Source organism: Nocardia sp. NPDC057663, assembly GCF_042799895.1.
Lineage (GTDB): Bacteria > Actinomycetota > Actinomycetes > Mycobacteriales > Mycobacteriaceae > Nocardia.
The window spans coordinates 227,376-340,518 of sequence record NZ_JBHVHX010000005.1 but is presented as its reverse complement, the minus strand read 5'-3'; the positions used below and the strand labels follow the sequence as shown (position 1 = coordinate 340,518).

At 68.7% G+C, this 113,143-nt stretch carries 101 protein-coding genes and 3 pseudogenes (2 of these 104 only partly in view); 47 read left to right on the top strand and 57 right to left on the bottom strand.

Translation table 11 applies throughout. The annotated features are described in order from the left end of the window. The 10 genes from ACFVAV_RS15195 to ACFVAV_RS15150 form a co-directional block, all read right to left on the bottom strand. A protein-coding gene (locus tag ACFVAV_RS15195; protein WP_379035196.1) for an NADH-quinone oxidoreductase subunit G crosses the window boundary here: on the bottom strand, nt 1-1,554 show its 5' portion. The gene continues 906 nt to the left of window position 1, outside the view; only the first 1,554 of its 2,460 coding nucleotides appear in the window; it begins with the start codon at nt 1,552-1,554; its stop codon lies beyond the left edge, outside the window. Further along, complete coding sequence (gene nuoF, locus ACFVAV_RS15190) at nt 1,551-2,873, bottom strand: NADH-quinone oxidoreductase subunit NuoF (protein WP_379035194.1); 1,323 nt, start codon at nt 2,871-2,873, stop codon at nt 1,551-1,553. The genes ACFVAV_RS15195 and nuoF overlap by 4 nt, the downstream gene beginning before the upstream one ends. A 1-nt stretch (nt 2,874) precedes the next feature. Continuing rightward, on the bottom strand, nt 2,875-3,576 hold the full coding sequence (nuoE, locus tag ACFVAV_RS15185; RefSeq protein ID WP_379035192.1) for an NADH-quinone oxidoreductase subunit NuoE: 702 nt from the start codon (nt 3,574-3,576) through the stop codon (nt 2,875-2,877). Further along, nucleotides 3,573-4,886 (bottom strand): NADH dehydrogenase (quinone) subunit D, encoded by a 1,314-nt coding sequence (gene nuoD / locus ACFVAV_RS15180; protein ID WP_379035190.1) that lies wholly within the window; start codon nt 4,884-4,886, stop codon nt 3,573-3,575. Before nuoD ends, nuoE begins: the two co-directional genes overlap by 4 nt. Further along, complete coding sequence (locus tag ACFVAV_RS15175) at nt 4,886-5,641, bottom strand: NADH-quinone oxidoreductase subunit C (protein ID WP_379035188.1); 756 nt, start codon at nt 5,639-5,641, stop codon at nt 4,886-4,888. Before ACFVAV_RS15175 ends, nuoD begins: the two co-directional genes overlap by 1 nt. Next, nucleotides 5,638-6,192 (bottom strand): NADH-quinone oxidoreductase subunit B family protein, encoded by a 555-nt coding sequence (locus ACFVAV_RS15170; protein ID WP_218720158.1) that lies wholly within the window; start codon nt 6,190-6,192, stop codon nt 5,638-5,640. The genes ACFVAV_RS15175 and ACFVAV_RS15170 overlap by 4 nt, the downstream gene beginning before the upstream one ends. 10 nt (nt 6,193-6,202) lie before the next feature. Then, the gene (locus tag ACFVAV_RS15165) at nt 6,203-6,583 is read right to left on the bottom strand and encodes an NADH-quinone oxidoreductase subunit A (RefSeq protein ID WP_379035187.1); all 381 of its coding nucleotides are present in this window, start codon (nt 6,581-6,583) and stop codon (nt 6,203-6,205) included. 365 nt (nt 6,584-6,948) lie between these two features. Next, the gene (locus ACFVAV_RS15160; protein WP_379035186.1) at nt 6,949-7,350 is read right to left on the bottom strand and encodes a hypothetical protein; all 402 of its coding nucleotides are present in this window, start codon (nt 7,348-7,350) and stop codon (nt 6,949-6,951) included. 99 nt (nt 7,351-7,449) lie between these two features. Continuing rightward, nucleotides 7,450-8,544 carry a hypothetical protein gene (locus tag ACFVAV_RS15155; RefSeq protein ID WP_379035185.1) on the bottom strand — a complete coding sequence of 365 codons (1,095 nt, stop codon included), beginning with the start codon at nt 8,542-8,544 and terminating at the stop codon, nt 7,450-7,452. A 232-nt stretch (nt 8,545-8,776) separates the two neighbouring features. Further along, on the bottom strand, nt 8,777-9,658 hold the full coding sequence (locus ACFVAV_RS15150; RefSeq protein ID WP_379035183.1) for a LysR family transcriptional regulator: 882 nt from the start codon (nt 9,656-9,658) through the stop codon (nt 8,777-8,779). Between the two features lie 124 nt (nt 9,659-9,782). Between ACFVAV_RS15150 and ACFVAV_RS15145 the strand changes: the two genes are divergently transcribed. From ACFVAV_RS15145 to ACFVAV_RS15125, 5 genes are read left to right on the top strand one after another with little or no spacing between them, the layout of a single operon-like run. Beyond that, entirely contained in the window at nt 9,783-11,225 is a 1,443-nt protein-coding gene (locus ACFVAV_RS15145; protein WP_189028745.1) for a form I ribulose bisphosphate carboxylase large subunit, read from the top strand. A gap of 8 nt (nt 11,226-11,233) precedes the next feature. After that, nucleotides 11,234-11,656, top strand: coding sequence for a ribulose bisphosphate carboxylase small subunit (locus tag ACFVAV_RS15140; RefSeq protein ID WP_379035180.1), 423 nt, complete (start codon nt 11,234-11,236; stop codon nt 11,654-11,656). Then, nucleotides 11,646-12,665 carry an AAA family ATPase gene (locus ACFVAV_RS15135; protein WP_379035178.1) on the top strand — a complete coding sequence of 340 codons (1,020 nt, stop codon included), beginning with the start codon at nt 11,646-11,648 and terminating at the stop codon, nt 12,663-12,665. The genes ACFVAV_RS15140 and ACFVAV_RS15135 overlap by 11 nt, the downstream gene beginning before the upstream one ends. Next, the gene (locus tag ACFVAV_RS15130; RefSeq protein WP_379035176.1) at nt 12,650-13,738 is read left to right on the top strand and encodes a class 1 fructose-bisphosphatase; all 1,089 of its coding nucleotides are present in this window, start codon (nt 12,650-12,652) and stop codon (nt 13,736-13,738) included. Before ACFVAV_RS15135 ends, ACFVAV_RS15130 begins: the two co-directional genes overlap by 16 nt. Before the next feature lie 9 nt (nt 13,739-13,747). Further along, nucleotides 13,748-14,626: a phosphoribulokinase gene (locus ACFVAV_RS15125; RefSeq protein ID WP_379035174.1), complete on the top strand. Its 879-nt coding sequence runs from the start codon at nt 13,748-13,750 to the stop codon at nt 14,624-14,626. Here ACFVAV_RS15125 and ACFVAV_RS15120 read toward each other — a convergent pair whose 3' ends face one another. Next, nucleotides 14,627-14,980: a PLD nuclease N-terminal domain-containing protein gene (locus tag ACFVAV_RS15120; RefSeq protein WP_379035172.1), complete on the bottom strand. Its 354-nt coding sequence runs from the start codon at nt 14,978-14,980 to the stop codon at nt 14,627-14,629. A 153-nt stretch (nt 14,981-15,133) separates the two neighbouring features. Continuing rightward, entirely contained in the window at nt 15,134-16,369 is a 1,236-nt protein-coding gene (gene dinB, locus ACFVAV_RS15115; RefSeq protein ID WP_379035170.1) for a DNA polymerase IV, read from the bottom strand. Between the two features lie 111 nt (nt 16,370-16,480). Between dinB and ACFVAV_RS15110 the strand changes: the two genes are divergently transcribed. The 6 genes from ACFVAV_RS15110 to ACFVAV_RS15085 are packed head-to-tail and all read left to right on the top strand — an operon-like array spanning nt 16,481 to nt 20,526. After that, a complete protein-coding gene (locus tag ACFVAV_RS15110) occupies nt 16,481-16,858 on the top strand; it encodes a BlaI/MecI/CopY family transcriptional regulator (protein WP_379035168.1) in 378 nt (125 codons plus the stop codon). A gap of 9 nt (nt 16,859-16,867) precedes the next feature. Beyond that, the gene (locus ACFVAV_RS15105) at nt 16,868-17,980 is read left to right on the top strand and encodes a winged helix DNA-binding domain-containing protein (protein ID WP_379035166.1); all 1,113 of its coding nucleotides are present in this window, start codon (nt 16,868-16,870) and stop codon (nt 17,978-17,980) included. 60 nt (nt 17,981-18,040) lie between these two features. Continuing rightward, nucleotides 18,041-19,120 carry a dihydrodipicolinate reductase gene (locus ACFVAV_RS15100; protein WP_379035164.1) on the top strand — a complete coding sequence of 360 codons (1,080 nt, stop codon included), beginning with the start codon at nt 18,041-18,043 and terminating at the stop codon, nt 19,118-19,120. Beyond that, nucleotides 19,117-19,596 (top strand): carboxymuconolactone decarboxylase family protein, encoded by a 480-nt coding sequence (locus tag ACFVAV_RS15095; protein ID WP_189028763.1) that lies wholly within the window; start codon nt 19,117-19,119, stop codon nt 19,594-19,596. Before ACFVAV_RS15100 ends, ACFVAV_RS15095 begins: the two co-directional genes overlap by 4 nt. A 19-nt stretch (nt 19,597-19,615) precedes the next feature. Continuing rightward, the gene (locus ACFVAV_RS15090; RefSeq protein ID WP_379035162.1) at nt 19,616-20,029 is read left to right on the top strand and encodes an NUDIX domain-containing protein; all 414 of its coding nucleotides are present in this window, start codon (nt 19,616-19,618) and stop codon (nt 20,027-20,029) included. Further along, complete coding sequence (locus ACFVAV_RS15085) at nt 20,026-20,526, top strand: hypothetical protein (RefSeq protein ID WP_379035160.1); 501 nt, start codon at nt 20,026-20,028, stop codon at nt 20,524-20,526. The genes ACFVAV_RS15090 and ACFVAV_RS15085 overlap by 4 nt, the downstream gene beginning before the upstream one ends. 94 nt (nt 20,527-20,620) lie before the next feature. Here ACFVAV_RS15085 and ACFVAV_RS15080 read toward each other — a convergent pair whose 3' ends face one another. Both ACFVAV_RS15080 and ACFVAV_RS15075 read right to left on the bottom strand, forming a co-directional pair. Then, entirely contained in the window at nt 20,621-22,051 is a 1,431-nt protein-coding gene (locus ACFVAV_RS15080; protein ID WP_379035158.1) for an MFS transporter, read from the bottom strand. 15 nt (nt 22,052-22,066) lie between these two features. Next, the gene (locus ACFVAV_RS15075) at nt 22,067-22,870 is read right to left on the bottom strand and encodes an acyl-CoA thioesterase (RefSeq protein ID WP_379035156.1); all 804 of its coding nucleotides are present in this window, start codon (nt 22,868-22,870) and stop codon (nt 22,067-22,069) included. Between the two features lie 53 nt (nt 22,871-22,923). Between ACFVAV_RS15075 and ACFVAV_RS15070 the strand changes: the two genes are divergently transcribed. Next, the gene (locus ACFVAV_RS15070) at nt 22,924-23,397 is read left to right on the top strand and encodes a winged helix-turn-helix transcriptional regulator (protein WP_379035154.1); all 474 of its coding nucleotides are present in this window, start codon (nt 22,924-22,926) and stop codon (nt 23,395-23,397) included. A 145-nt stretch (nt 23,398-23,542) separates the two neighbouring features. Beyond that, nucleotides 23,543-24,580, top strand: coding sequence for a fused (3R)-hydroxyacyl-ACP dehydratase subunits HadA/HadB (locus tag ACFVAV_RS15065; RefSeq protein ID WP_379035151.1), 1,038 nt, complete (start codon nt 23,543-23,545; stop codon nt 24,578-24,580). Nucleotides 24,581-24,601: 21 nt separating this feature from the next. Here the strand turns inward: ACFVAV_RS15065 and ACFVAV_RS15060 are convergent, their stop codons facing one another. Beyond that, the gene (locus ACFVAV_RS15060; protein ID WP_379035149.1) at nt 24,602-26,749 is read right to left on the bottom strand and encodes a molybdopterin-dependent oxidoreductase; all 2,148 of its coding nucleotides are present in this window, start codon (nt 26,747-26,749) and stop codon (nt 24,602-24,604) included. A gap of 180 nt (nt 26,750-26,929) precedes the next feature. Between ACFVAV_RS15060 and ACFVAV_RS15055 the strand changes: the two genes are divergently transcribed. Both ACFVAV_RS15055 and fdxA read left to right on the top strand, forming a co-directional pair. Then, nucleotides 26,930-27,997, top strand: a complete 1,068-nt coding sequence (locus tag ACFVAV_RS15055; RefSeq protein WP_379035147.1) for an NAD(P)/FAD-dependent oxidoreductase — start codon at nt 26,930-26,932, stop codon at nt 27,995-27,997. Nucleotides 27,998-28,120: 123 nt separating this feature from the next. Next, nucleotides 28,121-28,456 (top strand): ferredoxin, encoded by a 336-nt coding sequence (fdxA, locus tag ACFVAV_RS15050; RefSeq protein WP_379035144.1) that lies wholly within the window; start codon nt 28,121-28,123, stop codon nt 28,454-28,456. A 22-nt stretch (nt 28,457-28,478) separates the two neighbouring features. Here fdxA and ACFVAV_RS15045 read toward each other — a convergent pair whose 3' ends face one another. Continuing rightward, a complete protein-coding gene (locus ACFVAV_RS15045; RefSeq protein ID WP_379035142.1) occupies nt 28,479-44,771 on the bottom strand; it encodes an amino acid adenylation domain-containing protein in 16,293 nt (5,430 codons plus the stop codon). Nucleotides 44,772-45,038: 267 nt separating this feature from the next. Here ACFVAV_RS15045 and ACFVAV_RS15040 point away from each other — a divergent pair, with 267 nt between their 5' ends. After that, entirely contained in the window at nt 45,039-46,268 is a 1,230-nt protein-coding gene (locus ACFVAV_RS15040) for a PucR family transcriptional regulator (RefSeq protein WP_379035140.1), read from the top strand. Nucleotides 46,269-46,298: 30 nt separating this feature from the next. On the opposite strand, the gene ACFVAV_RS15035 is transcribed toward ACFVAV_RS15040, so the two are convergent. Both ACFVAV_RS15035 and ACFVAV_RS15030 read right to left on the bottom strand, forming a co-directional pair. Continuing rightward, nucleotides 46,299-47,447, bottom strand: coding sequence for an LLM class flavin-dependent oxidoreductase (locus ACFVAV_RS15035; protein WP_379035135.1), 1,149 nt, complete (start codon nt 47,445-47,447; stop codon nt 46,299-46,301). Nucleotides 47,448-48,009: 562 nt separating this feature from the next. Then, on the bottom strand, nt 48,010-48,576 hold the full coding sequence (locus ACFVAV_RS15030) for a hypothetical protein (protein WP_379035133.1): 567 nt from the start codon (nt 48,574-48,576) through the stop codon (nt 48,010-48,012). 619 nt (nt 48,577-49,195) lie between these two features. Between ACFVAV_RS15030 and ACFVAV_RS15025 the strand changes: the two genes are divergently transcribed. Both ACFVAV_RS15025 and ACFVAV_RS15020 read left to right on the top strand, forming a co-directional pair. Continuing rightward, entirely contained in the window at nt 49,196-49,666 is a 471-nt protein-coding gene (locus ACFVAV_RS15025) for a hypothetical protein (RefSeq protein ID WP_379035131.1), read from the top strand. Between the two features lie 81 nt (nt 49,667-49,747). Next, on the top strand, nt 49,748-51,163 hold the full coding sequence (locus ACFVAV_RS15020; RefSeq protein WP_379035129.1) for an MFS transporter: 1,416 nt from the start codon (nt 49,748-49,750) through the stop codon (nt 51,161-51,163). On the opposite strand, the gene ACFVAV_RS15015 is transcribed toward ACFVAV_RS15020, so the two are convergent. From ACFVAV_RS15015 to ACFVAV_RS15005, 3 genes are all read right to left on the bottom strand, one after another. Then, nucleotides 51,150-52,130, bottom strand: coding sequence for an MBL fold metallo-hydrolase (locus ACFVAV_RS15015; protein ID WP_379035127.1), 981 nt, complete (start codon nt 52,128-52,130; stop codon nt 51,150-51,152). The genes ACFVAV_RS15020 and ACFVAV_RS15015 overlap by 14 nt on opposite strands. A 431-nt stretch (nt 52,131-52,561) precedes the next feature. After that, the gene (locus ACFVAV_RS15010; RefSeq protein ID WP_379035125.1) at nt 52,562-54,355 is read right to left on the bottom strand and encodes an AMP-dependent synthetase/ligase; all 1,794 of its coding nucleotides are present in this window, start codon (nt 54,353-54,355) and stop codon (nt 52,562-52,564) included. 40 nt (nt 54,356-54,395) lie between these two features. Beyond that, on the bottom strand, nt 54,396-55,703 hold the full coding sequence (locus ACFVAV_RS15005) for an ABC transporter permease (protein WP_379035123.1): 1,308 nt from the start codon (nt 55,701-55,703) through the stop codon (nt 54,396-54,398). A gap of 77 nt (nt 55,704-55,780) precedes the next feature. On the opposite strand from ACFVAV_RS15005, the gene ACFVAV_RS15000 reads away from it, so the two are divergent. Next, on the top strand, nt 55,781-56,371 hold the full coding sequence (locus ACFVAV_RS15000) for a TetR/AcrR family transcriptional regulator (RefSeq protein ID WP_379035121.1): 591 nt from the start codon (nt 55,781-55,783) through the stop codon (nt 56,369-56,371). 9 nt (nt 56,372-56,380) lie between these two features. Here the strand turns inward: ACFVAV_RS15000 and ACFVAV_RS14995 are convergent, their stop codons facing one another. From ACFVAV_RS14995 to ACFVAV_RS14975, 5 genes are all read right to left on the bottom strand, one after another. After that, a complete protein-coding gene (locus ACFVAV_RS14995) occupies nt 56,381-57,964 on the bottom strand; it encodes an ABC transporter permease (RefSeq protein ID WP_379035119.1) in 1,584 nt (527 codons plus the stop codon). Further along, complete coding sequence (locus ACFVAV_RS14990) at nt 57,961-58,872, bottom strand: ATP-binding cassette domain-containing protein (protein ID WP_379035117.1); 912 nt, start codon at nt 58,870-58,872, stop codon at nt 57,961-57,963. Before ACFVAV_RS14990 ends, ACFVAV_RS14995 begins: the two co-directional genes overlap by 4 nt. Nucleotides 58,873-58,971: 99 nt before the next feature. Beyond that, on the bottom strand, nt 58,972-59,256 hold the full coding sequence (locus tag ACFVAV_RS14985; RefSeq protein ID WP_379035114.1) for a GlsB/YeaQ/YmgE family stress response membrane protein: 285 nt from the start codon (nt 59,254-59,256) through the stop codon (nt 58,972-58,974). Between the two features lie 145 nt (nt 59,257-59,401). After that, nucleotides 59,402-60,166, bottom strand: a complete 765-nt coding sequence (locus ACFVAV_RS14980; RefSeq protein ID WP_379035112.1) for a carbonic anhydrase — start codon at nt 60,164-60,166, stop codon at nt 59,402-59,404. A gap of 371 nt (nt 60,167-60,537) precedes the next feature. Further along, the gene (locus ACFVAV_RS14975; RefSeq protein ID WP_379035110.1) at nt 60,538-61,452 is read right to left on the bottom strand and encodes an SDR family NAD(P)-dependent oxidoreductase; all 915 of its coding nucleotides are present in this window, start codon (nt 61,450-61,452) and stop codon (nt 60,538-60,540) included. 56 nt (nt 61,453-61,508) lie between these two features. On the opposite strand from ACFVAV_RS14975, the gene ACFVAV_RS14970 reads away from it, so the two are divergent. Further along, on the top strand, nt 61,509-62,135 hold the full coding sequence (locus tag ACFVAV_RS14970) for a TetR/AcrR family transcriptional regulator (protein ID WP_379035355.1): 627 nt from the start codon (nt 61,509-61,511) through the stop codon (nt 62,133-62,135). Between the two features lie 101 nt (nt 62,136-62,236). Here the strand turns inward: ACFVAV_RS14970 and ACFVAV_RS14965 are convergent, their stop codons facing one another. From ACFVAV_RS14965 to ACFVAV_RS14950, 4 genes are all read right to left on the bottom strand, one after another. After that, nucleotides 62,237-62,773 (bottom strand): DUF6817 domain-containing protein, encoded by a 537-nt coding sequence (locus tag ACFVAV_RS14965; RefSeq protein WP_379035108.1) that lies wholly within the window; start codon nt 62,771-62,773, stop codon nt 62,237-62,239. A 131-nt stretch (nt 62,774-62,904) separates the two neighbouring features. Next, on the bottom strand, nt 62,905-65,289 hold the full coding sequence (locus tag ACFVAV_RS14960; protein ID WP_379035106.1) for an ATP-binding cassette domain-containing protein: 2,385 nt from the start codon (nt 65,287-65,289) through the stop codon (nt 62,905-62,907). A gap of 55 nt (nt 65,290-65,344) precedes the next feature. Then, nucleotides 65,345-65,755 (bottom strand): VOC family protein, encoded by a 411-nt coding sequence (locus tag ACFVAV_RS14955; protein WP_379035104.1) that lies wholly within the window; start codon nt 65,753-65,755, stop codon nt 65,345-65,347. Between the two features lie 10 nt (nt 65,756-65,765). Continuing rightward, complete coding sequence (locus tag ACFVAV_RS14950; protein ID WP_379035102.1) at nt 65,766-66,209, bottom strand: helix-turn-helix transcriptional regulator; 444 nt, start codon at nt 66,207-66,209, stop codon at nt 65,766-65,768. A 76-nt stretch (nt 66,210-66,285) separates the two neighbouring features. On the opposite strand from ACFVAV_RS14950, the gene ACFVAV_RS14945 reads away from it, so the two are divergent. Continuing rightward, nucleotides 66,286-66,798 (top strand): DinB family protein, encoded by a 513-nt coding sequence (locus ACFVAV_RS14945; protein WP_379035100.1) that lies wholly within the window; start codon nt 66,286-66,288, stop codon nt 66,796-66,798. Between the two features lie 58 nt (nt 66,799-66,856). Here ACFVAV_RS14945 and ACFVAV_RS14940 read toward each other — a convergent pair whose 3' ends face one another. The 3 genes from ACFVAV_RS14940 to ACFVAV_RS14930 all read right to left on the bottom strand — a co-directional run bounded on the left by ACFVAV_RS14940 (nt 66,857) and on the right by ACFVAV_RS14930 (nt 68,730). Then, a complete protein-coding gene (locus ACFVAV_RS14940; RefSeq protein WP_379035098.1) occupies nt 66,857-67,252 on the bottom strand; it encodes a MerR family transcriptional regulator in 396 nt (131 codons plus the stop codon). A 9-nt stretch (nt 67,253-67,261) separates the two neighbouring features. Continuing rightward, nucleotides 67,262-67,807, bottom strand: a complete 546-nt coding sequence (locus tag ACFVAV_RS14935; RefSeq protein WP_379035096.1) for a class I SAM-dependent methyltransferase — start codon at nt 67,805-67,807, stop codon at nt 67,262-67,264. Nucleotides 67,808-67,944: 137 nt separating this feature from the next. Further along, the gene (locus tag ACFVAV_RS14930; protein ID WP_379035094.1) at nt 67,945-68,730 is read right to left on the bottom strand and encodes an N-acetylmuramoyl-L-alanine amidase-like domain-containing protein; all 786 of its coding nucleotides are present in this window, start codon (nt 68,728-68,730) and stop codon (nt 67,945-67,947) included. Nucleotides 68,731-69,006: 276 nt separating this feature from the next. On the opposite strand from ACFVAV_RS14930, the gene ACFVAV_RS14925 reads away from it, so the two are divergent. Next, on the top strand, nt 69,007-70,056 hold the full coding sequence (locus tag ACFVAV_RS14925; RefSeq protein WP_379035091.1) for a glucose 1-dehydrogenase: 1,050 nt from the start codon (nt 69,007-69,009) through the stop codon (nt 70,054-70,056). Between the two features lie 5 nt (nt 70,057-70,061). On the opposite strand, the gene ACFVAV_RS14920 is transcribed toward ACFVAV_RS14925, so the two are convergent. After that, nucleotides 70,062-70,775, bottom strand: a complete 714-nt coding sequence (locus tag ACFVAV_RS14920; RefSeq protein ID WP_379035089.1) for a DsbA family oxidoreductase — start codon at nt 70,773-70,775, stop codon at nt 70,062-70,064. A 174-nt stretch (nt 70,776-70,949) separates the two neighbouring features. Between ACFVAV_RS14920 and ACFVAV_RS14915 the strand changes: the two genes are divergently transcribed. After that, nucleotides 70,950-71,678 carry a histidine phosphatase family protein gene (locus ACFVAV_RS14915; protein ID WP_379035087.1) on the top strand — a complete coding sequence of 243 codons (729 nt, stop codon included), beginning with the start codon at nt 70,950-70,952 and terminating at the stop codon, nt 71,676-71,678. A gap of 55 nt (nt 71,679-71,733) precedes the next feature. Beyond that, entirely contained in the window at nt 71,734-73,599 is a 1,866-nt protein-coding gene (locus tag ACFVAV_RS14910; protein WP_379035085.1) for a Na+/H+ antiporter, read from the top strand. On the opposite strand, the gene ACFVAV_RS14905 is transcribed toward ACFVAV_RS14910, so the two are convergent. Continuing rightward, a complete protein-coding gene (locus ACFVAV_RS14905; protein ID WP_379035083.1) occupies nt 73,596-74,141 on the bottom strand; it encodes a TetR/AcrR family transcriptional regulator in 546 nt (181 codons plus the stop codon). The genes ACFVAV_RS14910 and ACFVAV_RS14905 overlap by 4 nt on opposite strands. Before the next feature lie 214 nt (nt 74,142-74,355). On the opposite strand from ACFVAV_RS14905, the gene ACFVAV_RS14900 reads away from it, so the two are divergent. Beyond that, the gene (locus tag ACFVAV_RS14900) at nt 74,356-74,964 is read left to right on the top strand and encodes a TetR family transcriptional regulator (protein WP_379035081.1); all 609 of its coding nucleotides are present in this window, start codon (nt 74,356-74,358) and stop codon (nt 74,962-74,964) included. A 12-nt stretch (nt 74,965-74,976) separates the two neighbouring features. Next, nucleotides 74,977-75,633, top strand: coding sequence for an enoyl-CoA hydratase-related protein (locus tag ACFVAV_RS14895; protein ID WP_379035079.1), 657 nt, complete (start codon nt 74,977-74,979; stop codon nt 75,631-75,633). 6 nt (nt 75,634-75,639) lie between these two features. Here the strand turns inward: ACFVAV_RS14895 and ACFVAV_RS14890 are convergent, their stop codons facing one another. From ACFVAV_RS14890 to mshC, 5 genes are all read right to left on the bottom strand, one after another. Then, nucleotides 75,640-76,482 carry an Abi-alpha family protein gene (locus ACFVAV_RS14890; RefSeq protein ID WP_379035077.1) on the bottom strand — a complete coding sequence of 281 codons (843 nt, stop codon included), beginning with the start codon at nt 76,480-76,482 and terminating at the stop codon, nt 75,640-75,642. A gap of 2 nt (nt 76,483-76,484) precedes the next feature. Next, complete coding sequence (locus ACFVAV_RS14885; RefSeq protein ID WP_379035075.1) at nt 76,485-77,903, bottom strand: hypothetical protein; 1,419 nt, start codon at nt 77,901-77,903, stop codon at nt 76,485-76,487. A 173-nt stretch (nt 77,904-78,076) separates the two neighbouring features. After that, entirely contained in the window at nt 78,077-78,862 is a 786-nt protein-coding gene (locus ACFVAV_RS14880) for a universal stress protein (RefSeq protein WP_379035073.1), read from the bottom strand. 84 nt (nt 78,863-78,946) lie between these two features. After that, entirely contained in the window at nt 78,947-79,645 is a 699-nt protein-coding gene (locus ACFVAV_RS14875) for a dienelactone hydrolase family protein (protein WP_379035071.1), read from the bottom strand. A gap of 291 nt (nt 79,646-79,936) precedes the next feature. Further along, nucleotides 79,937-81,175: a cysteine--1-D-myo-inosityl 2-amino-2-deoxy-alpha-D-glucopyranoside ligase gene (gene mshC / locus ACFVAV_RS14870; RefSeq protein ID WP_379035069.1), complete on the bottom strand. Its 1,239-nt coding sequence runs from the start codon at nt 81,173-81,175 to the stop codon at nt 79,937-79,939. 301 nt (nt 81,176-81,476) lie between these two features. On the opposite strand from mshC, the gene ACFVAV_RS14865 reads away from it, so the two are divergent. Beyond that, entirely contained in the window at nt 81,477-81,905 is a 429-nt protein-coding gene (locus ACFVAV_RS14865) for a helix-turn-helix domain-containing protein (protein WP_379035067.1), read from the top strand. After that, complete coding sequence (locus ACFVAV_RS14860; protein ID WP_379035065.1) at nt 81,902-82,750, top strand: alpha/beta fold hydrolase; 849 nt, start codon at nt 81,902-81,904, stop codon at nt 82,748-82,750. The genes ACFVAV_RS14865 and ACFVAV_RS14860 overlap by 4 nt, the downstream gene beginning before the upstream one ends. 68 nt (nt 82,751-82,818) lie before the next feature. Here the strand turns inward: ACFVAV_RS14860 and ACFVAV_RS14855 are convergent, their stop codons facing one another. The 6 genes from ACFVAV_RS14855 to ACFVAV_RS14830 form a co-directional block, all read right to left on the bottom strand. Beyond that, entirely contained in the window at nt 82,819-83,091 is a 273-nt protein-coding gene (locus ACFVAV_RS14855; RefSeq protein WP_379035063.1) for a hypothetical protein, read from the bottom strand. A gap of 93 nt (nt 83,092-83,184) precedes the next feature. Further along, nucleotides 83,185-84,162: an aldo/keto reductase gene (locus ACFVAV_RS14850; protein ID WP_379035061.1), complete on the bottom strand. Its 978-nt coding sequence runs from the start codon at nt 84,160-84,162 to the stop codon at nt 83,185-83,187. A 59-nt stretch (nt 84,163-84,221) separates the two neighbouring features. Then, nucleotides 84,222-85,022 (bottom strand): SCO1664 family protein, encoded by an 801-nt coding sequence (locus tag ACFVAV_RS14845; protein WP_379035059.1) that lies wholly within the window; start codon nt 85,020-85,022, stop codon nt 84,222-84,224. Nucleotides 85,023-85,026: 4 nt separating this feature from the next. After that, nucleotides 85,027-85,614 (bottom strand): DUF3090 domain-containing protein, encoded by a 588-nt coding sequence (locus ACFVAV_RS14840; RefSeq protein ID WP_379035057.1) that lies wholly within the window; start codon nt 85,612-85,614, stop codon nt 85,027-85,029. A gap of 50 nt (nt 85,615-85,664) precedes the next feature. Next, the gene (locus ACFVAV_RS14835) at nt 85,665-86,375 is read right to left on the bottom strand and encodes a histidine phosphatase family protein (protein ID WP_379035055.1); all 711 of its coding nucleotides are present in this window, start codon (nt 86,373-86,375) and stop codon (nt 85,665-85,667) included. Nucleotides 86,376-86,407: 32 nt separating this feature from the next. Continuing rightward, nucleotides 86,408-87,349, bottom strand: a complete 942-nt coding sequence (locus tag ACFVAV_RS14830; RefSeq protein WP_379035053.1) for an undecaprenyl-diphosphate phosphatase — start codon at nt 87,347-87,349, stop codon at nt 86,408-86,410. Between the two features lie 228 nt (nt 87,350-87,577). Here ACFVAV_RS14830 and ACFVAV_RS14825 point away from each other — a divergent pair, with 228 nt between their 5' ends. The 4 genes from ACFVAV_RS14825 to ACFVAV_RS14810 are packed head-to-tail and all read left to right on the top strand — an operon-like array spanning nt 87,578 to nt 91,591. After that, complete coding sequence (locus tag ACFVAV_RS14825; protein ID WP_379035051.1) at nt 87,578-88,555, top strand: aldo/keto reductase; 978 nt, start codon at nt 87,578-87,580, stop codon at nt 88,553-88,555. A 17-nt stretch (nt 88,556-88,572) separates the two neighbouring features. Next, nucleotides 88,573-89,586 (top strand): hemin ABC transporter substrate-binding protein, encoded by a 1,014-nt coding sequence (locus ACFVAV_RS14820; RefSeq protein WP_379035049.1) that lies wholly within the window; start codon nt 88,573-88,575, stop codon nt 89,584-89,586. Next, entirely contained in the window at nt 89,583-90,704 is a 1,122-nt protein-coding gene (locus tag ACFVAV_RS14815) for a FecCD family ABC transporter permease (RefSeq protein WP_379035047.1), read from the top strand. Before ACFVAV_RS14820 ends, ACFVAV_RS14815 begins: the two co-directional genes overlap by 4 nt. Continuing rightward, nucleotides 90,701-91,591, top strand: a complete 891-nt coding sequence (locus ACFVAV_RS14810) for a heme ABC transporter ATP-binding protein (RefSeq protein WP_379035045.1) — start codon at nt 90,701-90,703, stop codon at nt 91,589-91,591. The genes ACFVAV_RS14815 and ACFVAV_RS14810 overlap by 4 nt, the downstream gene beginning before the upstream one ends. A gap of 61 nt (nt 91,592-91,652) precedes the next feature. Here ACFVAV_RS14810 and ACFVAV_RS14805 read toward each other — a convergent pair whose 3' ends face one another. The 3 genes from ACFVAV_RS14805 to ACFVAV_RS14795 are packed head-to-tail and all read right to left on the bottom strand — an operon-like array spanning nt 91,653 to nt 94,648. Then, the gene (locus ACFVAV_RS14805; protein ID WP_379035043.1) at nt 91,653-93,749 is read right to left on the bottom strand and encodes an MMPL family transporter; all 2,097 of its coding nucleotides are present in this window, start codon (nt 93,747-93,749) and stop codon (nt 91,653-91,655) included. Between the two features lie 2 nt (nt 93,750-93,751). Further along, nucleotides 93,752-94,285 (bottom strand): hypothetical protein, encoded by a 534-nt coding sequence (locus ACFVAV_RS14800; RefSeq protein ID WP_379035041.1) that lies wholly within the window; start codon nt 94,283-94,285, stop codon nt 93,752-93,754. A gap of 6 nt (nt 94,286-94,291) precedes the next feature. Next, nucleotides 94,292-94,648 carry a hypothetical protein gene (locus tag ACFVAV_RS14795; RefSeq protein ID WP_379035039.1) on the bottom strand — a complete coding sequence of 119 codons (357 nt, stop codon included), beginning with the start codon at nt 94,646-94,648 and terminating at the stop codon, nt 94,292-94,294. 161 nt (nt 94,649-94,809) lie between these two features. Between ACFVAV_RS14795 and ACFVAV_RS14790 the strand changes: the two genes are divergently transcribed. The 3 genes from ACFVAV_RS14790 to ACFVAV_RS14780 are packed head-to-tail and all read left to right on the top strand — an operon-like array spanning nt 94,810 to nt 97,159. After that, nucleotides 94,810-95,817: a YncE family protein gene (locus ACFVAV_RS14790; RefSeq protein ID WP_379035037.1), complete on the top strand. Its 1,008-nt coding sequence runs from the start codon at nt 94,810-94,812 to the stop codon at nt 95,815-95,817. Continuing rightward, nucleotides 95,817-96,071: a DUF5703 family protein gene (locus ACFVAV_RS14785; protein ID WP_379035035.1), complete on the top strand. Its 255-nt coding sequence runs from the start codon at nt 95,817-95,819 to the stop codon at nt 96,069-96,071. The genes ACFVAV_RS14790 and ACFVAV_RS14785 overlap by 1 nt, the downstream gene beginning before the upstream one ends. Nucleotides 96,072-96,079: 8 nt before the next feature. After that, complete coding sequence (locus ACFVAV_RS14780; RefSeq protein ID WP_379035033.1) at nt 96,080-97,159, top strand: quinone-dependent dihydroorotate dehydrogenase; 1,080 nt, start codon at nt 96,080-96,082, stop codon at nt 97,157-97,159. A gap of 4 nt (nt 97,160-97,163) precedes the next feature. Here ACFVAV_RS14780 and ACFVAV_RS14775 read toward each other — a convergent pair whose 3' ends face one another. Continuing rightward, nucleotides 97,164-97,562 carry a hypothetical protein gene (locus ACFVAV_RS14775; protein ID WP_379035031.1) on the bottom strand — a complete coding sequence of 133 codons (399 nt, stop codon included), beginning with the start codon at nt 97,560-97,562 and terminating at the stop codon, nt 97,164-97,166. A 226-nt stretch (nt 97,563-97,788) separates the two neighbouring features. Here ACFVAV_RS14775 and ACFVAV_RS14770 point away from each other — a divergent pair, with 226 nt between their 5' ends. The 3 genes from ACFVAV_RS14770 to ACFVAV_RS14760 all read left to right on the top strand — a co-directional run bounded on the left by ACFVAV_RS14770 (nt 97,789) and on the right by ACFVAV_RS14760 (nt 102,004). Continuing rightward, complete coding sequence (locus ACFVAV_RS14770) at nt 97,789-99,282, top strand: PfkB family carbohydrate kinase (RefSeq protein WP_379035029.1); 1,494 nt, start codon at nt 97,789-97,791, stop codon at nt 99,280-99,282. A gap of 74 nt (nt 99,283-99,356) precedes the next feature. Beyond that, nucleotides 99,357-100,043: a GTP cyclohydrolase II RibA gene (gene ribA, locus ACFVAV_RS14765; protein WP_379035027.1), complete on the top strand. Its 687-nt coding sequence runs from the start codon at nt 99,357-99,359 to the stop codon at nt 100,041-100,043. 134 nt (nt 100,044-100,177) lie between these two features. Further along, on the top strand, nt 100,178-102,004 hold the full coding sequence (locus tag ACFVAV_RS14760) for an AMP-dependent synthetase/ligase (protein WP_379035025.1): 1,827 nt from the start codon (nt 100,178-100,180) through the stop codon (nt 102,002-102,004). Nucleotides 102,005-102,062: 58 nt separating this feature from the next. Here ACFVAV_RS14760 and ACFVAV_RS14755 read toward each other — a convergent pair whose 3' ends face one another. Together ACFVAV_RS14755 and ACFVAV_RS14750 are read right to left on the bottom strand one after the other, a co-directional pair. Beyond that, the gene (locus ACFVAV_RS14755; RefSeq protein ID WP_379035023.1) at nt 102,063-102,590 is read right to left on the bottom strand and encodes a YbhB/YbcL family Raf kinase inhibitor-like protein; all 528 of its coding nucleotides are present in this window, start codon (nt 102,588-102,590) and stop codon (nt 102,063-102,065) included. 27 nt (nt 102,591-102,617) lie between these two features. Next, the gene (locus tag ACFVAV_RS14750; RefSeq protein ID WP_379035020.1) at nt 102,618-103,979 is read right to left on the bottom strand and encodes a M20/M25/M40 family metallo-hydrolase; all 1,362 of its coding nucleotides are present in this window, start codon (nt 103,977-103,979) and stop codon (nt 102,618-102,620) included. 144 nt (nt 103,980-104,123) lie between these two features. Between ACFVAV_RS14750 and ACFVAV_RS14745 the strand changes: the two genes are divergently transcribed. Then, on the top strand, nt 104,124-105,077 hold the full coding sequence (locus tag ACFVAV_RS14745; protein ID WP_379035018.1) for an endonuclease/exonuclease/phosphatase family protein: 954 nt from the start codon (nt 104,124-104,126) through the stop codon (nt 105,075-105,077). Nucleotides 105,078-105,080: 3 nt separating this feature from the next. On the opposite strand, the gene ACFVAV_RS14740 is transcribed toward ACFVAV_RS14745, so the two are convergent. Next, on the bottom strand, nt 105,081-105,695 hold the full coding sequence (locus tag ACFVAV_RS14740; protein ID WP_379035016.1) for a TetR/AcrR family transcriptional regulator: 615 nt from the start codon (nt 105,693-105,695) through the stop codon (nt 105,081-105,083). 56 nt (nt 105,696-105,751) lie between these two features. Here ACFVAV_RS14740 and ACFVAV_RS14735 point away from each other — a divergent pair, with 56 nt between their 5' ends. Next, complete coding sequence (locus tag ACFVAV_RS14735; protein ID WP_379035014.1) at nt 105,752-106,606, top strand: alpha/beta fold hydrolase; 855 nt, start codon at nt 105,752-105,754, stop codon at nt 106,604-106,606. A gap of 84 nt (nt 106,607-106,690) precedes the next feature. On the opposite strand, the gene ACFVAV_RS14730 is transcribed toward ACFVAV_RS14735, so the two are convergent. Further along, a complete protein-coding gene (locus ACFVAV_RS14730; RefSeq protein WP_379035012.1) occupies nt 106,691-107,563 on the bottom strand; it encodes an aldo/keto reductase family oxidoreductase in 873 nt (290 codons plus the stop codon). 130 nt (nt 107,564-107,693) lie between these two features. Here ACFVAV_RS14730 and ACFVAV_RS14725 point away from each other — a divergent pair, with 130 nt between their 5' ends. The 5 genes and pseudogenes from ACFVAV_RS14725 to ACFVAV_RS14705 all read left to right on the top strand — a co-directional run. Next, complete coding sequence (locus ACFVAV_RS14725; protein ID WP_379035010.1) at nt 107,694-108,137, top strand: winged helix-turn-helix transcriptional regulator; 444 nt, start codon at nt 107,694-107,696, stop codon at nt 108,135-108,137. A 33-nt stretch (nt 108,138-108,170) separates the two neighbouring features. Next, nucleotides 108,171-108,305, top strand: a pseudogene (locus ACFVAV_RS14720) (aldo/keto reductase); the annotation flags it as partial. A 154-nt stretch (nt 108,306-108,459) separates the two neighbouring features. Further along, on the top strand, nt 108,460-108,663 hold the full coding sequence (locus ACFVAV_RS14715) for a hypothetical protein (protein WP_379035008.1): 204 nt from the start codon (nt 108,460-108,462) through the stop codon (nt 108,661-108,663). Continuing rightward, complete coding sequence (locus ACFVAV_RS14710; protein WP_379035006.1) at nt 108,660-109,997, top strand: STM4012 family radical SAM protein; 1,338 nt, start codon at nt 108,660-108,662, stop codon at nt 109,995-109,997. The genes ACFVAV_RS14715 and ACFVAV_RS14710 overlap by 4 nt, the downstream gene beginning before the upstream one ends. Nucleotides 109,998-109,999: 2 nt before the next feature. Continuing rightward, nucleotides 110,000-110,815, top strand: a pseudogene (locus ACFVAV_RS14705) (STM4011 family radical SAM protein); the annotation flags it as partial. Between the two features lie 26 nt (nt 110,816-110,841). Here ACFVAV_RS14705 and ACFVAV_RS14700 read toward each other — a convergent pair. The 3 genes and pseudogenes from ACFVAV_RS14700 to ACFVAV_RS14690 all read right to left on the bottom strand — a co-directional run. Then, nucleotides 110,842-110,952 (bottom strand): annotated as a pseudogene (locus ACFVAV_RS14700) (OsmC family peroxiredoxin); the annotation flags it as partial. Nucleotides 110,953-111,197: 245 nt separating this feature from the next. Continuing rightward, nucleotides 111,198-111,785, bottom strand: coding sequence for a TetR family transcriptional regulator (locus tag ACFVAV_RS14695; protein WP_379035004.1), 588 nt, complete (start codon nt 111,783-111,785; stop codon nt 111,198-111,200). Nucleotides 111,786-111,918: 133 nt separating this feature from the next. Beyond that, nucleotides 111,919-112,089, bottom strand: a complete 171-nt coding sequence (locus ACFVAV_RS14690) for a hypothetical protein (protein WP_379035002.1) — start codon at nt 112,087-112,089, stop codon at nt 111,919-111,921. Here ACFVAV_RS14690 and ACFVAV_RS14685 point away from each other — a divergent pair. Both ACFVAV_RS14685 and ACFVAV_RS14680 read left to right on the top strand, forming a co-directional pair. Then, entirely contained in the window at nt 112,024-112,851 is an 828-nt protein-coding gene (locus tag ACFVAV_RS14685) for an aldo/keto reductase (protein ID WP_379035353.1), read from the top strand. The two genes, ACFVAV_RS14690 and ACFVAV_RS14685, sit on opposite strands and share 66 nt — an antisense overlap. Then, a protein-coding gene (locus tag ACFVAV_RS14680) for an NADPH:quinone reductase (RefSeq protein WP_379035000.1) crosses the window boundary here: on the top strand, nt 112,848-113,143 show its 5' end (the start). 745 nt of this gene lie beyond the right edge of the window; the window shows 296 of its 1,041 coding nt (coding positions 1-296); it begins with the start codon at nt 112,848-112,850; the stop codon falls past the right edge of the window. The genes ACFVAV_RS14685 and ACFVAV_RS14680 overlap by 4 nt, the downstream gene beginning before the upstream one ends.

The window sequence follows — 113,143 nt, the reverse complement described above, 5'->3', positions numbered from 1 at the left end:
TTCCAGCGCACCGCGCTCACCCGCACGACGCGGCACCCACGCCAGCCCGGCGCCGGTGTTGTCGGCCAGGCGGATCACCGCCGACAGCGCGCCGGTGCTTCCCGCGAGTCGCTCGCCGGCCATGATGACCGCTCCCGGCGTGCGCAGCAGCGCCATGAGCTCCACTGTGTCCGGTGATGTTTCGGCACCGATGGCGTCGAGGACACCGGCTTCGCCGCAGGGCGGGGTCTGGATGAGCGCACCCGACATGCGTTCGAGCCCACGTGAGGCGAACGGCGCCAGCGACACCACGCGTAGGCCGCTGGTCCGGGCGGCCTTGCGCAGCCGCAGGTAGACGATGGGCGATTCCTCTTCCGGCTCGAAACCCACCAGCAGCACGACGGGGGCAGTCGAGAGCGCCGTGTAGTCGATCTGGACGCCTCGTCCGGCGATGCGGGCCGCGAGGAATCGTTCCTCCTCTTCGGAGTGCACCCGGCTGCGGAAGTCGATGTCGTTGGTGGCGAGCACCATTCGCGCGAACTTGCTGTAGGCGTAGGCCTCTTCTTCGGTGACCCGACCGCCGACGAGCACGCCCGCGTTGCCGATCGCGGCCCGCAGTCCGGTCGCGGCGGCCGCGAGTGCCTCGGGCCAGGAGGCCGGTGCGAGCACGCCGTCCCAGCCGCGCACCAGCGGTGTGGTGAGGCGGTCGCGTTCGGTGGCGTAGGTGAAGGCCCAGCGGCCCTTGTCGCAGTTCCACTCCTCGTTGACCTGCGGGTCGTCACCGGCCAAGCGGCGCAGGACCTTTCCCCGCCGGTGGTCGGTGCGCTGGGCGCAGCCGGAGGCGCAGTGCTCGCAGACGCTGGGGGTGGACACCAGGTCGAACGGGCGCGCCCGGAATCGGTAGGAGGTGCCGGTGAGCGCGCCGACCGGGCAGATCTGCACCGTATTGCCGGAGAAATAGGAGTCCAGTGGTTCGGCCTGGGCGATGCCGACCTGTTGCAGCGCACCGCGATCCATCAGCTCGATGAACGGGTCGCCGGCGACCTGCTGGGAGAACCGGGTGCACCGCGCGCACAGCACGCACCGTTCCCGGTCCAGCAGCACCGCCGTGGACAGCGGGATCGGTTTCGGGTAGGTGCGTTTCTCGCCCTCGAACCGCGAATCGGCGCTGCCGGTCGACATCGCCTGGTTCTGCAGGGGGCACTCCCCGCCCTTGTCGCAGACCGGGCAGTCCAGCGGATGATTGATGAGCAGCAGCTCCATTACGCCACGCTGCGCCTTCTCGGCGACCGGTGAGCTGAGCTGGGTGCGCACGATCATCCCGTCGGTGACCGGAATCGTGCAGGAGGCGACCGGCTTTCGCTGTCCTTCCACCTCGACGATGCACTGCCTGCAGGCACCGACCGGATCGAGCAGGGGATGGTCGCAGAAGCGGGGGATCTGCACGCCGATCAGTTCGGCGGCGCGGATCACCAGGGTGCCGACGGGCACCTGGATGGTGGTGTCGTCGATGGTGACGCTCACCAGGTCGGCGGGCACCACCTCGCTGCTGTTTCCTGGCGCGATCGCTGTCATCGGATCCCTTCCCCTGAGGCCCAGACCGTGGCGCGGGCCGGATCGAACGGGCAGCCGCCGCGGCGCTGATGCTCGAGGTACTCGTCGCGGAAGTACTTCAGCGAGGAGAAGATCGGGCTGGCCGCGCCGTCACCGAGCGCGCAGAACGATTTGCCGTTGATGTTGTCGGCGATATCGGCGAGTTTGTCGAGGTCGGCCTCGGTGCCCTGGCCGGCTTCGAGTCTGCGCAGCAGTTGCACCAGCCAGTAGGTGCCCTCGCGGCACGGTGTGCACTTGCCGCAGGATTCGTGGGCGTAGAACTCCGTCCAGCGCAGGACCGCACGCACCACGCAGGTGGTGTCGTCGAAGATCTGCAAGGCCTTGGTGCCCAGCATGGATCCGGCGGCGGCGACACCTTCGTAGTCGAGAGCCACATCGAGGTGGTAGGCGGTGAACAGCGGCGTCGACGAACCACCGGGCGTCCAGAACTTGAGCGTGTGTCCTGCCCGGACGCCACCGGCGTAGGCGAGCAGTTCGCGCAGGGTGATGCCGAGCGGCGCCTCGTACTGGCCGGGCCGGGCGACGTGCCCCGACAGCGAGTACAGCGTGAACCCGGGCGACTTCTCGCTGCCCATCGACCGGAACCATTCGGTGCCCTCGCGCAGGATCGGCGGCACGCTGGCGATGGATTCGACATTGTTGACGACCGTCGGGCACGCGTAGAGCCCGGCCACGGCGGGGAACGGCGGCCGCAACCTGGGCTGGCCGCGCCTGCCTTCGAGTGAATCGAGCAGCGCGGTCTCCTCGCCGCAGATGTAGGCTCCGGCACCGGCGTGCACGATCAGTTCCAGGTCGAAGCCGGAGCCCAGGATGTTCCGGCCGAGGTAGCCCGCCTCGTACGCTTCGGCGACGGCGGCCTGCAGCCTGCGCAGAACCGGGACCACTTCGCCGCGCACATAGATGAACGCGGTGGCCGCGCGGATCGCGTACGAGGCGATCACCACACCTTCGATCAGGGTGTGCGGGGTGGCCAGCATCAGCGGAATGTCTTTGCAGGTACCGGGTTCGGATTCGTCGGCGTTGACGACCAGGTAGTGCGGCTTGGTCGTGCCGTCGGGGCCCGGCCCCTGCGGGATGAACGACCACTTCATGCCGGTCGGGAAGCCCGCGCCGCCGCGTCCGCGCAGGCCGGCGTCCTTCACCGTCTGGATCACGTCGTCGGGCGCCATCCGCAGGGCGGCGCGCAGACCCTCGTAGCCGCCGGTGGCGCGGTAGCTGTCGATGGTCCAGGACCGCGGGCGGTCCCAGTGCGCACTGAGAACGGGGGTGAGTGTGGTCATCTCACGCCCCCTGTCCGGCGGAATCATCGTCGGCAGCGACGTTTTCCGCAGCGCGCAAGCCGGCCAGGGTCGCCTCGCCCGGCGCTCCGTCGAGTGCGCCGGGGCGTTCGTCGGGGAAGCCGGCGAGGATGCGTGCAGTCTCGCGGAAGGTGCACAGGGGGGCGCCCCGAGTCGGCCGCACCTGGTGGCCCGCTCGCAGCGCGTCGGTGATCGCCCGCGCCGATTCCGGGGTCTGGTTGTCGAAGAACTCCCAGTTCACCATCATCACCGGCGCGTAGTCGCAGGCGGCATTGCACTCGACGTGCTCGAGGGTGATGGCGCCGTCGGCGGTGGTCTCGCCGTGCCCGATTCCCAGATGCTGTTGCAGCGCTTCGTAGATGGCGTCGCCGCCGAGGACCGCGCACAGGGTGTTGGTGCAGACGCCGACGTGGTAGTCGCCGGTCCGGGTGCGCCGGTACATCGAGTAGAAGGTGGCGACGGCGGTCACCTCCGCGCCGGTGAGACCGAGATGGTCGGCGCAGAAGTCGATCCCGGTGCCGGTGACATACCCGTCCTCGGCCTGCACCAGGTGCAGCAGCGGCAGCAGCGCCGAGCGGGGATGCGGGTAGCGGGCGATGATCTCCTTGGCGTCGACTTCGAGTCGCTGCCGCACCTGCGGCGGGTACGGTTCCGGCCTGCTGGTGAGCTTCAGCTCTATCTTCATCGGTCCACTCCGCCCATCACGGGGTCGATGCTGGCGACCGAGGCGATGACGTCGGCGACCATGCCGCCTTCGCACATCGCGGCCACCGCCTGCAGATTGGTGAACGAGGGGTCGCGGTAGTGCACCCGGTACGGGCGGGTGCTGCCGTCGCTGACCATGTGCACGCCCAGCTCGCCGCGCGGTGACTCCACCGCCGTGTACACCTGTCCCGCGGGCACACGCATGCCCTCGGTGACGAGCTTGAAATGGTGGATCAGCGATTCCATCGAGGTGCCCATGATCTTGCCGATGTACTTCGGCGAGTTGCCCAGTCCGTCGGGGCCGAGTTGCAGGTCGGCGGGCCAGGCGATCTTCTTGTCGTCGACCATGACCGGCCCAGGACGCAGCCGGTCGAGGCACTGCTCGACGATCTTGAGCGACTCGGTCATCTCGGCGACCCGGATCAGGTAGCGGCCATAACAGTCGCAGCCGGTGGTCGTCGGGATGTCGAATTCGTAGTTCTCGTACCCGCAGTAGGGCGCCGACTTGCGCAGATCGTGGGGCAGGCCGGTGGCGCGCAGGACCGGGCCGGTGATGCCGAGCGCCATACAACCGGTCAGGTCGAGGTAGCCGATATCCTGGGTGCGCTTCTTCCAGATCGGGTTGGCGCTGAGCAGATGCTCCATATCCCGCAGCCGGCCGGGCATGATCTCGAGGAGTTCGCGGACCTTGGTGACGCCGTCGTCGGGCAGGTCCTGGGCGAGGCCGCCGGGACGGATGAAGGCGTGGTTCATCCGCAGGCCGGTGATGGCCTCGAACACGTCGAGGATCAGTTCGCGCTCCCGGAAGCCGAACAGCATCGGGGTGAGCGCGCCCAGTTCCATGCCGCCGGTGGCGAGGGCGACCAGATGGGAGGAGATGCGATTGAGTTCCATCAGCATGACCCGCACCACGGTGGCCCGTTCGGGGATCTGTTCAGTGATGTCGAGCAGCTTCTCCACGCCCAGGCAGTAGGCGGTTTCGTTGAAGAAGGGGGACAGGTAGTCCATCCGGGTCACGAAGGTGACGCCCTGGATCCAGGTGCGGAATTCCAGGTTCTTCTCGATGCCGGTGTGCAGGTAGCCGATGCCGCAGCGGGCTTCGGTGACGGTCTCGCCTTCGATCTCGAGGATCAGGCGCAGCACGCCGTGCGTGGACGGGTGCTGCGGGCCCATGTTGACGACGATGCGTTCTTCGCCCCCACCCTCGATCACCTCGCTGACCTGGTCCCAGTCCTGGCCTGCGACGGTGACGACCTGTGGTTCGTCGCGGCGGAAATCGGTGTCGGTCATCAGCTGTAGGTCCTCCGCTCGTCGGGCGGCGGTATCCGCGCGCCCTTGTACTCCACCGGGATCCCGCCGAGCGGGTAGTCCTTGCGCTGCGGATGGCCGCGCCAGTCGTCGGGCATGGTGATGCGGGTCAGCGAGGGATGCCCGTCGAAGAGGATGCCGAAGAAGTCGTAGGTCTCGCGTTCGTGCCAGTCGGTGGTCGGATACACCGCGAACAGCGAGGGAATGTGCGGATCGGCATCGGGGGCGGACACTTCCAGCCGGACCCGCCGGTTGTGTGTGATCGACATCAGGTGATAGACCGCGTGCAGTTCGCGGCCTTCGTCGTCGGGATAGTGGACGCCGTTGACGCCGAGGCACAGTTCGAAGCGCAGCGAGGTGTCGTCGCGCAGCGCGCTCGCGACGGCGACCAGATGCTCGCGCCGGATGTGCAGGGTGATCTCGTCGCGGAAGACGACGATCTTCTCGATCACCGTGTCGAAGGCGATCACCCGGTTGGTCAGCGCGGCGCGCAGGGTGCCGACGAACGCGTCGAACCAGCCACCGTAGGGCGGCGGGGTGCCCGCGGGCAGGGCGACGGGGGTGACCAGGCCGCCGTAGCCGGAGGTGTCACCGGTGCCGGTGACACCGAACATGCCGCGGCGGGTGCCGATCACCTCGTCCTCGGGTGGCGCGGGCGGCTGGGATGCGGTGGGAGTTTCCTCCGGAATATCTTGTCCCGCATCGTTGTCGGCGTTGTCGGGCGCGTCGAAGGTCATCGCAGCAGGCCCTCCATCCGGATGGTCGGCGTGCTGGCCAGCGCGGCCTGTTCGGCGGCGCGGATCGCTTCCTCGCGGTTGACGCCCATCGGTGTCTCGGCGATCTTGGCGTGTAGCGCGAGAATCGCGTTGAGCAGCATCTCCGGGCGCGGCGGGCAGCCGGGCAGGTAGATGTCGACCGGCACGATGTGGTCGACGCCCTGCACGATCGCGTAGTTGTTGAACATGCCGCCCGAGGACGCGCAGACGCCCATGGCCAGTACCCATTTGGGTTCGGTCATCTGGTCGTAGACCTGGCGCAGCACCGGTGCCATCTTCTGGCTCACCCGGCCCGCCACGATCATCAGATCGGCCTGGCGCGGGGAGGCACGGAACGCCTCCATGCCGAAGCGAGCGATGTCGAATCGCCCTGCACCGGTGGCCATCATCTCGATCGCGCAGCAGGCCAGACCGAACGTCGCGGGCCAGACCGAGCCCTTACGCAGGTAGCCGGCGAAATCTTCGACGGTGCTCAGCAGGAACCCGCTGGGCAGTTTCTCTTCGAGACCCATTATTTCCCACTCATTCCCAGCTGAGGCCGCCGCGCCGCCACTCGTAGGCGTAGGCGACCGACACATTGACGATGAACAGCGCCATCGCGGCGAGACCGAAGAGCCCGAGCGCATCGAAATGCACGGCCCACGGGTAGAGGAACACGATCTCGATGTCGAAGATGATGAACAACATCGCCGTGAGGTAGTACTTCACCGGAAAGCGCTGTCCCGTGACGTTTCCCGGACCGCCCGCGATGGCGTGCGGGGTCGGCTCGATGCCGCATTCGTAGGGTTCCAGCTTGGCCCGGTTGTATCGCCTCGGGCCGATCAGCGCCGCCATGATGACGGAGAACACCGCGAACGCGGCGGCGATGGCGCCGAGTACGAGCGCGGGCACCTCGATATTCACGACTGCTTTCCCCTCCTCGCTGGAGCAGGTCGAGCCGTGTGGCCCGGCCGCGGACGGCAGCTTTGGCGAGACGGGGCCGACAACGTTGTCCGCCGATACGGGGCTCGCGCAAGGCTGTGCAGCGATGGCGGAGCGTTATACAAGAGCCCGCGCTCGTGTGAGCTAGAGCACAGACTACCGTCGTTTTGGGGGTTCGCCGCGCGTTTCCGGGGCGGGATTTGATCGATATCGGTACCGCGATTCATGAGCGATCCGGGGGTAATCCCGGACGGGCGCACGACGAGCAACCACTGGTGTTACCAGTGGTGATAGACAGAACTGTGCGACGCGGACTATCCGAGGGATCGGGACTATGCCCGGTCTGCTCAGCGGGCGAGCAGGATGCTGGTCACCGCGTGGGTCAGCTGCATGGGATCGATCGGGTGCGACACCGCCGCCTCGGCGCGCGACCAGTTCGCCAGCCAGGCGTCGTCGGGCCTGCCGGTCAGCACGACCACCGGCGGGCACTCCTCGATCTCGTCCTTGAGCTGCTTGGCGATGCCGAGGCCACCCGCGGGCGCGGATTCGCCGTCGAGGATCGCCAGATCGATCCCGCCGGCATCCATCTGCTCGATGACCACCGGCGCGGTGGCGACCTCGAAGAAGTCGAGTTCCGGTAGATCGGCGCGCGGCCTACGGCCCAGCGCCAGGATCACCTGTTGCCTGGTATCGGCATCGTTGCTGTAGACCAGCACACGCAGCGGGGTGGAACCATTCGATTCGGCCACGCTCGGATCGTACGTCCGCGCGGCCCACACGGTGGCAGGTTCGCCGGATCGGCCGGTTGGCCTGCGGGGCACGGTAGTCCACCGCAGGTCTCGTGTGGGCTACCAGTCGCCGTCCTGGACTTTCTTGTCGCCCAGGGGGATCACCGGAAGTGGCTGTTCGATAGGTGGATTCGGGTGTTCGTCGGCGAGCCAGTTGCCGGTGTGTTTCACGTCGGCGAGCTCGGTCGAGGGTGGTAGGTCGTCGGCGTCGGCGTCGTAGTAGTCGAACCAGGGCAGGTTGTGCTGGGCGTAGGCCTGGGCGGTGATCGGGGTCGGCGGTGCCGGTTCGCCGGTGATCTGCTGCCATTCGGCGGCGGAGGCGAGGTGGACGAAGACGCGGCCGTCGGCGTCGGGGTGGTAGTCCTCGATCGGGCGCTGGTCGGCGAAGATTTCCTGGCGCATGGTTCCGCCCGCGCCGAGACCCATTTTCCTGGCGGCGGGGCGAGCTCCTCGTGCACGCGGCGAACCGGTGGGTGCGGCGCCGGGAGCCGGGGGACTGCCGGGAGCGGCGTAGGCGACCGGGGCGACGTAGTGCGGTGCGGCCGGTGCTGCGCCGTAAACCACCTCCTCGGCGAGCCACGGTGCGGTGGGCGCGGCGGGCATGCGTTGCCGCCTGGCGCGTTCGGCCGCGTTCCAGGTCTCCAGTGCGGCATCGGTGAGCCCGTGGACGGCGAGCTGCACACCACCCCATTGCTCAGTGCCCGTCACCTGGCCTTCGACGGTCGCACCGAGTCCGAGCGGCACCGCGACGAACTGGCGGACCGTGCCGTCACCGGAGTTGATGCCGTCCATCCACGGCTGTTGGGGTAGCGCGAGGTAGTTCTGCGGATCCTTGCCGAGGGTGTCGCTCCAGGGCTTCCCGGACACCGCGCAGACCTTGCCGACACCAACCTTCAGCGCAGCGGGGGTGGTGGCGGAGAACCGCAGCCACATGGCTTCACGCTGGTAGACCGGCAGCATCACGCCGCCGCGCCTGCGCCATTCGTCGGGCACGGAGTCGGGGTAGTCGGCGACCCGGCGCAGCGGGAACGTACCGAGACCGGGCGGCAGCGGATAGGTGCCCGTCTCGGGCAGTCGCAGAGTGCGGATGAAGGTCACCCGCACGCCACCCGGCAGTTCGAGCGCGTCCCCGGACAGTTTCACTTCGGTCGACATATCCCACCCCTTCGTTCGATTGCGTACAGACGATCCGTCCCCCTGGCGACGACCGTACCCCCGGCCCGGGTCACCGTCCACGGTGTTGCGATCCGCGACGCGGCCGCAGCCCGGATTCGGTGCGGATGCCGCCGAACAGCACCTCTACCAGCTCGCCGAAGACGATCGCGGCTTCGTTGGCGTGGGCGGGAGAATCGGAGTGCCCAATAGCTGGTGCACAACCGCGATCCCGCTACGGCCCGATGGCGGCGTGAAAAGCGTCGGTCCCGGTTTCGAGCGGATCGATGAGGTGGGCCAGAAACAGCCGGGTCGCCGGGGTGGGGGTCGGCGTGGTGACCGCGTGCCAGGCGCGATCGAGGGGGGTACCCGGCACGTCGATCGTGCGCAGCGCACCGGATTCCAGGTGCTCGCCGACGGCATCGGAGTGGATGAGGGTGATGCCGAGGCCCTCCCGCGCGGCCGCGATGACCGCGCCGTGCGAACCCAGTGTCAGTGTCGGTGGGTCGATCTGGAGGCGGTCGATCAGCGCGAGCGTCGCTTCGCGGGTACCCGAACCGTTGCCGCGCAGTAGCCAGGTGGTGTGGCGGGGATCGTGGGTGTCGCCTGCGCCGACGACGACGAGGGTGCTCGGGCGCCGCGCCTGGATGACCAGGTTCGCCGCGTGTGGCGGGCGGCCCGCGATGACGAGATCGGTCTCGTGGTGCTGCAATTCGAGAAACAGCACGTCACGGGGCTGGATGGACAGGCTCAATTCCACATCGGGGTAGCGGTGGCGAAACGACGCCAGCGGTCGCAGCACCACCGATTCGCCGGCGGTCGCGACGACGCCGATTCGTAGCCGGCCCGCCTCGGCCTGCCGGACCGCGGCGTGCGCTTCCTTCATGAGGCCGAGGATTCCGCGGCAGTATTCGGCGTAGACCCGGCCCGCCTCGGTCAGGGCGATTCCGCGCCCGGATCGGGTGATCAGTTTGGCGCCGAGCTGCTTTTCGACATGGGCGACCGCGGCCGACACCGCCGCCTCGGTGACATGCAGCTGGGCGGCCGCGCGGCGAATGCTGCCCAGCCGGGCCACCGCGAGGAAGGTTTCCATCCGCCCCGCGCTCACCCTGCCCATTACCCGACGGTAGCAAACCCAACGTTTCGGTTGAGCGTTCCCAGAAACATTCACATTGTTTGGGACGGTCGCGGGCCCCATCCTGGAATTCGACAGGCACCCAGCCGATTCCACAGGAGGAACCATGGCGGAAGAAACCGAACGGGATCGTTGGGATCCGGGTGTTCAGTCGTACGCGTCGATGGGATATTACGCACCCGACTACGTGCCCTCGGATACCGATGTGCTCGCGGTGTTCCGGGTGACCCCGCAGCGCGGCGTCGATCCGATCGAGGCATCGGCCGCGGTGGCGGGTGAATCCTCTACTGCCACTTGGACTGTCGTGTGGACCGACCGGCTCACCGCGCACTCGAAGTATCAGGCGAAGTGTTACCGGATCGACGAGGTGCCGGGCAGACCCGGCGAGTACTTCGCCTACATCGCCTACGATCTGGATCTTTTCGAGGAAGGGTCGATCACCAACCTCACCTCCTCGGTCATCGGTAATGTCTTCGGATTCAAGCCGCTGCTCGCGTTGCGGCTCGAGGACATGCGTATTCCGGTGGCCTATGTCAAGACCTTCCAGGGCCCGCCGCACGGCACGGTGATGGAACGGGAATATCTCAACAAATACGGCAGGCCACTGCTGGGTGCGACCGTGAAACCGAAACTCGGTTTGTCGGCACGGAATTACGGCCGGGTGGTGTACGAGGCCTGCAAGGGCGGCCTGGACTTCACCAAGGACGACGAGAACATCAACTCCCAGCCGTTCATGCGCTGGCGCGACCGGTACCTGTTCGCGATGGAGGGCGTGAACCGGGCGATGGCCGAGACCGGCGAGATCAAGGGCCACTACCTCAACGTCACCGCCGCCACCATGGAAGACATGTACGAGCGCGCCGAGTTCGCCAAGGAACTGGGCTCGGTGGTCATCATGATGGACCTCACCGTCGGCTACACCGCGATGCAGTCGATGTCGAAGTGGGCTCGGCGCAACGGTGTACTGCTGCACCTGCACCGGGCGGGCCATTCGACGTTCACCCGGCAGAAGACGCACGGCGTGAGTTTCCGGGTGCTGGCGAAATGGTGCAGGCTGATCGGTGTCGACCATGTGCACGCGGGAACCGTGGTGGGCAAATTGGAAGGCGATCCGGCGACCACCCGCGGTTTCTACGACACCTTGCGCGAGAACCACATTCCCACCGATCTGGGCAACGGCATCTTCTTCGACCAGGACTGGGCGAGTCTGCCGGGCGTGATGCCGGTGGCCTCGGGCGGTATCCACGCCGGCCAGATGCATCAGCTGCTCGATCTGTTCGGCGACGACGTGATCCTGCAGTTCGGCGGCGGCACCATCGGCCATCCGCTGGGGATCGCGGCCGGCGCCGAGGCCAACCGGGTGGCGCTGGAAGCGGTGGTCAAGGCGCGCAACGAGGGCCGCGACCTGATCAAGGAGGGGCCCGATGTGCTGCGCACGGCCGCCTCGACGTGTCGTCCGCTCGAGGTCGCACTGTCGACCTGGGGCGATGTCACCTTCGATTACACGTCCACCGACGCACCCGACGCGGTGCCGACGCCGAGCCTGTAGGGAGCACCATGTATCTGCGACACGGGACGTTCTCGTATCTGCCCGAGCTCACCGACGAAGAGATCGCGGCGCAGGTGCGCTACGCGCTGCTCAACAACTGGCCGGTGTCGATCGAGTACACCGATGATCCGCACCCGCGCAACACCTACTGGGAGATGTGGGGGTTGCCGCTGTTCGACCTCGACGAACCCGATGGGGTGATGGCCGAGATCAACGCCTGCCGGGCGACGTTTCCCCGCCACTACGTGCGGGTCACCGCCTATAACGCGACCTACACGAAACAGACGACGGCGCTGAGCTTCCTGGTGCAGCGCCCCGTCGAGGAGCCCGGCTTCGAGCTGGCGCGGGCCGAAGGACCGGATCGCCGCCAGATCTACAGCGTGCGCTCCTACGCCACCGATCGTCCGCAGGGACAGCGGTATGGCGGCTGACGGATCCGCCGCCGGATTCCGGTTGCCGCGGCCGGGCGTCACCGACGCCCGGCCGTCGCGCCCGCCCGCGGAGAGCTCCACCGCGACCGAGGAACTGCTGAGCGAGGACGCGCTGTTGGATCTTTCACTCGACCTGGCAGGCCACGATGTGGCCGAAACTCTGGCCGCGCTCGACGCGGAGCTGATCGGCCTGGCGAATGTGAAGGAGCGGGTGCGCGAGATCGCGGCACTGCTGATGATCGACCGGGCGCGGCGGCGGTTCGGGCTGGAATCCTCGCGCCCGACGATGCATATGAGCTTCACCGGCGGCCCCGGCACCGGGAAGACGACGGTCGCGTTGCGGATGGCGCAGATGCTGCACGCGCTGGGCTACATCCGGAAACCGAAGGTGCACACGGTGACCCGTGACGACCTGGTCGGCCAGTTCATCGGCCACACCGCGCCCAAGACCAAGGAGGCGATCGCCAAGGCGGCGGGCGGTGTGCTGTTCATCGACGAGGCCTACTACCTGTTCCGGCCCGAGAACGAGCGGGACTACGGGCAGGAGGTGATCGAGATCCTGCTGCAGGAGATGGAGAGCGAGCGGGCGAACCTGGTCGTCATCTTCGCCGGTTACCCGGATCGGATGGACCGCTTCTTCTCCGCCAACCCCGGGCTGTCGTCCCGGGTGGCCCATCACCTGGAGTTCGCCGACTACACCCACGACGAACTGATGGGCATCGCCGAATTGATGGTGGCGGGAGAGAACTTCCGCTTCGACGCGCCCGCGCATGTCGCGTTCGCGGAGTACCTGACGGTGCGGATGACCCGGCCGCGGTTCTCGAATGCGCGCAGCGTGCGCAACGCGATCGACCGCTGCCGGCTGCGTCAGGCCAAACGACTGGTCGAGGCGGCGCGGCCGTTGTCGAAGACCGACCTGATCACCCTGTGCGACCGGGATGTCTACGGCAGCAGCGTGTTCGACGACGCGGAGCAGGAGGTGGCCGCGACGCCATGCCGGACGGATTGAAGACCCTCACCCGGTACACGATCGAGGAGGAACACCGCCATCCCGGTTCGTCGGGCGAGTTCTCGGGGCTGGTCAACGTGGTGGCGACGGCGACGAAGATCATCGCCAATCAGGTGACGCGCGGCGCGATCATCGGATCGGGCCGTGACGACGAGCCGCTGTCGGTGAGCAGGCGGCTCGACGCGCTGACCGACGAGATCATGGTGGCCCAGACCCAGTGGACCGGGCACCTGTCGGGGCTGCTGTCCGAGCAGCGCGCCACCGCGCTGCCGGTACCCGCGACCCAGCGGCGCGGCAAGTATCTGCTGGCCTACGACGCGCTGGACGGATCGAGCAATATCGACGTGAATCTGCCCGTCGGGTCGATCTTCAGCATTCTGCGCGCACCGCAGGAGGTGCTGGCCGGCACCGCGGAGCCGGGCGACGCCGACTTCCTGCAACCCGGCGTGGCGCAGGTGTGTGCCGGGTTCACGCTGTACGGGCCCGCGACCATGCTGGTGCTCACCACCGGCAGCGGGGTCGACGGGTTCACCCTCGATCGGGAGATCGGTGCGTTCGTGCTGACCCATCCGCACATGCGGATCCCCGACGATACGTCGGGTTTCGCGATCAACGCGGCCAACGAACGGTTCTGGGAACGGCCGGTGCGCCGCTACGTGCAGGAATGTCTGGAAGGGGTGGACGGACCGCGGGGACGTGACTTCAACATGCGCTGGGTCGCGTCGCTGGTGGCCGACACCTTCCACATCCTGACCAGGGGCGGAATGTACCTGTATCCCCGCGATACCCGCAATCCGGCACGGCCGGGGCGGGTTTCGCTGTTGTACGGGGCGAATCCGATCGCGTTCATCGTCGAGCAGGCCGGGGGCGCGGCGACCACCGGGCATGACCGGGTGATGTCGGTGCCGCCGGCCGAGGTGCATCAGCGGGTGCCGTTCATCTTCGGTTCCCGCAACGAGGTGCTGCGCATCGAGCGCTACCACTCCGAGCCGGACGCGGGACCGAGCTTCGACAGCTCGCTGTTCGGCACGCGGTCGCTGTTCCGTCCGGCCAAGCACGATCAGCGCAAGTAGGAGTCGCCCATGTCGGTCAAGCATCCCGTCGTCGCGATCACCGGCTCGTCCGGCGCGGGGACGACCAGTGTCACGCGCACATTCGAGGAGATCTTCCGGCGGGAGGGGATCAGCGCCGTCGTGGTGGAAGGCGATTCGTTCCACCGTTACGACCGCTCGGAAATGAAGATCGCGATGGCCGAGGCCGAGCAGCAACGCAATACGACGTTCTCGCATTTCGGTGAGGACGCGAATCTGCTGCCCGAATTGGAGGCGCTGTTCCGGGATTACGGGGAGTCGGGCGTCGGGCAGGTGCGCAAATATCTGCACGACGACGAGGAGGCGAAACCGCACGGGCAGCCCGCGGGCACGTTCACACCGTGGGAGGATCTCGCGCCCGGCAGTGACCTGCTGTTCTACGAGGGGTTGCACGGTGCGGCGGTGACCGAGGGTGTCAATGTCGCCCGATACACCGATCTGCTGGTCGGCGTGGTGCCGATCATCAATCTCGAGTGGATCCAGAAGGTGTACCGGGACAAGACCCATCGCGGATATTCCAGCGAGGCGGTGATCGATACGATCCTGCGCCGGATGCCCGATTACGTGAAGTACATCTGTCCGCAGTTCTCGCGGACGTATGTGAATTTCCAGCGGGTGCCGACGGTGGACACCTCGAATCCGTTCATCGCGCGCAGCATTCCCACGGCCGACGAGAGTTTCGTGGTGATCCGGTTCGCCGACCCGAAGGTGATCGACTTCCCGTATCTGCTGTCGATGCTGCACGATTCGTTCATGTCGCGGCCGAACTGCATCGTGGTGCCCGGCGGGAAGATGGAACTGGCGATGCAGTTGATCTTCACGCCGCTCATTCTGCGGCTGATGGACAAGCGGCCCAAACGATTCGTGTGATCAGGCCTGGTCCTCGTCGCGCTCGGCCTGCTGCCTGCGGGCTTCGCGACGCTGCTGTTCGGCGCGTTCGCGCAGTCCGCGCAGGAACGCCTCGTCGTCGTCGGGGTTGGTCGCGACAGCGCGGCCGGGCCGGTCGTACTCGCTGAAGCGAGTGGTGGACGCGGGCCGCGACGGCGTGACGGGCCTGCCGGCGAACAGCCACAGCAGGGCGCCGATCGTCGGGACGAGGACGACCACGAGCAACCACCCCATCTTCGGCAGATGGCGGATCCCGTCGTCGGGACTGGTGACGATGTCGACCAGGCAGTACACCCACAGGGCGAGGGTCAGGAAGCCGAGGACGGCGTAAGGCATGCGCCGACTATCCCATGGCGTCGGCGCCCGTCGCACCTCGGTGATGGGCCGCCACAGCGGCGAAGGCGGCCTTCAGTTCCCACGCCTTTGGTGGAGATCATCGTCGAGGTGCTTCTGCCGCTGGTCCGGCAGCGCGGAGCCGACTGATCGCGGTCAGTCCGGAAGCAGCGGAACCGACAGCCCTTCACCACTCTTCAACAGTGCCGCGCGGGTGACGGCCGCGGAACCGAACCGGCGGCGCAGATCGTCGAGGGTCGCGTCAAGGGTGTTCTCGGCCCGCGGTTCCAGCGGCAAGGTCAGCTGCATGGTGTCGGCGTCGTCGAGATTGGTCAGCGACAAGCCGATGAGCGTGATCCCGCGTTCGGTGACGAGCGGCTGCGCGGTGTCGAGCAGCAGCCGGGCGGCGTGCCGGATGGAGGCGGTGGCGTCGGTCGCCTCCGCGAGGGTGTGTGATCGGGTCGCGCGGGTGAAGTCGTCGAATCGCAGACGCAGGACCACGGTGCGGCAGACCCGGTCGGCAGCGCGCAGGCGACGGCCGAGGCGGTCGGTGAGGCCGTCGAGGTAGGCGGCGATCTCCTCGGGTTCGCGGTGGCGACGACCGAGGGCACGCTGGGCCCCGATCGAGCGCCTGCGTTTCCCGGTCTCCACGCGCCGGGGATCGCGAGCCCAGGACAGGGCGAACAGATGCCGGGCAGCACCGGTCCCGAGGATGGCGCGCAGAGGAGGTTCGCCGAGCTCGGCCAGTTGCCCGACCCGGGTGATGCCGTTGGCGTGCAGGGTGGCGGCAGTGACCGCGCCCACGCCCCATAATCGCTCGACCGGGAGCGGGTGCAGGAAGTCCAGTTCCCGGCCCGGCTCCACCAGGCGCAATCCGTCGGGTTTGGCGACGGCCGAGGCCACCTTGGCGAGGAACTTGTTGCGCGCGATGCCGACCGAGATCGGCAGGCCGACGCGGCTGCTGACCTCCGCCCGCAAGTTTTGCGCGATCTCGATCGGCTCGCCCCTGATCCGCCGCAGGCCGCCCACGTCGAGGAACGCCTCGTCGATCGAGATCCCCTCCACGATCGGGGTGGTGTCGTGGAACACCGCGAACACCGCCTTGCTCGCCGCGGCATAGGCCGACATCCGCGGTGGGACGACCACCGCGTGCGGACACAACCGCAATGCCTGGCCCGCGTTCATCGGGGTGCGGATCCCGAACGCCTTCGCCTCGTAACTCGCGGCGAGCACGACCCCGCCACCCACGATCACCGGCTTGCCACGCAACCACGGCTGATCACGCTGCTCGACCGAGGCATAGAAGGAATCCAGGTCGGCGTGCAGGATCGACGCCTCGGCGCGGGACTGGATGCGCGGGCGGCGCGGTGCGGCGGAATCGGACACGAACATATGTTCGCATCGGGGTCCGACAGAAGGGGTTGCCGTGCGGTAGCGGCCGCACTCGGGTCGAGCCGGTACTGTGAGCTTGGTTTTGGGCGGCGATGAGGGAGTCGGTAGGCGGTGCGTGGTTTCGGGGATCTCGAAGCGGTGCTGATGGACCGTCTCTGGGATCGCGACGTGGATTCGACGACGGTGCGCGAGTTGTTCGACGAGCTCGCCGCCGAGCGCGACATCGCCTACACCACGGTCATGTCGACCATGGACAACCTGCACCGCAAAGGCTGGCTGGCCAGGGAACGCGACGGCCGCGCCTACCGCTACTGGCCCACGATGACGCGCGAGGAACACAGCGCCCAGCTCATGCACGAGGCCCTCGGCATCGGCGGCCGATCCGATCTCGTGCTCAGCCATTTCGTCGACCGGATCAGTGACGACGAATTCGCGGGCCTACGGGCGGCGCTGCGGCGGGTTGCCACGCGGCGCAGCGTGGAGAACTAGGGGGTGGGCGTGCTCGAAGTCGGGTGGGATCAGGTTTTCGCGTGGCGGCTGGGCAGGCAGTTCCTCACCGACCCGGCAGCGGACGGAGCCGAGGCCGTCGCGCGCAGGCTCGCCGGCGTGCAGGCGCAGGTCGCTTCGGCGGCGGAGACCGCGGTTGCGCTGCGACGCGGCGTCGCCGGGCAGGACGCGGTGGCCGACGCGCTCGCGGCGGGCACGCTGGTCAAGACCTGGGCGATGCGCGGCACCCTGCACGCGATGGTGCCCGATCAGGCCGCGGCGGCGCTGTCGTTGATCGGGTCGGCGCGGACGTGGGAGAAGCCGTCCTGGCAGAAGACCTTCGGCGCGACGCCGGATCAGGTGACAGCCCTGGTCGAAGCGGTGTCCACTATCCTCGCCGACCAGGTCTTGACGCGCGACGAGCTCGTCGAGGCCGTCTTGGCCGAACCAGGTTTCACCCACCTCGGCGAGCAGTTGCGATCGGGCTGGGGTGCGGTGCTCAAGCCGCTGGCCTGGCAGGGCGCGCTGTGTCACGGCCCGGCGCGCGGCACCAAGATCACCTTCACCAGTCCGGCGCACCTGATTCCCGGCTGGACCGGCGTGCCGGCGCCGGACGCCGCCGCGCAGACGCTGATCAGCGCCTATCTCGGCGCATACGGCCCGGGGACGCCGGAAGCGTTCGACGCCTGGCTCAGCCGCAACAGTCTGCGCAAGACCGTCGTGCGCGGATGGTTCGCAGCCATAGGCGACGCGCTGACGGAGGTGAACGTCGAGGGCAGGACCGGCTGGATCCCGACCGAGTTCGCCGACGACCTCGCCACCGCGGCACTCGACGATGCGATCCACCTGCTCGGCCCGTTCGACCAATACATCCTGGGCCCCGGCACCTCCGACACCGCGGTGCTGCCCGCCGAGCACCGCGCGAAGGTGAGCAGAACGGCAGGCTGGATCTCCCCGCTGGTCCTGGTCGGCGGCCGGGTCGTGGGGACCTGGGACCGGGACGCCGACGACATCGTGGTTTCGATGTTCGGCGCGGGCCGATTCCCGAAACGAGCACTGTCCGCGGCGGCGGATCGCCTCGCGCAGGCGCTCGGCGACACCGTGCTCGCCGTGCGCGAAAGCTGACCCCGAACCGGGATTCCGGATACCCCAGACACCAAACCAAGCGCTTGCTACGCTCGCGCGATGATCCCCACGATCGTCTGGGGCACCGGCAATGTCGGCCGAGCGGCCATCCGTGCCGTGGCTGCCCACCCGGCGCTGGAACTCACGGGGGTGCTGGTGCACAACCCCGACAAGGTCGGCCGTGACGCCGGTGCACTCGCCGGGCTCGACTACTGCCTAGGGGTGCCCGCGTCCACCGACGTCGACGCACTGCTCGCCGCCGGTCCGCGCGCGGTCGTCTACGCGGCTTCCGGCGACATCCGCCCCGATGACGCGCTCGCCGACATCGCGCGCGCGATCCGGGCGGGCGCCGTCGTCGTCACCCCGGCCCTCTACGCGCTCTACGACCCGGCCGGCGCCCCCGCCGAGATCCGCGACCCGGTGCTGGAAGCCATTGCCGCCGGCGGCGGTTCGCTGTTCGTCTCCGGTGTCGATCCCGGCTGGGGCAACGATGTACTGCCGCTGTTGATCAGCGGCCTCGGCACCACCGTGGATGTGGTGCGCTGCCAGGAGATCTTCGACTACTCCACCTATGACCAACCCGACTCGGTGCGGTATCTGGTCGGTATGGGTCAGCCGATGGACTACCAGCCGCCGATGCTGCTGCCTTCGGTCCCGACGATGGTGTGGGGCGGGCAGATTCGGCTGATGGCCAGGGCGCTCGGCGTCGAACTCGACGAGATCCGCGAGACCCTGGATCGGCGTGCACTCGATGCGGCCGTGCAGACGGTGCAGATGGGCGAGTTCGAGGCGGGCACGCAGGGCGCGGTGCGGTTCGAGGTGCAGGGCATCGTCGACGGTGAGCCGCGCATCGTCATCGAGCACGTCACCCGCATCCATCCGAGCTGCGCGCCGGACTGGCCGACGCCGCCCGACGGCGACGGCGCGCACCGGGTGATCATCGAGGGCACGCCGCGCATCGAGGTCAGTGTCGAGGCCACCGACGAGGGCGGCAACCGTTCGGCCGGTGGAAACGCCACGGCGGTGGGCCGATTGGTCAATGCCATCGACTGGCTCGTCGACGCCGAGCCGGGACTCTACGACGCACTCGATGTGCCGCTGCGGGCCGCGGTCGGCAAACTCGGAAGGAAATCGCCATGATCATCGACATTCCTGAGGGCAAGGACCCGATCGGTTACGTCTGGGGCGAGATGGTGCCCGGCATCGGCGTCGCCGCCGCCGCGTTCTCGCTGTCGGTCTACGAGCACTCGACCCTCGGGCTGCGGGAGTTCGAGGCGGCCCGGCTGCGCATCGCCCAGATCAACGGGTGCCTGTTCTGTCAGGACTGGCGTACCGAACGCGACGGCCAGAAGGTCGAACCGGAGTTCGCCGACGCCGTCACGAACTGGCGCACCACCGATCGGTTCGACGAACGGGCCAGGCTCGCCGCCGAATACGCCGAACGCTACGCCACCGACCATCACGGCCTGGACGACGAGTTCTGGGCCAGGATGTTCGAGCACTACACCCAGGCCGAGCTGGTCGAACTGAGCATGAGCATCGGGTCCTGGCTTGCCTTCGGCCGCCTCAACCGGGTCCTCGGCCTGGATACCGTCTGCGTTCTGCCAGGTCACTGACCGCGCTAAGCTGCGGGCCGTGGTGGACTCTCCGGTACAGCAGCTGATCGACACGGTGGCCTGGGTACTGATCGAGGACGGGCGCATCCTGTGCGCCCGCCCCCGGGGTAAGGACGTGTTCTTCATCCCCGGCGGCAAACGGGAGGGCGCCGAAACCGACCTGCAGACCTTGGTCCGCGAGGTCGCCGAGGAATTGGCCGTGGACCTGGCCGCCGACAGCGCGGTCCACGTGGGCACCTACGAGGCCGCGATCGCCGACGGTCACGCCACCGTCGTCCGGATGGCGTGCTACACCGCCGAGTACCGCGGCGTGCTCACCGCAAGCAGCGAGATCGATGCCCTGGCCTGGTTCGGCTATCGCGACCGTGATCTGGTGCCGCCGGTCGACCAGCTCCTCTTCGACGACCTCGCCGCAGCGGGTTCCCTACGGTGACCGGTACGGGCGGCGGTATCCGGCGGACCATCGCGTACGGCCTGCTCGCCCTGCCGTTGGCCCTGACTCCGGTCCACACCCGATTGCGCGTTCCCCGGCGGCTGCTGCACGAACCCGTCTCCGCGCCCGGGGTCTCGGCAGCACGGTGCGTGTTCCACTCGGTACTGTCCGCCGGGGTCGGGATCGTCGCCTGGTTCCTGATCATGCTCACCGCGCTCGGCCTGGTCCGTGGGCTCGCCTACCCTGTGGTCGCCGCTGGTGACTACGAAACATCGTGGGGTGGACCCACTTTGGTAGGCGCGTGGCTGGTGCACGCGGCGGTCAGCCTCGTGATAGCCCCTGTGTTTCTCGGTATCGTCGCCGTTCTCGGCCGACTTCAACTCCGGTTGACCCGCAGCGTCCTCGGCCGAGCCGGGTCCTGGTGGGAGATTCCCGCCGCCGTCGTGCTCACCGCGGCGGGCGCCTTGTTCTTCGTCGCCTGGGTCCGGCAGATCTGATCTCCTCGCGGTCCGCGAAGGTGCGCCGCCGCAGCGGTCAGCGAGGTGACCATCGAACCGTGGGGCACCTACATCGGGGCCCCGAGCTGCCGTGCTACGGGTTCGGTTGCGGTACCAGGCCGGGCTCTTGCTGGTCGACCGGTTTCGGGGTCGGCGCAGTGGTGCGGATGCCGAGGCCGATGAGGCCTGCCAGGATGGCGACGGCGGCGGTGACGTACCAGGCGCGCTGGAAGGCGTCGAGGGTGGCCGCCGGGGTGGTGGGTGACCCGAGTAGGGCGACGAGGATGGCCACACCGACGGCGAGGCCGAGCTGACGGGCCATGCTCAGTACCGCGGTGCCGGTCGCGAAGCGCTGCGGCGGAAGGGTGCCCGCGCCTGCCGCGAATGCGGTGGGCAGAGTCAGGCCGACGCCGAGGCCGGTGAGCAGCATGCCGCCGAGCATTCCGGACACGTAGTCCGGCGCCAGCTCGGCTGCTTGCGCCCACCACAGCAGGCCGCCGCCGAAGGCCAGCCCGCCTGCGGCGATCACGGGGCCGGTGCCGAGGCGATTGATGAGTTTGCCCGCGGCGACGGCCACGAACGGCACGACCAGCGGTCCCGGCGCGATCGCCGCGCCGGTTTGCAGCGCCGACCATCCCCACACGTTCTGCGCCCACAGCGTGACCGACAGCAGCATCCCCGCGAACGCGATCTGGAACACGAGCGAGTTCGCGGTCGCCAGACCGAAATTCGGGGCACGCAACAACGCGGGGTCCACCACCGGGCTGTGGTGGCGCGCCGAGGACCACGCGAACACCACGCCGAGCCCGACGGCGACCGCGAACGCGGCCAGGACACCGGGCGAGGTCCAGCCCCACTCGGGCCCCTGGACCACGGCCAGGATGGACGACCCGACCGCGCCGATCAACGCTCCCGCGCCCAGCAGATCGGGCAGCGGACCGTGATCGGCGGGCGGACGCGGCAGTGTGCGCACGCCGATGACCAAGGCCACCACCCCGATCGGCACATTCACCAGAAACACCCAGCGCCAGTCGAGTTCGACGAGCAGCCCGCCGATCACCGGCCCGAGCGCGGCGCCCAGACCGCCGAACGCGACCCACAGCCGGACCGCGCCTGCCCGCCGCTCCGGTGGCGTCGCGGCCAGGACCAAGGCCAGCGAGGACGGCGTCAGCAGCGCACACCCGATGGCCTGGACGATGCGGAAACCGACGAGCGACTCCACATTCCAGGCGACCGAGCACAGCGCCGAGCCGAGCACGAACACCGCGAGCCCGGCCAGGAAGGTCGCGCGATTGCCGTTGCGGTCACCGAGGCGACCGGCGGGAACCAGCAGGGCGGCGAACACGATCGCGTACAGGTTGAGCACCCAGGACAGCGCGGTGAGCCCGGCGCCCAGGTCGGCGGCCATGGCGGGCATGGCGACATTGACGATGAACAGGTCGAGACTCGACAGCAGGACGCCGGTCGAGACGACGGCGAGCACCACCCGGGGGTCGGTGGCACGCTCGGCGGCAACGGCATTCATGAGGCAGGCTCCCGATCAGCCGAGGACGCGGCGGGTTTGGCGGGCGGTGGCGAGCAGGACGCCGTCGCGGTCCCAGATGTCGGTGTCGTCGACGGACCAGCCGTCACCGGTGCTGACATTCGCGGCGCGCACCAGCACCGGCGCGGCGCCGATCCCGGCGAGGTCGGCGTGCAGCTGCAGCGACAACGTGACGGTGGGGACCGCGACCGGCGCGGTGAGCAGCGGGAACAGGCCGGGCGGTAGCGCGTCGGCGAGGACGGACAGGCTCGGTGCGTCGATCGCCAGGGCCGGGTCGAGCGCGATCCAGGCGCACATCATCGCCTCGTCCGCACCGCTGAGCGGCAGCGGGCCCGCGGCGGGACGGATCACGAAATGCGCGCCGACCGGGACGATCTCGGGCGGGAGCTGGAACAGTGCGCAGTCCTGCGGTGCGGCGACAACCGGTGCGGGGCGGGCGGTGTGGGTGCTGATCCCGGTGGCGGCGGTCGCGCCGAGGGTGACCGTGGCGGCGGCGACCGGAGTGCCGTCCTGTTCGGCGAGGACGTCGAGGATCGTCGTACTGCGCCCGACGGTGTGTTCGGTGGCGCGCAGGGTGAACGAGCCGGTGGCGGGGCGACCGAGGAATCGCACGTCGGCGGCGCGCACCGGGTAGTCGCGGGTACTCGCGCGCTGCGCGGTCTCGATCAGCAGGCCGGCGAGCGTGCCGCCGTGTGGGCCGGTCCAGCCGCGCCAGGAATCGTCGACATCGGCGTGCCAACGTCCGGATCCGGTGGCGGTGAGGGCGAATTCGGCGCCGAGCCGCCCAGTAAGTTTCATCATGCAACTCACCGTAGACGGGTGAGTTCTTTCATGCAACCGACTATGCTCGTGGCATGCGACGCACCAGCTTCGAGGACATGAACTGCTCCCTGGCCCAATGCCTGGAAGTGGTCGGTGAATGGTGGACGCTGCTGATCGTGCGCGACGCGCTGTTCGGGGTGACCCGCTTCGACGAGTTCCGCGAACGGCTCGGCATCGCCCGCAATGTCCTCACCCAGCGACTGGACGGCCTGGTCGAGCACGGGATCATGACCAAGGAGCCCTACCAGGACAACCCGGTCCGCTACGACTACCGGCTCACCGCCAAGGGCCGTTCGCTGTGGCAGGTGGTGACGGTGATGCGGCAGTGGGGCGACGAATGGGCCGCCCCCAACGGTGCGCCGGTGGTGGCCGTGCACCGCGGCTGCGGGCACGTCGCCACCGTCGAACCGGTGTGCTCGCACTGCGGGGAACCCGTCCACGGACGGGACCTGACACCCGTCGACGGACCCGGTGCGGGCGAGATCTCGCTGCTCCCGTCCCGCTGACGAGCGGTTCCCCGATTCGGCCGGGCCGCGCATCGGGCGAGGACTGTGCGAGACGCGGGTGTGAAGTGTGCCAAGGTGTGCGCGGCGCGGCCGTGATTCCGATAGCCTGCCGGGTGTCCGTTCCCCGAACGAAGGTGATCCAACAGTGACTTCCGTGGTCGATGCCCCTGATATTGCGTCGAAGGTAGGGCACTACTACCGGGTCGATGACGTCTACGAGGTCGGCCGCGAGAAAATCCGCGAATACGCCCGCGCGGTGCAGGATTTCCACCCCGCGCACTGGGAGGACGACGCGGCGGCCGCGCTCGGCTACCCGGGTCTGGTCGCCCCGCTGACGTTCGTCTCCATCCCGGCGATGGCGGCCAATCGCCTGCTGTTCGAGTCGGTGGTCGTCGGCTACGACATGTTCGTGCAGACAGAGCAGGTCTTCGAGCAGCACAAGCCGATCGTCGCGGGCGACCGGCTGGCCGTCGACGTCGAGCTGTCCTCGGTGCGCCGGATCGCGGGCAAGGACCTCATCACCGTCACCAACACCTTCGCGGACGAATCCGGCGAGACCGTGCACATCATGCACACCACGGTCGTCGGCATCACCGGCGACGGCGTGGACCCCGAGATCACGAGCGCCGTCGAGAACGTGATGGTGCACGGTGTCAAGGTGTTCGGCAACGGCGACGCCACCGACCAGGACACCGGCGAGACACCGCTGCGTCCGGAAGGCGAGATCCGGCTCTCGGCCGAGGGCGTGGCGCGCGTTCCGAGTACGACCCTGTCCTTCGACGAGTTGACCGTCGGTGCCGAACTCCCGATCCGCGACGCGCGCCTGTCGCGCGGCGACCTCGTCAACTACGCGGGCGTCTCCGGTGACGGCAACCCGATCCACTGGGACGAGAGCATCGCCCGCCTGGCCGGCCTGCCCGATGTGATCGCGCACGGCATGCTCACCATGGGACTGGGCGCGGGTTTCGTCTCCACCTGGTCCGGCGACCCGGGTGCGGTCACCCGCTACGGCGTGCGCCTGTCGAACTACACGATCGTCGACAGCCAGGGTGGCGAGATCGAGTACGCCGGCCGGGTGAAGTCGCTCGACCCCGAGACCAGGACCGCGGTCATCGCGATCGTCGCCAAGTCCGGCGGCCGCAAGATCTTCGGCCTGGCGACCACCACCCTGCGCTTCCGCTGAGTTCGCCGAGGTGAGCCCGGTTCACCCGGCGACCGGGCTCACCTTGACCCACGTGTTGTTGACCGCCGCCGCACCGGAGAACGGTTCGGTGCGGGCGGGGTCGTGCAGCAGGTTGACGTTGGCGCCCGGCTGGGCGGCGGCCACGGTCCAGCCGACGCCGGGTTCGTGATGACCCCAGCCGTGCGGGATCGCGACCACGCCGGCGCGGATGTCGTCGCTGATCTCCACGGGCACGACGATCGAACCGACCGTGGACTCGACGGTTACCTGATCACCGTCGGTGAGACCGCGTTCGGTGGCGTCGCCGGGGTGCATGAGCACGGTGCAGCGGTCGCGTCCCTTCATCATCGACGGGATGTTGTGCAGCCATGAGTTGTTGCTGCGCAGATGGCGGCGGCCGATGAGTTGCAGGTCGTAGCCGGGGGCCATCGTCGTGTCGGCGCCGTCGACGACCTCGCGTACGGCGGCCAGGAAGTCCGGCGGCGTGAGCTGTACTTTGCGGTCCTTCGTCCCGATCAGCGCACGCAACCGCGGCACCAGCGGACCCAGGTCGACACCGCCCACAGTGGCCCGAATCCTGTTGGCGGTCAGGCCTTTCCGTCCACGTCGCAACACACCGTAGGGTCCTGCCGCGATGGCAGCGGCGGTCAACCGCATCGGGCTGAACAGTTCGAACACGCCGGTGAGCGCGCGACCGGTGATCCGCCGCGCGGGCAGCGGCACCAGTTCGGTCACCAGGCGCGCGAGGATCTGCCAGTCCTCGAGCCCGTCGGTGGGCGGCTCGAAGACGGCGGCGTCGAATCGGGCGTTGTTGCGCACGCTGAACACCGGGAACAGCAGGTTGATCTCCTCGCGCTCGAGCGGTGAGATCGGCGGCAGGATGATGTCGGCATGCCGGGTCGTCTCGGTGATGTACATGTCGACGGCGACGTAGAAGTCCAGCGCTTCCAGTGCGGCGTCGAGCCGCCCGCCCTGCGGAGTGGACAGCACCGGATTGCCCGCGTAGGTGATCATCGCCCGGATCCGGCCCCGTCCTTCGGCGAGGATGTCCTCGGCCAGCACCGACACCGGCAACTCGCTGCGGAAGGACTTGTGGGTGCCGGACCGGTCGGTCCACGCCCCGTAGCCCATCGGCAGGTATTTGCCGTAGCGGGCGGCGTCGACCGGTGGGGTCGCGAACATCTGACCGCCCGCGCGGTCGAGGTTGCCGGTGACGGCGTTGATCGTATTCACCAGCCAGTGCGTGAGCGTGCCCGTGACCTGCAGGCATACCCCGATCCGCGCGTAGAGCACCGCCGACGGCGCCGCCGCGTGGTCGCGGGCCAGCCGCCGGATGGTGTCGGCGTCGACACCGGCGTGGGGTGCCATCCGCTCCGGCGAGGTCGTCGCGACCAGCTCGGCCAGCTGATCCCAGCCGCTGCATTGCGCGCGCACCGCCCGCTCGTCGCACAGTCCCTCGGTGACCAGCACATGCAGCATCGCCAGCAGCAGGTAGACATCGCCGCCGGGCCGCACCGCCACGTGCTCATCGGCCAATCGCGCGGTTTCGGTGCGCCGCGGGTCGATCACGACGACCGTGCCGCCGCGTTTCCTGACCTCCTTGATGCGCAGCTTCGCGCCCGGCATGGTGGTGATCGACCCGTTGGACACGGCCGGGTTGGCGCCGAGCACCACGAGCCGATCGGTGCGGTCGATATCGGTCACCGGCATGAGCACGTTGGCGCCGAACATCCGCCACGCGACGAATTCCTGCGGGAACTGGTCGATCGAGGAGGCGGAGAAGAAATTGCGGGTCAGCAGCGCTACCCGCAGCAGGGCGCCGTAGATCACCGAGGAACTGTGTGCGGCGGGGTTGCCCATGTACATCCCGATCGCGCTGGGGCCGTGCGCCGACCGCACCGCACGCAATCGGTGCCCGATCTCGGTGAACGCCTCGCCCCAGCCGATCGGTTCGAAGGAGTCGCCGACCCGGCGGACGGGGGTGCGCAGCCGGTCGGGGTCGTGGTGCAGCCCGCCCATCGCGGTGGCTTTCGGGCAGATGTAGCCCTTGGACAGCACATCGTCGGGATTGCCTTCGATGCGCGCGACCTGATCGCCCTCGACCGTCACCAGAATCCCGCAGTGTGCCTCGCACAGCGTGCACTGCCGGGCAATTGTCCTGCTGTTCACCGCTTTTTCCCCACTTTCGCCGAACCGCTCGACCCACGCTATCCCGGTCGGCCGCCCGGCAGATCCGCCCACGGTCGGAGATTTCGTCTCAGGCCGTCCGTGTTCTGCGACACACCTGTCACAAGATCCGGTGCGGCGGCGTCTTGTGTCCGACGAGTCAGTCGAGGAGGAGGTCGGACAATGAAGGTAGTGGTAGTCGGCGCCGGGTACGCGGGCACGATGGCAGCGAACCGGCTCGCCAAGAGAGCGAAGTCCACCGAGATCACGGTGCTCAACCAGCGACCGGAGTTCGTCGAACGGGTGCGGTTGCATCAGCAGGTCGCCGGAACCCGCGGTGTCGCGGCACCGCTGGGGTCGGTGCTGCGTGACGGGATCGACTGGCGGGTCGGGACCGTCGGCAAGGTGGGCGACGGGAGCGTGGTGCTCACCGACGGGCAGGTCATCGGCTTCGACTACGCGGTGCTGGCCGTCGGAAGCACGGTGTCCCCGCTGCCGGGCACGATCCCGGTCGGCATCTGGGAAGGCGCGGAGCAGGCCCGTCTGGAACTGAACGCATTGCGGGAGGGCAGCATCGTCACCGTCGTCGGCGGCGGCGCGACCGGTGTCGAGACGGCGGCCGAGGTGGCCGAGACCAGGCCCGACCTGCGGGTGCGGTTGATCGGGGCCACCGTGGCGGGATCGTTCACCCACACCGCGCACGAGCGCATCCGTGAGCTGTTGCGGCAGCTGGGTGTCGAGATCATCGACGACACCGTGGCCGAGGTCGACGCGTCCGCGACGGGCACCGTCGTCCATCTCGCATCGGGCCGGGTACTCACCTCCGACCTGACGCTCTGGGCGATCATCGGCAGCACTCCCGACCTGGCCGCCCGCAGCGGTCTACGCGTCGATCCCAGCGGCCGCGCCGTCGTCGACGACTACCTGCGCAGCGTCGACGACGAGCGGGTCTTCGCGATCGGCGACTGCGCCGCCGTCCCCGGGGCCCGCCAGTCCTGCTACACCGCCAGCCCTCAGGGCATGTACGCGGCCAACGCCCTGGCTCGCCTGAGCAGGGGCCGCGACCCGAAACCGTTCACCCTGGGCCCCTACACCGGCCGCGCCGTCACCCTCGGCCGGCACGCGGCGATCTTGCAGTTCACCCGCACCGACGACACGCTGCGCAAGGCCCACCTCGGCGGCCGGACCGCGGCCGTGCTGAAGGAACTGGCCTCCCGCACTGCGAAATTCGGCGCGACGACAGGACTCTGAACACACGGGTCATAATGAGAAGTTATGGGGTGGTGGGTGATTGCCCACTACCCGCCGACGCGAACAACCACCAGGCTCGGTGACATCCCGTGCAGCGGGCAGGCGATGGTGGAGGAGAACAGCGTGACGTTCGTGATCGGTGCCGACTGCGTCGATGTCCTGGATCGGGCCTGCATCGAGGAATGCCCGATCGACTGCATCTTCGTCGGGAACCGGATGGCCTACATCCAGCCCGACGAGTGCATCGATTGTGCTGCGTGCGAACCGGTGTGCCCGGTCGAGGCGATCCACTACGAAGACGACATTCCCGCGGGTCAGGAGCAGTTCGTCAGCGAGAACGCCCGCTTCTTCGCCGACCCGCTGCCCGGCAGGCCGAGCGCGCTCGGTCAGCCGGGTGCCGCGACGGGTGTCGGCCCGCTCGGCGTCGACACGCCGTACGTGCAGGCGTTCCAACCGTGAACGCCCGCACGTACCGGCGTGCCTACCGCTGAGCGAACATCTCCCGCAGGGCGTCGGCGATCGTGCGCAGGGCCTGATCGTCGGTCATCCGCCAATGGGTCGCGTCGACGGGATGATTGTCGACCGCTCCGGTGACCGCCGCAGTCCAGGACGAGGCACCGGCGGTTCCCGTCGGATCGTCCTGGGCCGCAGTGAAATAGGTGATGCTGCCGTCGAACGGGCGCGGCCGGTAGGCGGCGTCGAGTGCGACCGAGTCGATCGCCGCGTCCACGATCCGTTCGAGCCGCGCCGCGTCGAGTGACACCTGCGGTGCGGACAGCTCGCACAACTCCCGGGCGAACTGCCGCAGATCGACCGAGGCGTCGATGTCCTGCTCGCCTGCGCGGTCACCGGCGAACCCGCCGAGCAGATCGGCCGCGGTGACCGTGGTCGCGACACTGGTCGACGCGACCGTCAGCCTGCTGTCCAGCATGGCCAGCACGGCAACCTGTTCGCCCTCGTCCTGCAGTTGTACCGCCATGGCGTGGGCGATCACCCCGCCGAGGGACCAGCCGAGCAGGTGATACGGCCCCGCGGCCTGGACCTCGCGGATCTGCTTGACGTAGAGCCGGGCCCAGTCCTCGATCGAATCCGGCAGTGGCTCCGCCGAACTCAACGCCGGCGACTGCAGACCGTACAGCGGACGGTCGGGACCGAGATGGGCGGCGAGCCCGCTGAACGACCACGCGACACCACCGATGGGGTGGATGCAGAACAGCGGTTCGCGCGTCCCGGCGGTGCGCAACGGCAGCAGGACGTCGAACGCCGCATCGGTGCCCGCACTGTCGGCACCGCCCGCGCGCAGCGCCGCGACGATGCCCGCGGGAGTCGGCGTGGTGAAGATCCAGGTGACCGGGATCGTCGCGGCGACCGCCTCGCTCAACTGCGCGGACAGGCGGGTGGCGCTGAGGGAGGTGCCGCCGAGTTCGAAGAAGTGGTCGTCCAAGCCGACGCGATCCAGGTGCAGGACGTCGGCGAACATGTCGCACACCGTCCGCTCGATCGCGGTCCCGGGCTCACGGAAGGTGCGGGTGGCGAGGTCGGGCGCAGGCAAGGCGGCGCGGTCGAGCTTGCCGACATGGGTGAGCGGGACCTGATCGAGCACCATGATCGTGGCAGGCACCATGTGTGCGGGCAATGTCTGAGCCGCCCACTCGACGAGCTCGTCGACGACGATCTCCCGGCCCTGCGCGGCGACGACATAGGACACCAGCACCGTGGCGCCCGCCTGATTTTCCCGTCCCACGGTGACGGCGAAACCGACATCGTGGTGCGCGGCGAGGACCGCGTCGATCTCCCCGAGTTCGATCCGGAAACCACGGATCTTCAGCTGGAAGTCGGTGCGCCCGCGGTACTCGAGTTCCCCGTCGGCATTCCACGCCGCCAGGTCACCCGTGCGATACAGGCGTGCACCGGGACGGAAGGGATCGGCCACGAAGCGTTCTGCGGTGAGGTCGGGTCTGCCGAGGTACCCGGAAGCCAGCTGGGCACCGGCGAGGTACAGCTCGCCCGGCACGCCCGCGGGCACCGGTCGCAGCCGCGAATCGAGCACGTAGACCTGACTGTTCCAGACCGGCTTACCGATCGGGATGTCGCCGCTGTCGGCCGCGCGCACCCGATGGCTGGTGATCGAGACCGCGGCCTCGGTCGGCCCGTACACGTTGAACAGCGCGGTGCCCGGCGCCGCGGCTTCGAACCGGCGGGCCAGCGCCACCGGCAGTGTCTCGCCGATGGCCAGCACGCGGCGCAGCGAGGTCGGCAGCGCCACAGTCAGCAGGGCATCGAGCATCGAAGGCACCGCGTGCAGCGTGGTCACGTTCTCCCGCCGCATCAGGTCGGCGAGGTAGGCCGGATCCCGGTGGCCGTCGGGCGCCGCGATCACCAGGCGTCCACCGCACACCACCGCAGACCAGAATTCCCATACCGACAGGTCGAAGGTCGCGGCCGTCTTCAGCAACACGGCATCGGTCGCGGTGAGCCCGAATTCCTTGGTCTTCCAGCGCAACTGGTTCACGATCGCGCTGTGGGACACCGCCACGCCCTTCGGGCGGCCGGTCGATCCCGAGGTGAAGATGACGTAGGCCGTGTTCGCGGGGCGTAGCGGGGCGAGGCGGTCGCGATCGGTGAGCGGGGCGTCGCTGTGGTCGGACAGTTCGATCTGCTCGACGGACAGGACCGGTATACCGGCTGCCGTGAACGCGGTGTCGGCGTCGGTGAGTACGAGCACCGGCGCCGCGGTGTCCAGGATGTACTGCGAGCGTGCCGCCGGCTGCGCGGGGTCGATCGGTACGTAGGCGCCGCCTGCGGCGCTGACCGCGTACATCGCGACGACCAGGTCGGCCGATCGTCGCATGGCCAATGCCACCCGGGACTCCGGTCCCACACCCGCCGAGACGAGGAACCGCGCCAGGCGGTTCACGCGCGCGCCGAGTTCGGCGTAGGTCCAGTGCACGCCGTCCGCGACGAGCGCGACCGCCTCCGGCGTGGCAGCCGCGGTGGTGGCCGGCAGCGATGCGAGCGTGTCGCCCGGATCTGTGTGTCGCGCAGTGCGATTCCAGGTGTCGAGGATCCGGACCCGTTCGGCCGGTGCGAGCAGGTCGATCGTGTGGACGGGCGCACCCGGTGCGGCCAGGACGGCGTCGACGAACCGGGTGAGCCGGTCGAGGAAGCCGCGGACGGTAGCGGCGTCGAACAGATCGGTGGCGAAGGTGCAGTAGCCGCTGATCCCGGCCGGGGAGCCGTCGGTGTCGTAGCGGTCGGCCAGGATCAGGTGCAGATCGAACTGCGACAGCTCGCGGTCCAATTCCACCGACGAGACGCTGATGCCGGGCAGGTCCATCCGCACCTCGGCGAGATTCTGGAACGACAGGCCGACCTGGAACAGGGGGTGCCTGGCCGTGGAGCGGGCCGGATTGAGCACCTCCACCAGCCGCTCGAACGGGACGTCGGCATTGGCGAACGCCTGGAGATCGATCTCGCGCTGGCGGGTCAGCAGCTCGGCGAAGCTCGCGTCGCCGTCTACCTGGGTGCGGAACACCAGCGTGTTGACGAACATACCGATCAGATCGTCGAGTTCGGCCTCACCGCGTCCGGCGACCGGCGTGCCGATGGCGATGTCGGTGGTGCCCGACAGGCCGGCGAGAACTACCGCCAGCGCGGTGTGCACGGCCATGAACAGGGTCGCTCCGTGCACACGGGACAGCTCGACGAGCGCGGCATGGGTGGCGGCGTCGACGGTCAGCGGCACCCGACCGCCGGCATAGGACTGGATCGGCGGTCGCGGTCGGTCCCTGGGGAGCTCGAGCTGATCGGGCAGACCTGCGAGTGCTTGCTGCCAGTAGGCGATCTGGCCCGCGGCCATCGATGCGGGATCGGCTTCGTCACCGAGCAGCGCCTGCTGCCACACGGCGTAGTCGGCGTACTGCAGGGCCAGCGGTGCCCAGGCGGGCGCCGTGCCCTGGATCCGGGCGCTGTAGGCGGTCACCAGATCGCGGGTGAGCGGGCCACCGGAGAAACCGTCACCGGCGATGTGGTGCACCGTCATGGCCAGGACGAAGTCCTGGGGTGCCAGCTCGAACAGGGTGGCCCGCAACGGCACCTCGCCGGTGACGTCGAAGACCGTCGAGACGAGTTGGGCGACGGCTGTTTCCACGTCGGCGGCGGAGCCGGCTTGCAGCCGGGGCACGTCGGGGTGGTCCGGTGGCAGGACGACCTGCGCCGGTGTGTGGTCGACGGCCGGATACACCGTGCGCAGGATCTCGTGGCGCGCGACGACATCGGTGAACGCCTGCCGCATCGCAGCGATGTCGACCGCACCGGTCAGCCGCAGCACGACCGGAATGTTGTAGGCGGCGGTGCAGGTGTCGAACCGGTTCAGGAACCACATGCGCTGCTGCGCAGGCGAGAGCGGCAGCCGATCCGGCCGCGCCCCCGCGCGCAGGGCGGGGCGACGGCCCGCGCGGGTCAGCCGGGCGATTTCCCTGGCGCACTCGGCGACCGTGGGGGCCGCGAACAACACGCGCACCGGCACCCTGAGGTCGACGGCGGCGCCGAGCCGAGCGGTCAGCCGGGTGGCGAGCAGCGAATTGCCGCCCTGGTCGAAGAAGTTGTCGTCGGCGCCGACACGTTCCGCGCCGAGCACCTCGGCGAAGACCTCGGCGACCGTCCGTTCCAGCTCGGTCGACGGCTCCCGGTAGGGGCGGGCCGCGAAGACCGGTGCGGGAAGGGCTTTCCGGTCGAGCTTGCCTGCCGAGGACAGCGGGATCCGATCCAGTACGACCACGGCCGCCGGGACCATGTGCGCGGGCAGCATCGACGACGACCACCGTGTCACCGCGCCGGGATCGATGTCGCGGCCCGTCACATACGACACCAGCACGGTGTCACCGGCCGGGTTCTCGGCACCGACGGTGACCGCGAAGGTGACCTGCGGGTGCCGCGTGAGGACGGCGTCGATTTCGCCCGGCTCGATCCGGAAACCGCGGATCTTGACCTGGAAATCGGTCCGCCCCAGGTAGTCCAGCTCGTAGGAGCCTGCCGCGGCGCCACGCACCCACCGGACCTGGTCACCGGTGCGGTACATGCGCTCGCCCGGTGCGCCCCACGGGTCGGCGACGAACCGGTCCGCGGTCGCGGCGCTGCGCCCGCGATACCCGCGCGCGAGGGCGGGACCCGCCAGATACAGCTCACCGGTGGCGCCGACAGGCACCGGATGCAACCGGCCGTCGAGGACGACGGCCCGCATCCCCGGCACCGGGCGGCCAATAGAAATGCGTTGCCCGGCACGCAGCGTCGCGTAGGTCGCGCCGATGGTCGCCTCGGTCGGGCCGTAGCCGTTGAGGAAGTAGCGGCCGGGCTGCCAGGTGGCCAGGAGTTCGGCGGTGGTGGCCTCACCACCCGCGGACACGCACACCAGATCCGGCAGTCCCGCCGGATCGAGCGTGCCGAGCAGCGCGGGGGTGATGATCGTGTGCGTCACCCGTTCGGCACGCAGCAGGTCGTCCAGTTCGGCGCCACCGACCGTGTCCGGCGGCGCGATCACCAGGGTGGCGCCGCGGTGGAAGGCGGTGCCGATCTCCTCGATCGATTGGTCGAAGCTGGGCGAGCACACATGCAGCATCCGGTGGTCGTGCCGCAGCCCCATCAGGTTCGCCGAGTGCGCGACGAGCGCGCCGAGTCCGGCATGGGTGACCGAGACACCCTTGGGCACACCGGTGGAGCCGGAGGTGTAGATCACGTACGCCGCGTGATCGCGGCGCAACGAGGCCCGGCGGTCCCGGTTGCGCACCGGGGTCGACGCGCGGGCGTCGATGCGCGAACGCACGGCCGGATCGTCGAGGACCAGCCAGCGCACCGATCCGGCGAGTCCGTGCACGCGAGCGGCCACGGTGATGCCCACCGTCGCACCGGAGTCGTCGAGCATGTGCCGGACGCGGTCCGCGGGATAGTTCGGGTCGACCGGCAGATACACCCCGCCGGCTTTCGCGACGGCCCAGAACGCGAGGATCGACTCGTAGCTGCGGGGAATCGCCGACGCGACCACGGTTTCCGGGCCGACACCGTCGGCGATCAGGACACGCGCCAAACGGGAGGATGCCTCGTCGAGCTCACCGTAGGTGACGGTTGTTCCGTTGTCGCGCACTGCGATGCGGTGCTGGCCGTAGCCGGTGCCGCGGACCAGGAGTTCGGGCAGTGTGCCGGTCACGGGCGGTGTCGCACCGTCCCCGATCCGGGTCAGGAACGCGAATTCCGCCTGGTTCGACAGCGGCAGGTCACCGACCGGTGTCTCGGGTCGCCGTGCGACCGCGCCCAGCAGGCGGACGAGACGCTGACCGAAGGTGCAGGCCGCGTGATCGTCGAAGAGTGTTCGCGCGAAGGATATCTCGACGGACATGCCTGCATCGCCGTCGAGCACCGCCACGGCGAGGTCGGCGTCATCGGACGGCAGATCTCCGACAATGAGAGAGACCTGTCCCAGCGACCCTTGCTCGGCACCGAGCAGGACGGCCAGCTCGGCGAGGGAGATTCCGGCATGGGCCAGGCCCGCGGACTCGGCGTGGTGAGCAGGCGCGAGCAGGTCCAGGAACCGGGCGGCCGGGTCCACCTGGGTACGCAGCACCAGGTCGGTGTGCCGGTCGCCGGGCGTCGTCCCGCCGATCACGATGTCACTGGTTCCGGTGAGCCGCGCAAGGAGCACGGCCAGCGTCGTGCGGACCAGCGCCGACCAGGTCACGCCGGCGGACTCGGTGAGCAGGCGCAGGTCACGGCGCACCGCCGACGGGATCGGCAGCTGTGTCCGGCCGCGCCCGGCCGGCTGCTTGTCCTCGTGGTGTCGATCCGTGGGGAGCGCTGGTCGGCCGGGCAGGTCGGCCAGTGTCCGCCGCCAGTAGCTCGATCGCGTGATCGGGTCGGCCACGGAGTCGAGCCGGTGCGCGATGGCCGCTGCGGTGGTGTCCGGCGTGGCGATCAGGTCGTCGATGACGGTGCGGAGCCGGTCGGTCACGGCCTGCGCGGTGGCATCGGAGACGAGATCGCGGCGGTACTTGATCTGCACCTGGGTGCGGGCGCCGAGGAACACCAGGATCGTGATCGGGTAGTGGGTGTGGTCGGCGCCGCGCAGGTCGTCGATGCTCAGGTTGTCGAGCGCGCCGCCCGCCTCCCGGAGACCGTCGACGTCGACGGGGAAGGACTCGAACGCGAGCATGGTGTCGAACAATTCACCGAGCCCCGCGACGCGCTGGATCGCGCCGAGCCCGAGATGGTGGTGATCCAGCAGCGACGCCTGCTCGGCCTGCACCGCGCGGATCAGCTCCCCGACCGTGCCGGTGGCATCGATGCGGACCCGCACCGGGACCGCGTCCACGAACAGGCCGATCATGTCGCCGACACCGTCGAGATGCGGTGGACGGCCGGACACGGTGGCGCCGAACACGACATCGTCGCTGCCGGTGCTCGCGGCGACGACCAACCCCCACGCCGTCTGGAACACGGTGTTCGGCGTCACCTCGGCAGCGGCGGCGAACGCGGTCAACTCGCCGGTCCGGTCGGCGTCGAGCTCGAACTCGCACAGCCCGAATCCGTCGCCGGAGGCGGGCGGCCACGTCAGTTCCGGCGCGAGCACGGTCGGGCGCACCCCGGCCAGGACATCGGACCACGCGTGCTCCGCGGTCGCACGGTCCTGGCGGGTGAGCCACTCGAGGTAATCGCGGTACGGCCGCACCGGCGGCAACACCGCCGCGTCGCCGCCGGTCGCGTACAGGACGAGCAGTTCCTTCATCAGCAGCGGCATGGACCAGCCGTCGAGCAGGATGTGATGCCCGGTCAGGACGAGATGGCTACGCCCGGAACCGGTGGCGTACACCGTGAATCGCAGCAGCGGCGCGATCGCCGGATCGAATCCTGCGTCCTGATCGGCGGCCAGCAGGGCGGGCAGGTCGGTGTCGGCGACCTCGCCGACGATCCGCAACGGTGCCTCCACGGAGTCGGCCACCAGCTGCACCGGTGTGCCGTCGGGCGCGGTGACGAACGCGGAGCGCAGGTTGGCGTGCCGGGCCAGGACGGTCCTGGCCGCGCGGCGCAGCCGGTCGATGTCCAGCTCACCGGTCAGGTCGGCGACGAGCTGGATGACGTAGGCATGCACCGACTCGTCGAGCAGTTCGCCGAGGGCCAGCAGGGAGTGCTGCAGCGGGGAGAGCGGCAGCACATCCGCCAGCCCCGGGTGGCTGCGGCGCCAGGTATCCAGATCGTTCTGCGAAACCCGAACCAGCGGAACATCGGAGGGCGTGAGTCCGCCTGCGTCCGGGTGCCGGGTGTGTTCTGCGAGTGCCGCGAGGCGGTGGGTCCACTCGTCGGCCAGTTCCCGTACCGCGGCCTCGTCGAGGATGCCGGTGGCATAGCGGAAGCTCGCCTGTAGTTGCAGACCGGACTCGGTGGTGACGGCGATGGCGTTGATGTCGAGGACGGCGGTCGCGGGCAGGGTGGGGTCGTAGTCGACGTCGATGTCGCCGAGATCGGCAGTGGGAAGCCAGGCAGCGTCGCCCGTGGGCTGAGCGGCCGTGGTTGCGCGGCCTAGGTAGTTGAAGCCGATCTGGCCGATGTCGCCGGTCAGCTGGGTCCCGGCATCCGGATCGTGGTGGCGCAGGAGGCCGAAACCGATGCCGCTGTCGGGCACCGCCAGCAACTGTTCCTTGACCGTCCGCACCGTCGCGGCGAGCCCATCGTCATCGATGCCGGTGGTGGCGATGCCGGACAGGTCGAGGACGACGGGGTACACGCTGGTGAACCAGCCGACGGTGCGCGTCAGATCGGCGCCGGGGACGGCGTCTTCCGCGCGTCCGTGGCCTTCGAGCCGGATCCGGAGGGTGGCGGCGTCGACGCCGCGCCGGGAACGCCAGTCACGCACGGCGAGGGCGAGAGCGGCGAGCAGCGCGTGGTCGGCGCCCGCCCGGTACTGCGCGGGCAGCGTCGTGAGCAGCGATTCGGTGACCTCGACCGGCACCTGCACGGTGATCGACCGCATGGTCGACTCGGTGTCGAGGGCGCGGTCCAGCGCCCGTTCGCCGAGCAGCGGATCCGGGGTCGACATCACCTGCCGCCAGTAGCCGAGTTCGGCGGTGCGGTCCGCCTCCGCCAGACCCTGTGCCCAACGGCGGAAAGAGGTACCGACCGGTGGCAGCGAGATCTCCTGTCCCGCAGCGTATTGCGCCCAGGCGATGACGAGGTCGGGGAGCAAGATCCGCCACGACACACCGTCGATGACGTAATGGTGCGCGGCCACCGCGAGCACATCGCGCGCCCCGTGCCTGCGCACCCAGGTGAACGCGATCATCCGCGCATCCGCGGGATCGAGCGCCGACAGCGCGGAATCCATTGCGGCGCTACCGATCCGGGTCAGCTCGGCGCCATCCGCGTCGGCCGCGTCGAGCTCGGACACCAGCGAACCCGCATCGACGGCGTCGGCCGGCAGCACCTCGAGCTGCCACCGGTCACCGTCGTGTCGCAGGCGCGAACGCAGCATGTCATGGTGACGCAGCACCGCGGCGACGGTGGCGACCAGACCGGCCCGATCGATGTCGTCGGGCAGCGCCAAGACCATGGTCTGCGCGAACCGATCGCTGGAGCCGCTGGTCAGGAATTCGGCCAGCACCGGCGTCAACGCGACCTCACCGACGCCGCCACCCGGCAGCTCCGCCAGAATCGGTGCGGAAGGACTGTCGACGGCGGCGATCTCGGCCAGCTTCGCCACGGTACGGTGCTCGAACACCTCCCGCGTCGTGAAGACGATGCCCGCCGCCCGGGCGAGCGAGACCAGCTGGATCGACAGAATGCTGTCGCCGCCGATCGCGAAGAACGAATCGTGCACGCCGACCGACGGCACGCCGAGAACACGGGCGAACAGGTCGGCCAGGCGTGTCTCCAGTTCCCCCATCGGCGCGCAGGCCGCCGCGGTCACGGCGACAGGTTCCGGTAGTGCCTTGCGGTCGAGCTTGCCGTTGGAGGTCAGCGGCATCGCGTCGAGTACCACGATCGCCGAGGGCACCAGATGGGCAGGCAGGCACTGCGCGGCGTACTCGGTGAGCGCGGCCGGATCGGCCGTACGGTCCTGTGCCGCAATCACATAGGACACCAGCGTCGTCGACCCGGACGCGGTCGGCCGACCCACCGTCACCGCGGATTCGACATCCTCGTGACGGGCGAGCACGGCATCGACTTCACCGGGCTCGATGCGGAACCCGCGCACCTTGAGCTGGGTGTCGGCGCGACCCACATAGTCGAGTTCCCCGTTGCGCCGGCGCACGAGATCACCCGTGCGGTACATCCGCGCACCGGGGACACCCCAGGGGTCGGCGACGAACCGGGACGCCGTCATCGCCGACTGGTTCCGGTAGCCGCGGGCCAACGCGTTTCCGGCCAGGTACAGCTCGCCGGTGACGCCCGGCGCGACCGGATTCAACCGGGCGTCCAGCACCATCGCATACGTTGATTGCACCGGAGCGCCGATCGTGATGCGCTGTCCCGCAACGAGTTCGGCGTACGAGGAGATGATGGTGGTTTCGGTGGGGCCGTAGCCGTTGAGGTAGCGGCGGTTCGGCTGCCATTTCGCCAGCAACTCGGGCGTGGTCACGTCGCCACCTACCGACACGAGCTCCAGCCGGTCCAGTCCGGCTGGATCCAGCGTGCCGAGCACGGCGGGCGTGATGATCGCGTGCGTCACAGACTCACCGGCCAGGATCTCGGCGAGCTCGACGCCACCGACGATCTCGGCGGGCACGACGACCAGCGTCGCCCCGGTGGAGAACGCGCACAGCCACTCGAGCACCGACGGGTCGAAGCAGGGCGTGCAGATGTGCAGGAAACGGTGATCCGAGGTGAGGCGGTAGCGGCGGACCGCCTCGTCCACGAGATCACCCAACCCGGCGTGAGTCACCGTGACGCCCTTGGGCAAGCCCGTGGAGCCCGAGGTGTAGATGACATACGCGGGATGCTGCACCCGCAGCGGTCCGAGGCGGTCCGCATCGGTGACCGGTGTGGCGGTGTGCGCGGCACAGGCCAGTTCCACCGCGGGGTCGTCGAGCGTCAGCCAGTCCACGCCATCGGGCAGACCGTTCAGGTGCGTGGTCGCGGTGATGCCGAGTGCCGCTCCCGAATCGGTGACCAGATGCCCGAGCCGCTGTGCGGGATAGCCGGGGTCCATCGGCACATGGACGCCACCGGCCTTCGCGATCGCCAGCGCGGCGACGACCATGTCGGCAGACCTCGGCAAGGCCACGGCGACAGCGACTTCCGGTCCGACACCATGTGCGATCAGCTCGCGGGCCAGCCGCGATGTCTGCGCGTCCAGCTCGCCGTAGGTGATCGAGCGGCCCCGGTGCCGGATGGCGATCCGATCCCGGCCCAGCGCGACACCGCCCGCCATCAGATCAGGGAACAATGCCGCAGGTTCAGGGCAGGCGGGCCGCGCGGTCAGGGCCGCCAGCTCCCCGGCGCTGAGCATCGCGAGTTCGCCGACCAGGGTCCGTGGCTGCACTGTCACCGCCATCAGCAGACGCAGTAATCGGTCGGCGAAGACCGAGACCGTATTCCGGTCGAACAGTGCACTGGCGAAAGCGAACTCGGCGGCAAGACCGCCCTCAGGGTTCGTGTGCCAGCTCAGAACGAGATCGGCTTGTGTCGGCTCCGCGACCGGTCGCGCCTCGGGCAACACCATGACCCGCACGATCGGCTGCGAGGCATCCGGTGAGCTCAGGGCCGTCAGTTCCGCCGTCGACAATCCTGGTCGAGCGAAAGCGTGCCGGGCGACCTCGGTGGCGTCGACGAGTAACTCCTCGAAGCATGCGCCGCCCGGCACCTGTAGCCGGAGCACCAGCGTCCGTGCATCCGGCGCCTGCGGGCACGGCGTGCCGATCGCGATGTCCTGGCCGCCGGACAACCGTGCGAGCAGGACCGCGAAGGCCGCGTGCACGACGCTGAACACCGTGGTCTCGTGCGCTCGGGCGACCTCGCCCAGCCGGGAGTGCAGGGCGGCGGACATCGCGAAGCCGACACGCTCGTCGGCCGTCACCGGCAGGGCAGGACGCAGACGGTCCGCAGGAAGGTTCAGTTCCGCGGGCAGGTCCGCGAGAACCGCACGCCAATACGCGGCCCGCGCGATCGGGTCATTGCCCTGTGCCAAGGAGTCGAGCAGCTCTGCGGCGGTGCGATCCGGCGTCCGGACGAACGCATCCAGCGTCGCACGTAACCGCTGGGCCAGTGCTTGCGCGACATCGTCGCCGATCGTGTCGAGCCGGTACTGCAGGCCGACGCGGATCCCGTCGCCCACCTCGACCCCGACCGCCACCGGATAGTGCGTGGCATTGGCGGCCTGGACATCAACGATCTCCAGTCCGTCGATCGCCCCGTGCGCGCGCCGCATCCCCTCGGTGTCGACCGGGTACGACTCATACGCCATGAGGGTGTCGAACAGCTCGCCCGCACCCGCGGCCCGCTGGATATCGGTCAGCCCCAGATGGTGACCGTCGAGCAGCGCGACCTGCTCGGACTGCAACCGCGACAACAGCGCACGCAGCGGTGCGTCGCCGTCGAACCGGACACGCACCGGGACGGTGTTCGCGAAAAGACCGACCATGCCGTCGATTCCGTCGAGCTGCGGCGGCCGCCCCGACACCACAGCGCCGAACAGCACATCCTCGCGGCCGACCGCACCGGCCAGCACGAGGCCCCACGCCGCCTGGAACAGCGTGTTGACCGTGACATCGCCGGCCGCCGCGCACGCCGCCAGGACCTCGGCCTCGGCCGGTGACAGGTCGACGGTGGACATCCCGTAACCGGTTGTGCACTCGACGGGCGGCGTGACCGCGGCCGTCAGCAAGGTGGGCTCGTGCCCGGACAGCGCCTGGCACCAATCTTCTAGCGCGGCAGAGCGATCCTGGCCGTCCAGCCAGGCGAGATAGTCACGGTAGGGCCGGACCCGCGGCAGCACCGCCGGAGCACCATCGGTCGCGTAGCAGACCAGCAGTTCCCGCATCAGCAACGGCATCGACCAGCCGTCCACCAGCAGATGATGCGCGGTCAGCACCAGATGCATCCCACCCTCGGCGCGGCGATACACCGTGAACCGCAGCAGCGGCGCCGTCGACAGGTCGAAACCGATCCGCGCCTCGGCGGCCAGGAACGCCTCGGCGTCAGTCTCGGTGGTATCGACGATCCGCCACGGCACCGTCACACCCTCGGCGACGAACCCGACCGGCGTTCCCGTCGCCGCCGAACCGAACGAGGTACGCAGGATCGCGTGCCGGTCGAGAACGGCCTGCGCCGCTCGCCGCAACCGATCGGTATCCACCTCGCCCGCCAGCTCGACAGCCAACTGGACCAGATACGGGTCCGCAGGCGACACCTGCGCGAGGAACAACAACCCGAGCTGCAACGGCGCCAGCGGCAGCACATCACTCAACCCTGCGCGTTCACGCTGCCAAACGTCCAGTTCAGCCTGGGTGACCCGCACCAGCGGAACATCGGCGGGGGACAGGCCCCCAGCCGCCGGATCACGCACATGGTCGGCCAGGACCGTCAGCGCCGCCGTCCAGCAGTCGGCCAGCTCCCGCACCGACGCCTCATCGACGATCCCGGACGCGTAGGAGAACGACGCCCGCAACTCCACACCCGCGTCGGTACCGGTGGCCAGCGCGTTGATATCCACCACGGCGGCAGCGGGCAGCGCAGGATCCTGCTCCGCCGCCGGCTCACCCCAGTCGGCGGTGGGCAGCCACCCGGCATCGAACGCCTCCGCCACCTCACTCGCCGACACCCGCCCCAGATAATTGAAGCCGACCTGGCCGAGCGCACCACCCAGCGACGCCGCGGATTCGGAGTCCAGATGCCGCAGCATGCCGAAGCCGATGCCCTTGTGCGGCACCGCCAGCAGCTGCTCCTTGATCGCCTTGACCACCGCGGCGGTAGCCTCGCCACCGCGCCACGCGGCCTCGGCATCGATCCCGCTCAGATCGAGAGCGACCGGATACATGCTGGTGAACCAGCCGACCGTCCGCGTCAGATCCGCCCCGTCGACCACCGACGCCTCACGGCCATGACCCTCCAGCCGGACCCGCGTCGCCGGCGCATCGACACCACGGCGGCCCCGCCACAGACGCACCGCCAGCGCCAGCGCGGCCAGCAATCCATCCTCGGCACCCGCGCGATACAGCGTCGGCAACTCGGTCAGCACCGCCTGCGTGACATCGGCGGGCACCGTGACACTGAAAGTCCGCACGGTGGGCGCGGTGTCGACAGCAGCATCGAGCAGCCGGTCGCCGAGCAGCGGGTCGGGGACCGCCAAGGTGCGCTGCCAGTGGTCGAGCTCGTCGCGGCGATCCGTCGCCGCATCGGACAGCGCGTGCGCCCACCGGCGGAACGAAGTCCCCACCGCAGGCAACACGATCCGCTGCCCGGCCGCCTGCTGCGCCCACGCGGCAACCAAGTCCGACAACAGGATTCGCCAGGAAACACCGTCGATCACCGCGTGATTCGCCGCGACGATCAGCCCGTCCTGGCCGTCCTCGCGCGACAGCCACCCGAAGGCGATCATCCGGGACGCCTGCGGGTCCAGCGAGGCGAGCGCGGAATCCATCGCGGCCTCGGCGATATCGGCGAGCTCGCCCGTGCTCCGACCCGCCGGAACATCAATCCGGGTGAGCAGTCCATTCACCTCGACAGCGCCTGGCGGCAGCGTCTCCAGCAGCCATCGCCCGTCGACCTCCCGCAGACGCGCACGCAGCATGTCGTGATGATCGACCACCGCGGCAAGGGTGCTCAGCACGCCGTCCCGGTCGATGCCGGCAGGCAAGGCCAGCACCATCTGCTGGCTGAACCGGCCGAAAACCCGCCCGCCCGCCAGCGTGGCGGCCAGCACCGGGGTCAGCGGGATCTCACCGATCCCACCACCCGGCAACTCCGGCAGCGCAGGCGCCTGCTCGCCACCCAGCACCGCCACCCGCGCCAACCCGGCGACGGTCCGCTGCGCGAACACATCCTGCGGAGTGAACGAGATACCCGCCGCACGCGCCCGCGTCACCAGCTGGATGGACAGAATGCTGTCCCCGCCCGACGCGAAGAACGAATCCTCGGCGCCGATCTGCTCCACACCCAGCACCTGGGCGAACAACTCTGCGATCCGGGTCTCGACCGGACCCTCCGGGGCGCGCGACCCGACAGCACCGAACACCGGCACGGGCAGCGCAGCGCGATCGAGCTTTCCGTTGGGCGTCAGCGGGATCTCGTCCAGCACCACGAGGACGGTCGGCACCATATGACCGGGCAGCGAAGTGCCGACGAAGCGGGCCACCTCCCCGGTATCGACCGAAACACCCTGGCGGGGGAGCACATACGACACCAGCACAGTCGCACCGGAATCCGCTGTCACACCCAGGGTGACGGCGTACTCGAGGTCCGGATGCGCGGTGAGCGCCGTATCGATCTCCCCGAGTTCGATACGGAACCCGCGGATCTTCACCTGGAAATCGGAACGGCCGAGATACTCGAGCTCACCGCCCGACGTGCGGCGAACCAGGTCACCGGTCCGGTACATCCGCGACCCCGCCGCACCGGCAAAGGGCGCCGCGACGAACCGATCCGCCGTGAGCCCCGGCCTGCCCAGGTAACTCTGAGCGAGCGCGGGACCCGACAGGTACAACTCACCGGCAACGCCCGCGGGGACCGGCCGCAGCCGAGCATCCAGCACCATCGCACCGACTCCGGTGAATGCCGAACCGATGGTGATCGGCGCTCCCGCCACCAGCTCGGCGCTGCCGGTCGCCAGAATGGTGGCCTCGGTCGGGCCGTACCCGTTGAAGAAGGCCCGGTCGCCGACCGCCCACCGGTCGACGAGGGCAGGGCCGAACGCATCGCCCGCGACGACAACGACCCGCAACGCATCCAGCCCGTGCGCATCGACGGACTCCAGCGCCGCCGGGGTGATCAGCACATGGGTCACCCGTTCCCGGCGCAACAGCACGGCCAGATCGGGACCGCCGAACACCGTCGGGGGAGAGACCACCAGCGTGGCGCCGGCATTGAACGTCAGCAGCAGCTCGAGCACCGAGACATCGAAGTTCGGCGAACACACATGCAGCACCCTGGCGTCCGCCTCGACCGCATACCGCTCCCGCGCCGCCGCGACCAAGGCACCCAAACCGGTGTGGGTGACGACCACGCCCTTGGGACGACCGGTCGACCCCGACGTGTAGATGACGTAGGCGGGATGCTGATCGGTCAACGGACGGACCCGGTCGACATACGAGATCGGATGAGCGGGGCGCGACGCGATCCGATCCCGGTGCGGCGCGGCGTCGATCTCGACCCACTCGATCCCGTCGCCCAGTGCCTGCCGGTGCGCCGAGCAGGTGAGACCGAGCATCGCGCCGGAGTCGGCGACGAGATAGGCGATCCGGTCCGCGGGCAGCGCCGGGTCGACCGGAACGTAGGCGGCGCCGGTCTTGGCCACCGCCCACACCGCGAGCACCGACTCGATCGAACGGGTGAAACCCAACGCCACGACATCGCCCGGACCGACCCCACGGTCCAGCAGATCCCTGGCCAGCCGCGACGAGGACTCGTCGAGCTGGGTGTAGGTGAGCTCGCGCCGGGCACCGCCGTCGACGGGGGAGAAGGTGATCGCGATCGCGTCGGCCGCGGCGTCGACGGCAGCGGTCAGCAGCTGCGCGAAAAGGGGAGTGCTCGACTTGCGGTTGCCTCGACCTCGCTGCGCACGACGAACTTCACCCATCCGAGTACTACATCCTTCATCTATCCGGCCCACAGCTGCGATGACCCACGAACCCTGTCGGATTCTGGGCCTTACCAGGTGGTGGACCAGTGTCGAACAAGCAAGAAGGAGTCGATATAGGGGCGTTCGGCGACCATGACACCACACGTCACGCTGTCACGACCACACAATCGGCGCGCACACGTACGTCAAACGCACCCCGCCACCGAAATTTGTGCGCATGGCACAATATCGCGGACAGTTTTTGTTCAACGGACGGAGCGCCCGGTGGCGGCATACGGATCACTGGTGTGGGTCGGACAGGCACTGGGCCCACTCACCGAGCCGATCACCGACGACCTCATCCGGGTGACCGAGCAGATGATCCCGGTCACCGACATCGCCTTCGACCTCGCCGAGTTGCGCGCCGCCAGCATCGCCGAGAACATCGCCCTCGTGCAATACGTCCTGGCCAACAACATCGACCCGGCCACCGTTGCCCCACCCGCAGGCGCCGCGGCCTACGCCCAGCGCCTCGCCCGACGCGGGGTACCGCTGACAGTGCTCCTGCGCGCCTACGGGCTGGGGCAATACCGGCTGCTCGACGCGGCCATCGGCCTGATCCTCGCCGTGCCGAGCACCGACCAGGCCGCCCGGATCGCGCAGCTGCTCAAATTCGCCGGCACCTACCTGGACCGCCTCAACTCCTCGATGGGCCGGATCTACGAGACCGAACGCGATCGCTGGCTCAGCAGCCGCCAAGCGGCCCGTCAGCAGTGGATCGCCCGGCTCCTCGACAGCGACGACGTCGACCTCCCCGCAGCCGAAGCAGCGCTGGGCTACCGCCTCGACCGAGAGCACCTGGCGGCCGAAGTATGGACGCTGCCGGGCGCCAACAGCGCGGAGGCCGTGCGTGTGCTCGAACAGGCACGCCAGCTGATCGCCGCCGCCATCCCCGGCGGCGGTACCGACATGGTCGCGACCACCGGCGACCGCGATATGCGGCTGTGGCTCCCCGCCGAAGACTTCTCACTCGACCGGCTCACCGACCAGATCAAGGCATCCGGCCTGCCGGTGCGCGTCGCCTTCGGATCCGTCGGCGGGGGAGTATCGGGGTTCCGGCGCACGGCCCGCAGCGCGGCACGGGCGAAGGCACTGGCCGTGTCCGCCAGGCAGTCCGCACCCGCCGTCATCGATTTCGACGCGGTCGCCCCGTTCGCCCTCCTGGCCGACGAGCCGGACGAACTCGCCGATCTCGTCCACCGCGTCCTCGGACCACTGGCGGTCGACAACGCGAAGACGGAACTGCTGCGCCACACGCTGGAGGTGTTCCTCGCCGAAAGCGGCAGCTACTCACGCACCGCCCGGGTACTCCAAGTCCATCGCAACACCGTCCAGTACCGCATCCAGCAACTCACCGGTCGCTACGGAATCGCCGTGGACACCGACAACTTCGAGCTGCGATTCGCCCTCGGGGTATGCCGCTGGTACCGCCACGTCCTCACCCCATCGATCTGAGTCCGCTCGGTTTGTGCGTGCCGCACAGACTCACAGCCGGCGAAGCCCGCGCAGGACCTGCAGGAAGGGAACCGACGCGCTGAGGCCTGTTCGCAGGCTCGGATGCATGGGACTCAGATTCATGGCCACCGCGTAGCGCACACCGTGATCGCAGCGCTCGGCCATCTGTTCCAGAATCTCGGCGGGCGTGCCCACCACGAAAATCTCGCGTACCAGCGACGGCGGCACCAACCGGGCATAGGTGAGCGCGGTTGCTTCGTCGATGGTCTGGGGGAGTAGGTCCTGGAGACCACTGAACGTCGCGCCGAGCGGGTGCTCGACGCCGTGCTTCCTCCAGACGCTCGCCGGCGCGACCAGAGACATCGCCCGCGGCACCACCGATCCCACCAACTCGTCGGCTTCGGCGGTGCTGCCGCCGACCAGCATCCAGAAGTAGGCAGCGGGAACGATCGCCGACGGGTCACGCCCGGCATCGGACGCGGCGCTCCGCACGATGTCGAGCTTTTCCGCATACTCCTTCGGCCGGTGCGGAAACACGGGGAACCAGGCGTCGCCGTACTGTCCGGTGGCCCGCAACATCCGAGGCCCGTGCGCGCCGATCCAGATCTCGGGCCGGGTGCCTTTGTACGGCGGAACATCGAAGACGGCGTCCTGGAGAGGGAAGTACTCCGAGTCCCGGCTGACCGGTTTCCCGGCGGAATCCCACAGGAACCGGATCGTGGCGACCGCTTCCTCGAATCGGGCTACCGGCTTCGACCAGTCCACCCCATACGGCTCGTTTCCTTCCCGCTCACCAGGGCCGATCCCGAGAATCGCGCGACCACGGCTCAGCAAGTGCAGTGTTGCCGCCGCCTGCGCGGTCACCGCCGGATTGCGGCGGCCGGCGTCGGTGACCGCGACACCGAGCCGCTTGCGGGCGACCCGATTGCGAGCAGCGAGGTAGCCGAGCGCCGTCCACGGTTCATAAAAGGCGTTGGCCTTTCCCGCGAGCCGGGCACCGCCGACATACTTCGACTGCCAGATCGACGCGGGAAAGGCTGCGATCAAATGATCCGGCATCCACAGCGAGTCGCAACCGGCGGCAATCGCGAGCATCTGACTATTCCGCAGCAAGAAGTCGGGGAGGAAGCGCGGCACCATTCCAGGGTCCGCCAAACCGGTACGAAACCCATGAGTCATGCATTCATTGTGCGACGAAGTCGACCGCTCGGGTAGAGGCATATCTGACCGCTACTTGACATAATGTGCATTATCGGCGTTTGAACGCAGGAGGTCGGGGGTGGTTTTTCGGATGTTGTTGCAGTGTGTGCCGAGTTGCGTTGTGCGCCAATCGACTGCCGTACCCGCCGCTGGCGCATTCACCGACCGTGTCGTGTTGCGGCGCGACCGTTCTGCGGCGCCTACGCCGGCGCTTCGGCAATGCGGTGCCGAATTCAGTGATTCTCGGCTACCAGCCAATTGATGACCATTCACGATGAATGTCCGCATCAGCTGGCCCTGGGCCCGGAATCCGTATGAAATATCGGATCCGAAGAATCGGTGGCGCGAGTTCGGCACTCCCCCTCCACTTCCCCGGTCCCATTATTTCGTCACTGTGACGAAATAATGGGACCGGGGAACTCAGGCATAGATCTTGTCCACGTCCGCGACGCACTGTTTCATGACAGCCGCGCGGTAGACACGCAAACGGATTGGTCTATAGGACCGATGTGTGCCCGACTCGGGCGTGAGCTCGGCGCCGTCACACGGGCTCTGCATGGATCAGCGCGTCGCCGAATGCCTGCGCGACCACCAAGAGATCGTCGGCGATGCCTCGAAGGGCTTTCGCCGCCACACCGGTGCGGAGGATGCTTGCGCGCAGCAGCCGCCCGTCGGGCGAGGAATCGGCGAGGATGTCACGTATCGCGGCCAGCCCGGCAATGTCGGCGGAGCAGTCGCTGTCGTTGGTGGCATGGCACAGCGCGGTCAAGGACCGTAGGTGCTCGGTCAACAGCATCGCGCCGACCGCGCCTGCCCATCGGTTGTGTTGACCGGCCACTGCATCGGCCGACGTCGGAGCCGCCGTCTCGGCGACGGAGTCTTCTGTGACGGGTCCCCGGGTCCCGAAACTGTGCGAGGCCGGCGTTCCGGGATCGTCGCCGATCCCCTGCTCGACTGTAGGTGTAGGCACTTGTGCACACAGCTCGAGTTCGGCGACCACCCGTCTGCCGACGGTTTCGACCGAGGCGATCGATGCACCCGCGGCCACGAGATAGTGCTCGAACTCGGCACGTGCGGTCGGATCCTCGCCGATCACGCCCTCGACCAAGGCATCGAGACAACGCATCGACGCGGTCAATCGGTCGGCGACAGTGACGCACTGGCTGACCACTCCAAGTGCGTGCTGGTGCACACGGTAGGGACGATTCTGCATCACAGCATTGAATCATGTTGTTGCACAATCGATTACGAAACGGCCGACTCGGCCTCCGTCAATCGGGTGGCCCACGGGGTTCAGCTGGCGCCGCTCGTTGTCGCGATCATCGATGGATGCAGCCTCGTTCGCCTCGCCACCTGCGCGGCACAGCGGGATCTGGCGGTCCTCCGGATCGGGTTCCATGAGAGTTTGCTGAGAGATTACGGAGAAGATTGTGGGCTACGTCTCAGGCGCGCTAGTTTGTTACTCGCGAGTACCGCATACCCGGAGGACTGGGCTAGCGCCCAGAATCCCTGATCTCGCGGGGTCTCGCGGAAGGACAGCGGTGTCCGTCCAACCCAGAAGAAAGCTATTCTTCACAGGCGTGTGCTTCGACTTCGGCGTGCCTGTCTCAGGAGATCATCGTGTATGTCGATAGAAGTGTGAATCTCGCACCTCGAACATCGAGGGTGGCTGGGGTAACGCCGAACCAGCTCGCCGGGTGACTCGGACCATGGACCAGAGTCCCGGTTTGCGTGTGCCTCCGCCGTACGGCCCGTTTCTGTCACCGCAGGATCTGCTGCGCGCGGTCAGTGGATCCGCCGACAGTGATTGCCCACTGACACAGTGGGCGGGGTCTCTGGGCTCGTTGTATCGAGCGTGGCTCGGTGACCCGTCCGCCGCCACGATTCAGCAGGTCGCGGGGATTGTCCACGAGATCGATGCGTGGATCGCCGCGCAGCTTCCACGGCCGCTGGCCGGGACGCCCCGGGGAACCGATTCGGTGGGCGGGGTGATCGCGCGGGTCGCCGAAGCCTCGGCCTGCGCGCATTGGGCCCTGCACCACATGGAGGATGCCGTCCAGCGTCACCGGGCCTGGGATCATCTCGCGGAAATGCGCGAGGGCTATGAGGATCTGGTGGGTCTGGCGATGGGTGGCTTGATCAGGTTGCCCAAGTCCTGGCCCGGAATGGGCTGGCTCGCCGGCGCCACGGCGAAGTAGCCCGCATGCGAGAGGCGAAGGCGGAATGGCCTGGGCGGGACTCTTGACCTCGAGGAAGGTTCCGGTCTTAGCATCACCGGCATGACGAGTACAGCGACGGCTGTCAACGGCACCTGGCGGGAACTGCTTGGCCCGAAGTACCTCGCGGTGTCCACGGTGCTGGCCGGTGGCGTGGGACTGTATGCCACCAACGAATTTCTGACGATCAGCCTGCTGCCGAGCACCGTGGCCGAAATCGGCGGCTACCGCCTCTACGCCTGGGTGACGACCGTGTACCTGGTCGCATCCGTCGTTGCCGCCACCACGGTGAGTGCGACTCTGGCCCGTCTGGGGGCGCGATGGTCGTATCTGGTGGGGCTGACCGTGTTCGGTCTCGGCAGCTCGATGTGTGCGGTGGCACCGACGATGGAGCTCCTGCTGGCGGGACGGACAGTACAGGGCGCGGCGGGCGGCATGATCGCAGGCCTGGGCTATTCGGTGATCAACTCGGCCCTTCCGCGGACCTTGTGGACGAAAGCCTCAGCGCTCGTCTCGGCGATGTGGGGAGTCGGCACGCTGCTGGGCCCAGCGGCGGGGGGTTTGTTCGCGCAATCCAGTTCGTGGCGCTGGGCTTTCGGGGCGCTGGTGATCCTGACCGGAATCATCGCAGCGCTGGTGCCGTTCGCGCTGCCGGCGCGCACGGGCGAGTTACCGCGGAAACCGGACCGGATCCCGGTGTGGTCACTGCTCCTGCTCGCATCGGCAGCGTTGGCGATCAGCGTCGCAGCCATCCCGCGCGATGCCGGCTGGACGGTGGCACTGCTCGTCATCGGGGCAGGCTTTGCCGGGGCGTTCATCGCCGTCGATCGCCGGACGACGGCATCCGTGTTGCCACCCAGCGCATTTCGGCCCGGCCCACTGAAATGGGTCTACCTGACGCTCGGCATGCTCATGGCCACCACCATGGTCGATATGTACGTGCCCTACTTCGGTCAGCGGCTCGCGCATCTCGCGCCGGTGGCGGCGGGCTTCCTCGGAGTGGCACTGGCCATCGGGTGGACGATGAGTGAAATCGTCAGCGCATCGGTGACAGGCCCGCGAGCGATCGTACGGATCGTCGCCATGGCGCCACTGGTCATGGCAGTCGGCTTGATGTCGGCGGCGGTCAGCCAGGTCGACAACGCCTCGGCAGGGGTCGTCGCCGGCTGGGTGCTGGCGCTGCTGCTCACCGGTATCGGTATCGGGATGGCGTGGCCGCACCTCTCGGCGTGGGCGATGGGCGGTGTGGAGGACCCCGGCGAAGGTGGCCGGGCCGCCGCAGCGATCAACACCGTTCAGCTGGTCTGTGGCGCCTTCGGAGCGGGCCTGGCCGGGGTGGTGGTGAACGCGACCGATGCAGGGGGCGCGACCCCGGCACGATGGTTGTTCGCGACGTTCGCGGTGCTCGCTGCGCTCGGTGTGGTGGCGTCCACCAGGAGTGGCCGTTCGGCAACGTGGGAGCCGGCTATCGGAGGGTGATCGTCTGCAGGTCGTTGCCGATGATCACCTCCCCCGAGTATCCCTGCTGGGCCCAGCGGGTCCATTGCGCCGGGTCGACAGTCCCGGTGGGGCCGAAGTCTGCGATGTGTGAGAGCACGAGTGTGGGGACGTCGGCGCCGGCGGCGATGGTGCCGACCTGCTGTACCGCGGTGTGTGACTCGGTCATGTGCGATTGCGCCGCAGGAGACAGCTTCGACAGCTTTCCGCCCTCGGTGTTGATCGCCTCGTGGACGAGCAGTTGTGAACCGCGGGCGAGTTGGATGAGGTTCTCGGAGTTGGTCGTATCTCCGGAGAAGGTGACCGCACCGTATTCGGTGTCGAAGCGGAACGCGAACGAAGGAAATACCGGTCCGTGCGGGACGAGGGTCGCGGTGACCTGCACGTGTTCGTCGGTCATGACCGGGAATGGTGTGGTTGCCGGGGCCGTGTCGGTGTAGCCGGCGCCGACCTCCGGCAGGGAGATCTCGTGGACGACCGCAATGGCTGACGTGTCCTGCAACCCGCTGTCACGCATGAGCACGTTGTTGCTGTAGGCGAAGGCCTCGTTGCATTTGCGGGTCAGGTCCGCCAGGCCAGGTGTTGGATCGCCCGGCGAGGCCACGGGTGGGTCTGCTCCACCGAATGCGGGTTGCAGCCCACCGGCGGGACCCGGCCCGTAGACCTGTACGGGCGCCGATACACCGTCGGTGATCCGGACATCGGTGGAGCCGCCCAGCATGAAGAAGTTGTTGTAGTCGGCCACATGGTCGGCGTGCAGGTGGGTGATGAAGATGTTCTTCAACGCGGCGAACTTCAGCCCGGCGCGGTGGTACTGCCACACCGACGATTGGCCGCAGTCGACCAGATAGACCTGGCCGTCGACCACCAAAGCCGAGGATATTCCAGTCCGATCGCCTTGCACGAACGGCCCGGCACGGGTGCCGAGCAGGATGACACCCAGCTTCACCGGCGCCGCCGGGGCAGGTGTCGCCGGGGCGCTTGCCGGTGACGTCTCGTTCGCGTTGTTCGACGAACCACACGCGGCGACTGCGAACAGTGTGGCCGCCGAACCCATCCCAGCCAATGCCGATCGGCGACTCAGGCCCGGTTGTCCTTGCCCGCTGACTTGGCCCTCGCACGACAGACACATAAGCCGGAGTCCTTCCAGCACGGACGCACGAGCCTCACAGCACTCACCGATGGATCATCGGCGGCAAGACCGCAGACAGCCGGCGTCTGCACGGCGACCACACGACAGATAGGCACGATCGCTGCGGGCGAACCGCATCCCGGGAAACATGCCTGATCACAGTACCGCCCGCGTCCTGGCCAACTCCAGACCCAACACGCACCGCATCCTGGGCCGCCCGAGCACTCCCCCGCCACCCGGGGGAGAACTCAGGCGTAGATCTTGTCCACGTCGGCAGCGTGCTTTTTCATGACAACCGCGCGCCTGAGTGACATCTTCGGGGTCAGCTCACCTGTCGCCTCGGACCATTCCGTGGACAGGATGCGGATCTTCTTGATGGCCTCGGCGTGGGATACCAGTTTGTTGGTGTCGGCGACCACAGCGTCGATCTCCGCGACCAGGCCGGGGTTCTCGATGAGTTTCTCGATCGGCGTGTCGGCGGGCAGGTTGTGGCGTTGCTTCCATCCCGGAAGGGCCTCGGGGTCGAGGGTGATCAGTGCGCCGATGAACGGGCGGCCGTCGCCGACCACCATCGCCTGGCCGATCAGTGGGTGCGCGTTCAGCGAGTCCTCGAGCAGCCCGGGTGAGACGTTCTTGCCGCCTGCGGTGACGAGGATTTCCTTCTTGCGGCCGGTGATGGTGAGGTAGCCGTCGCGATCGATGGCGCCGAGGTCGCCGGTGCGGAACCAGCCGTCGGCGAAGGCGTCCGCGGTGGCCTCCGGGTTGCCCCAGTACTCGTGGAACACCACGGGGCCGCGCAGCAGGAGCTCGCCGTCGTCGGCGATCTTGACGCCGTGCCCGTCGGTCGGGCGGCCCACGGTGCCGACCCTGGTGTGCTGCGGGGTGTTCACGGTGATGGCGGCGGTGGTCTCGGTGAGTCCGTAGCCCTCGTAGATGGGAATGCCCGCGCCACGGAAGAAATGGCCGAGGCGGGCGCCGAGCGGTCCCCCACCGGAGACGGCGGCTCCGCAGCGTCCGCCGAGCGCATCGCGCAACTGCCGGTACACGAGCTTGTCGAACAGGGCGTGTTCGAGTGTGCGCAGGACTCCCGGCCCACCGCTGTCCAGTGACTCGCTCCAGGCGATGGCGGTCTGGGTGGCGCGGTCGAAGATCCAGCCCTTGCCGCCGGCGTGCGCTTTCTGCTTGGCGCCGTTGAAGACCTTCTCGAACACGCGCGGCACCGCGAGGATGAAATGCGGTCGGAAGCTGCCGAATTGGTCGACGAGGGTGGACCAGTCGGAGCTGAACGCCACGATGACCTTGGCATCGAGGGCGGCCAGGGTGACCGCGCGCGCGAACACGTGCGCGAGCGGCAGGAACATGAGCGACTTGTGGCCTTCGACGACGAAGTCCGCCAGGGCGATCCGGTCGGACTTCGATTCCGCGTAGAGGTTCGCGTGGGACAGCAGGACGCCCTTGGGTCGTCCGGTGGTGCCCGAGGTGTAGATCAGGGTGGCCGGGGAGGTCGCGTAGACCTGCGCGCGCCGGGTGTGGACGACCTCGTCGTCGAGGTCGGCGCCGCGCCTTGTCAGCTCGGCGACGGCGCCCTTGTCGATCTGCAGGATCTCGGTGAGCTCGGGCAGGGCGGCGCGGTCGATCTGGTCGATGACGCGGCGGTGCTTGTCGCTGTCGACGACCAGCAGCTGGGTCGCGGAGTCCTGCAGGATCCATTTGGCCTGTTCGGCGGCGGAGCTGTCGTAGATGGCGACGGTGCAGCCACCGGCTGCCCAGATGGCGTGGTCGAGCACGACCCACTCGTAGCGGGTGGGGGCCATGATGGCGACCCGGTCGCCGAGTCCGACGCCGGAGGCGATGAGGCCCTTGGCGACATCGGTGACGGTGCGCGCGAATTCGGCGGCGGTGACGTCGGCGAGCGCGCCGTCGCCGGTCGCGACGTTGAACAGCACCGTGTCCGGCGAGCGCTCGGCGTGCCGGAACACGCTGTCGGAGTTGTTCGCGTGTTCCGGAACGGTGTAGGAAGCCGGGGCTTCGAACTCGCGCATCAGGTGCCCTTCCACGTGGGGGTGTCGAATGAGGTGTCCGCTAGTGCGCGGTGGCTGGTTCCTGGCGGTGGTCGAGGCCGAGCCGGTGCAGGCCGCGCAGGTCGTAGGTGTGGGTGGCGACGGCGCCGAGGACCAGTCCGATCGCCAGGCCGACGAGGGTCATCCAGAGGCCCTGGCCCATGCCGGCTTCGAGGTTGCCGTCGAAGAACAGGATGGCGCGGACGGCGAGGTAGATCTGGTGCATGGGTTCGAAGGCAGCCAGGTCGGCGATCCAGCGCGGGGTGGCCTCGAGCGGGATGGTGCCCGAGGACGACGGGATGCCGAGGACGACGAACACGATGAGGTTGATCATCAGGCCCGCGGTGCCGAAGGCGGCCATGACCGACAGCCCGGTGACGGCGATGGCGATGATGGCGAGGGTGCCGTAGAGGAACAGCATCAGTGGTCGCTCGATGGACATGTCGAGCAGGGCGCCGATGCCGAGGAAGACGCCGGAGGCCAGTGGTGCGCTGATCGCGGCGATCGCCCATTTGATGAGCAGGGTGCGCCAGCGGCTGATCCGGGCGCGGGCGGCCATCTTGTGCCAGGGGCCGTATTCGGCGGGGACGAAGCCGAGGGAGCCGTCGACGAGGGAGTTGATCATCATCGCGCCGCTGAAGCCGACGATCAGCAGGACGAGGGTGTAGAAGAAGGCCGCCAGCCCTTGGCCGGTGCCTTCGGGTAGCGGGTGGTACGGGGTGACGACGACGTCGATGGGCTGGGTGAGCTGGAGCTGGGCCGCGCCGCTGAGGGGTGCGGTGCCGATCGCGCCGCGGACCTGGTCGGTGAGCTGGGTGCCGACGGTGGTGTTGACCTGGGTCATGGCCTGGTCGGCGATCGTTTCCATGATCTGGGCGGCGAGGGTGCCCGCGCGGGGGTTGGTCTGGACGGAGATGATCGGCTGTTCGACGTCGCCGGGGACGATCGAGGACGCGCCGAGGATGGCGACGCGTTTGGTGAAGTCACCGGGAATGACGATGGCGCCGTAGACCTCGCCGTTGCGCAGCTGGCGTTGGGCTTCGTTGAGACCGACGGTGCGCAGGTCGATCTTGTCGGCGGGGATGTTCTCCCCCAGTGCCGTGGTGATCTCGCCGCCGAGGTTGGTGGGTTTGCCGGCGAGGGTGTCGCCGACGTCCTGGTTGACGACGGCGATCGGGAAGTCGTGCAGGTGCTTCTCGGGGTCGGCGGTGTAGCCGAGGTACATGGTTCCCAGGAGCGCGGCCAGCACGGTGACCAGCGTGATCGGTGCCAACCACTCGCGGATCGGCATGCTGCTCGGCGGGCGCGTCGGCGCGGTGTTGTCAGTCATGGCATCGTTAATGTAGTCAGCGACTACAAAGTAGTCAATGCAAACATTCGCGTGGTGTCGGATATCCTCCTAGCACCATGTCCCTGCACTCGCGCTACCACCACGGAGACCTCCGCGCCGCGTTGCTGCAGCACGCCGAGTCGGCGCTGCGCACAGTCGGTGCGGACGGCCTGTCGCTGCGTCAGCTGGCCCGCGACACCGGTGTCAGCCACGCGGCCCCGAGCAGGCACTTCCGCGACAAGCAGGCACTGCTCGACGCACTGGCCGTCACCGGACTGGAACGGCTCGGCGCCTGCTTCGAACAGGCCGCAACAGACGGGCCGATCACGACACGCCTGCAGACATTCGCCCGCGCCTACCTGCGCTTCGCGGTCGACAATCCCGAGCTGCTGCCGCTGATGTTCGCGCGCAGGCACAGCTCGAGCGCCGCCGAGATCCAGGACGCCGCCGACCGTGCCTTCGCGGTGCCGATCGCGCTGATCGCCGAAGGTCAGGCCGCCGGTGAGATCGTCCCCGGCGACCCGAAACGCCTCGGAGTGACCGCTTTGGCGGCCCTGCAGGGCTTGGCGACGTTCGTCGGTTCGGGCTACACCGCCGACTACGACGCCGGGGAACTGCTCGACGATCTGGTCAGGCACCTGACCCTGGGGCTACTCCCCCGCCCCTGAGCGCCGCTGTCAGTTGGTCACCACATCCCTGCGCCGGAATCCGTACGCGCCCGCGACGCACAGGGCGAGCGCTACCAGGGTGGTGACCAGCACCGGCGTCGGCGCGAATGCCACTGCGGGGACCAGGGGGATGTTGTCGAACGGTGAGATGCTCATCAGCCAGCTCGGGAACTTCAGCGTCGCGCCGAACATCAACACCACGAAACAGAAACCGAGGGCGATCCACGCACCCGAGGTGGCTGAGGGCAGGAATCCGAAGAGCGCCACCGTGATTCCGCCGAGCACCCACACCGCGGGCAGATAGGTCACCGATGCCCCGAGCAAGGGCAGCAGCTCGGACATGTCACCGGTGATCACGCCGTACATCAGTCCCATGCCGAGTCCGCCGAGCGCGAGCACCACCGCCGAACCCGCGAGCATGATGACGGTGTGCCCGGCCAGCCAGCGCAGCCGGGGCAGGCTCGTCGACAGCAGTGGTTCGGTGCGCCCGGCAGCCTCTTCCGCGCGCGGACGCAGGCCTGCGGAGATCGTGTACCCGGAACCGATCAATGCCAGCAAGCCTGCCGACATGGCGTAGAAGGCGTCGACCAGGCTGCCCATCTCCTGGCCGAGCAGTTCGCCCAGATCGACGTCACCGAGCAGATCGCCCACATCGTTGCCGATCGAGCCGAATGCCAGACCCGCGAGCAGCATGCCGATCGACCAGCCGATCAGGGAACCGCGCTGTAGGCGCCAGGCCAGCCCGAACGCGCTGTGCATGGCGCTGCCCGCGCGGGCAGGGCCGGGTCGTGGCGGTAGTACACCGGCACCGAAGTCGCGGTGATCGAGCACTTGCAGCGCTGCCGCAGTCACCGCGACAGCGACGGCCGGCGACAGCAGCACCGGCCACCAGGTCTCCCCGTCGTAGGGTCGCATCGCCTGACCCCAGCCCAGCGGCGACAGCCACGACAGCACCCCGTTGCCCACATCGCCGACCGCGCGCAGGACATAGGAGACCGCGATCGCCGCACCGGTGATGCCGTAGACAGCGCGGGTGCTTTCGGTGAGCTGGGCGGCCAGCAGTGCGATCGCCATGAACACCAGGCCCGCGCAGGTGGCGCCGACGCCGAGGGCGATGGATCCGGCGGTGGGCAGTCCGTAGGAGATCAGGCTCAGTGCGATCGCGGCCCCGTAGATCAGGTTCGCCGCGACGGTGAGAACGGCCGCGGCGGTGAAGGGGGCGTGCCTGCCGACGACGCCGGAGCGAATGAGTTCGTCGCGGCCGGTTTCCTCGTTGGAGCGGGTGTGGCGGCCGATGAGGAACATGCTCATCAGTCCGGCCACGATCATGCCGAAGGCCGCGGACTGGAAGGCGACTTGGCCGCCGATGGTGTCGAGTACCCGCGGCGGGCCCGCCATGGCCACCATGGCGGCATTGCCTGTCATGCTGGCGGCGACCCGATCGAGGTCGGCCTGGGTCGGGTAGGCGATGTCGACGCCGACGGCTTGGGAGTAGTAGACGAAGGTTCCGCCGAGGATCCAGCAGATCAGCGCGATCCGTTCGCGGCGCAGGAAGAAGCGGATGAGGGTGGTGGTGCCAGTCAGCGTTGTCATGATTCCGGTACCCCGGAGGCGGCGAGTTCGTCGCCGTAATGCCGCAGGAACAGTTCCTCGAGGGTGGGCGGTCTGCTGGTCAGGGTTCGGATGCCGAAGCCGGTGAGATGGCTGATGGCCGGGTCGAGGTCGACGGTGTCGACCTGGAATCTGGCCCGGTTGCCTTCGACGACGAGATCGTGCACGCCCGGCAGTGTGTCGAGGCCCGTCGGTGGGCGGGTCGTCTCGCAGGTGATCGAGGTTCGGGTGAGGTGGCGCAGGTCGGCGAGGGTGCCGGATTCGATGGCTTTTCCGTGGCGGATGATGGTCACCCGGTCGCACAGTGCCTCGACCTGGGCGAGGATGTGGCTCGACAGCAGGACCGTGCGGCCTTGCTCCTTGACCTCGTCGATGCATTCCTGGAAGACCGCTTCCATGAGCGGGTCGAGCCCGGAGGTCGGTTCGTCGAGCAAGAGCAGTTCGACATCGGAGGACAGTGCCGCTACCAGCGCCACCTTCTGCCGGTTGCCCTTGGAGTAGGTGCGGCCCTTCTTCGTCGGGTCCAGGTCGAATCGTTCGAGCAGTTCGGCGCGGCGTTTCTCGTCGAGGCCGCCGCGCAGGGTCCCCAGCAGGTCGATGACCTCGCCGCCGCTGAGGTTCGGCCACAGGTTCACATCACCGGGGACGTAGGCCAGGCGCCGGTGCAGCTCGGCGGTCTGCGCCCACGGGTCGCCCCCGAGCAGGGTGGCGGTGCCGCTGTCGGCGCGCAGTAGTCCGAGCAGTACCCGGATGGTGGTCGATTTGCCTGCTCCGTTGGGGCCGAGGAAGCCGTGTACCTCGCCGGTGGTGACCTGGAGGTCGAGCCCGTCCAGTGCGCGCGTTCGTCCGAACGTTTTGACCAGGTTCGAGATTTCGATTGCCGCAGCCATCCTGCCAGGGTAGTTCTCGCGGAGTCGGGCAGCGGCGGATCGCGGTGCAGACGAAGCGCACCCCCGGAGCCCGGGGGTGCGCTGTTGCGTCGGGGTGGTTCAGGCTGTCGGCCCGTGTTTGCGGGCGCCGACCGATTCGGCCGCGAACAGCAGCACGACCGCGGCGACGACCGCGATCAGGAAGCCCCAGAAGTTGAGTTCGGTGATCGATCCGACACCGATGAGGCTGGCGATCACCCCGGCGATGAGCGCGGCGGCCATGCCGATCACCAACGTCATGCCCATGCTGATGCTCTCTTTGCCTGGCTTGAGCAGACGTGCCAACACGCCGACCACCGCACCGATGATCAAGAACCCACAGACCTGAACAATCGCATTGAACATCGCTGGAACCTCCTGTGCTGGCGAACCCGGTTGCGATCGATCATTTCCCTCCGTCGGGTGTCGGTGCCAGTCCGGGCAGCTTCGTGTGGCCCAACCGTGTCCACACCGACGCCACATCACAACATCGCGCGCGGGGCTGTGTCTGCTAGTTGGTGCCGGCGAGGATGACCGGGCGGCCGTAGCGGGGCTGGGTGGGCCTGTTGCTGTGCGGGAACAGCGCGCGATACCGGTCGACATCGGATACTGCGACGGAACTCGGATTGCGCAGCACGATCCATTCCACACCTTCGGTACACGGCGGTGTGGTCAGTGACCCTTGGTACCGGAATTGAGCGAGGTTGTCGGGCAGGAATGTACGTGGGTCGATATTGCTCAAGGTGCGGGTGGCGCCGACTCGGTCCGGCGATGCGGTGAGAACCTGACTCAGCGGCGCTGGTGCGTCTTGGGCGTGAAGCTGGACCGCGAGGACGGCCAGTCGACCGGTCTGGTCTGTGTGCACGAGGTGCAGTTCCATGGCGGTCTCGGCGCCGTCGACGGTGTGCTCGCTGGGCAGGTGGAAGTGGTACTGGGCCAAGGAGAACGGGATGCCGTCGACGATGATCCGGTTGCCGGAGTCGGCGGGCACGGTTGCCTGGATGGTGTGGCCGTTGTTGGTGAGGGTGGCCGCGGGGATCGGCCGGTAGGCGATCTCGATGTGGCCGGCGGGGTGTGACTCGGCGGCGTCGGAAAGGTCGATCGGCGACTGGGCGTGGCCATTTCGGCAGGTCGCGTAGTGCTTGTCGAGATCGGCCCAGTGGTCGGGGCCTTCGGCGTCGTAGTCCCAGTGCGGTGCGGTCGCCGTGCTGTCGGAACTGCCACATCCGGCGACGGCGAGTAGTGCCAGGGCAGCGAGTGCGCCGCGGCGGGTCATGACGGATAGAACGGGACTGGGGGCACTATGACGAACCGACACCGGTGCAGCTCCTTGCCAGGATTCTGCCGTCGGCCCGGATGGCTGACGTCTCCCGGGACGGCAGTGCGCGCACGGAGAAATCAGCGAATCGCCAACCGGACCACACGTGTCCGATTTGCACCGAATATCCTTCTAGTGCAGGCGATTTCGCCTGTGCGCGGGGTATCAGGCTATGCCTGTGCTCACAGCGGAGACCAGAGCCGAGGACGGCGAGATAGGTCACATCCGTACCCGGGCCACAACCAACGCGGCGATCCTGCAGTGGGTCAAGACCGTGCTGTCCTGACCCATACGTCCCGTAGCCAGGGTCTTGATCAGGGCCCTGCGGGTCACCGTCCGGCCGGGCTGAGGGGGAACGTCACGCCGGTGAGCTCCTCGGAGACGGTCCACAGGCGCTGCTGGACAGCTTGGTCGTGGGAGTCGGGGCTGGACGTGACCAGCTTCGGATACCCGCGGATCTCCAGGCGATCTCCGGGGCCGTAGTACTGCCCGCCGACGACGGCCGGGTCGGTGGCGGCGCGCAGGGTGGGCAGGGCGCCCATCTCGGCCTTCTGGGTGAGCAGCGGCGCGAGCCAGGTGGCGGGCAGGCGCAGCGCGGTGGGCGTGTTGCGGATGAGTTCGGTGTTGGACACGCCGGGGTGGGCGGCGACCGCGACGGTAGTGCCATGTGGTGCGAGCCGGCGCTGCAGTTCGTAGGTGAACAGCAGGTTGGCGAGTTTGGACTGGCCGTAGGCGGCAATGCGGCTGTACGAGCGCTCCCACTGCAGGTCGTCGAAGTGAATGGCGGCCCGGATGCGGTGACCGGTGCTGCTGACCGTGACGATGCGGGAACCGGGAACAGGCAGGATCCGGTCCAGCAGCAGGCCGGTGAGGGCGAAGTGGCCGAGGTGGTTGGTGCCGAACTGCAGCTCGAAGCCGTCGGCGGTGGTCTGCCGAGGCGTGTACATCACCCCCGCGTTATTGATGAGGAGGTCGATGCGCGGGTGGGCGGCCCGCAGGTCGGCCGCCGCGGACCTGATCGAGTCCAGGGAGGTCAGGTCGAGGGCCTGTACGGTGACGTCACCGGTGATGCGGGCGGCTGCCTGCCTGCCCTTCTCGATGTTGCGGACGGCCAGAACCACCGTCGCCCCGTGTTCGGCGAGCATTCGGGCGGTCTCGAAACCCAGCCCGGTGTTGGCGCCGGTCACGATCGCCACCCGTCCGTGCTGGTCGGGGATGTGCTGCTCGGTCCAGTTGCCGCTCATGACGTCCTCCTTGTTAAGAACCGTCGGTCCTTTCTGGGCTCCACCATAAAAGAGAGATCCGCCGCCGGGCGATCCTGGACACGGCGGCGGCGATGCTCGACGAGATGCCAGTGGCCGAGGTGACCCTCAATGAGCTCAGCCGGCGGGTGGGCCTGGCCAAGTCGAACGTCCTACGGTATTTCGAGTCGCGCGAGGCGGTGCTGCTCGAACTGCTCGACGTCTTCCTGGAGAGCTGGCTCGCGCAGCTGGCGGACGAACTATCCGCAGGCGTCGAGGCACAGGCGGCGCCGGAAGCGCGGGCGGGTCAGCTGGCCGAGATCCTCAGCCGGTCGCTGGCGGAGCGGGCAGTGCTCTGCGACCTCTTCGGCGCGCAGGGTGGCGTCCTCGAGCACAACGTCTCGGTCGAGGTAGTCAAGCGGCACAAGCGTTCCTCCCTCACGAGGCTCGCGACCATGTCCGATCTCGTGCGCCGTCACCTGCCGGAACTCGGCGACGACGCACAGCTGTTCTGCCTGATGAGCCTGGTCTCGGCGGGTGCCCTGTCGGCATACGTCCCGCCGCCACCCAGCGTCCTCGCCGCCTACGCGGACGAGCCCGCCCTCGGCGTGTTCCACATGGAGCTGCGCGACGCCCTGCGGTACTCCTTCACCGCGGCACTCGTGGGCGTGCTGCCGCGCGCCTGAACGTGGAGTTCGTCGCGCGCCTTCGCGAGCACTTCGCGTCCGTCGTGCGTTTTTGCCGACCAAGCTGGTGATCTCGCTGGCCGAGGGTCTGGTGTGAACCGCTACGTATGCAGCATCGCGCAGTCGGCCCAGGCGGCGTCCGACAGCAGGTGGCGCGCACCGGCGAGCAGCTCGTAGAGCGGTCCGGCGTGCAGGCGGGCGAGGTCCTCGTTGTGCAGCATCACGTCGATCTCGTTGGCGGCGGTGATTTCCAGAAGGGCGCGGGTGTCGGCGTCGGTGAGATGGTGGGTAGAGCCGGTGAATCGGTCTGCGACGGTGATCGGTTCGCCCCCGGCTAGTTGCGGGTACAGCGAGCTGCGCGTGCAGGACCCGTAGAGGTAGACGTAGTTCTCGGCTCGGCTGCCGATCAGTTCGGCCAGCTGGGGACGCTCGTCGGGAGTGAGGAGAGCGGTGGCGAAACCGTCGGTGCCGTAGGTGGCGTGGCACAGTCCCGCCAGGCGCAGATCGTTCGGCGCGTTCCAGTCGGCGAGGCGGGCGGCGACCCGATTCAGGTGGTCGAGGAGGGTGCCGCCGGGGTGGGTGATCATGTCGGCGCCGTGCGCCGCCAACCACAGTTGGATGTTCGCGTCGTCGGTCATGGTGGCCTCTTGGTGCTTCGAGCGGCGGGATCAGTTGGGCGGCATCGGTCGGCGGCCCGCACCAGTGGACGATCGCCAGGCGTTGCCGCCTCCTACCCCGGGGTTGATGCCCCGAGGGAGGAGGCGGCAGATCAGGCGCCGACGTAGTCCGCGAGGTGCTCGCCGGTAAGGGTGGAACGGGCGGCGACGAGATCGGCGGGGGTGCCTTCGAAGACGATCTGGCCGCCGTCGTGGCCGGCGCCGGGGCCGAGGTCGATGATCCAGTCGGAGTGGGCCATCACGGCCTGGTGGTGTTCGACGACGATGACGGACTTGCCCGCGTCGACGAGGCGGTCCAGCAGGCCGAGAAGCTGTTCGACGTCGGCCAGGTGCAGGCCGGTGGTCGGTTCGTCGAGGATGTAGACGCCGCCCTTGTCGGACATGTGGGTGGCCAGCTTCAGTCGCTGACGTTCACCGCCGGACAGGGTGGTCAGCGGCTGGCCGATGGTGAGGTAGCCGAGACCGACCTCGGTGAGGTGGGTGAGGATCTTGTGGGCGGCGGGAGTGCGGGCCTCCCCCTCGCCGAAGAACTCGCGCGCCTCGTCGACGGGCATCGACAGCACTTCGCTGATGTTCTTGCCCGCGAAGGTGTATTCGAGCACCTCGGCCATGAACCGCTTGCCTTCGCACACCTCACAGACGGTGGACACGCCTGCCATCATCGCCAGGTCGGTGTAGACGACGCCCGCGCCGTTGCAGTTCGGGCACGCGCCTTCGGAGTTGGCGCTGAACAGCGCCGGCTTGGCGCCGGTGGCCTTGGCGAACGCCTTGCGGATGTGGTCGAGCAGACCGGTGTAGGTGGCGGGGTTGCTGCGCCGCGAACCCTTGATGGGGGCCTGGTCGATGGAGATGACGCCCTCGTCGATCGGGATCGAGCCGTGCACGAGCGAGCTCTTGCCCGAACCCGCGACACCGGTGATCGCCACCAGCACCCCGAGCGGAATGTCGACGTCGACCTCGCGCAGGTTGTTGGCCTTGGCGCCACGGATCTTCAACGCGCTACCGGACTTTCGCACCGTCGCCTTGACGGCGGCGCGGTCGTCGAAGTGGCGGCCGGTGACGGTGTCGCTGGCACGCAGACCGTCGACGGAACCTTCGAAGCAGATGGTGCCGCCCTTGGAGCCTGCGGCGGGGCCGAGGTCGACGATGTGGTCGGCGATCGCGATGGTCTCGGGCTTGTGCTCGACAACGAGGACCGTGTTGCCCTTGTCGCGCAGGCGCAGCAGCAGGTCGTTCATGCGCTGGATATCGTGCGGGTGCAGGCCCGCGGTGGGCTCGTCGAAGACGTAGGTGACATCGGTGAGCGAGGAGCCGAGGTGGCGGATCATCTTGACGCGCTGGGCTTCACCGCCGGACAGGGTGCCCGACGGGCGGGACAGCGACAGGTAGCCGAGGCCGATCTCGACGAACGAGTCGAGGGTCTGGCGCAGCGATTCCAGCAGCGGCGCGACCGAGGGGTCCTCGATGCCTTTGACCCATTCGGCGAGGTCGGTGATCTGCATGGCGCAGGCGTCGGCGATGCTGACGCCGTCGATCTTGGAGGAGCGGGCTTCGGCGCTGAGCCGGGTGCCTTCGCAGTCGGGGCAGGTGCCGAAGGTGACGGCGCGTTCGACGAAGGCGCGCACATGCGGCTGCAGCGCTTCGACGTCCTTGGACAGCATCGACTTGCGGATCTTGGGGATCAGGCCCTCGTAGGTGAGGTTGATGCCGTCGACCTTGATCTTGGTCGGTTCCTTGTAGAGCAGGTCGGCGAGCTGCTTCTTGGTGTACTTCTTGATCGGCTTGGCGGGGTCGAAGAAGCCGCTGCCCTTGTAGATGCGGCCCATCCAGCCGTCCATGCTGTAGCCGGGGATGGTGAACGGGCCCTCGTCGAGGGACTTGTTCTCGTCGTAGAGCTGGGTGAGGTCGATGTCGTTGATGTTGCCCTTGCCCTCACAGGTGGGACACATGCCGCCGGTGATGGTGAAGCTGCGGCGTTCCTTGACGGTGACACCGTGCTTCTCGACGGCGACCGCGCCGGAGCCGCTGATCGAGGCGACGTTGAAGGAGAAGGCCTGCGAGGAGCCGATGTGCGGGTCGCCGAGGCGGCTGAACAGGATCCGCAGCATGGCGTTGGCGTCGGTGACGGTGCCGACGGTGGAGCGCGGGTCGGCGCCGAGGCGGGACTGGTCGACCAGGATGGCAGTGGTGAGGCCTTCGAGGACGTCGACGTCGGGGCGCGACTGGGAGGGCATGAAGCCCTGCACGAACGCGCTGTAGGTCTCGTTGATGAGGCGCTGCGATTCGGCGGCGATGGTGCCGAAGACCAGCGAGCTCTTGCCGGAACCGGAGACGCCGGTGAAGACGGTGAGCCTGCGCTTGGGGAGCTCGACGCTCACGTCGCGCAGGTTGTTGACGCGCGCGCCGTGCACGCGGATCAGGTCGTGGCTGTCGGCCGGCTCCACGGTCGGAGTGCTGGACTTCTTGGCCGTGCTCATAGATCTCCCTCGGTCAGTCGGCGTCGCCGGATATCGAATCTACCGGCGGTGGGGCTTACTTGGCCTGCTGGATTCGGACCATGTTGCCGGCGGGGTCGCGGAAGGCGCAGTCACGGACGCCGTAGGGCTGATCGGTGGGTTCCTGGACCACCTCGATGTCGCCTGCCTGGAGCTTCTCGAACAGGCCGTCGAGGTCATCGGTGGCGAGGTTGATCCCGGCGTAGGTGCCTTTGGCCATCATCTCCGTGATGACGCGGCGTTCCTCGTCGGTGATGCCGGGGTCGGCGGCGGGCGGGGTCAGCACGAGGGAGGTGTCGGGTTGGCCGGTGGGGCCGACGACGATCCAGCGCAGACCGCCGTAGCCGACGTCGCTGCGAACCTCGAAGCCGAGGGCGTCGCGGTAGAAGGCGAGCGCGGCGTCGGGGTCGTCCTGCGGGAGGTAGCTCTGGTGAATGGTGATGTTCATGGCGACCACGCTAATTACCCGCCGAAGCCGGCGCTTCTTGATTCCTGATCGGTCTGGTCACCTTCTTGACCACGCACGATGGCATGCCCTGGGTCGCTTCGGCCTGCTGCTGGCGGTAGACGCTGGGCGGCACGCCGACGAGTTCGGTGAAGCGGGTGCTGAAGGTGCCCAGCGAGGAAGAGCCCACGGCGAAGCAGACTTCGGTGACGCTCAGATCGCCGCGACGCAGCAGCGCCATCGCGCGTTCGATGCGGCGGGTCATCAGGTAGGAGTACGGCGATTCGCCGTAGGCGATGCGGAACTGGCGGCTGAGGTGCCCGGCGGACATGTGCACGCCGCGGGCGAGCGCTTCGACGTCGAGCGGCTGGGCGTATTCGCGGTCGATACGGTCGCGGACGCGGCGCAGCAGTGCGAGATCCCTGAGATGCTGAGGCCGCTCCGGGGTGCTGGTCACATGCGCGATCGTCTCACGTCCGGGCGGGGTTTCCCAGCACCGTAGGTGTCTGACCGTGATGGCACCATTCCTGTTCGTGACGACGAATGAACGGCCGATGCCGCCGCCTGATGCCGACGAGCGCGCGACGCTGGAGGGGTGGCTCGACTTCTACCGCGCAACGCTGGCAGGCAAGTGCCAGGGGCTCGACGACGCTCAGTTGCGTATCGCCGCCGCAGCGCCTTCGCCGCTGACTCTGCTCGGCCTGATCCAGCACATGGCCGAGGTCGAACGCAACTGGTTCCGCAGAATCCTCGCCGGGGAGTCCGCCCCGCCGATCCACGACCCGGATGCCGACACCGCCGGGCACGATGGCGGGTTCGAGGTATTCGACCACTCGACCTACGACACCGCCCTGACCGTCTGGAACGACGAGATCGCCTACGCCCGCCGCAACTGTGCCGCACGCCAGTTGCACGACACCAGTTCGTTCATGGATGGCCAGGTGAGTCTGCGCTGGATCTACACGCACATGATCGCCGAGTACGCCCGCCACTGCGGCCACGCCGACCTCATCCGCGAACGCATCGACGGAGCCACGGGCGTCTGAACTCTGTGCCGGTCGGTACCTCACCGGTCACGTGACGACCGTGTCCTCGTGATCGAAGTCAGGTGCGTACAGCGGCGATCTGGTCGAGGAAGTGCGGGCAGGTGCGGAAGTCCTCGGCGTCGCAGTCGAGGACATGGGTGACCGCGTCGAGGGCGGCGCGGGTGCGGGCGAGTTGGTCGGTCAGGCGGGTGCGGTGGGCGTGCAGGACCTGTTGGCGGGTGGTGCGGTCGGGGGCGCGGGTGAACAGGATGGCGAGGTCGTCCAGGGACAGGCCGGCCTTCTTGCCGAGGACGATCATCGCGATGGTGTCGAGGTCGGTGCTGCGATATCGGCGGCGGCCTGCGGAGTCGCGCTCGGGGGTGAGCAGTCCGCAGTCTTCCCAGTGCCGGAGGACGTGGGTGGGGAGGCCGAAGTGTGCTGCCGCCGCCCCGATCGTGGTGTGGTCACCCGCCATCCGTCGACCCTATGCCGTGGCGCGGTAGCGGGCGATGACCGCGGCGGGATGCCATGGGAGCCGGACGGTTCCGGTGTCGACCGTGCCGAACTGCGTGCGCAGCGCCTGCTGGATCGTCTTGGCGCCGGTGAACCGGAAGTCGTAGATCGCGAGGGCGCCGCCGGGTCGCAGAATCCGGTGTAGTTCGCGGGTGGCTGCGGCGAGGTCGGGCCATTCGTGCATGCTCAAGCTGGAGACGGCGAGGTCGATGCTCGCGTCGGGGTGTGGCAGGTCGGTGACGTCGGCGACGGCCAGCTCGGCGGGGTGGCCGTCGAGGTTGCGGTGGGCGATCTCGATCATGTGCGGGGACAGGTCGATGCCGAGCAGGCGGAGGTCTGGGCGTCGGGTCGCCAAGGTGGACAACAGTTTTCCCGGTCCGGTGCCGATGTCGACGACGGTGGCGGCGTGGGTGGTCGCGGTGTCGACGTCGGCGGCGATGCGCCGGTACAGGCTGCCGAGCAGGCGGGTGGCGCGGCGGTCGTAGCCGACGCTCTGTGCATAGCCGAAGGTGGTCATGGGACCACCGTGCCTGTTCAGGTCGACATGAAGTCAAGGTCGGCGGTGCGGCCCGGTGCCTGCTGGTACTGGCAGCAGAGGTTGGTGTGGGCGATGACGTCGTCGGGTCTCGGTGCGCCCCACGGGCATTTGCCGATTCAGAGCGGACGCAGGACGACGATGCCCGGCGTGGTGCGGACGTAGTCGGCCAGTGGGGTATCGACGACCTGGTAGTCGGCCAGGGAGGACGCATTGCGGAACACCGGGCCGGTGGAGGTGTGGACGACGATGCCGACATGGGTGACATCGAGGCCGGCTTCGGGGGTGTAGGCGCCGAGGAAGTCGCCGGTGCGCAGACCTGCCACGACTCCCCCGTCGACCGCGGCCGCGGGGATGTGAGTGATCGCGCGGTCGACGACGGGCAGGCCGGGCAGGTAGGTGCTGCCGTCTGCTTTGGCGTTGAGGTGCTTGGTGGTGGTGATCGCGGCGGGGCTCAGGCTCGCGGTGATGTCGGTGGCGGCGATGCGGCCGGTGGCGGCCCAGTCGGTGAAGAAGTGCTTGCGCTGAGTGAATTCGACGCGGCTGTCGACATAGCGGGTGGCGATCAGGTTCGTGACGAACTGGTCGCGGTCGGCGGAGCGGGAGGCGGCGTCGAGGTAGTCGAGGAAGGTGAAGCAGTCGACGCGGCGCAGGTCGACGACGAGTTGTTCGGGCTCGGTGGCGGATCCGACGAGCATGTTCGCACCGTAGGGGGTGCCGAGCAGGCGGGCGGAGAGCCGGGCCAGCAGTTCGCCCCGGTCGACGGCGCCCGCTTCGGCGCGCACGGCCAGCAGTTCGTCGATCTTGCGGCCGGTGGCGTCGTCGACGGTGGGTGCGCCGAAGGCGGGTGTGGCTGCGCAGACGAGCGCGGCGAGCACGAGCAGGATCCGGACGATGATGCGCAAGACGCCTCCAGCAGGCAACGGTCGATCGGTGCGAGCGGTTCCACCGTAGCCGGCGGGTCGGACGCCACCTCAGCTGTTGGTGGCGATGACCGCCCGACCGGTGATCTCCTCGGTCGCCGCGGTATTCCCGGAATGGTTGCAAGTGACTCGCGACCTTGCCGATGCTGCGTGATCCCGTACCGTTGTCGCAGGTAGTCCACGTTCACACGAGGTTCGCGAACAAATTGCTCGTGCAGGTTCCGACAGCATCACCGTTGCGGCGGAAGGGAAACCGACATGCGTGCTTTGACCGTTGTGCCGAACCAGCCCGGATCGTTGAGCATCGAGGACGTGCCGGATCCGGTGGCGGGGCCGAACGAGCTGCTCGTCGACGGGATCTCGCTCGGCATCTGCGGTACCGACCGTGAGATCGCCTCGGGCGTCTACGGGTGGGCGCCGCCGGGACGGGACCGGCTGGTGCTCGGGCACGAGTCGCTGGGCCGGGTGCGGACCGCGCCCGGCGGAAGTGGTTTCGCCGCGGGCGATCTCGTCGTCGGGATCGTGCGCCGACCCGATCCGGTGCCGTGTGGGGCGTGTGCGCGCGGCGAGTTCGACATGTGCCGCAACGGGGACTACGTGGAGCGTGGGATCAAGCAGATGGACGGGTTCGGGTCCAGCGCGTGGGTGGTGCCGGTCGATTACGCGGTGCGGCTCGACCCGTCGCTGGCACAGGTCGGGGTGTTGATGGAGCCGACGACGGTGGTGGCCAAGGCGTGGGATCAGATCGAGAAGATCAACAGCCGGGCCTGGTTCGATCCGAAGACGGTGCTCGTCACCGGAGCGGGACCGATCGGGCTGCTGGCTGCGATGCTCGGTGCCCAGCGAGGGCTTGACGTGCATGTCCTCGACCGGTCGACCGAGGGTCCGAAGCCGGGGCTGGTGGCCGATCTCGGCGGGACATTCCACACCGGTTCGGCCGCGGAGGTGGCCGAGAAGATCGACCCGGATGTCGTGATCGAGGCGACCGGCGCACCAGCGGTGGCGATGCAGGCCGCGAAGATCAACAATCCGGGGATGATCGTCTGCCTGACCGGAGTGTCGTCCCCCGGCAACGACGCCTCGGTCGATGTGGGCGCGCTCAATCGCAATATCGTGCTCGACAATGCGGTGGTGTTCGGATCGGTGAACGCCAACCGGCACCACTACGAGCTGGCGGCGGCGTCGCTGGCGAAGGCCGACCCGGAGTGGCTGGGCCGGTTGATCACCCGGCGGCTGCCGTTGGAGCGGGCGCTCGAGGCGTTCGATCCGGGTGTCCACACTGATATCAAGGTCGTCATCGACCTCTGAGCAGTTCAGATCTTGCAGCCGTCCGGGCCGCAGGTCTCGCCGTCGGACTCGGCGGTGATCACCAGCGGTGCCGGGCGGTCGTTCCACGCGGTGGTGAGCGCCTGGGTGAACACCTCCGTCGGCTGGGCGCCGGAGACGGCGTACTTGTTGTCGAACACGAAGAACGGCACCCCGGTCGCGCCGAGTTGCGCGGCTTCGAGTTCGTCCTGGCGGACGGCGTCGGCGTAGGCCTGCGGGTCGGCCAGCACGACCCTGACCGCGGCCTCGTTCAGGCCCGCGCGCACCGCGAGCGCGACGAGGCGTTCGGCGTCGGCGAAGACCGGTTCTGGCTCGGCGAAGTTGCCCGCGTAGAGCGCGTCCAGCATGGCGTCCTGCTTGCCCTGTTCGAGGGCGAAGTGCAGCAGGCGGTGCATGTCGAAGCTGTTGCCGTAGTCGCGGCCGGTGGTCTGATAGGGCAGCCCGAGCTGGGCGGCCTGGGCGCCGATGGCGCGCTCGTTGGCGGCGGCCTGGTCGACGCTGATGCCGTATTTGGCGGCGATCCGCGGGATGACCGGGCCGGTGTCACCGGCGGGCAGGCCGGGGTCGAGCTCGAAGGACCGGTGCACGACTTCGATGTCGTCGCGATGGTCGAAATCTGCCAGCGCCTCCTCGAAGCGGGCCTTGCCGAGGTAGCAGAACGGGCAGTTGATGTCGGTCCAGATCTCTACTCTGGTGGTCAAGCGGGCCTCCTCCGGCACACGAAAATCCGGCGGCGATCCGCCGAACATATCTGGACAGGCGTTCAAATTCTCGGGGTGTAACGACGGCAACGACGCCGCTATTCCCTGGCGCGTCCGGGCACGACGGGACGAGCACGAAGGAAACCGATGGCGTTCGATCGACGGAGGGGGTGGATGCAGGTGCCCGAAGGATTGACGGTGCCCCGCGCACTGGGCGGATTGTGGGCGGTACGGCACGCCCAGAGCGAGGCCAATGCCTGGTACGCGGACCCGGCGACCGAACTGCGGCCGATGCGCGGCACCGACGCCGAGGTGGACCTGACCGAGTACGGGCAGTGGCAGGCCCGGTGCCTGGGCGACTGGCTGGCGGGGCTGGCCGGGGTGCACCGGCCCGAGCTGGTGATCTGCTCCCCCTACCTGCGCGCCCGGCTCACCTGGGCGTTGATGGCCGAGGCCGCGGCCACCCGCAATCGGCACCTGCGACCGATCCGGACCCTGGTCGACGAACGGCTGCGCGACCGCGAGATGGGCGTGTTCGAACTGCACCCGTACAAGGCGATTCGCCGGCGCGCCCCCGATGAGGCGGCCCGCCGGGAGCGGGTCGGCAACTGGGTGTACCGACCGCCCGGTGGCGAGTCGCTGGCCGACGTGGCGGTGCGGGTGCGCAGCTTCCTCGACGAGCTGGACGTGGTCGCCGCGGGCGAGCAGGTGCTGGTGGTGACCCATGACGCGGTCGTGCTGTCGATGCGCTACATCCTGGAGGGGATGGGCGCGGCGGTACCGGATTCGCTCGAGCCCGTCCCGAACGCGTCGGTGTCGCAGTGGCGACGAGACGGTCCGCGACTGGGGCTGCGGGTGTGGGGCGAGGTCGGTCATCTCGGGAACACCGAGCAGGTCGGCTGAGCTCGATGCCCGCAGGGCGCCTCGGCTCCGGTGCCGAAATAGCGCCGATGGAAGAATGCTGGTCGTGGATATGGCGATCGGCTTGGTGGTTCTGGTCGGCTCGGCGGCCGCGCTCGCGGCGCTGGCCCGGCGATTCGGGGTGTCGGAACCTCTCGTCCTGACCCTCGCCGGCGTGGCCGCCTCCTATGTACCGATGGTGCCGCAGGTGCATCTCGAGCCCGAGGTGGTGCTGCTGGGGTTGCTGCCGCCGCTGCTCTACACCGCGGCGCTACGCACCTCGCTGGTCGACTTCAAGGACAACCTGCGCACGATCGCGTCGCTGTCGGTGGGCTTGGTGCTGTTCAGCACCTTCGCGGTGGCGCTGGTGGTGTGGTGGTTGCTGCCGGTGCCGTTCGCGGCGGCGGTGGCGCTGGGCGCGGTGGTCGCTCCCCCGGACGCGGTGGCGGCGACCGCGATCGCCCGCCGCACGGGGATGCCGCGCAGCATCGTGACCGTGCTCGAGGGCGAGTCGCTGTTCAACGACGCGACGGCGCTGGTGTCGCTGCGCGGGGCGATCGCGGCGATGGCCAGCGCGGTGACGGTGTGGCAGATCGGCGGTGACTTCCTGCTCGCCGCGCTCGGCGGCGCGGTGATCGGCGGGGCGGTCGCGGCGGGACTGGTGTTGCTGCGCAAGCGGATCAACGATCCGGTGCTCGACACCACGGTGTCGCTGCTGGCACCGTTCGTCGCCTATCTACCGGCCGAGCATGTGCACGCCTCCGGCGTGATCGCGGTCGTGACCTGCGGGATGATCCTCGGTCACGGCGCGCAGCGGTGGCAGGGCGCCGCGTCGCGGGTCGCGGAGACGACGAACTGGCGCACCATCCAGTTCATTCTGGAGAGCGCGGTCTTCCTGATCATCGGCCTGCAGGTGCGCTGGATCGTCGACGGCGCCTGGCACAGCGGCCTCGACCATCGCACCCTGCTGGTGGCGGCGGTGGCGGTGCTCGCTGCGGTGATGCTGGCGCGGCCCGTCTGGGTCTTCACCCCGGTCCTGGTGGCCCGGCTGTTCGGGCGCACGACCGAGCCGTTGAGCCACGCCGCGGTGGTCTCGTGGGCGGGGATGCGTGGCGTGGTGACCTTGGCCGCGGTGCTGTTGCTGCCCGCCTCGACACCGCAGCTGCAGGTCCTGGAACTGCTCGCGCTGGTGGTGGTCGGTGGCACGCTGCTGGTGCAGGGCACCTCGCTGCCGTGGCTGGTGCGGTTGCTGCGCCTGCGCGGGCCGAGTCGCGCGGAGGACGCGCTCGCGAAAGCCGATCTGCTGCAACAGGCTACGAGCGCGGGCATGGCCGAACTGGACAAACAGATCGGTCCCGACACGCCGGAGCCGGTGGTCGAGTCGCTGCGGCAACGGCTGATCTGGCGCACCAACGCGGCCTGGGAACGGCTGGGTCGCCCCGAAGCCGAACTGACGACCCCGACCGCGGAGTACCGGCGAATCCGGCTGGCGATGCTGGGCGCCGAACGCGAGGCGGTGCTGCGAGTCCGCGATGCCGGGACGGTGGATTACGAGGTGCTCCAGCATGTGCTGGCGCGGCTCGACCTCGAGGAGTCGATGATCGATCGGTTCGACGAGGCCGACGACGAACCGGGCGTCGAACCGCTCACCGGTGCCGGCGCCGCCGAGGGCTGCGCGCATCTCGAGCAGGCACCGCTGCTGCGGGAGCCGGTCGGTGACCTGGTGTGCACCCAGTGCGTCGAGGAGGGCACGCCCTGGGTGCATCTGCGCATGTGCACCGACTGCGGCAATATCGGCTGTTGCGAGTCCTCGCTGGGCAACCATGCCAGCGCTCACTTCGCGGCGACGGCGCATCCGGTGATGCGCAGTGTGGAGCCCGGCGAAGTCTGGCGCTGGTGCTACGTGGACGAGCAGCTCGGCTAGCGGCGGTGCGAGTAGATCAGGCGCGCGTATTCGGTGAGCAGGCGGTCCAGTTCGGTGGGTTCACCGGTCGCGGCGAGCTGCTGGTAGCCGATCAGCATGGCCATGCCGAACTCGGTGACGACCGACGCGGTCGCCTCGTCGCCGACGACGCTGTCGATGACACGGTGCACGGTGCGCCTGCGCGATTCGTCGACCCGCTTGACCGTCACGTGCACCGACTCGTCGTTGGCGGCCCAGGCGCGCAGCGCGGCTTCGGCGCCGTGTTCGAGTCCGCTGGCCAGCGCCGACATGGCGCGTACGTCGGCATCGGGATCGCCGTGGCCGACGTCGAGCGCGCGTAGCTCGATCATCTGCCGGTTCTCCCAGTGCTCCAGGAGCGTGTCGACGAAGCCCTGCCACGAGCCGAAGTGGTGGTAGAACGAGCCGCTGGTGACACCGAGGCGACGGCACAGCACACCGATGTTGAGACCTTTGAAGCCGAACTCGGCGAGCACCGCCACCGCGGTGTCGTAGTACTGCTCCTTGGTGACCACTCGGGACATCGCGATGCCGATCTGTTCGTGCGGACAGGGCCGAAGAATGCGAACAGTACCCGATCGTAACGAGGCCTCGTGCGAACGTAACGAAGTCCATGCTGTGCCGGAATCTCCGAACGTGGGATCGAAATACCAAGTGCTGGAACATAATACGCGTACTACCAGCAGATGAGGGCACCCGAATGGAATAACAGAGCAGACGCTCTGTAAACTTTTGTTCATGCCGAGACCGCGCACCCACGACCCGGAGACCGTGCTGGACGCCGCCGAAAACATCGCCGCGCGTTCCGGTCCCGCCGCGGTGACCGTGCGCGCCGTCGCCGCCGCGACCGGCGTCTCCAACGGCGCGCTGTACCACACGTTCGGGTCACGTCAGGAAGTGCTGGCGCGCACCTGGTTACGCGCGGCCCGCCGCTTCCTGGCCCTGCAGGCCGCTGACATCGACCGCGCCGTCGACGCCGCCGAACCGAGCGCCAGAATCGATGCGGTCGTCGACGCCGCCGAGACCCCGGCTCGCCTGGCCGACACCCACCCCGATTCGGCCCGCCTGCTGCTGCTCGTCGACCGCGCGGACCTGCTCGCCGGAGACCTGCCCGCCGACCTCGCGCGCGAGATCGCCGCCACCGAGAAGGCGCTGCTCACCGCGCTGACCCGGCTCGCCCGCGCCCTGTGGGGTCGCGCCGACCGGCGCAGCGTCGCCACCGTCACCACCTGCCTCGTCGACCTGCCGACCGCGCTGCTGCTGCGCCGCGACCGGCTCACCGATCCCCTGGCCCGCAGACAGTTGCGTGCCGCCGTCCGTGCCGTCCTCGAACTCGGCCCCCGCTGAAAGGAACCACCCATGCCCACCCTGCGCCACCACGACGCGATCGCGATCCTCGACCTCGGTGACGGGGAGAACCGCTTCTCCCTCGACTTCATGACCGAGGTGCACACCCACCTCGACGCCGTCGTCGCCGCGGGCGCCGCCGCCCTGGTGACCACCGCGACCGGCAAGATCTACTCCAACGGCCTGGACCTGGACTGGCTGTCCGCCAACGGCGACCGCGCCGCCGAATACGTCGAAGCCGTGCACACCCTGTTCGGCCGGATGCTGACCCTGCCGATGCCGACCGTCGCCGCGATCGGCGGCCACGCCTTCGGCGCGGGCGCCATGCTGGCGATCGCGCACGACTACCGGGTGATGCGCGCCGACCGCGGCTTCTTCTGCTTCCCCGAGGCCGACATCCGGATCCCGTTCACCAACGGCATGGCCGCGCTGATCCAGGCCAAGGTGACCCCGAAGACGGCGATCGCCGCGATGACCACGGCCCGCCGCTTCGGCGGGACCGACGCGCTGTCCTACGACCTGGTCGATGCCGCCGTCGCCGAGGACGCGGTGCTCGACACCGCGCTGGCTATGGTCGCGCCGCTGGGCGGTAAGGATCAGGGCACGCTCACCGCCATCAAATCGGTGATGTTCGCCGACGTCTTGGACGCGTTGCGCGGCAAGGACTGACAGCGATCACGGCAGCCGGGGGCCCTTGCCCAGATAGACGTCACCACGATCGTCACTGGCCCAGCCGCCCCCGGTGTAGTCGCCGAGCACGAAACACGCGTCGCAGAACTGCTTGCCGAACACCGACAGGTAGATGCTGCGATAGGAGCTGATCGCCCGCATCTTCACCGACTTGTAGGCCGCCTGCGCGCTCGGCTGTGCCTCCAGGAACGCGTACCGGCGGAAATCGGCGACCGGTTCGGTGGAGAAGCGGACCAGCCCGAGCCTCCTGAGATTGCCCAGATAGTGGTGATCACGTTCGGGCAGTGCGCATCCGGCCATGTAGGCGATCATGTTGATGCCGTCGGCCAGGCGTTGCGAGCCGATCCCGAACGGCGCCTTGGTGCGGATATCGATCGCCGGTTGCGGACCGGCGACGGCGAGGAAGCGCAGGATGCGGGCCTCGTCGGGGGTCAGGTCGTGCAGGATCGGCACGAACGAGGGGTGCAGATCACGGGGCTGCTGCGCCGAATCCCAGCCCTCGGTGATCATCGCATCGCCCATCGCCTTGAGATCCTCGGCGCCGACGCTGGGATCGACATTGCCGTACACGCCGGCGGCGGTGCTGGTCAGGCCGAGGGCGCTGAGCGCTATCCGGCGCAGCGATGCGACCCGCCGGTCGATGATATGCGACACCGGTTCGCCCGCGCGGATGTCGTCGGCGATGTCGGTGGCGGTGTGCAGCGCACCCGTGGTGACCGCACCGACGATGTGGCGCAACGACAGTCCGGCGATGCGCGCCAGCCCGACCAGGTCGGTGGGGATCCCGGGTTCTGGGGCGGGTTCGGGGAGATTCTTGCGCTCGTCCATGCTCAGACTCCGAAGACCAGCAGGTGCAGTGCGCCGACGAGGATACCGAGCGCGCCGCCGTGCGCGTACAGCAGCCAGGCGTCCTGTTCGATGGCCGTGTACAGCATTTCGACGAACTCGTCCGGCGGCAGTTCGCGCAATTTCTCGGTGGCCAGGCGGTCGACGCTGGCGGCGGTGGTCTGGGAGAACTCGACGTCGTCGACCAGCCACGGCTTCATCTCTGTCGCCAGGCTCGCGCCCGCGGTGGCCTGGATGGCGTCGAACTGGCGTGGCCCGACCGCCAGCCGGGTCACCGACCGCAGCGGGCCGAGCACCCGGTCGATCTCGGCCTTGAGGAAGTGCGCGATGACCGCACGGGTCTTGTCACCACTGGGTCCCTCGAGGAGCTGTTCGGCGACCACGTCGAGGGTGACGATCTGGTACCCGATCGCGTGCCCGAGGTCGGCGGCCGCCTGATGCTGGCGTTTCGCGAATTTCGCGACCCGCCACGGGTATTTGTAGCGCGGCTGCGGTGTGGCGGGTTCGAACACCACCTTGATGGCGATGATGTTGACCAGCACACCGACGACAGCACCACCGAGCAGCACCCACGCCCACGCGGGCAGGAAGTGCAGAATGCCGTCGAGCCAGCCGGGCAACGAGATCAGCGCGGGTGTGTCACCGTGCGGAGTGCTGTAGTGCAGCAAGGACAACCACAGCGCGACGATCACGCCGAACGGGTACCCGATCACCCCGCTGCGGGTCATGAACCGCAGCTCCGGCGCCCCCAGCCCGTAGATGACATCCTTGAGGAGTTCGGGGCGCCGCCGCAGATATCCGACGACCATCAGCTTCACATCGAGCAACTGGTTGATATTGGCGCCGATGAAATCGAAGGCGCGGTCGGTGATCGCGGGAAGTTCCGCTTCGACCCGCGAGTACACGACTTCGCGTGCGCGCGGCGGCATGTCGGCCCACAGCTGCGGATGCTCGGTGGTCATGATCGAATCGACCATCGAGCGCACGTTCGGGAGCGCCACCTGCGCGACCTGTGCGGAGATCTTGCGCGGATCCATCTGGTCGAAGAAGTCTTTCGCGGTCCCGATCTTGGCGACGGCGTTGTCGACCATCAGGCTCGCCATCTTCTCCGCGCGAGCCGGGATGAAGCCCTGGAAGCCGAGGATGCCGCCGGGCGCGAAGGTCGGCAGGATCTGTACCTTGCGTGGCAGCAGCGGGAAGATCGTCTTGAGGCCGGGCACGTAGAAACCGGTGAACCGCACCGGCGCGAACAACATGATCACGCCGGTCCAGTTGGTGATCAAACCGGCCATGGCGCTGAAGATCGGGATGCTGATCATGTCGACCCAGAACTTGCTCAGGCCGGTCGTCTTCTCCCAGTCGAGCAGGCCGAAGAAGCCCGCCGCTCCGATCTCAGCATTCATCCGGCGTCCACTCCGTCGTGTTCCGAACCTCGCGCGTCCGGTCATCATAAGTGAACGAACAGGCGGTTCCGGGCAAGTTCGACGGTTACCCGCTAAACCGGAGCAAACCTGAAATCAGCCCTATACCGCGGCGTTGATCGCGTAGGGTGCCTGCGGATTCGCCGGCTCGCCGTTCACGCGTTCGTGGTGTTCACCAGCAGCAGATTGGTGTCGATATCGTGGGTGACCTTGTTGGCGACCGAGCCCAACAGCCGTGCGGGACCGCTCATTCCGCGATTGCCGATGACCACCAGGTCGTACTTCCAGGCCGCGTTGCAGATCGCCTCCGCGGCGGGAACCCCGGTGAGCACGTCGCGGCCGAACAGTTCCGGATCCTCGACCTCGGCGGCACCTTCGACGTCGATGAGCGTTGCGGCGCCGTCGTCGTCGGTTTTGGCGGAGGTCACCAGAAATGGGCGCGCGCCGAGGGCCACCGCGACGTCGTAACCGCGGCGCACCGCGGTGATCGAACTCTCCGATCCGTCGGTGGTCAGCCCGACGGTGGTCCACCGCTTCGGGATCTTGTGGGTGAACACGACATCGGACTCACTGTGGTGGGACACGTGATTGGCGGTCGACCCCAGCAGCCGCGCCTTCGAACTGCCCAGGCCACCGCCGCCGATGACGAGCAGGGTGCCGGGTTCACCGGCGGCGACTTCCAGCAGGACCGCGCCCGCGGTGCCGGGGAGTTCGCTGCACAGCACGTCGGGCACACCTGCTTCGAGCAGCACTTCGGCGGCGGCCCCGGTGACCGCTTCGGCCCACGCGGCATCGGTGCCGGCCTTGAGCGTCGCTTCCTTCCAGACGCTGACCACCGTGACGCCGAGTTCGAGCTTGAGTGCGAGTTCCCCGGCGACCGCCACCGCCGTCCGCGCGGATTCCGAACCGTTGGTCCCCACGACGATGCGCTGGTACCCCATGTGTCGCTCTCCGATCGACGGCAGGTCAGCTGCGCTTGGCCACAGTATAAACGCCGCACACTCCGGGCAACCTGCTCGCGCGACTCACTCGCCGGTGCGCAGGTGCCGGTCGAAGAAGGCGAAGATCCGCTGCCAAGCGTCGTCGGTGGCCGCCGCGTCGTAGCCGATGCCGATGCGTTCCAGCACCGCGTTTCCCGGCAGGACGTTGGCGAAACTGTGGGTGGCGTTCGGGTAGGTCTTGATGTCGTGCTCGACGCCGTTGGCGGTCAGCGCGGCTTCGAGCTTGCCCGCGGCGCCAGGCAGTGACGGATCGAGCCTGCCGTAGCTGGCAACCACCGGGCACGCGCCGTCGAGCAGGGTTTTGTAGTCGCCGTAGAGGCCGCCGTAGAACGGGGCCGCCGCGTGGAAACCCTGCGGTGCGGTGAGCAGGGCGAAACCGCCGCCCAAGCAGAAGCCGAGTACCGCGATGCGGCCGGTGCAGTCGGGGTCGGCGGCGAGCCGGTCGCGGGCGGCGAGGATCTCCCCCACCGCGGGTCCCGTGCCGGTGAACGCCAGCGCACGGAACGCCTGCTGGATACAGCGGACGCGGCCGCGGGTGAACAGGTTCGGTGCGATCGCCAGATAGCCGTGACCGGCGACGATGTCGAGTTGATGCCGTAGATCGGCGTTCACGCCGAGGCCATCGTGCAAGACGACGACACCCGGCCACGGGCCCGCCCCCTGCGGGCGGGCGACCAGCGCTTCGAGCTTTCCGGCGGGAGTATCGATCTCGATCGATTCCATCGCTCGAATCTAGAGCCTCGATACGCCGTCCCCGGCGAGTGGGCGCGTTATCGCTCGGCGCGTCGCCGAGCCCGGGGGTTCGGGCAGCCGCAGCGCTTCATGCGAACTCGCCCGCAGCACCCCGCCGACGTGCAGGACGGTCGTCACGGACGTGGCGGCGGGGTGGTGCGTCTCAGGCATCACCGCTCCTGTCGCCGGTCGAACGCACGACGCAACAGCGCCGCCGCGCCTCTGGCGACAGTATCCGGCACGGGGCACGAGCATACGGAGTCGCGGGTGACCCGCGACCCGTCAGAGGGTGACGCCCAGCAGCGCGTCCACCGCGTCCCGCACCAGGGCGGGAGCCGCGGGATCGGCGCCGCCGTAGGTCAGCGACTGCGCCGCCCAGTTGTCGACCGCGTCGAGCGCCTTGGGGGTGTCCAGGTCGTCGGCCAGGTGCTGACGCAGCCGGGCGACGGTGCCGTCCGCCGCCGGGCCGCTGGTCAGGCCTGCGGCTTCCCGCCAGCGGGCCAGGCGGGTCTGGGCGTCGGTGAGCACCTCGTCGGTCCACATGCGGTCCTGGCGGTAGTGCCCGGCGAGCAGGCCCAGCCGGATCGCGGCCGGGTCGACCCCGGAACGGCGCAACTTCGAGACCAGCACCAGGTTGCCCCTGGACTTCGACATCTTCTCGCCATCGAGACCGATCAGCCCGGCGTGCACATAGTGGCGGGCGAAGCGGCGGGTGCCGGTGATCGCCTCGGCATGCGCGGCGGAGTATTCGTGGTGCGGATAGATCAGATCCGAGCCGCCGCCCTGGACGTCGAACTCGGTGCCGATCCGGTTGAGCGCGATCGCCGCACACTCGATATGCCAGCCCGGACGGCCCGCACCGAACGGCGCCTGCCAAGACGGTTCACCCGGGCGCTCGGCACGCCACAGCAGCGCGTCGATGATGTCGCGCTTGCCGGCACGGTCGGGGTCGCCGCCGCGTTCGGCGAACAGCTGCTCCATGGTGGCGCGGTCGTAGCCGGACTCGTAGCCGAACTGCTCGGTGGCGTCGGTCCGGAAATAGACATCCGGGTATTCGGCGTCTTCGACGGTGTAGGCGGCGCCGGCGGCGAGCAGCTTCTGCACCAGTTCCACCACCTCCTCGACCGACTCGATCGCGCCGATGTAGTCCCGCGGCGGGAGCACCTGCAGGGCGGTCATGTCCTCACGGAACAGGTCGATCTCGGAGGTGCCGAGGTCACGCCAGTCGACGCCGTCGCGGGCGGCGCGCTCGAACAGCGGGTCGTCGACGTCGGTGACGTTCTGCACGTAGTGCACCTCGTGGCCCGCGTCGCGCCACAGCCGGTTGATCAGGTCGAACGTCAGATACGTGGCGGCATGACCGAGGTGGGTGGCGTCGTAGGGAGTGATGCCGCAGACGTACATCTTCGCGGTCGCGCCGGGGGTGACCGGGCGGACCTGGCGATCGGCGGTGTCGTACAACCGCAACGGCGGCCCTGCTCCGGGGACGGTCGGTAGGGCGGTATCGGACCAGGACTGCATGATTCGAGGGTAGAGCCCCGGTCGAGGCGACCGGTCCGCGGCCCGGTCAGGCGGTTGCTCGCGGTGTTGCTCGCGCGCCCCGCTACCTGCACACAAACGTGTTCCGGTGTTCCCGTCAAGGGTTGCACTCAGGCAGATCCGCAGGTCACAGACCTGGCGGGGCGGATCGTCGGCGCCGGTGCCCGCGACCTGGGCTGATGGTTGCCGAGACGACGGGCATCCATCGCGAGCATTGTCACAGACCACAATTCCCTAAACATCCCTATTGCAACCTATAAGAACATTCGTTTACGGTAGTTTCATGACGGATCGCCTCTATTCGGTGGAGCAGGTCGCCGACTTGCTCGGACTGCACGTCCGCACCGTGCGCAGCTATGTCCGCGACGGCAAACTGCCCGCGGCCCGCATCGGCAAGCAGTACCGGATCGCCCACGACGACCTCGAGGCATTCACCGGCCTGCCGATCACCGCACCGCAGACACCGGACACGACCGGCAGGCACGCCGAGGCCTCCTGCATCGTCGAGATCGACGCCGTCGACCGCACCACCGCGGACCGGATCACCACACTGCTCACGGCGTCGGCGGCGACCCGCGGCCCCGGCGGCACGCCACTGCGCGTGGAAACCAGCTACGACCCGGGGCGATCGCGGCTCAAGGTCATCCTGCTCGGCGGTCTCACCGACACCGCCCGGTTGCTCGACTACATGGACGGAGTCCTCACCTCATGACCGGCATCTACAAGTCCGCCGAAGGCCGACGGGTCGTCGAACAGCGCTACCGCGAACACCTCGACGCCTGGCCCGTGCCGCGCGAGGAATTGCGCATCGACACCGGCGTCGGTGCGACGTTCGTTGTCGCCTCCGGCCCCGTGGACGCGCCACCGCTGCTCCTGCTGCACGGTTCCGGTGCGAACACCACCGCCTGGCGTGGTGACGTCGCCGACTGGGCCTCGCGGTACCGCGTGTACGCCGTCGACCTGCCCGGCGAGCCCGGCTTCAGCGCGCAGACCCGGCTGCCGTTGGACACCGACGCGACCGCGAGCTGGCTCGACGAGGTCATGGACGGCCTCGGACTCGACACGGTCGCGCTGGCGGGCATGTCGCTCGGCGGCTGGACCGCGCTCGACTATGTGCTCCGCAGGCCGGGCCGCGTCACCACGCTGGTCCTGGTGTGCCCGGGCGGGCTCGGTGGTCAACGATTCGGATGGCTGGTGAAAGGCATGCTGCTGCGTCTGCTCGGCCGTGGCAGTGTGCGCGATTCCGCACGGACTGTCCTCGGCCTCGACGACGAGACGGCCGGACCGATCCTCGACGATGTCGAGCTGATCTTCGACCATTTCAAGCCGCGCACCGGGCGTCTGCCCGTATTCGGCGACGAGCGACTGCGCACGGTGGACATTCCGGTGCTGGTGATCGTCGGCGATCGCGACGTGCTGTTCGATTCGGCACGCACTGCCGATCGTGCCCGCGGCGGATTCACGCGGGGCGAGGTGCGCCTGCTCCCCGATGTAGGTCACGGGGTGTTCGGTCAGACCGCGACGATCAGGGAGTTCCTGGGCGCGCACTCCGGCTGACCGGAGCGAACGTGATGCGCTCGGTGTCGCCGCGCGTCGGGTGCGGCGACACCGAACTCACCGGGTGATCACGCCTGGGCGTAGCACTGCACGTTCAAGGTGTCGGCCTCCGGGCCGAACTTCGGCAGCGCGTAGTAGGCGGCGCCGACCTGATCGGCGGCCTGCACGGTGACCTCGGGCAGCGGCGCACCGGTGTTGCGGTCGGTGGCGGTGCAGACGAAGGTCTTCTCGGTCCACCAGCCGCTGGGGAACGCCTGCGCGGGCGCGGCAACAGCGGCGACAGCACCGGTGAGCAGCAGCGCGGCGGCGGAGCTGGTGACGATCGAGCGGGTCGACGACATAGATTTCCTCTGATCTTGCGTTGGATGACGAAAGTGCTTGGAGCACACTAGCACCGGCCCCGACCCGGAAACGCAGCCCCAAGATACCTGACGTCACCGCATCCGTGGGCCGGAATCGTCGACATCGAGCCGGTCCACGGCGTCGCCGTAAACCATGGGGCTGGCATCGCATTCGGCGACGAAGTCGGCCGGAAACCCCCGGTCGAACGGCACCGCTTCGTCGAGCACCCGGACCGCGTCCTCGGGCAACCGCAGGGCCGCGGCCGCCAGATTGCCGCTCAGCTGGTCGGCGGTGCGCACCCCGAGGATCGGCAGCACGGCGCGGCTGCGGTGCCGGGTCCAGGCGAGCGCGACCTGCTCGGGCGGAACGCCCAGTCCCGTGGCGACTTCGGCGACCGCGGCGGCCGCCGCCAGTGCGCGCGGTGTGGTCGCCCGTCCCGAGCCGGCGGCGAGCGCTCCCCCGGCCAGCGGCGACCACGCGGTGACCGTGAGCCCGAAGGCCTCGGCCATCGGCAGCAACTCCCGTTCGATGCCACGTTCGAGCAGACTGTAGGGCACCTGGATGGCGGCGAACGGTGTGCGATCGTTGTTCTGCGCGATCGTGTTCGCGCGGGCGACGACCCAGGCGGGTGCGTCGGAGATGCCGATCGCCAGCGCCTTTCCGGCCCGCACCACGTCGTCGAGCGCGCGCATCGTCTCCTCGATCGGCGTGTGCCGGTCCCAGACGTGCACCCAGTACACGTCGACGTAGTCGGTGCGCAGCCTGCGCAGGCTCTGTTCCAGCGACAGCACCAGGTTCTTGCGGTGGTTGCCCGCGGCATTGGGGTCGGTGACGTCGCGGCTGAGCGTGTACTTGGTGCCGAGCACGAAACGGTCGCGATCGCGCAGCACCCGACCGAGGATCGCTTCGCTGTCGCCGTACGCCGAGGCGGTGTCGAGGAAGTTTCCGCCTGCCTCGGCGAAGGTAGCGATGATCCGTTCGGTCTCGACAGGGTCGTCGAAACGCATGGTGCCCAGAGCGAACTCGGAGACGCGCAGGCCGGTGTGACCGAGGAGGCGGTAACGGAGCATGCCGTCAGTCTCGCCGGGAAACGCGGCCGCAGACAGACCGTGTCAGGGCCACCCTGGGATCAGAACGCGGGCCAGGGAATCGGGCGCGAGGAATTCGGGACCGGCATCACCGGATGATCGAGCAGCGCCTTCGTGCGTTCGGTCAGCGCGGTGATCTCGGTGTCGGTGATGTGCTCGGCCAGCGAATCGGCCACGGTGCCGGGCAGTTGCGCGGCGAACGCGGCGATGTCGGCGATCAGCGATTGGTGAACGGGTCGCCCGGCCCAACCCCACAGCACCGTGCGCAGTTTCGGTTCGCTGTGCAGGCAGATGCCGTGGTCGACGCCGTACACCTGCCCGTCGACACCTTCCAGCGCGTGCCCACCCTTGCGGTCGGCGTTGTTGAGCAGCAGGTCCAGGACCGCCATCCGTTGCAGGCGTGGATCGTCGGCGTGGATGAGCGAGACCTCGTTGCCCTCACCGTCGAGGGCCCGCAGCACCTCGCAGAAGCCGTCGGGCACCGTGCCCGGCCGACACAGGTCGACCAGGTCCAGGCGCCGGCTGCTCGACGCGCTGTGGTGGTCGACCGAGGTCACCCAGCGCTGCACCATGCCGGGCCCGAACGGCCCGTCCCGCAACACCGTCTCCGGGATGACACCCCAGCCGAGGTGCTCGGAGATCAGATACGACGCCACCTCACGACCCGCGAGGGTGCCGTCGGGGAAGTCCCACAGCGGACGCTCGCCACGCACCGGCTTGTACACCACCCGCAGCGGGGCGCCGTCGGGTTCGGGTGCGGCGATCTCGCACACCAGCGTCAGATTGCTGGCGACGCCGATCCGGCCGACGATGTCCAGTTCGCCTTCGGTGATTGCCGGCACCGGATCACTCCTCGTCGATCTCGGCCGTACCGAAGATCTCGCCGCGCTTGTAACCGTTGGTGCGCACGCACATGTGCCCGCGCGAGGACAGCGGTTCGCCGCACAGCGGGCACGGCGGACGGCCCGCCGCGATGACCCGCGCCGAGCGCAGGGCGAACTCGCGGGCCTGGATGGGGGTGAGGAACACCCGTACGGCGTCGGGGCCTTCTTCGGTGTCGTCGAGCACCACCGATTCGTCGACCTCGGTCTCGGTGATCGCCAGCAGTTCCACCACGACAGCGCCCGCGTCGGCGTCCCAGCCCAGACCCATGGTGCCGACCCGGAATTCGGTGTCGATGGGCGTCACCAGCGGCGCGACATCGCGGACGTCCTCGCCCTGAGGTGGCACCTCGGCGCCGAAGCGGCGCGCCACCTCGTCGAGCAGCAGTCCCATCCGGTCGGCGAGCACCTTCACCTGCTGCTTCTCCAGCAGCACGCTGACCACGCGCGGTTCCTGCACGGCCTGCAGGTAGAACGAACGATCGCCTGGTTCACCGACGGTCCCGGCGACGAAACGATCGGGGGTGCGGAATACATGGATTGCGCGTGACACATGCACCTCCTGATACGTGACCCTGATCGACACTCACGAACACATTTCCCTCAAGGAGAATCGCGGTGTCCCGCATTCCCATTATCCGCGCCGGTGGCAGTCGGCACCTCTCCACCGGGAGCGGGTGCCGATGCGCCGGCGAGCGCGGACAGGTCGGCGCCGGTGTCGTTGAACTTCCACACCGACGGCCCGACCGGGCTGTAGCGGACGACGCTGATCGAGGCCGGTTCGACCGCGATCCGCTGGAAACTGTCCAGATGCAGGCCGAGCGCGTCGGCCAGGATCGATTTGATGATGTCGCCGTGCGCGCACGCCACCCACAGCACGTCACGACCCGCCTGCTCGGCCAGCCGGCGTTCGGTGTCGCGGATCGCGGCGACCGCACGCTGCTGGACCTGGGCCAGCCCTTCCCCACCGGGGAACACCGCACCGGAGGCGTGCCGCTGCACGACCTTCCACAGCGGTTCGGTGACCAGTTCGGCCAGGGGGCGGCCGGTCCAGTCGCCGTAGTCGACCTCGATGAGCCGTTCGTCGTGCTCGGGTTCGAGGCCGAGCTTCTCGGCCAGCGGTGCGACGGTCCGCTGGCAGCGCAGCAGCGGTGAGCTGGCGATGTGTTCGATCGGCAGCATCGCCAGCCGGTCGGCGACCGCGGCGGCCTGCTCGGTACCGCGCTCGGTGAGCTCGACACCGGGGGTGCGCCCGGCCAGGGTGTGACCGATGTTGGAGGTGGACACTCCGTGCCGGAGCAGGATCACCGTCATGGGACCAGCCTAACCATCCGTTCTCGCCGCACTCAGGTCGCGGAGACGACGCCTGCGGACAGCAGGGCCAACATCGTGAGGCCGAGGATGATCCGGTAGCCGACGAACCAGTAGAACGAGTGCTTGCCGACGAACTTGAGCAGCCAGGCGACCGAGGCGTACCCGACGCCGAACGCCAGGATCGTGGCGACCAGCAGCTGCGGTCCGCTCGCATTGAGTCCCTCACCGGCGGGCTCGAACGCGTCGGGCAGGCTGAACAGGCCCGATGCGGTGACCGCGGGGATGGCCAGCAGGAACGAGAACCGCACCGCGGCCTCCCGCTCGAGGCCGAGGAACAGGCCCGCCGTGGAGGTCGCGCCGGAGCGGGAGACACCGGGAATCAGGGCAAGACACTGCGCCAGGCCCATGATCAGGCCGTCGCGAGTGGTGAGCTGCTCGATCGGGCGGATCTTGCTGCCGAAATGTTCACCGGCGGCGATCACCAGCGCGAACGCGACCAGCATGAACGACACCAGCCACAGGTTGCGGGCGCCGGTGCGGATCTCGTCCTTGAACAGGAAACCGAGCACGCCGATAGGGATGGTGGCGATGATCACATACCAGCCGATGCGGTAGTCGAGCTCGCGCTGGGTGTCGCGTTCGTGGGCTTCGCGGGCGCTGCGGTCCATCACCGGCAGTTTGGTGGTGACCCGGTCGCCGACCGCGACCTCGCGCTGGGAGCGTTCCTGCCACCGCAGGCCGAGGGTGGTGAACCAGGCGACGATGATCCGCCAGATGTCCTTGGCGAAATACACCAGCACCGCCAGCTCGGTGCCCAGCTGGGTGACGGCGGTGAACGACGCCCCCGCGTCGTCGCCGAAGAACACGCCCGAGACGATGCGCAGGTGCGCCGAGGAGGAGATCGGCAGGAACTCGGTGAGTCCCTGCACCAGTCCGAGTACCAATGCCTGAAACCAGGTCATCGACTCGCCCAACACGTCCTCCTGCTACCTCGCGCCCGAAAGACAGCGTCCTCCTGGGCTTTTGCTACATCGAGCGGCCTGGAAGGGCCGCGACCTCGCAGCGACCCTACCTGTCGCGGTGCGGTGGCGTCGCCCGCCCACCGGGCGATCGGTTCGCGCAGCCCTCGCCGCGGGTCGTCGGCGAGGGACCACACGGCGCGCCCATTAGGCTGGGCCCGTGACGAAAACGCGGGCGCGGTGATGGAACAGCGAACGGTGGGACGCAGCGGCCTTCGGGTGTCGCGGATCGGCTTGGCGACCCACACCTGGGGCACCCATACCGACGCCGACGAGGCATCGGTGCAGTTGGCGGCGTTCACCGAGGCCGGTGGCACGCTCGTCGACATCTCCCCCGTCTACGGCGACGGCGCGGCGCAGCGGATCCTGGCCGATCTGCTCGGCGACCTGGTCGCCCGTGACGATCTGGTGCTCAGCGGCAGCGCGGGTGTGGTCCTGCACGCGCCCGGCGCCGGGGTCGGTGGCAGCGTGCCGGCACCCGCGGCGACCGGCCCGGTCGTCGACGCGTCGCGCCGGACATTGCTCGCGCAACTGGACCGGACACTGCTCGAACTGGGCACCGACCATCTCGACATCTGGAGCATCGCCGCCTGGGACCCCTACACCCCGCTCGACGAGGTCACGGCGACCTTGGAGACCGCGGTCCGCACCGGTCGCACCCGGTACGCGGGGGTGCGCGGGTTCGCGGCCTGGCAACTGGCCAGTCTCGCCGCGATCGCGCCGATCACGGCCGCGCAGACCCCGTACTCGCTGCTCGCGCGCGGCACCGAGAACGATGTGATCCCGGCCGCGCGGCACCACGGGGTCGGCATCGTCGCCTCCGCGCCGCTGGCGGGCGGCATCCTCACCGGCAAGTACCGCGACGGTGTGCCCGCGGATTCGCGCGGCGCCGACGAGGCCACGGCTGCCGAGATCCGGCGCAGGCTCGACGACGAACGCGCCACCCGCGTGGTGGACGCGCTGGTCACCGCGGCCGACGGCCTTGGCACCTCGCCGCTGGCGGTGGCGCTGGCCTGGATCAGGGACCGGCCCGGCATCGCGAGCATGATCGTGGGTGCCCGTGACATCGGCCAGCTCACCGGAGTGCTGGCCGCCGAAACCCTCGAGTTGCCGCGCGCGATCGCGGCGGCACTGGACGATGTGAGCGCACGTTCCGAATGATGGCTAGCCTTACCTGCATGAGACTGCGCGGTGTGCTGACGGCGATGCTCGCGGCGACGGTGTTGACCGGCGCCGTCGCCTGCACGGGAAGCGACCCTGCATCGACTGCCATTTCCGGTGGCCCCGCGACGGCGCAGCTGGCCGACCTCGACCCGGTCCCGATCGGCGCACCGCCGACGCCGCGTCTGCCCGCGACCGCACGCTCCTTCGACGGCACCGAGGTGACCGTCACCGACGCGTCGCGGATCATCGCCGTCGACCGCTACGGCACCCTCGCCCAGACCGTGTACGCACTCGGCCTCGGCGCGAACCTCGTCGGCCGCAGCACCTCCGCCTCCTTCCCCGCCGTCGCGAACGTGCCGAATGTGGCGGGCGGCAACGGCAGCCTCAGCGTCGAAGCCGTCCTGGCCCTGCGCCCATCGGTGTTCCTGACCGACACCACCAGCGCGGCGCCCGCCGTCCGCGATCAGCTGCGGGCGGCGGGCGTGAACGTCGTCTACTTCGATCCGGACCGCACCATGGACGGTGTGGTGCCGCAGATCGAGGCCGTCGCCACCGCCCTGGGCGTACCGGAGGCCGGCGCACAGCTCGGGCAGCGCACCCGCGACGAGATCGCCACCGCCACCGCCCGCGTCCCGAAGCAGGATCCGCAGCCGAAGATCGCGTTCCTGTACCTGCGCAGCACCGCGATCACCATGATCGCGGGCCCGGGTTCGGGCGCGGATTCGCTGATCACCGCGATCGGCGGGGTCGACGCGGGCACCGCTGCCGGGGTGAGCGAACCGTTCACCGCGATCACCAGCGAGGCGATGATCGCCGCCGCGCCCGATGTGCTGCTGGTGATGTCGGACGGGCTGAAGTCGGTCGGCGGAATCGACGGACTTGTGAAGATCCCCGGTATCGCCCAGACCCCCGCCGGACGCGATCGCCGGGTCGTCGACATGTCCGACGCGGTGCTGCTCAGCTTCGGCCCCAACACCGGCCGGGTCATCACCGCGCTGTCCGACGCCGTCTACGGCAAGCCGGCATGAGCGATGCCCCTGATCTGACGAAATCCGCGGACGCGCCGCGGATCGACGACGCGACCCCCGATCCGCTGCCGCACCCGCGTCATCGGACCACCCGGGTCACCGTCGTGTTCGCCGTCGCGCTGGTCGCCCTCGTGGTGCTGGCGCTGGTGTCGGCGGTGCTCGGTCAGGTGCCGACCACCGCGGCCGAGGTGCTGGGCAGTGTGGCGCACCGGATCGGGCTCGATATCGGGCCGATGCCCGCGCATCCGGCAGGTGAGGTGACGTTGTGGGAGGTGCGATTCCCGCGCGTCGCGCTCGCCGTCCTGGTCGGGGCTTGCCTGGCGACAGCGGGTGCGTTGTTGCAGGGTGTGTTCGCCAATCCGCTCGCCGAACCCGGTGTGATCGGTGTGTCCGCGGGCGCCGCGGTCGGCGCGGGCACCGTCATCGTGGTCGGTGGCGCCTTCGTCGCTTCCTGGTCGGTGGCGGCGGCCGCGTTCGCCGCGGGGCTGTTCACCACCGCGCTGGTCTATGTGCTGTCGCGGTCGGGTGGGCGCACCGAAGTCGTGACGTTGATCCTCACCGGCATCGCCGTCAACGCCTTCGCCGGCGGCCTGATCGCGCTGTTGCTGTTCGTGGCCACGCCCGCGGCCCGCGATCAGATCGTGTTCTGGCAGCTCGGCAGCCTCAACGGCGCCACCTGGCAGTCGGTGGCGGTGGTCGCCGTGCTGGCCTCGGTCGGCGTGCTGGCCGCCGTGCTCATCGCACCGCGGCTGGATCTGCTCGCGCTCGGTGACTCCGCTGCCCGTCATCTCGGCGTCGACGTGGAACGGCTGCGCAGGCAGGTGATCGTGGTGGTGGCCGTGCTGACCGCCGCCGGGGTGGCGTTCAGCGGCATCATCCTGTTCGTCGGGCTGATCGTGCCGCACGTGGTGCGCATGCTCGTCGGCCCCGGCCATCGGGTGCTGGTCCCGTTGAGCGCGATCGTCGGTTCGGTGGTGCTGCTCGGTGCCGACGTCGTGGCGCGCACGCTGGTCGACAATGCCGACCTGCCGCTGGGCATGCTGACCTCGCTGATCGGCGGCCCGTTCTTCTTCTGGCTGCTGCGCCGCACCAGGGCGCGGGCGGGAGGCTGGGGATGACCGACATCCATCCGGCCGTCGACACACCCGCGGCTCCCCCGCGGCGCAGTCGCTCCGTGCGCAGCCTGTTCACCCGGACCCCCGATGTCCCGACGCGGCCCGCACCGGGCACCGTCACCCTGCGTGCGACGGGTCTCACCGTCCAGCGCGGTACCCGGACCGTTCTCGAAGACGTCGACTTCCAGGTCGCGGCCGGTGAGATCGTCGCCCTGGTCGGACCGAACGGCGCGGGCAAGTCGAGCCTGCTCGCCGCCCTGGCCGGCGAACTCGCGCCGAGCACCGGCACGGTGACGCTCGAAGGTCACGCGCTCGCGCACTGGACCCACGCCGACATGGCCCGCCGCCGCGCGGTGCTGCCGCAATCGCACGCAGTCGGGTTCCCGTTCACCGCCCGCGAGGTCGTCGCCATGGGCCGCGCGCCCTGGCTGCACACGCCCGCCGCCGAGCACGACGACGACCTCATCGCCGCCGCCCTGGCCGCCACCGACGTCACCCATCTCGCCGGCCGGGTGTTCCCGTCGCTGTCCGGCGGTGAACGCGCCCGCGTCGCGCTGGCCCGCGTCCTGGCCCAGGACACCGCTACCCTGCTGCTCGACGAACCCACTGCCGCCCTCGATATCGGCCACCAGGAGGCCGTTCTCCGGCTGGCGGCGACCCGGGCCGCCGCGGGTGCCGCGGTCGTCGTCGTCGTCCACGACCTTGGCGTCGCCGCCGCCTACGCCGATCGCGTCACCGTCCTGGATGCGGGTCGCGTCGCCGTCGACGGACCGCCCCGCCAGGTCCTCACCCGCGAACTCCTCACCGGCATCTACCGCCACCCTGTCGATGTGTTCGACCACCCGGTCACCGGTGCGCAGCTGGTGTTGCCGGAGCGTCCCCGGGCGTGATCCTGGAACGAGAGGTCAGCCCCGGATCGGTCCGGGGCTGACCTCTATCGCCGCGGGCCCGCTACCGCCAGATGATCTTGAGCAGGGCGGGCGTGAGCACCATGCGGATGATCGTGGCGTCGATGATCAGCGCGACGATCATGCCGTAGGCGATGTATTTCATCAGCACCAGATCCGAGAAGCCGAACGCGCCGGTCACCACGATGAGAATGGCCGCGGCCGAGGTGATCACGCCACCGGTGTGGGCGACACCGTAGCGGATGGATTCGGTGGCATCGGCGCCGGAGGCCCGCTTCTCCGCGATCCGGGACAGCAGGAACACCTCGTAGTCGGTGGACAACCCGAAGATCACCGTGACGATCAAGGCCACCACCGCGAACATCAGCGGTCCCGGCGTGAAGTGGAAGGCATCGGAACCGTGGCCTTGCACGAAGATCCACGTCAGTACGCCCAGCGTCGAGACGAGACTGAGCGCGCTCATCGCGACGGCCTTCACCGCCAGGATCACCGACCGGAACGCGATCACCATCATCGCCAGCGCCGCGGCCATCAGGATCGCCAACAGCAGCGGGAGACCGTCGATCAGGCCGTTGATGCTGTCGCGTTCCAGCGCGGGGATACCGGCGACCATGATCTGGACGCCCGGTGGTTCGGGCAGGTCGCGCAATGTGTCGATCACCCGGTCGGCGTCGCGTTTGTCACCGAGTCCGGCCGAGAGGACGTTGACTCCGTCCTTCGTCGGTGCGGCGGGCTCGAACCGGCCGGTCAGGCCGGGAATCTGATTGGCCTCGAACCGGATGTCGCCGAGTTGCCCGGGCGACGCGCCGACCACGACCAGCTTCACCGGTTCGGTGCGGAAGCCGGGGAAGAGCCGGTCGAAGTCCTCCTGCGCCACGCGCGCCGGATTGTCCGCCGCCAGATACTTCTCGCTGATCCCGCCGAACTCGATGTGGCGCAACGGAATGCTCAATGCCAGCAGGCCGAGCACGATGGGGATCACGACCGCCCACGGCCGCCGCATCGCCCACTGCGCCAGCCGGGAGAAGAATCCCGCGTCGATCTCCTCCTCGGTCTTGCTGCGCGAGAATCGCTTCCAGCCGAGCCAGTCGATGCGCCGCCCGGCGATGCTCAAGGCCGCAGGCAGCGCTGTCACCGACAGCAGCGCCGCCAGCATCACCGCGGAGATGCCGCCGTAGGGCACCGAGCGCAGCACACCGTTGGGGAAGATGAACAGCGCGCCGAGGCTGATCGCGATGATCGCCGCCGAGAACAACACCGTGCGGCCCGCCGTCGCGACGGTGCGGGCCGTCGCGTCCTCCACGCTGCGGCCCGCCGCGAGTTCCTCCCGGAATCTGGTCACCGTGAACAGTCCGTAGTCGATCGCCAAACCGAGGCTGACCAGTGTCATCACCGCACTGGCGAACACATTGACTTCGATGTGCGCGGTCAGCAACCGCAGGATGCCGGAGGTGCCCAGGACCGTGAGCCCGCCGATCATCACCGGCAGCAACGCTCCGATGACGCCGCCGAACACGAAGTACAGCAGGATCGCCACAATTGGCAACGCGATGATCTCCGCGCGCCGGATGTCGTGCTGCATCCCGATATTGATGCCCTCGACCACCGGCTGCAACCCCGCCAGCTGCACGGTGGTGCCGCCGGGCCCGCCACCGGGCACACCGGCGTTGAGATGCGGTTTCAGGGCGAGATAGTTGTTGACCGTGGCCGTTCCGCCACCGCCCGCCAGTCCGATACTGGCGAACGCGTGCTGCTTGCTGGGATCGGAGGCGTCCGCGGAGAACGGGCTGTCCCAGTAGCTGTCGATCTTGTGGATGTGCTTGCCGTACTGCTCGCGCAGGTCCGCGAGCGCGGCCACCACGGGGCCGCGCACCGCGGGATCGTCGACGGTGGTGCCGGCGGGCGCGGTGTAGATGACGATCAGGTCGCCGTCGGTGTCGCGGCCGAAGGTGTCATCGGCCAGTTTCGAGGCCGCCACCGACTGGCTGGACTCGTCGAACCAGCCCTCCTGGGTGTAGCGGCCCGCCAGATCCCGGCCGAACCAGCCCGAGATCAGCACTGTCAGAACGAATACCCCGAGCACGAGGTAGCGGTGGCGGTGGACGAACCGGCCCCACCGCATCGCACGCGATTCCCGCATGGTCAGCCGCAGGCGGCGGTGCGATAGTCGGCCGAGCGCAGGATGCCGCACAGATCGGTGCGTGAGATCTTCCACTTCCCGTCGAGCAGCACGAAATGCACGATGGTGGTGCGGATATTGGTGCCCGAACCGTCCTTGTCCAGGCGCATCGTGGCGGTGAGGGTGCCGTCACGGTTGTCGAAGACGGGGTCGACGACGCCGTAGACGGCGTGCGGGTTGTCGCGCAGCGCCTTGTACATGTCGGGGATCGCGTCCTTGAACGCGGCGCCGTCCTCGATCAGGTCGGTGCGTTCGACATCGGGCAGGTCGGGGTCGAGCGCGCGCTTGATCTGCGCGTCGAGTTCCGTGGCGGTCGGCAGCGGCACATTGGCCTTGCTCGACGAGACCGCGATGGAGGAGGACAGGGAGGCTTGGGCCGATGACCGTGCGGCGTCGACCGAGGCCTCGTCGGTGCCACCACCGCAGGCGGTGAGGGCGACGAGGGCCGTGAGGCAGGCGGTGGCCGCAGCGGCCCTGGCGAGAAGTGTGGAAGACATCACCATCTACATACCATCAATCACGGCACTGATCCGGCCCAGGATGCTCCGGACCGTCATGGTTTCCCTCGGCGCGGCGGTCGGGACCGGGATCGCGTCGTGGATCAGATCGCGTACGAACGCGGCGACGCTGCGTTCGTCACCGAGGTCGATGTCGGTGACCTGCGCCTGCGCGGTGGCGACCACATCGTCGGCACCGGGTACGGTCTCGCCCAGGTCGGCGCGGTAGATCTGCACGGTGAGGGTGGCGCGGTGGGTGCGGAAGGTGAACGCGCGACCGTCGTCGGTGGTGCCGAAACCGTGGGCGAACGGGCCGACGGAGATGTCATCGATGCCGAAGCCCGCTGTTGTCCGGTCGGTCATCGGTGATCCCCTCCCGCTTCCTGGCAAAACAATTGTCGACACGTCAACAGTAACCTCCGTCACCGACAGGACCGACGTGCGCCACCCGGTCGGAGCTACCGGTGAGTCATCATGGTCAGATGGTGATCAGCGGTCACCTCGTGAGATTAGGAGTTCGGTGCATGCGCCCTCGCGGCTCGGTCGCCTCAGCGCTGTTCGGCGCGGCGGCACTGGTGGTGCTGACGGGATGTGCCGGTGCGGACGGCCCCGACGTGCCGACCAGGGAACCGGCCACCGCGGCCGTCTCCCCTGCCACTGCAACATCGCCCGCAGGCCTGGTCATTCCCGCCGCCGCGACGAAAGCGCTGCTGGCCGAACGGGAAACCGGTCGCCTCGCGGCCCTCGACATCGCGGGCACCACGCTGACATTGATCGACCCGACCGCGACCGGCGCCGCGCGGACCGTCACCCTGCCCGCCGCCGGCGCCGCATTGACCCAGGGCACACCGGGTGAGGTGCTCGTCGCCGCCCCGGATCGGGTGCTGCGGGTCGACGTGACCGCGGGCACCGTGACCGAGACTCCCGTCGACGGCGACGTGCACAGTGTGCAAACACGCACGGACGGCACGCTGATCGTCGGCACCGCCGACGGCACGGTGCGGGAACTGCGGCCCGACGGCAGCGTCGCCCGCACCGTCACCGGCCTCGTCTCGGCCGACGTGATCGCCCTGACCGGTGCCGACATCACCGTCCTCGACCGCAAGCAGACCGCCGTCGTCAGCGTCCGTGACGACGCGCTCGGCCTGATGCTGCGCGCCGGTGACGGCGCAGCAAACGCCATCGCCGACCCGGAAGGGCGGATCATCGTCACCGACACCGCGGGCGGTGAACTGCTGGTCTACTCGGCCGGTCCGCTCGTGCTGCGCCAGCGTTTCCCGGTATCATCGTCGCCTTATGCGCTCGCCTACGATCCACGCTCGAACACGGTCTGGGTGACCTGCACGGAGAGCAACGAGGTCGTCGGCTACGACCTGTCGACCGGGATCGGTGTCGAGGTGGGGCGATTCCCGACCCTGCGCCAGCCCGACGCGGTGACCGTCGACGAACGCACCGGCGACCTGTTCGTGGCCTCGGCCGCGGGCGAGGGTCTGCAGCGGATCGGCGGGGACGAGCGGAAGAGAGGGCAGTGATGGCGGTCAAGCCCCGCGGTTCTCGCTCGGCGGTACCGCCGAGCTGGGAGACCAGCAACGACGACTATGAATACGTGCCGCTGCGGCTGCCACCCGAGGTCACCCGGGTCACCGCCTCGATGCGGCTGGCCATCCAGGCCGAATTCGGTGGCTGGGAATTGTCCCGGGTGCGCGCCTACACCGACGGCAGTCGCCGGGTGTTGTTGCGCCGCCGCAAGAATGCCGTCCTGCCTGTGCCCGAGCCTGGATTGTGAGCCGACCCATGTACGCCCTGTTACTACGCCTGATGTTCCTGGTCCCGCCGGAGCGGGTACATCACCTGGTCTTCGCCGCCCTGCGGCTCGCCACCTGGTTCCCGCCGACCCGCTGGCTGGCGCGCAAGCTGACCGTCGCCGACGACCCGATCCTGGCCACCACCGCCTTCGGTGTCGAGTTCCCCGCACCGCTGGGCCTGGCCGCCGGTTTCGACAAGAACGCCGACGGCGTGAACACCTGGGGCTCGCTCGGTTTCGGTTTCGCCGAGATCGGCACCGTCACCGCGCACGCCCAGCCCGGTAACCCGGCACCGCGCCTGTTCCGGCTGCCGGCCGATCACGGCCTGATCAACCGGATGGGCTTCAACAACCACGGCGCCGCCGCGGCCGCCGCCCGCCTGCACAGCGCGCATCCGACCGTCCCGATCGGCGCGAACATCGGCAAGACCAAGGTCACCGAACCCGAGGCCGCCGCGGGCGATTACGCCACCAGCGCCCGACTACTCGGCCCCCTCGCCGATTTCGTCGTCGTGAACGTGTCCTCCCCCAACACCCCCGGTCTGCGTGACCTGCAGGCTGTCGAGTCGCTGCGCCCGATCCTGCAGGCAGTGCTCGACAGTGTCACGGTCCCGGTCCTGGTGAAGATCGCCCCCGACCTGTCCGACGACGACATCGACGCCGTCGCCGACCTCGCCGTGGAACTGGGCCTGGCCGGCATCGTCGCCACCAACACCACCATCCGCCGCGACGGGCTGGCGACCCCGGCCGCCGAGGTCGAGGCGATGGGCGCCGGCGGCCTGTCCGGTCCGCCCGTGGCCGAACGCTCCCTGGAAGTCCTGCGCCGCCTCTACGCCCGCGTCGGCGACAAGCTGGTCCTGATCTCGGTCGGCGGCATCGAGAACGCCGACCAAGCGTGGGCCCGCATCCTGGCAGGCGCCACCCTCCTGCAGGGCTACACCGGTTTCATCTACGGCGGCCCCTTCTGGACCACCCGGATCCACCGTGGCATCGCCGCCAACCTGCGCGCGGGCGGTTTCCGCTCGCTGTCGGAGGCGGTCGGCGCCGAGCACCGCGCGCCCTCGGCCTGAGGGTCTATCCGTAGTTGACGCGCGGCACCGGACCGCCGCGTCCACGCAGCAGCTGTGTCGGCCGAAGCCGAAGCGCAGCTGGTGGGTGGGACGGCGGATCGTGGACGGAATCGTCGGTGCCGCGCGACCGTTCACCGACGCGTTTGGCGAGCTTGATCAATGCCTGCTGCCAGATCATGCCGAGGATGTCGGCACGAGCGCTGATCTCGGCGTGCGCGAGGCGATCGTGTGCGGCGGCGAGGTCACTGACGAGTTCGTCGAGCTCCATGCCCGCCAACGCCTGCTCCCGGGTGAGGCTGTATTCGGGCAGCCAGCTCAACCGCCAGGTGTCGGGTCCGGTCCGTTGCGCGTACTCCGGTGTGCGGTCGCTGCGCAGCGTGTCGTCGGTGCTCTGAATTGCCATCGCAGACCTGCCTTCCCCGCCGGGGCGCGATGCCCGCCGAGCGTCTGGCGGGGCGCGTGCTCCCCGTAACCCAGTGTGGCATTTGCCTTTTGTCCGGGTCAATTGCCATTGTAGGGAGGTAATTGCCGCAAACCGGGCGCGGCAAACCCGGCATTGTGGCGATCGCAGTCCGGCGTCCGCCGCCTCACCGAGGCGGTCGACTCGCCGCCAGGTCATGGGAGGCAGCATGTCGATGGTTCCCCAGGACGCTCGTGTCGCCGCCATTCGCAGCATCCTGACCAGGCTGGGCAAGTACTCGGGCCTGAGCGCAGAACGTTTGCGGCACACCGAGATCGATGCCGCGCCGCTGCTCGAACTGCTGTCCGTGCGCAGACATGCCCGGCGCACCGGAGCCAGCCCGGAGGAGTCGATTCTGCCGGTGGTCCGCGAGGTCGCGCAGTGGCTGCCCCCGACCGATCGACTCATCGTCGATGCCGCGCTGTCGCTGGGCCTGTTCCGCGACCGCGTCGGCGTCGGTCTCGATGTAGAACGCCTTTATGCAGACAACCTCGGCGAACGTCGAGAGGCCTTGACCGAGCAGTGGGTCGCGCTGCACACGTTGCTCGACGTCGAGCCGGTGCCCGAAGCGCCGACCGTCAAGCGGCTGCGCACCGTCTCCGAACACCATGCCTTCACCGCGCTGGCGGGTCTGCTGGCCACCGACTCCGGCTATCCGATGGCGAGACCACCTGCCGGTCAGGCCGCCGAGGCGGCGCCCGCACCGCGCGGCGTCGTCACCGTCATCGGCGACGCCGTCATCGACCACCTCTATCGAGTCGACATGTTTCCCGACGGCGACGGCGCGGCCAGCGGCAGCTTCACCGGGCATCCCGGCGGCAAGGGCCTCAACCGCGCTGTCGCCGCAGCCCGTCTCGGCATCGACGTGCATCTGGTCTCCGCGGTCGGCGGCGACGAATACGGCCGCCGGATCCTCGAATTCATCGAGGCCGAGCGCGTTCACCTCGATCTGATCAAGGTCGTGCCGTTCGCGCCCTCCCTCGTCACGGCCGTTGTGCTCACCCCCAACGGCGAATCCCGCATCATCGGCTGTCGCGACAGCCGTGTCCAGCTCCAGGACGAGGACGTGCACCGTCCTGAACTGCGGTCCGCGCTCGAATCCTCCGACGTGGTGGTACTCAGCTTCGAGCAGCCGCCCGCGATCATCGAGCAGGTCCTGGCGGTGGTGTCGCAGCTGCGGCCCAAGCCGCCGGTCATCATGTGCCCGACGCCGTCGATGGCGGTACCGCAGGGCCTCTACCAGCACCTGAGCGTCGTCGACTACCTGGTCGGCACGACGGCCGAACTCGCCGCTCTCCTGCCCGATGTCCCCGCCGAATCCGCCGACGACATCGCCCGGCTGCTGCGCGGTCTCGGCGTCGGCACCGTGTGCACGGTCGAGAACTTCCAATGTGCTGTCGCCTCCGACACCGTCGAGACCGTCATCGACCACTTTCCGCAGGTGCTCAAAGCCTCTGTCGGCGCCGCCGCCGCCTTCACCGGCGCACTCGCCTACCGCATCGTCAATGCCCGATCTCCGCTGACCACAGCCGATTTCGTCTGGACGACCGCCGCGATGATTCCGACGCAGAAGCTGGGCGCGGTCGCGGTATCGATGCCCGCCGCCGACGAGATCGACCGCATCGTCCGGCTGTACGCGCGGCCCGCGACCGACCGGGGGTAAAGTCGCGGCGTTCAGCTCGCACGCCCTGTCCGACAACGGCGGTCGCGCCGCCCTGTCCCCCGCACGGAGGATCGTTGACCATACTGTCGTTCGGCAGTGCCAGAACCGGACGCGCCGGTGGCGACACCCAGCACCGGCTGGGACGCCAGGGCAGCGACCTTCCGGTCCGGGTCATCGAGATAGCCGACCCGAGCGATGGTGGGTATCTGCTGGTTTTCGGCGAACCACGCAACGGATGCCTGGTCCGGGTGCATTCGCGCTGCCTCTACGGCGAGGGCCTCGGCTCCGACGACTGCGACTGCGGCGCGGAGCTCACCGAGTCGATGGACCGCATCCAGCAGGAGGGCGCCGGCGTGCTCGCCTATCTCGAACAGGAGGGGCGCGGCGCCGGCCTGATCTGGAAGGCCCGTGGCTATCGCGAGAGCGAATTGTCCGGTGCCGACACCTTCGACAGCTACCGGCGCCTCGGTCTCGATATCGACGCCCGTCGCTACGCCGCCGCCGCGCTCGCACTGCGCGAACTCGGCCTCACCCGGGTCCGGCTGCTGACCAACAACCCCGACAAGTGCCGGGCGTTGGACGAGGCCGGCATCGCGGTCGACCCCATCGCACTCACCATTGCTCTGCAGACGGTTCGCGGCAGGCGATATCTGCAGGCCAAACGCCGCCATCGCCGGCACACCATCCCCGCGGACCCGTCGGCAGATGTCGCACCCGACCCTGCGCCGCGTCCATGGTGGCGGCCGCGTCGTCGGCGGTAACCGCCGCCACAATCCCGTATGTCCGGTTACGATAAGTGAGCCGCGCCACTCTCGACGCCCATCGCTCGAGACGATGAGACAGATTCACTCGCATTGGCTCGGCTTCCGGCACGGCTTCTATCGGGAACAGGGATATGACAGACATCGGTTTCGCGCACGCTTCCGGCGTCACGGTGCACACCGTGCCCGCCGCCTTCCAGCAGACCGCCGCGTTGCGGCCCGACCAGATCGCCTTGCGAACGGTGGGCGGCACCCAGCAGATCACCTGGGCGGAGTACGCGACGCGGGTGCGAGCGCTGGCCGCGGGCCTGGCGAAGCTCGGCGTCGGCCATGGTGACGCGGTCGGCATCATGCTCACCAACCGCCCCGAGTTCAACTTGATCGACACCGCGGCCCTGCACCTGGGCGCGACCCCGTTCTCGGTGTACAACACCAGCTCGCCGGAGCAGATCGCGCACGTGTTCGCCAACGCGGGCAACAAGGTCGTGATCACCGAGCAGGCGTTCCTCGACGCCATCCGGGAAGCGGGCGCCGAGGTCGAGCACACCGTGCTCGTCGACGGCACCGCCGAGGGCACCATCGGCCTGGCCCAGCTGGAGTCGGATCCGCAGCCCGACTTCGACTTCGACGCCGCGTGGCAGGCCGTGCAGCCGGGTGATCTGGCCACCCTGATCTACACCTCCGGCACCACCGGCCCGTCCAAGGGTGTCGAGCTCACCCAGAGCAATGTGATCGCCCAGATCGTCGGCCTGGTCTCCGGACCGCTGCCGGTCGGGTTCGACGACCGCGCCGTCTCGTACCTGCCGGCCGCGCACGTCGCCGACCGCATCTCCGCGCACGGGATGAGCCTGCTGACCGGCATCCAGATCACCACGGTCACCGACCCCCGCGAGATCGCCGCCGCGCTGCCCGATGCCCGTCCCACCGTGTTCTTCGGTGTGCCGCGGGTGTGGCAGAAGATCAAGGCAGGCATCGAGAACAAGCTGGCGGTCGAGCCGAGCCCGGTGAAGAAGGCGCTGGCCAACTGGGCGATCGGTGTCGGTGTGGCGCAGGCCAAGGCGAAGCTGTCCGGTGAGGGCGGCTCGCTGCTGCTCGGTGTGCAGCACAAGGCCGCCGACGCGCTGGTGCTGTCGAAGCTGCGCGAGGCGCTCGGTTTCGGTGACCTGAAGGTCGCCGCGTCCGGCGCCGCCCCGGTGCCCGCCGAGACCCTGGAGTACTTCCTCGGCCTCGGGTTCGCGGTCAGCGAGGTGTGGGGCATGTCCGAGACCACCGGTGTCGGCACGTTCACCGATCTCGACAAGCCGCGCCCCGGCTCGGTCGGCCGGGTCATGGACGGTGTCGAACTGCGGCTCGACGCCGACGGTGAGGTGCTCATCCGCGGCCCGATCGTCACCCCCGGCTACCGCAACATGCCCGACAAGACCGCCGAGGCCATCGACGACGCGGGCTGGCTGCACACCGGTGACATCGGGACCCTCGACGCCGACGGCTACCTGCGCATCGTCGACCGTAAGAAGGAACTGATCATCAGCGAGGCGGGCAAGAACATCGCCCCCTCCAACATCGAGAACGCCATGAAGGCGGCGTCATCGATGATCGGTCAGGCCGTCGCCATCGGTGACGCCCGCCCCTACATCACCGCGCTGATCATGCTCGATCCCGATGTCGCGGCGTTGCGCGCCAAGGAGTTCGGCGCCACCGACGCCACCCACGCCGAGCTCGCGCGGCGTGCCGAGATCGTCGAGGAGGTCAAGGCCGCGGTGACCGCGGGTAACCGCAAGCTCTCGCGGGTGGAGCAGATCAAGCGCTTCGTCATCGTGGAGACCCTGTGGGAGCCGGGCGGCGACGAGCTGACCCCGAAGATGTCGCTCAAGCGGACCCCGATCGCGAAAAAGTACGCCACCGACATCGAGCAGTTGTACGCCGCGACCCCCGCAGAGCACGTCGTCAATGTGAAGTAGGCCCGAGAACGGCGGTGGCCCCGGGAGATTCGTCTCCCGGGGTCACCGCCGTTTCAGTTCAGTTCTGCTCGTAGGTGCCGATCAGGGTGGCCCGGCCGAGGGAGTGGGAGAACAGGTTGAACCCGAGATAGGCGGGCGTCGCATCCGGCCCGACCTCGAGCTCGGGAACGTCGACGGCGTGCACCACCACGAAGTACCGGTGCGGCCCATGGCCTTGCGGCGGCGCGGCGCCGACGAAACCGGGAAAGCCGCCGTCGTTGCGCAGCGTGACCGCGCCGGCGGGCAGTGCCCCGCCTTCGCTGCCCGCGCCCGCGTCGAGGGAGGTGACCGAGGCCGGGATGTTGGCAACGGCCCAGTGCCAGAAGCCCGACGCGGTCGGCGCGTCCGGGTCGTAGACCGTGACCGCGAAGCTCTGGGTGTCTTCCGGGAAGCCGGACCAGCTCAGCTGCGGCGAGATGTCTTTGCCGCCCGCCCCGAACACACCGGACACCTGGTCGTTGGCCAACGGCTGACCATCGGTGATGTCGGTGGAGGTGACAGTGAACGACGGAACCTGCGGCAGTGCGTCATACGGGTTGTAGCTCATGGATTCTCCGATTCGTGGCGTCGGTGCTCAGCTGTGCAGGAGGAAGTGTTCCAGTACCCGGGTGCCGAATTCCAGTGACTGCACCGGCACCCGCTCGTCCACCCCGTGGAACAGGGCGGTGAAGTCCAGCTCCGGCGGCAGCTGCAGCGGCGCGAAGCCGAAGCAGCGAATACCCAACCGCGCGAACGCTTTCGCGTCGGTGCCGCCGGAGAGCATGTAGGGCACGGTGCGCCCGTTCGCGTCGTGGGCGAGCACCGCGTCGTTCATCGCGTCGACGAGGTGACCGTCGAAGGTGGTCTCGTAGGAGTCGAGTTTGGTGATCCATTCGCGTTCGACGTCGGGGCCGATCAGCTCGTCGACCTCGCGTTCGAACGCGGCTTGCCGCCCCGGCACGACCCGGCAGTCCACCACGGCCTCGGCGGTCTGCGGGATGACGTTGGCCTTGTAACCCGCTTGCAGCATCGTCGGATTGGCGGTGTCGCGCAGGGTGGCGCCGATGATGCGGGAGATGGTGCCGAGCTTGGCGAGCTGGCCCTCGATATCGGGGCCTTCCGGGTCGAACTGCAGCCCGCTCTCCTCGCTGACGGCGGCGAGGAACTCGGCCACCGAGTCCGACAGCACCACCGGGAAGGTGTGCCTGCCCAGCCGGGCGACGGCTTCGGCGAGGATGGTGACGGCGTTGTCGTCGTGCAGGAACGAGCCGTGCCCGGCGCGAGCCTTGGCTCGCAGGCGCATCCAGCCCAGCCCCTTCTCCGCGGTCTCCACCAGGTAGAGCCTGCGCTCGGTGCCGTCGGGACGCGGCACGGTCAGCGAGAAGCCGCCGACCTCGCCGACCGCCTCGGTGATGCCGTCGAACAGATCGGGCCGGTTGTCGACCAGCCATTGCGATCCCCACTTGCCGCCGTTCTCCTCGTCGGCCAGGAACGCGAACACCAGATCGCGCGGCGGTACGGTGCCCTCGGCCTTGAACTGGCGGGCCAGGGCCAGGGTCATGCCGACCATGTCCTTCATGTCGATCGCGCCGCGACCCCACACGTAGCCGTCGCGGACCGCGCCGGAGAACGGGTGCACGCTCCAGTCGGCGGCTTCGGCGGGTACGACGTCGAGGTGCCCGTGGATCATCAGCGCGCCGCGGCTGGAGTCGGCGCCTTTCAATCGCGCGAACACGTTGCCGCGGCCGGGCGCGCCCGATTCGACGTACTCGGTCTCGTATCCGACCTCCTGCAACTGCGCGGCCACCCACTCCGCGCACTCGCGCTCGCCTCGGGTGGTCGCCAGCTCACCGGTGTTGGAGGTGTCGAACCGGATCAGCGCACTGACCAGCTCCACCACCTCGTCCACCGCGCGGGACCGTTCGTTCGAACCAGAACTCTCGCCAGATGCCGACACGTCCCCTTTCCTACCACCCCGGCCGCGTCCCCCGCGCCATCTCCCCTGGCGCGCGACGATTCCGCCGCTGCTGGCGACTATGACTCGCGCTGAGCGGAATTCCGGAATTGGCATCCCCACCGCCTGGCGTGTTTGGCTGTGGCGATGAGATCGCGGGTCGTTCGGGTCGGTACCTTCGTGCTGGCAGGGGTCGCGACGCTGGCGGGCGCGGTCGGTGTCGCGCTGCATTACACCGGCTGGTCGGCGGAGCCGTTGGTACTCGCCGCCTCAGGGGCGCCGTATCTGATGATCGGTGCGATCGTCGGTGCGGCGGGGTTCGCGGCGATCCGGCAGTGGGTCGCGACCGGGGTCGCGGTCGTCGTGGCGGCAGTGGGGGTGGCGACCCAGGCGCCGCTGCATGTCGCCGATGCCGGCGGTGCCGGTCACCCGATCACGGTCATGCAGGCCAATCTGTTGTTCGACGGCGCCGACCCGTCCGCGCTCGTCGAGGCCGTGCGGTCCCGCGATGTCGCGGTGCTCACCGTCAACGAACTCACCCGCACCGCCGTCACCGACCTCGGCGCTGCCGGGCTCGACCAGCTGCTGCCGTATCGCTTTCTGGCGCCCGGCCAGACGGCGAGCGGGACCGGAATCTGGAGCCGGTATCCGTTGGCGGACAACGTCGAATACGACGGCTACGTCCTCAACCAGATCTCGGCCACCGCGACCGTGCCGGAGGTGGGACCGGTCTCGGTCTACGCTTTCCACCCCGTTCCACCGGTCTACGACACCGACGTCTGGGCCGATGAATTGGCCCGGCTCGACGCCGTTCTGCGGCAGTCGCCGACGGATCGCCCGGTGATCGTCGGCGGCGACTTCAATGCCACCTACGACCACTCCCGCTTCCGTGCGATGGCGTCCGGACGTTTCGCCGATGCCGCCGAGCAGGCCGGTGCCGGACACCTGGTCACCTATCCGACCGACAAACGGCTGCCACCGCTGGTCGGCATCGACCATTTCCTGCTCGCGGGCGCCCACGCTACCGCCGTGGAGACCGTGGACTTGCCCGGTGCCGACCACAAAGCGCTGGTGGTCCGTGTCGTCCTCGACCGCCGGTAGTTCTCACCTCGGTCGGGTGGCGGTGTAGTCGCGGGCTGCGAGCACCGCGTCGATCCGGGCCGATATCGCCTGACCGGCCGCAAGCAGCGGTTCGGCCGAACGCAGTGTCCGGCCCAGTACGAACGCGCCCTCCAAGCCACACAGGACACCGAGGATCAGGTCACGCGCCTGCGTCTCGTCGAGCCCACGGCTCACGAAATACGCTGTGCCCTTGTCGATCCAGTCCGTGACGACCTCGGCGGCGACCTCGCGCAGTGCGGGTTCGCTGTCGGCGATCTCGCCCGCCACGGTGCCGACCGGGCACATGTTGATCCACCCGGACTCCTCGAGCGTGCGCGCCGCATCGGCGAAGGCGGCGGGCACGGCGGCGCGGAGGTCTTCGTGTGGGTCCATCAGCAGCGGCAGCAATTGGATGTAGGCGGCGCCCGAACTGCGCAGCGCCTCGGCCGCGATCTGCACCTTGCCGTGCGGAAAGTGGTGGTAGAGCGACCCCATCGGCGCGCCGGCGGCCGCGGTGATCTGTTTGACGGTGATGGCGCTGTACCCGTGGGTGCGCATCAACTCGGCGACCGCGACGACCAGGCGATCCCGCGTGGTCGTTGACATCTTCTCGCTCACCGTTCCAGAATAGAGCAAACGCACTAGAGCATTCGCTCTAACGTCAGGAGGTTCCCATGCCGACCGTCGACCTGCCCGCCGGCCGCATCCACTACCGCGAACGCGGCGAGGGCCCGCCCGTCGTCCTGCTGCACGGCCTGCTGATGAACCACACCGTGTGGGATTCGGTCCTCGACCTGCTACCGGCAGGCTTCCGTTACGTCCTGCCCGACCTCCCGCTGGGCGCGCATCCCGAACCGCTGCGCCCTGGCACCGACCTGAGCCTGCGCGGCCTCAACCAGCTCATCGCCGACTTCCTCACCGCCCTCGACCTGACCGACGTCACCCTGGTCCACTCCGATTGGGGCGGTGCCCTGTTCCTCACCGCCTACGGCCTGGACAAGCGCGTCGGCCGCCTGATCGTCCTGCCCTGCGAAGCGTTCGACAACTTCCCGCCCGGGCTCCCCGGCAAGACCGCGATCCTCGCCTCGATCCTGCCCGGTGGCGTCACCCTCGCACTGCGCCAGCTCCGCATCCGCCGGCTCCGCAGCAACCCCCTCCTGTTCGGCTGGATGACCAAATTTCCCCTCCCCGACGACCTCGTCCACGGGTGGACCGAACCCGGCCTCCGTGACCCCGGCATCCGTGCCGACGTGCTCGCCTACATGCGCTCCGGTCACGACAAACCCACCCTGATCGCGAATACCGAAGCACTGCAGCACTTCCCAGGTGAAACCTTGATCCTCTGGTCATCGGCGGGCAAGGTGATGCCCCGTGACCACGGCCGCCGCCTGGCAGCCCTCATCCCCCGCGCCCGACTGGTCGAGATCGACGACGCCTACGTCCTGTCGATGCTCGACCAACCCGCCGCCGTCGCGGCCGCGGTCACCGAATTCCTCACCACGACAGCGCCGCGCCCGTCGGACCGCTGACACCGCTCAGGTCTGCTCGACGGGCTCGTACGCGTCGGCGGCGAGCCCGAACGTCCCCTCACGCCCGGTGCCGGCCGCTGCGGCTCAGTGGCCGATACTCTCCAGGTCAGCCACGTCCTCATCGGAGAGGGAGAGCCCGGCGCCGACGATGTTCTCACGCAGATGGGCTGTCGATGATGTACCGGGGATGAGCAGGATGTTCGGTGAGCGCTGCAACAGCCAGGCCAACGCGACCGACATCGGCGTCGCCCCAAGCCGGACCGCGACCCCCGAGAGCGCATCGGACTGTAGCGGCGTGAAGCCCCCCAGCGGGAAGAACGGCACGTAGGCAATGCCGTCGGCGGCGAGCCTGTCGATGAGGTCGTCGTCGTGGCGGTGGGCGAGGTTGTACATGTTCTGCACGCACACGATGGGGGCGATACCGCGCGCCTCGGCGACCTGCTCGGTGGTGACGTTGCTGACCCCGAGGTGACGGATCAGTCCCTCGCGCTGGAGCTCGACGAGCGTCTCGAACCCCTCGGCGAGCGAACCAGGCTGGGGGCCTTCGGCATCGCCCATCCGCATGTTGACCAGATCGAGGGTCTCGACCCCGAGGGACTGGAGGTTCTCGTGGACCTGCTTGCGCAGATCTTCGGGTCGCCGGGCCGTGGGCCAGCCGCCTTGCGCGTCTCGGTTCGCCCCCACCTTGGTGGCGAGGAACAGCGACTCCGGGTAGGGATGCAGCGCCTCACGGATCAGCTCGTTGGTGACGCGCGGTCCGTACGCGTCGCTGGTGTCAACGTGGGTGATACCGGCCGCGACCGCCTCGCGCAATACTGCCAGGGCGCCGTCGTGGTCGGCGGGAGGCCCCATGACCCACGGGCCGGCGAGTTGCATCGCGCCGTAACCGAACCGGGTGATGGTCGAGTTGCCCAGCGTCCAGGTGCCGCCGGGAAGTGATGTCGTGGGCGCGTTCATCGTTGTGCCTTTCGCGTTTCGCCGTGGGTGGCGTCTTCGGCCTCCCTTGACGAGTATTGGAAAGCTACTTCCCGGTGGGAAGTAGGCACTCTGAAGTGCGTAACTCACCCACAGGTGAAAGTTGAGATCAGTGAAGCCAACGAAGGCCGCCCAGAGGGCGCAGGCCAAGACGGAGTACAACGCGTTTCTGGCGGCATGCCCCAGCCGCCAGCTCCTCGACCGGATCTCGGACAAGTGGGTCGTGCTGATCCTGTGCGCACTCGGCGGCGACACAGCAGACAAATCCGACCAGCCCGGTGCATCGGATGCCGCACGAGCGATGCGCTACTCCGAGATCTCCCGCCTGCTGGCGGGAGCCAGCCAGAAGATGCTGACCCAGACCCTGCGAGCACTCGAACACGACGGCCTACTCACCCGCACCGTGACGCCAACCGTCCCCGTCACCGTCACCTACGAGCTGACCGACCTCGGCCTCTCACTCCACCACCTGACACGCGACCTCAGGCACTGGGCACAGATCCACATGGACCAGGTCCTTGCCAACCGGGAGAAGCACGACGCTCGCACTTCCTGACCCGACCCAACCGACCGTCCCGACACCGCCACACTGTCACGCGGCACACCCTCGATTGCACTGTGGACCCGCGACCCCGAGGACGAGTTGCTTCCGCTGCTACGCAGCCTCGGTATCGGGTTCGTGCCCTACTCCCCGCTCGGGCACGGATTCCTCACCGGTCAGCTCCGTTCGCCCGCCGCTGACAGGCCCTCGCCTCACCTGATCCCCTGGGTGTCAGCGCGCGACACCCAGCGACAACGCGGCGAAGGCCTTCGGCACGCCGGGTTGATAGAACCGGTCGAGTTCGACGGTCTCGAAACCGGCGTCGCCGATCAGTACGGTGTGCATCGGCGGCGTCGGCTACATCGATGCCCATGTCGGCAGGCTCTTCGACGCGATGCGGGCACGCCGCCGGTGTTTCGCGATCGTCTGCTCCGATCACGGCACCGCCTACGGCGACGACGGGTACACCGGTCACCGGCTCGGTCACGAGTCTGTGTGGACGGTCCCCTACAGCCACTTCTTCCTGGAGCCCTACGCATGATCGACACCGCGCTACCCCGGCCGTACCAGAACTACGTTTACGCCTACCCACACAAGACCGCCTACCGGCCACTGCCGGACCGGCCCGCACTGTCGCAGGTGTGGGCGGGTGAGTCGCGGTCCGCGCTGTCGCTGTATCTGCACATCCCGTTCTGTGAGGTGCGCTGCGGTTTCTGCAATCTGTTCACCCGGGTCGGCGCACCGGACGGTCTCACCGGCCGCTACCTCGACGCCCTCGCCCGCCAAGCCACTGCGGTTCGCGACGGCCTCGGGGATGCCGAACCCTTGCGGTTCGCGAACGCGGCCTTCGGCGGCGGCACCCCGACCTTCCTCGAAGCCGACGAACTGACCCGGCTGTGCGATATCGCCGAGCAGATCATGGGCGCCGACCTACGTGCGATCCCGCTCTCGGTGGAGGCCTCCCCCGCCACCTCGACCGCCGACCGTCTGGCCGTGCTGGCCGATCGTGGTGCGACCCGCCTGAGTCTGGGCGTGCAGAGCTTCATCGACGAGGAGGCCCGCGCGGCGGTGTGCCCGCAGCGACGCACCGATGTCGAAGCGGCACTGGGCCGTATCCGTGACGCGGGCATTCCTGTGCTCAATATCGACCTCATCTACGGCATCGACGGCCAGACCGCCGCGAGCTGGCAGGTATCCCTCGATGCGGCGCTGGCGTGGCGACCGGAGGAGATCTACCTCTACCCGTTGTACGTGCGTCCGTTGACCGGGCTGGCCAGGCACGCCGATCCCGCCGTCGCCGAACAGGACTGGGATCGTGACCGGCTCGCCCGTTACGCCCAGGGCCGCGATCACCTGCTGGCCGCCGGCTACGAGCAGGTGTCGATGCGCATGTTCCGCCGCCGCGATGCCCCACAGCAGGGCCCCGACGACTATGCCTGCCAGACCGACGGCATGATCGGGCTCGGCTGTGGCGCCCGCTCCTACACGAGCACCCTGCACTACTCCTTCGACTACGCCGTCGACATGCGGGAGGTCCGCGGCATCATCGACACCTACATCGCGACAACCGATTTCGGCTCGGCGCTGCATGGTCGGGTGATCGACGGCGACGAGGCCGCCCGCAGGCATTTGCTCCAGTCACTGCTGCAAGCCGACGGCCTGTCTGTCGCGGACTACCTCCACCGCTTCGGCACCGATCCCTGGGAAGATTTCGGCGACCAGCTGCACATACTCGCCGACCGTGGCTGGCTCGCCAGCTCCGGCGCAGACCTGCTGCGGCTGTCCCCCGACGGCCTGGCCTATTCCGATGCCATCGGCCCGGACTTCTTCTCCCCCACGGTCCGCGCCGCCATGGCCGCCTACGAGCTGCGCTGACCGTGGACCTGACCCTCCTGTACCGCGGCCCGCTGTCGTCGTGCGACTACGACTGCTCGTACTGCCCGTTCGCCAAACGCCGAGACTCCACCGAGCAGCTGCGCGCGGACCGCACCGCCCTGCACCGTTTCACCGACTGGGCGCACGCGCAGACCGACGATCGTCTGTCGGTGTTGTTCACGCCGTGGGGTGAGGGCCTGGTGCGGTCGTGGTACCGCAAAGCCCTGATCGAGCTGTCCCACCGGCCCCATATCGACCGCGTCGCCATCCAGACCAATCTCAGCGGCCGCATCGACTGGACCGCCGACGCCGACCCCGACACGCTCGCCCTCTGGTGCACCTATCACCCCGGCCAGACTCCCTATCGCCGGTTCCTCGACAAGGCAGCACGCCTGGCCGAGACCGGAATCCGATTCAGCGTCGGCATCGTCGGCCTGCCCGAACACCTAGACCACGCCCGCCGCCTGCGCGCCGACCTCCCCGACCACGTGTACCTCTGGGTCAATGCCGCCGAAGGCCACACCTACACCGACGACCACGCCGCGCAGTGGACCGCCATCGACGCCCTGTTCCCGTTCAGCAGGCACCCGCACCGTTCGGCCGGCGCCGCCTGCCGCACCGGTACCTCGGTGATCTCGGTCGACGGCGAGGTCCGCCGCTGCCATTTCGTCCGCACCCCGCTCGGCAACCTCTACGATGGCTCCTACCGAGCGGCGCTGACGCCACGACCGTGCCCGCTCACGATGTGCGACTGCCACATCGGCTATGTCCACCTCGAAACGCTGCCGCTCTACGACGTGTTCGCCGGTGGCGTCTTGGAACGAATCCCGGCTGTGCCTGCGGTTCAACCGATTTCGAGCGTCGTACTCACCGGCGTGACGCCTGTCGACAGGTCGAGCGCTGGGCAGTGCGCGTCGACCGCTTGCCGCAGCCCGGCGTAACGCTGCTTGGTCTCGCAGAACTCTCGTATCCGATCATTTGTGAGAATGCGTGTCGTCGCCCTGGCTACGCTGGTCGGATCCTGACGTTGGCCATCGGTGAAGGCTGACGCCATCGGCGAGTGGGTGCGGCGCGCCTGGGTGCGTCCGGCGAACACACTCGATTACCGATTACCGATTACCGGATGGTCTGTGCGTCAGACATCTTTGGTTCAGGGCAGCGGCCGCCCGGTCACCGCGGACCAACGTCACCCCGAGGACGTCACCGGGCCCGGAGACCGTCGAGGATGAGCGAGACGACTGCCGCGGAGTCCGCTTCGGTCTCGGGGGAATGCCATTCCGCGGCGTGTGTCGGGTCGTGGAAGCGGCTCGTCGCGTTCAGGACGGCCCGTGCGATCACCTCAGGCTCGCCGGTGGCGAGCTCGCCCGTCGCGACACCGTCGATGATGATGTCCCGCAGCTGGGCGAGCAGGAAGCCGACATGGCCGGCGGACACGGTGCTGTGCTCGGCCGCCAGCACTCGGAAGGTGGCGAACAGCTCCGGGTCCTCCCTGGCTTTCGCCCACTTGGTGGCGAACATGGTGGTGAGCAGTGCTCGTAACCGCTCAGCCGGGGGCAGTTCGGAGTTGTGCGCCACGGTAGCGAGCTCGTTCCGTACCTGGTCGAGCCAGCGCCGGATCACGGCCTCGCGGAGCGCGGCCTTGGACGCGAAGTGGCGGTACACGCTGCCGTGGCTCACGCCCAGTTGCCGTGCGACGTCGAGAACCGTCGTCTTGTCTGGACCGTGACGGCGCAGGATCTCCTCGGTGGCCGACACGATCGTCTCCGCGTCGAGCGGCTCTCCGCGCATCGGGCCTCCTTGTCGGCTGGTCACGTCATCATCGGCCTCGTGAACCTATGTCGCCACCGAGTCGGCGGTCAAACTTTGCCATCCGACTGACAACTATTGAAATCTGTCATCACAATTCTATAAGGTAGCGGCATCACAGCACCAGCGACCAAGGAGACTCGTCATCAACACCTCCACCGCTTCCCTTGCCGGTCGCTCCGTATCCCGGATCGGCTACGGCGCGGCACAACTCCCGCGGCTGCACGACCGCCACGACGAGGCTGTCGCCCTGCTCCGGCGTGCCGTCGAGCTGGGCGTCGACCACGTCGATACCGCCGAGTTCTATGGCTTCGGCTTCGCCAACGCCGTGATCCGTGAAGCTCTGCGTCCCGAGGACGGCGTGCTGGTCGTCACCAAGGTCGGCGCCGAGCCCAACCCGGGCGGGCGACTGCCGCTGCGGATCGCGCAGCGGCCCGAACAGCTGCGGGCCGGCGTCGAGGACAACCTGCGCAGCCTTGGCGTCGAACAGCTCCCCGTAGTCAACCTCCGACGCCTGGACACCGGCCCCGGATTGCGTCCCGAGGGCGACCAGGTGGTTGACCTCGACGACCAGCTGGCGACCATGACCGCCCTGCGTGACGAGGGCAAGATCGGCGCCATCGGACTGAGTAGCGTCACCCTCGATGTCCTGCGCCGTGCACTGCCTGCCGGCATCGCCTGCGTGCAGAACGCTTACAGCCTCGTCTCCCGGGACGACGAGGACACGTTGCGGCTGTGCACGGCCGAGGGCATCGCGTGGGTGCCGTTCTTCCCGCTCGGCGGAGGATTCCCGAGCTTGCCCAAGGTCACCGACGAGTCGGCCGTGCACGCCGTGGCCGAGTCCCTGGACGTGACTCCGTCCCAGGTCGGTCTGGCTTGGCTGCTGCGCCACGCGCCGAATATCCTGCTCATCCCCGGCACCGGCGACGCCGCCCACCTGGAGGTCAATATGGCGGTTGGCGAGATCGCCTTCGATGCGGACACGTTGGCCACTCTCGACGCCGTCGAGTCCCGCTCCAACAACGTCCGGATCGGCGCGGCGTCGTGAAGGCCGTCGTCTACCGCGACAACGGCGGTCCCGACGTTCTCCAGCTCGTCGACTGCGAACTGCCCGTGCCCGCTCCCGGTGAGGTCCGCGTCCGGGTGGCCGTGTCCGGGGTCAACCCCACCGACTGGCAGGCTCGCGCCGCCCAGGCCATGGCGTTTCCGGAGATCACGCCGCATCTGGACGGTGCCGGTGTGATCGACGCCGTCGGTGAGGGGGTCGATCGGAGCCGGGTCGGCCAGCGGGTGTGGCTGTTCATGGCCGCCGCGGGCCGGGCCACCGGCACCGCCGCGGA

What these genes read in the sequence shown, in the direction of transcription:
- ACFVAV_RS14910 (WP_379035085.1), top strand. Translation starts at nt 71,734, where the DNA reads ATGCTGGTCGTGGATATGGCGATCGGCTTGGTGGTTCTGGTCGGCTCG.
- ACFVAV_RS14760 (WP_379035025.1), top strand. Translation starts at nt 100,178, where the DNA reads ATGACAGACATCGGTTTCGCGCACGCTTCCGGCGTCACGGTGCACACC.
- ACFVAV_RS14980 (WP_379035112.1), bottom strand. Translation starts at nt 60,166, where the DNA reads ATGACCCGCCGCGGCGCACTCGCTGCCCTGGCACTACTCGCCGTCGCC.
- ACFVAV_RS15175 (WP_379035188.1), bottom strand. Translation starts at nt 5,641, where the DNA reads ATGACCTTCGACGCGCCCGACAACGCCGACAACGATGCGGGACAAGAT.
- ACFVAV_RS14975 (WP_379035110.1), bottom strand. Translation starts at nt 61,452, where the DNA reads ATGAGCGGCAACTGGACCGAGCAGCACATCCCCGACCAGCACGGACGG.
- ACFVAV_RS14785 (WP_379035035.1), top strand. Translation starts at nt 95,817, where the DNA reads ATGGCGGTCAAGCCCCGCGGTTCTCGCTCGGCGGTACCGCCGAGCTGG.
- ACFVAV_RS15055 (WP_379035147.1), top strand. Translation starts at nt 26,930, where the DNA reads ATGAAGGTAGTGGTAGTCGGCGCCGGGTACGCGGGCACGATGGCAGCG.
- ACFVAV_RS15035 (WP_379035135.1), bottom strand. Translation starts at nt 47,447, where the DNA reads ATGACTCATGGGTTTCGTACCGGTTTGGCGGACCCTGGAATGGTGCCG.
- ACFVAV_RS14940 (WP_379035098.1), bottom strand. Translation starts at nt 67,252, where the DNA reads ATGGCGGGTGACCACACCACGATCGGGGCGGCGGCAGCACACTTCGGC.
- mshC (WP_379035069.1), bottom strand. Translation starts at nt 81,175, where the DNA reads ATGCAGTCCTGGTCCGATACCGCCCTACCGACCGTCCCCGGAGCAGGG.
- ACFVAV_RS14735 (WP_379035014.1), top strand. Translation starts at nt 105,752, where the DNA reads ATGCCGACCGTCGACCTGCCCGCCGGCCGCATCCACTACCGCGAACGC.
- ACFVAV_RS14745 (WP_379035018.1), top strand. Translation starts at nt 104,124, where the DNA reads ATGAGATCGCGGGTCGTTCGGGTCGGTACCTTCGTGCTGGCAGGGGTC.
- nuoD (WP_379035190.1), bottom strand. Translation starts at nt 4,886, where the DNA reads ATGACCGACACCGATTTCCGCCGCGACGAACCACAGGTCGTCACCGTC.
- ACFVAV_RS14935 (WP_379035096.1), bottom strand. Translation starts at nt 67,807, where the DNA reads ATGACCACCTTCGGCTATGCACAGAGCGTCGGCTACGACCGCCGCGCC.
- ACFVAV_RS14960 (WP_379035106.1), bottom strand. Translation starts at nt 65,289, where the DNA reads ATGAGCACGGCCAAGAAGTCCAGCACTCCGACCGTGGAGCCGGCCGAC.
- ACFVAV_RS15100 (WP_379035164.1), top strand. Translation starts at nt 18,041, where the DNA reads ATGATCCCCACGATCGTCTGGGGCACCGGCAATGTCGGCCGAGCGGCC.
- ACFVAV_RS15145 (WP_189028745.1), top strand. Translation starts at nt 9,783, where the DNA reads ATGGCGGAAGAAACCGAACGGGATCGTTGGGATCCGGGTGTTCAGTCG.
- ACFVAV_RS14965 (WP_379035108.1), bottom strand. Translation starts at nt 62,773, where the DNA reads ATGACCGACGACGCGAACATCCAACTGTGGTTGGCGGCGCACGGCGCC.
- ACFVAV_RS14815 (WP_379035047.1), top strand. Translation starts at nt 89,583, where the DNA reads ATGAGCGATGCCCCTGATCTGACGAAATCCGCGGACGCGCCGCGGATC.
- ACFVAV_RS14755 (WP_379035023.1), bottom strand. Translation starts at nt 102,590, where the DNA reads ATGAGCTACAACCCGTATGACGCACTGCCGCAGGTTCCGTCGTTCACT.
- ACFVAV_RS14825 (WP_379035051.1), top strand. Translation starts at nt 87,578, where the DNA reads ATGGAACAGCGAACGGTGGGACGCAGCGGCCTTCGGGTGTCGCGGATC.
- ACFVAV_RS15170 (WP_218720158.1), bottom strand. Translation starts at nt 6,192, where the DNA reads ATGGGTCTCGAAGAGAAACTGCCCAGCGGGTTCCTGCTGAGCACCGTC.
- ACFVAV_RS14985 (WP_379035114.1), bottom strand. Translation starts at nt 59,256, where the DNA reads ATGTTCAATGCGATTGTTCAGGTCTGTGGGTTCTTGATCATCGGTGCG.
- ACFVAV_RS14860 (WP_379035065.1), top strand. Translation starts at nt 81,902, where the DNA reads ATGACCGGCATCTACAAGTCCGCCGAAGGCCGACGGGTCGTCGAACAG.
- ACFVAV_RS15130 (WP_379035176.1), top strand. Translation starts at nt 12,650, where the DNA reads ATGCCGGACGGATTGAAGACCCTCACCCGGTACACGATCGAGGAGGAA.
- ACFVAV_RS14995 (WP_379035119.1), bottom strand. Translation starts at nt 57,964, where the DNA reads ATGACAACGCTGACTGGCACCACCACCCTCATCCGCTTCTTCCTGCGC.
- ACFVAV_RS14990 (WP_379035117.1), bottom strand. Translation starts at nt 58,872, where the DNA reads ATGGCTGCGGCAATCGAAATCTCGAACCTGGTCAAAACGTTCGGACGA.
- ACFVAV_RS14905 (WP_379035083.1), bottom strand. Translation starts at nt 74,141, where the DNA reads ATGTCCCGAGTGGTCACCAAGGAGCAGTACTACGACACCGCGGTGGCG.
- ACFVAV_RS15135 (WP_379035178.1), top strand. Translation starts at nt 11,646, where the DNA reads ATGGCGGCTGACGGATCCGCCGCCGGATTCCGGTTGCCGCGGCCGGGC.
- ACFVAV_RS14900 (WP_379035081.1), top strand. Translation starts at nt 74,356, where the DNA reads ATGCCGAGACCGCGCACCCACGACCCGGAGACCGTGCTGGACGCCGCC.
- ACFVAV_RS15010 (WP_379035125.1), bottom strand. Translation starts at nt 54,355, where the DNA reads ATGCGCGAGTTCGAAGCCCCGGCTTCCTACACCGTTCCGGAACACGCG.
- ACFVAV_RS14880 (WP_379035073.1), bottom strand. Translation starts at nt 78,862, where the DNA reads ATGGGGTACCAGCGCATCGTCGTGGGGACCAACGGTTCGGAATCCGCG.
- ACFVAV_RS15140 (WP_379035180.1), top strand. Translation starts at nt 11,234, where the DNA reads ATGTATCTGCGACACGGGACGTTCTCGTATCTGCCCGAGCTCACCGAC.
- ACFVAV_RS14865 (WP_379035067.1), top strand. Translation starts at nt 81,477, where the DNA reads ATGACGGATCGCCTCTATTCGGTGGAGCAGGTCGCCGACTTGCTCGGA.
- ACFVAV_RS14925 (WP_379035091.1), top strand. Translation starts at nt 69,007, where the DNA reads ATGCGTGCTTTGACCGTTGTGCCGAACCAGCCCGGATCGTTGAGCATC.
- nuoE (WP_379035192.1), bottom strand. Translation starts at nt 3,576, where the DNA reads ATGAAGATAGAGCTGAAGCTCACCAGCAGGCCGGAACCGTACCCGCCG.
- ACFVAV_RS15080 (WP_379035158.1), bottom strand. Translation starts at nt 22,051, where the DNA reads ATGAATGCCGTTGCCGCCGAGCGTGCCACCGACCCCCGGGTGGTGCTC.
- ACFVAV_RS15000 (WP_379035121.1), top strand. Translation starts at nt 55,781, where the DNA reads ATGTCCCTGCACTCGCGCTACCACCACGGAGACCTCCGCGCCGCGTTG.
- ACFVAV_RS14820 (WP_379035049.1), top strand. Translation starts at nt 88,573, where the DNA reads ATGAGACTGCGCGGTGTGCTGACGGCGATGCTCGCGGCGACGGTGTTG.
- ACFVAV_RS15095 (WP_189028763.1), top strand. Translation starts at nt 19,117, where the DNA reads ATGATCATCGACATTCCTGAGGGCAAGGACCCGATCGGTTACGTCTGG.
- ACFVAV_RS14795 (WP_379035039.1), bottom strand. Translation starts at nt 94,648, where the DNA reads ATGACCGACCGGACAACAGCGGGCTTCGGCATCGATGACATCTCCGTC.
- ACFVAV_RS14775 (WP_379035031.1), bottom strand. Translation starts at nt 97,562, where the DNA reads ATGGCAATTCAGAGCACCGACGACACGCTGCGCAGCGACCGCACACCG.
- ACFVAV_RS14895 (WP_379035079.1), top strand. Translation starts at nt 74,977, where the DNA reads ATGCCCACCCTGCGCCACCACGACGCGATCGCGATCCTCGACCTCGGT.
- ACFVAV_RS14855 (WP_379035063.1), bottom strand. Translation starts at nt 83,091, where the DNA reads ATGTCGTCGACCCGCTCGATCGTCACCAGCTCCGCCGCCGCGCTGCTG.
- ACFVAV_RS15075 (WP_379035156.1), bottom strand. Translation starts at nt 22,870, where the DNA reads ATGATGAAACTTACTGGGCGGCTCGGCGCCGAATTCGCCCTCACCGCC.
- ACFVAV_RS14885 (WP_379035075.1), bottom strand. Translation starts at nt 77,903, where the DNA reads ATGAATGCTGAGATCGGAGCGGCGGGCTTCTTCGGCCTGCTCGACTGG.
- ACFVAV_RS14730 (WP_379035012.1), bottom strand. Translation starts at nt 107,563, where the DNA reads ATGAACGCGCCCACGACATCACTTCCCGGCGGCACCTGGACGCTGGGC.
- ACFVAV_RS14955 (WP_379035104.1), bottom strand. Translation starts at nt 65,755, where the DNA reads ATGAACATCACCATTCACCAGAGCTACCTCCCGCAGGACGACCCCGAC.
- nuoF (WP_379035194.1), bottom strand. Translation starts at nt 2,873, where the DNA reads ATGACCACACTCACCCCCGTTCTCAGTGCGCACTGGGACCGCCCGCGG.
- ACFVAV_RS14790 (WP_379035037.1), top strand. Translation starts at nt 94,810, where the DNA reads ATGCGCCCTCGCGGCTCGGTCGCCTCAGCGCTGTTCGGCGCGGCGGCA.
- ACFVAV_RS15070 (WP_379035154.1), top strand. Translation starts at nt 22,924, where the DNA reads ATGCGACGCACCAGCTTCGAGGACATGAACTGCTCCCTGGCCCAATGC.
- ACFVAV_RS14805 (WP_379035043.1), bottom strand. Translation starts at nt 93,749, where the DNA reads ATGCGGGAATCGCGTGCGATGCGGTGGGGCCGGTTCGTCCACCGCCAC.
- ACFVAV_RS14695 (WP_379035004.1), bottom strand. Translation starts at nt 111,785, where the DNA reads ATGCGCGGAGAGCCGCTCGACGCGGAGACGATCGTGTCGGCCACCGAG.
- ACFVAV_RS15020 (WP_379035129.1), top strand. Translation starts at nt 49,748, where the DNA reads ATGACGAGTACAGCGACGGCTGTCAACGGCACCTGGCGGGAACTGCTT.
- ACFVAV_RS14800 (WP_379035041.1), bottom strand. Translation starts at nt 94,285, where the DNA reads ATGTCTTCCACACTTCTCGCCAGGGCCGCTGCGGCCACCGCCTGCCTC.
- ACFVAV_RS14875 (WP_379035071.1), bottom strand. Translation starts at nt 79,645, where the DNA reads ATGGAATCGATCGAGATCGATACTCCCGCCGGAAAGCTCGAAGCGCTG.
- ACFVAV_RS14710 (WP_379035006.1), top strand. Translation starts at nt 108,660, where the DNA reads ATGATCGACACCGCGCTACCCCGGCCGTACCAGAACTACGTTTACGCC.
- ACFVAV_RS14850 (WP_379035061.1), bottom strand. Translation starts at nt 84,162, where the DNA reads ATGCTCCGTTACCGCCTCCTCGGTCACACCGGCCTGCGCGTCTCCGAG.
- ACFVAV_RS15125 (WP_379035174.1), top strand. Translation starts at nt 13,748, where the DNA reads ATGTCGGTCAAGCATCCCGTCGTCGCGATCACCGGCTCGTCCGGCGCG.
- ACFVAV_RS15150 (WP_379035183.1), bottom strand. Translation starts at nt 9,658, where the DNA reads ATGGGCAGGGTGAGCGCGGGGCGGATGGAAACCTTCCTCGCGGTGGCC.
- ACFVAV_RS14770 (WP_379035029.1), top strand. Translation starts at nt 97,789, where the DNA reads ATGTCGATGGTTCCCCAGGACGCTCGTGTCGCCGCCATTCGCAGCATC.
- dinB (WP_379035170.1), bottom strand. Translation starts at nt 16,369, where the DNA reads ATGTTCGTGTCCGATTCCGCCGCACCGCGCCGCCCGCGCATCCAGTCC.
- ACFVAV_RS15120 (WP_379035172.1), bottom strand. Translation starts at nt 14,980, where the DNA reads ATGCCTTACGCCGTCCTCGGCTTCCTGACCCTCGCCCTGTGGGTGTAC.
- ACFVAV_RS15155 (WP_379035185.1), bottom strand. Translation starts at nt 8,544, where the DNA reads ATGTCGACCGAAGTGAAACTGTCCGGGGACGCGCTCGAACTGCCGGGT.
- ACFVAV_RS14835 (WP_379035055.1), bottom strand. Translation starts at nt 86,375, where the DNA reads ATGACGGTGATCCTGCTCCGGCACGGAGTGTCCACCTCCAACATCGGT.
- ACFVAV_RS14780 (WP_379035033.1), top strand. Translation starts at nt 96,080, where the DNA reads ATGTACGCCCTGTTACTACGCCTGATGTTCCTGGTCCCGCCGGAGCGG.
- ACFVAV_RS15045 (WP_379035142.1), bottom strand. Translation starts at nt 44,771, where the DNA reads ATGGGTGAAGTTCGTCGTGCGCAGCGAGGTCGAGGCAACCGCAAGTCG.
- ACFVAV_RS14890 (WP_379035077.1), bottom strand. Translation starts at nt 76,482, where the DNA reads ATGGACGAGCGCAAGAATCTCCCCGAACCCGCCCCAGAACCCGGGATC.
- ACFVAV_RS14810 (WP_379035045.1), top strand. Translation starts at nt 90,701, where the DNA reads ATGACCGACATCCATCCGGCCGTCGACACACCCGCGGCTCCCCCGCGG.
- ACFVAV_RS15005 (WP_379035123.1), bottom strand. Translation starts at nt 55,703, where the DNA reads ATGACTGACAACACCGCGCCGACGCGCCCGCCGAGCAGCATGCCGATC.
- ACFVAV_RS14915 (WP_379035087.1), top strand. Translation starts at nt 70,950, where the DNA reads ATGCAGGTGCCCGAAGGATTGACGGTGCCCCGCGCACTGGGCGGATTG.